Below are 115,343 nucleotides of genomic sequence, written 5' to 3'. Positions count from 1 at the left end.
AGTCGCTAACATAAGGAACGTGAACATGTTAAAGGTACTCAAACCAACGCTCGCCGCTTCAATCATCGCAGCTTCATTTTCATTCAACGCTCTTGCTGCAGATATTGAAAAAATGCACTTTCTTATCCCTGGAGGTGCCGGTGGCGGTTGGGACATGACCGCCCGAGGTACTGGTGATGTATTAATAAAGTCAGACATCGTCGAAACCGTATCATTTCAAAACCTATCTGGTGGCGGCGGTGGCAAAGCAATCGCACATTTGATTGAAACGGCTGATCGTCAAGAAGATACACTCATGGTGAACTCAACACCGATCGTCGTTCGCTCGCTCAGTGGGATCTTCCCACAATCTTTCCGCGACTTGACTCCTGTTGCCGCAACGGTTGCCGATTATGGCGCCATTGTTACATCAGCCGATTCTCCTTACAGCTCTTGGGAAGATGTCGTTAAAGCTTTTAAAGAAAACCCACGTAAGGTGAAGGTTGCTGGTGGCTCTGCTCGTGGTTCTATGGATCATTTGGTTATAGCAGCAGCTTTCAAAGGTGAAGGTTTTGATGCGCGCAAAGTTCGTTACATTGCCTATGATGCAGGTGGAAAAGCCATGGCTGCCCTACTTTCAGGCGAAACACAACTGCTCTCTACAGGGCTAGGTGAAGTACTCGAAATGTCTAAGTCTGGGCAAGTGAAAGTGTTAGCGATTACAGCGCCAAAACGTTTAGAAGCTGCGCCTAACATTCCAACTCTCACCGAATATGGTAATGAAACTGTCTTTGCTAACTGGCGTGGATTCTTTGCAGCACCAGGCACAAGCCAAGAAAAGCTAGATGAATGGAATGCCGCATTTACTAAAATGTATAACACCGACGAATGGCAAGTCGTTCGAGACCGCAATGGTTGGATCGACAACTATAAAGCGGATAAAGCATTCTTCGCGTTTCTTGAAGATCAAGAGCAACAGATGGGTGACTTAATGCGCGAGTTAGGCTTCCTGAAGTAACAGTCGAATTGGGGTCCCTCAGATACCAACCTCAATGAATAACATAGGTTGGTATTTCCCCATGTATTTGCACTCTAAGTTTCACCGCATATGGACATTGTCGACAATCGGCATGCACACTCCTTTGTTTATATACCCAAAGCGGCTCGACTAGCAGCGAAATGCTTAATTGTTAATGGTTTAGTTTATTCATTGACGTCCATATGCGGTCTTTTTTACTTTTGTTAGGAGTTGAATATGCCTCGTTCAACCAACTTTTTCACCAAAGAGTATTTGCTCTGTCGTGACCGCGTCGGCGCAATGATCTTTCTACTCTTCTGTCTTTGCTACGGTTATCAAACCTCGCAGATTCCATTGTTTCCAGGTGATGAGTATGAACCATTCACCGCACGTACTCTGCCAACCATCCTGACTTACGTTGGTGTCGGCCTTTCTTTGCTATTGCTGGTGACAGGACAACCAGATAAACAAAGTGGCGCAGTGCTGACCTTCAATTGGAAGTTACTGATTGCCTTTTTAATTTTAATGGCGCTCTACGGCGTGGGCCTGACTTATCTAGGTTTTGTGATAGCTACTGGCTTCTTTTTATTGGCTGGCTTTTATCTGCTCGGGGAAAGACGTAAACCCGTTCTGTTTGGCGCGTCGTTTCCATTCGTGATCGCGTTCTACTTATTACTCACTCAAGGTTTGGACATCTATCTCGAACCGGGTTTGATTTTCACCATCTGGTAGTCAAAGAAAGGACTGAATTATGTTAGATGGAATTCTACAAGGTTTATCCACCGCAGTAATGCCAATGAACATTATGATGGTGATCGTTGGTTGCTTCGTCGGTACATTTATCGGCATGTTACCTGGACTTGGGCCGATCTCAGCCATTGCTTTGATGATCCCAATTACTTATGGCCTAGAGCCCTCCTCTGGCCTTATTTTAATGGCGGGTGTTTATTACGGTGCGGTATTTGGTGGTTCTACATCGTCGATTTTAATTAACGCGCCGGGTTGTTCTTCAACCGTGGTGACAGCATTCGACGGCTACCCAATGGCTCAAAAAGGCCAGGCAGGTAAAGCATTAGCTTTGGCAGCTTATTCATCTTTCACTGGCGGTACGCTATCTGCCATTATGTTGCTTGTTGCCGCACCAGCATTGGCTAGCGTCTCCCTTAGCTTCCAATCGTCGGACTATTTTGCGTTGATGCTACTTGGGTTATCAGCAGTCGCGGCTTTTGCGGGGAAAGGTCAGGTAATCAAAGCGTGGATGATGACCATTCTTGGTTTGATGCTATCTACAGTTGGTATCGATAAAGGCGTAGGCGTTGAACGCTTTACCTTCGGTTTAACGGATTTAATGGATGGCTTTAGCTTCTTGTTGCTTGCAATGGCGACATTCGCACTGGGTGAAACATTGATGGGCATTCTTAAACCATCAAAAGACACCAGCGATGAAGAACAAGAAAAGCTGAGCAACATTGGCTCAATGAAAGTGACCAAGGAAGAAATCAAAGATGTTGCGCCTGTTTCAATTCGCTCTTCAATATTAGGTTTCTTCACTGGCGTCCTTCCTGGCGCAGGGGCAACCATTGCTGCTTTTTTAAGCTATGGTATGGAGCGCAACCTCGCACCTAAAGAGAAAAAGGATGAGTTCGGTAAAGGCAGTATCCGTGGTTTGGTTGCGCCAGAGTCTGCGAACAATGCAGCATCTAGTGGTTCATTTGTACCGCTATTAACGCTTGGTATTCCGGGCTCTGGTACAACAGCAATAATGCTCGGTGCGCTGATCGCTTATGGTATTCAACCTGGCCCTCGCCTATTTGTTGAACACCCAGATGTGTTCTGGTCAGTGATCATTTCCATGTACTTCGGCAACATCGTACTTGTGATCCTGAACTTACCATTGATTCCGTACATTTCAAAGCTTTTGGCGGTTCCAAGAACGGTGCTTCTACCGATGATTTTATTCTTCTCAATCACCGGGGTTTATTTGGTCTCTTTTAACACTATGGATGTGTTCGTGATGCTGATTGTGGCTATGGCTGCCATTGCACTTCGGCTCGCTAACTTCCCGCTCGCACCTTTATTGCTGGGCTTCATCCTTGGAGGATTAATGGAAGAGAACTTACGCCGCGCATTAATGATTTCAGATGGAGAACTGAGTTTCCTATGGGAGCGTCCTATTACCCTTACCTTTACTGTTTTAGCTGTATTGGTATTGGCAAGTCCACTAATCGTAAAGCTGATTCAAAAGTTTAAAGCACAGCCAGTCAGCGTTGAGCAGTAATCGCTGTCTCTTTCAACCTAGATAAAGCCATCCATCGTGATGGCTTTATCTTCCGCCCTCCAAATCGTTCGCTTATTGTGCAGATGGTATTGACAAATCACTGTCGTTATATGAAGGTGATTGTATGAACACACACTTAGCGCAACTTAACCAACGATTTATCATCATTCCATAGGAATGGTGGGATTTTTTGATGCGCTCAGTATTTATCGAACCCACCCATAGCGGTGGGTTTTCTGTCTCTACCGTATGGGAAAAGCTCTCTTGGAGGCGGTCACAATGCAAAAAATAGCAGTTTTTGGTAAACCCGGCAGTGGAAAATCGACGGTAAGTAAAGCAATCGCGTCTGCTACCGGTCTTCCTCTTCATCAATTAGATTCAATAGTCTATAAACCAAACGGTGATCCCGTTGAGCGTAACGTTTTTGATGAAGCCCATAGCAATATACTAAGCTCAGATCGTTGGATTATAGATGGCCTTGGACCGATCAGCTCTTTCAACGCTCGTTTAGATGCAGCCGATACTCTCATTTATATTGATCTACCATACTCCGTAAGCTATTGGTTTGTGACGAAACGTCTCCTTAAAGGACTATTCATAAAACCTGAAGGTTGGCCTGATGGTAGTTCGGTACTGAAAGGAACGTTACAAAGCTACAAAGTTCTTCAGCAATGCCCTGCATTCTGGAATGATGACTTTATGTCTCGCCTCGAAGGGTACTCTCAAAGTAAAACCGTTCATGTCATCAAAAACGTTACAGAACTGAACAATTTTGTTTTAGAGCGGGTAAAGTAAACCTCATATCAGAACATTAGAGCATGTGGGTTAGAGCATCTGAAGCTCTAACAATGAAAAAGAACATAACAAGGATTGTTTATGCTTTTAGAACTAGCACTTTTATTCGTTGCTGGCGTAATTGGTGGGATCATTAACTCCATAGCGGGAGGCGGAAGCTTTATTACTTTTCCGGCTCTATTGGCAGTTGGTGTTCCTCCTATTATGGCTAACGCAACAAACACGTATGCTTCATGTGCGGGTTACATTAGCGGAGCCGTCGGGTTCAGAGAAGAGATCATGAAGAACAAGCATGAACTGCTGTTCACAGTCTCATTCAGTTTAGTCGGCGGCGCTGTCGGAGCATATCTGTTGCTCAACACGCCAGAATCGCTATTTATGGAAGCTATCCCTTGGTTACTCTTATTTGCCACCGTGCTTTTTCTCATCGGTTCTCGTTTAACAATGCTAATCAAAACTGTCGCGAAAGAGCACAAACATGCTGGCATACTCGGAGCAATCGCGTTGGGTTTACTACTTGTTGGTGTCTCTGCTTACGGTGGTTTTTTCAACGCAGGTTTAGGGGTTATTGTTCTGAGCTATCTGGTAGTAGCTGGCCACCAAGACATTAATTTAATGAACGGTTTGAAATTGCTCGTATCTACGTGTGTTTCACTCATTGCTATCGTGATTTTTGTTGCCAATGGCTCCATTGACTGGCACACAGGTAGTGTTGTTTTGGTCGGTACGTTGGTAGGTGGGTATCTTGCAGCTCGTGTATCTCGTCAACTGAATCCCAATCATGTTAAAGGGTTTGTTGCTCTTTCTTCTATTCTCATCACTATCTACTTTTTCATTGATGTTTATGTTTAAGCAAAACTTGTACAAGTGGATAACAATCCTACAAAAACACCAGCGCGAAAGATTAATGCAGATAGCTTAACGATTTTTGTGTCACTCCAGCGAGGTTAGGAATCTAATATCACTACACTGAGCGGCTAATGAAACCATTTTGATCACAAAGTGCTCGGATAGAAGATCCTGTATCACGCTCCTTCGTCGCTGTACAGGATGACGAGAAATAGAAATATGCCACTCGCGGTTAAACGAGTGGCATTGATCGAGAAAGATGGCGTTTTACATCAATAATAAGAGAAAGTAACGCTTACTTAATCAGCCCTACTTCTTTGTAGTATTTGAGCGCACCTGGGTGAAGAGGCGCAGATAAACCGTCTTTTACCATTTCCTCTTTCTTCAAGTTTGCAAACGCTGGGTGGAGACGGCGGAAATCATCGAAGTTTTCAAATACCGCTTTAACCACGTTATAAACCACATCTTCTGGTACCGCAGTAGAAGAAACAAACGTCGCGCCCACACCAAAGGTTTGAACATCACTATCTGTGCCACGATACATACCACCTGGGACATTTGCGACACGATAGAAGCTGTTGTCTGCAACCAGTTTTTCTACATTAGGTCCAGCTACCGTTACGATATTACTATCACACGACGTAGTGGCTTCTTTAATCGCTCCACTTGGGTGACCAACGGTATAAATCATCGCATCAATTTTGTTATCACAAAGTGCTTTTGATTGCTCTGCTGCTTTTAACTCAGAGACAAGCTTAAAGTCGTCGTTACTCCAACCATACTGGTTCATTAGCACTTCCATAGTACCTCGCTGACCAGAACCAGGATTACCAATGTTGACGCGCTTACCTTTCAAGTCATCAAAAGTTTTGATGTTCGCGTCTTTACGTGCAACGACAGTAAACGGTTCTGGATGAACGGAGAATACGGCGCGCAGCTCTTTAAAAGGCCCGCTTTCTTCAAACTTACTGGTTCCTTTGTAAGCATGATACTGCCAGTCTGATTGCGCGATACCAAGGTCCAATTCACCAGCACGAATAGTGTTGATGTTATAAATCGACCCCCCAGTACTTTCTACCGAACAACGGATACCGTGATCTTCTCGCGATTTGTTAACCAAGCGACAAATAGCGCCACCAGTCGGATAATAAACCCCTGTTACGCCACCGGTACCAATCGTGACAAACGTTTCCTCCGCAGACGCAGAAAAGCCTGTTGTGAGTGCAGCCAAAGAAGCCGCAAGTGCGATTTGCTTAAACTTAAACATTGAACATCCCTTTTACTTGTGTTGATGACCGTTTAAGTATAGCAACCGTTAACAATTTGATAACGTTTGAGTTCTCATCCTTGGCGGTTAGCTTAGTAATCACCATTTTATTGGCATATTCTGCCGTTATATAATGGCTCTATATAAGCGTAAACCGTATAGTCTAGAAAATTAAATCTTTAGACTGATATGTCCATTCTAAATTATCTATTAAATAGAAATACTCAGGTCAAATTACTATAATCTTGTTAAATAACCTTTATTCTATATAAATATGATGAGTTATAACTCCAGCCAGAAGACATGATGTACTTGAAATAAATAATACGAATGAGAGAACAAACAATCGTTGAATATGAATTGGAACCTTATCCCTCTTCTCTAACATTTTATATCGTTTCGCATGAAAAGTGCTCAGAAAAACAGTTCCATATTGTAGTACTCCGTGACCTGATAAGAATATATTCAGAGTGTAGTATCGAACTCCATCATCAAGAGCATCTTCAAGATACTTCAACCACTTGGATTTCAAATAAATAACAAACAAAAACCAAGCAAATATACCTAAAATTCCAACCGTAGTCAGATAAATCACTAAATCTGATGCTAAACTGATATCTTCCATCTTCGACTACTTATTAAGTTGAGTTTTATATAATTCTGTTCCCAAATACTCACCAGTCGAACTACCATATTTTGTTATTGAGTATCTAATTACACCCTTCACTACAAAAAATTCTTAAACACACTTTTTGTGAATAATAATGGCACTTTAACTTAATTTTACGCAACAAGGCTACTATGAAGTTGTTAGCTTTGAGCTGAGTTCAACAAAAACAGTAACTTTTATGCAATGTAACTCACTACGTTATATTGCTTTACAAACAAATCACCCAGTAAATATCTGTATCTAGTTTAGATAGCTGAAATAAAAAAAGCGTTGTATAAACAACGCTTTGTAGTTAGTGAAACGGATGGTTATACCGTTGGGACTGATGCTCGCCACGCTTGGTTCTGGCTATCTGAGATAGATCGGAACAAGTCACGTAGCTCTTTCAATAAGCCTTCTTGGAAACCAATGTTTTCATCGGCTTTCTGTTTGGCTGCTTGTGCGCGAGTCGCTTGTACTTCATCATCTTTGCTGCGCGCTTGCGCTTTGGTTTGCTCTACATTCGATGCTGAGTTTGCCATCTGGCCCAAAGCTTGAAGAATCGCGTTCTTTGCTTGGTTTGAGCTCATCAACTTATCGAACTTACGGCCACCACTTGTCAGCTGCGCTGTCGTGTCTGCGATATTGTCTTTCGCTAGTGAGTGCGCACGCTTAACCTGATCTTGCTGAGTTTTAGACAAGCTATTGTTATTTAATAACTCTTCTGCTTGATCGAAGCCAGCTTTTTGCGTTTTCAGTACATTATTGCTCGCCATTTCATTCTTGATTTCTTTCCCTGCTTTGAAAGAACCAAGGGCACCAATAATTGCGGTAGCACCCGCTAATACACCCGAAACGACTGCCATCGCGATCATTGCGCTTGCCGAGTTGTTGAGTTCTGCCGCTTGGCTTTCTAAACTCGCGACGTTTGCTTCAACAGCAATTTCACGTTGTAGCACTTGCTGCTCACGGCTCAGCTTTGATACTTGATACAACAATGTTAATAGCGTCAACGATTGTGATACCGCATCTGATGGTGACTTGATCACCTCCTCACCGTTAAGTGCTTTCATCGTTGTGCTCATTAATGAGCTCACCGTCGGCGCAAGAGCACTCATTAAGTTTGCAACAACTTGAGCTTGATTACTCACTGTAGGAGCTTTAGGTGTCTCTAACTGGTAGCGTGCTGCACCAGAAACACCTGACTCACTTTGGCTTTTAACGGCGCCCGCTTCAAGCTTTGTTTCCGGCGCTTTTTCTGCTTTGTTGGTTTTAATGGTGTCGCCTAAACCGTATAGTTCACCACGACCCGTTCCGCCTACTTTATCTAGCATACTAAACTCCTTATACCGTTGCAGGACGGCTTAACACCGTTTGCATAGTTTCACTTTTCGCTTGAATCATTTGCATGATGAGGCTCATCAGCTCTTGGAAGTCTTCCATCAACTTACCAATCTCTTCTTTGAGCTTATCAATGACAGCCTGGCTTAACGTCATTTTGGCTCGAAGGTCTGTGATATCAGCCTGAATCTCTGTCACGTGAGCATTGTTAGCAGCGTGAACACTGTCCGTTGCGCCTTTACCCACGTTGACGGCAAGATCGACGGTTTCTGCGCCATAACGAATCGCTTTCGCTGTTGTTGTCGCAGCTTTTGTGCCCATATCCGCCACTTTCGCCATGTTTGCAGCGGCTTTCGTAGCGATTTCCGTGACCTTTTGAGCTACCTTACCAGCACCTTTCGCTGCAAGTTTCGCGATACCGCCAGCTGCTGCACCACCAAACGTCACAACAGCTCCGATAACCGCGACGGCGATTTCTAATGCCATTACGACTTTGTTTAGCACATCGACATTTACGCCCGCTTCTTTTAGCGCATCTTGAACGGCTGGCTCTTGCAACGCCATGCTCACTGCTCCCATAACGCCACCAGCGATCATAAGTGCACCGGCTGCTGCACCAACACCCGTTGCCACCATTACGGCACCAACAACAATAGAAACCACCGCACTGATCCAACCAAAGATCTTCGCTGCTAAGCCTGATTTTTGGGCTTCTTTTGCAGCGGCTTCCGATTCTTTGATTTTGTCTTGGTTTTCCACCATCTCTTTTTCGTGTTTAGCTTTTGCGACCTTCACTTCCTGAATTTTCAGCTCGTTTTGAGCACTTTTCAGTTTATCCGTGATAGCAGCAAGCTCTACTTCAAAATCATCAGCAGATCCTGCGATGATTTTGACGGCAATCGAACCTGTTTGGTCTGCAACTGCATGGAGAGATTTTGCAATGGTATCGACGATCTTTTGCAGCTGTGCCATGGCTTTTAGCGTCAAATCATTCACTTTGTCACTAACAGCTGCGTTAGGTGCATCTAACTGAACTTTTACTTTTCCGGTGTTCAGTACATCTGCATCTTTACTCTTCACGTTTTCTACCGTCACAGAAGGCGTCGCTGTAGGCGCCGTTTTCTGCACGTTATCTAACGTGGCTTGGCCAGATTCAGGGCTATAAACCTGTGTCTGGATGCGGTCAAGTGCAATAGAACTCATAGTCTAATTACTCCTTTTTATTTCTCACCGCTTCTAACATGATGCCTGCACGCTCATGCAAATCTGCATATTGTGATTTTCCGGCAGACATCTCCTTCGCGCTGTAAAACCCACTCTCTGCTTCTGTCAGTTGTTCCAGTTTAAGGTGACATTCAGCAGAGTGAAAAGGTGGGCGTGGATCATTTACGTCCACTAGCGCTGCGTAGCTGTAGGCGTCTATTGCCTGCAGATACTCACCCAACTCCTGACGAGCCGCGCCAAGGCCAATGAAAAATCGCGCCTGATAATGATCAAGCATGCTGAGTAATTGAAATACTTTCGCTGCTTGCTCAATCTTTCCCGATTGGAAAAAGTTGTAACCTACGGCATAAATGTGTTCGATGGTGTCCTGAGACACATCGTGCAACATTTTTAGCGTGCCTCCCTCTTCCAAAAAAGACAGCAGTTCTTCTGCTTGCATTTGAGATGGATCGGTCGCGTTTGTTTTAGTCATGGTTGGTTATCCTTAAATGGCTCGTAGGATTTCTTGTAAAATACTGTGGTACTTCTGAACAAACTTGTTCATCGCTTCAACGGTCGAGTTGTATTGAGAACTGGTGTCGTTCAGCTCAGTGGTTTTGATTTGCACTTCATCGTTAAGCAACTTGGATTTAGCACTGACAGAACTAGAAAAATTAGACAGTTTTTTCGACTTCTCTTCGTCTTGGTACGACGCACCATCACCGATAGTAATACCTTGTGTTTGAAGGAAGTCTCGATGGTTTGTTATCTTATTATCCGTCAAATACTTGTACTCAGGTGAAGCTTCAAAATCCGTTTGATTGCTGTAGTTAAAGTCACTCGCTTTGAAGTTACTTTCTGGATATCCCGGTTTATAAACCCCATCAACACTTTGCGTAGAGTGAATTTTTGATTGCACAACACCAAAAACTTTAAGCTGTATTGTGAGATCCTCTAATGCCTCTTTCTGGTCATTACGTTTCTCTAAACGGTTAACACGACGCTCATTTAGTGCAAGCAGCACTTGCTCATCAAAACGGTCTCCAATGCTGGACTCAACAACGGCCAACAAATCACGAGCCGTTAGAGAGTGCTCTGCTCTCACCTCGCGATCCGCTTTCTCTTTGTCGGTGATATTGAGTAGACGCTCTTTCAATGCCCCTAAGTTCTTGCGCAATGCCTCGTATCGCTCAGTAAATGAAGCCCCGGTAGATTCACCTTTTACTATTTTTTCAAACTGTAATCGGATGTCTCGTTCGGTGTTTTCTTTGATCAAAGTAACTTGAGCTGACGTTATTTGTGTCTTTTGGACATCGGCTATCGCGCTGTCCTGGTAAAAGTCGTCGATTTCTATATTTGTTAAACTCACCGCGAAGTTGGCGAACAGACTAGAAAGGGTCAAAGGCTCGGTTCCGCCAATGACAGTGTTAAGTGCTGCTTTAAGGTTGTTTGTTCCAGCCGCCTCCCCATAAGCTGCGCGATATTGGCCTTTCACTTGAGCGGCCATTTCATTTAGCGCCTCTTTAAGCTGCTGTTTAGAAATACCGGGAGTCCAAGTGATTCGATTAGCTAACGCACTTGCGTCATCGGTGCTTAAAGTAATACCGATGCCTTGAAAACTACTTTTTAATTGAGCTGAGACTTGAAGAGCGAAACTCTCTTTAGTCAACAGGAAATCCGAGCTCTTCAGTTGCGCGAGATTAACGGAACCTAAGCTACTAAAGGCATTGCGAAGAAAAGAAATAGAAGCATCTCTCACTTCACGGGAGCTCATTTGATTAGCAAGCTCTGCAACAAAAAGAGAAATTTCTTTGGTGGCATTAGCCAGACCTGTCTCGGAGAGGTTGGCGATCTGCTCCGCTTGGTTACTCTGAGTGCCCAGATTAAATTGACTAACAAACTCAGTAGACAACGAGCTATCTACGTTTTCCGTCAGTAACTTACTAAACCAAGCCTGAAACTGATTTGATAGCGTTTGGTTTGTTTGAGCATTAAACTCGGCTGCGGTTAATTCGCCATCTGAGTTAGAACTTTGTAGCGACTTTATCCAGACAGATGCGGTGTCGGTCAATGATATACCAGCAAACGCGTTATTTTTCGCTTTTAGGCTTTCAAGTGTATCAACATAAAGCGCGATGCTTTGTGATTCCGTTTGTCCCGAGATAGTTGGCAATGAAGAGATTAGAGAGGCAAGTTGCTGAGTCTCAGCTTCACCCAGTACAGGGGTAAATGCCTCTATCAAGTTTTGTTGGAAAGTGGGTAATGGTGCACTACTCGCAGCTGTGTCTGTTGCTCCTGTCGTAGAGCCAGTCGTTTTCATATTCGTCATTTCCAAACCTCTAAATCATCATGCCGCGCATCACTGTGGGACGCTTTCTGCGTTTACCTGACGTACCTTGTAGCTGAGTTTGTTGTTGCCGGCGGCGCTGGACTTCGTCTATTAGCTCTTGCTCTGCACGTTTCATGGTATCTACTGGCGCTTTTATGCCGTCAAGTAAAACATCCCCCGCAACAGGACCAACACCTAAGCCTTCCAATAGCTCGTTAAAAATATCGGTTCTGTCTTCAGCTTTTCTAATGGCAAGCTCAGCGTTCTCAATCGCATCGGTAAACGGTTGCTTCATCTTGATTCCTATCTTAAAGCGGGTCATCTCATCGGTGCTGTCAGTAACAGTCGTGAGTTTTTACTTTTTCAACTTTTTCAAAGGTCTATAATCTGCTAGGCGTAAACAGTACCAGTCGTCTAGCTCATCATGGCTTGCACCGCATGCTTTTAGATAGAACTGTGCCAATCGCTGGCTGCTCATGTTGCTACCACGTAACACATCGACGTTGCCGCGAATGACCCAATCGGAGGGATAAAGTTGAATGGCATGTTCAGCCAAGAGAAATAAGCCGGCAAAGGGGTTACTCAACCCCAATTTTGGACGAACGCGTTTCAGAAGAACGATGATGATTTCACCGTCCTCCACCCGAAAAACGAGCTCTAAGCCTTCAACTTCAATTCGATAACCAAGTTGAATTTCACTTTGTTGCCAAAAGTATGGCGTCACTTCGATCCCCGCTTGCGCCAGCGAGAGTATTAGTTTTGTTTTCATTACATCCCCACCCTTCCAAGTGGCTGAATATTGATTTGCTGGGTTAGTTCTTGAAATGACAAAACGGGCAGATCGTAGTATTCCGATTCAATAAGCTTTCGCACATATCGGCGTACATCCATAGACACAACTAGCACAGGTTTGTTCGGCATGCGGCTTAAGTCACCAATGGTCTGTTTCACATCACTGACAAATTGTTGCGTTACTGACGGATCTAACGCCAAGTAACTCCCTGCTGAGGTTTGACGAATACCGCTGCGTATCGTGTCTTCGAGATTTTGATCCAATAAGTAAGCGGGCAACATGTTTTGTCCGCTCGCGTATTTGTAGCAAATGTAACGTTTTAAGCTAGAACGAATGTACTCCGTCAGCTGTACAACATCTTTCTCTTTTTGGCCCCACTCAACCATCGCTTCCAAGATCACGCGAAGGTTTCGGATAGAAATGTCTTCAGAAACCAAGCGTTGCAAGATTTCCGTCATTTTTTGCAACGGAACAATACGCTGGGCCTCTTTAACGAGCTCCGAATAACTGCCTTCCATCTGCTCCAACAGATAACGCGTCTCCTGAATACCAATAAAGTCTTGTGCGTACTCCTTAAGAACATGAGACAAGTGGTACGTTAAAATCCTGTCGGGTGTGAGAAAACCGACATGACTGGCTACGAGTTTTTGCTCATAACTCTGTGCCACCCAAATGCTAGAAATACCGGGTAGAAAATCTTCATCTTGCTCATAAGGCACGCCTAATAAGTCGATCTGCTCATTCCCTTCTGTCACCAAGAGTTGGTCTTTTACAATTCGTCCTCGTGCAACCGGAACTTCTTGTAACTGAATTAAATATTCGCCATTTTGCATCCCCTCGTTAAAACGCAGGTGGATACCCGGGAAAGGCACGCCGAGGTCGAGATATAGTGCGCGCCTCACCCTTGCTAGCTCTTCATTTAATGCGACCGCTTCCAAGCTTTCCTGAAGGCTCGCGTCAAGATCAATCAACAGCGGGACCGTCATGGCGAACTCTTCTTGCTCACCTAACTTACCTTTACTGTTTCTAGAGGGCGTAGGTTTGCTTGGCTTCGCTGCTGGCGAACCGGCCCCTTGCGAAACAAAGCTTGATAAGTCGGTGCTATCTGATTCCGCTTGTTTTTTCTGTTGATAGAAAAGGAAGAAACCACCACCACCAACCACGGCGGCCAAGACCAGAAAAGTGATTTTTGGAAACCCAGGGATGAGTGCGAACAGCACCAAAAGCACACCACCAATAAGAAGTGCTCGTGGCTGAGCAATCACCTGCCCACCAATATCCGATCCAAGATCAGAAGAGTCTTCATGAGAAACACGCGTCACGATAATACCGGCGGTAATCGCGATAAAGAGTGCCGGGATCTGCGATACCAAACCATCACCAACGGTCAAAATCGCAAACAATTCAAGTGCTTCAGAAGCACTCATGCCTTTTTGCGTTACCCCGATCGTGACGCCACCTAAGATGTTGACCACAATGATGACCAGACCCGCAATGGAGTCGCCTTTAACGAACTTCATCGCGCCATCCATCGAGCCATACATTTGGCTTTCTTTTTCAATCAGTGATCGTCGGTGCCTAGCTTCGTGTACGTCAATTACTCCAGCACGCATGTCACCGTCAATACTCATCTGCTTACCAGGCATCGCATCGAGTGAGAAGCGCGCACTAACTTCTGCTACCCTTTCTGAGCCTTTGGTGATCACCATAAACTGAACAATGGTAATGATCAGGAACACAACAATACCGACCACTAAGTTACCGCCCACAACGAAGTTACCGAATGTATAAACGATTTGACCAGCATCGCCTTGTAGCAAGATCAAGCGGGTTGTCGTGATAGATAAAGACAGACGAAACAATGTCGTGATCAATAGCACCGCAGGAAATGCAGAGAACTCAAGTGGCGTGGTGATGTAAATCGCTAACATAAGCAGCACCACCGCAATGCTCATGTTGGTGCCAATCAGCACATCCACCAGTGCGGTAGGAAGTGGCAATATCATCATAAAGACGATCGCGAGTAACATCACCGCAAGCATGATGTCTTTGCGTTGCCCTACTTTGTTTAGAATATCGATCAACTTATTCATGTGATTCACTATTTAAAGATTGCAGATAGCGTCGGTGCGCTTGACGGGCGCCATCGACGTCATTTTGTTTCCAACGCGCTTGGCTTAAACAAAACCAGAGTCCTGCCGAGTCAGGATGAAGGTCGGATTTTAATAAGTGCTCACACACCTCAATCGCCCGGGTATATCGACCACTTTGTAAACACGCCACAGCAAGTGTTTGCATCGCCTCTTTGTGCTGCGGTTCTATTTCTAGAACCGCATCCAGAATAGAAATGGCATGCTCTGGCTTTTGGTATTGAACTTGTAGCGCAGCGTGAACAAGTAAGAGTTCAATGTCTTTGGATCTCAACATGTTGGTTAGACCTGAATAAGGAGATTGAGCGCCATAGTGAGGTAACGCTGATCTAGTTGCGTACTTTGTAGCGTTTCGGATGCTTTGATAAAAGAAACGGAGCCTGAGCCCTGTGCAAGAACTTGCAGCTGAGCCAACGTTTCATCAAATTGTTGACGGTATTTTTCTGGACGCAACAACTCTGAATGCAGCAGCTTGGGCTTAGTTAACGCGATGAGATATTGGTCTGAAGGCCGGAGGTCATAGAGCTTCTCTAAATGTGTAGCGACCGCCTGCCCATCAGGAAGCAGTTGAAATCGCTCTGGGAAATCGGCCTTAACTTCACTATGAGTAACATGCGTAAAGGCTTCGATGCCTACGTTTAAAGTGCTGACTCGAGTCATGAGCCTGCCACATCGTTATGTAGACGAGCCAAAAGCGTAAACGCTTGCTCTAAGGTCGGAAGTGTTACTTCTTCTCCTTTTAGCCTTGCTGAAAAAACCAGAGTTTGCTCATCTAACAAGCCGGTTTTAATTTCGAAAGGCCAGCCTTGATCGGCATGACACAAACACAGTGCACTTTGAATCATGTCACTGGTTTGATGCCAAGATAACGCTCGAGACAACATCAAGAATAACTGCTCACCCTGTCGCTCAATATGCAGCGTACCACTTTGCTCAAAATCCAACTGCACCCGTCCAGCTGATGAGAAATCGACGGCATCGAGCCCCATTCCTCGGCAAAATTCATCGACGGATGCATCAATCCAACTCATCTTCCCACGCTTCCTCTTCTTCTATATCAATGGCTTCGTCTAGCGCCTTTTGTACCGCTTGGATTAAATTCTGTCGTTGTTCTTCATCGGCGAATACGTCAATTGGGATTGCGCGAACTAACTTATGGAACTCTCGAAAAAAATCGATTTTTTGTTCTACCGCCGTCAATTCCATTGCGTTGACGACTTTCCATATCTCATCACTGCTTACCCATCGCTGCTCTACCAACGCAATCACATCAGCCATCAAATTAGAAACTTGATAAGCCATAATTCGTCCTTTCCGGTTTAAACATTTGGAACAGCTGACTCACACGATCTTGCAACGTATTTAGAGTTTTGAGTTTTTGCATATCGGACATCAACCACTTCAACTTAACCGAATCGATACTGCTACCTTGAACACTAAGATCTGCACTCATGCCTTGCAGCATAAAGTCAACAGCGGTCGATACCTCCTGCTCACCAAAGCGCGCCACAACATCTTGATAAGCCGCGCCGAGCCCTTGATAACTATGAACGGTATCGCGGTAGAAGCCGCGCAGCTGATGCAAAGAGCTAAACTCTTGCTCTTGGCTGTATTCATCAGCAAAATTTGAGACGCGGATTTCCGTATCGATTTGAGACCATGTATCTGGGTTTTGCTCGATTCTTAGAAGTGCTTGGTCAATCAGCGCTAGTAGGTGTTTACTTTCTGGACTCGCACTCAAAAACTTTTTAACGGCTTTTAGCGCGAGGTATTGATGGCTTTTCTCCTCGGAAAACCCATTCAAGTAGGCTTGTAATTGCGCGATGGTCGAGATATTTCCTCCCGCCATTTTTGTAGCCAAATCTTTAATCTTTTGATTCTTTTCAAGATCAGGGACTTTTCTTAAATAGTCCGAAACGAGTTCATGTGCTTCATTAACTCGAACACCACTGTCTTTCACTTTGCGCTTAGTCAGATCTTTCTCTGCTTTTTCGGAACCGAGTGAAGTGAGTTCTTCCATCGCATCAAAAAGTGATTGTGTAGCATTGTGAACACGGACGGTTTCACCGCGATAATTGCCTTTTTGTGAAACGTCGGGGCGAGACGATTCCAACCCGTTTTGGATAGACGCATCAAACTTTGGATTTGTTGCGATATGATTGTTGATAATACTCATTCACTTGCATTCCTTCCGCACAATACAGGCGAATTATAGAAAGTGCGCTTTGTTGAAGCTGTCAAAATCAGACGTGTTTTTTTAGTGCGCTTTCAGTTTTCTAAAAACTCCCGACTAATATTCACTATAAATTGATTCTTATACTTTCTATCCTCTCAGCATCAATCATTGCGCATATTTTTACCTTGAACGATTTCTCATACATCACTGATATCCAACAATCTGCGATTAAACACACACGTTTGATCCAAATTCGCGGGCGCGTTACACAAGTCACCGGCACCATTATCAAAGCTGTCGTCCCTGGCGTTCGTGTAGGTGAACTGTGTGAGTTGCGTAATCCCGATCAAACTCTGTCTTTGTTAGCGGAAGTGGTTGGCTTCCAGCAGCATCACGCTTTGCTCACTCCGTTAGGAAATATGTTTGGGATTTCCTCAAATACAGAAGTAAGCCCAATGGGTAAAATGCACGAAGTGGGTGTTGGCGACCACCTGTTAGGTACAACGCTTGACGGGCTTGGGCGTCCTTTCGATGGTACGCAAAGTCAGGAACCAAGTGCTTGGTATCCTGTTTATCGCGATGCGCCACCACCAATGCAACGTAAACTGATTGAAAAGCCAATCTCTCTTGGCGTTCGATCCATTGATGGGCTACTGACCTGTGGTGAAGGTCAGCGCATGGGTATTTTTGCAGCGGCTGGCGGGGGTAAAAGTACCCTACTGGCAAAACTGATTCGCTCCGCAGAAGTTGACGTGACCGTTCTCGCCTTAATTGGTGAACGCGGACGCGAAGTGCGCGAGTTTATTGAGCATGACCTAGGCGAAGAAGGAATGGCCAAATCGGTTTTAGTGGTCGCTACCTCTGATCGCCCAGCAATGGAGCGCGCCAAAGCCGCTTTTGTTGCCACTTCTATCGCAGAATATTTTCGTGACCAAGGTAAACGCGTGCTACTGCTGATGGATTCTGTAACGCGTTTCGCCCGCGCACAGAGGGAGATTGGACTAGCCGCAGGCGAGCCACCAACACGACGTGGCTATCCGCCTTCCGTTTTTGCCGCTTTGCCAAAGCTGATGGAACGAGCTGGACAATCAGACAAAGGATCAATTACAGCACTGTACACCGTGTTGGTGGAAGGTGACGACATGACAGAGCCTGTCGCGGATGAAACTCGCTCCATTTTAGATGGGCACATCATTCTCTCGCGCAAGCTTGCGGCAATGAACCATTACCCCGCCATTGATGTACTTCGGTCAGCAAGCCGAGTGATGAATCAAATCGTTGAACCCGATCATCAGGCGTCTGCTGCTCATATTCGCGAAATGTTAGCTAAGTATGAAGAAGTTGAGCTGCTAATCAAAATTGGCGAATACCAACATGGCGCAGATAGCCTAGCAGATATGGCCATTGCACAAAGTGATGATATACGCGCCTTTTTACGCCAAGGCACTCATGAACCAAGCGATCTTGATGGCGCTATCGCTCAACTTAAAGGGATGGCGAAACAATGATAGAACGTTTATTAGAAATCAAAAAAATTCGCGCTGACCGTGCGGATAAAGCCGTCAAGCGTCAAGAATACCGAGTGTCAAACGCCGCAGCACAGGTTCAAAAGGCCGAACGTTCTGTCGCGGACTATCACGTTTGGCGCCAGGAAGAAGAAGAGCGACGTTTTGCTAAAGCAAAACAACAAACGCTCGTTCTCAAAGAGCTGGAAACATTAAGACAAGAAATCGCGTTGTTAAGAGAGAGAGAAGCCGAACTTAAACAACGTGTGGCCGAGTCAAAAAAAGCGCTTGAAATCGAACGCTCGGCACTTAAAGAAAAGCAAAAAGAGGCGCGACAAGCCCATAAAACCAAAGAAAAATTCGTTCAGTTGCAGCAACAAGAAGTCGCGGAAAAATCGCGAGAAAGGCAATACCAAGAAGAACTCGAACAGGAAGAGTTTCGCACTGTCGACATTATCTAAAGGTTCACTATGCGCATTACCCCAACAACTGAAGCATCGAATACGCTGCACAAATCAACGCCAGAACAAGCGCCTCTCGAGAAGGAGGCCGAGCTTCAATCACAATTCGAGCATGCAATGACGAAGAAGCCTAGCAAGGGAAAGGAGTCTATCGTTGGGAATCCCCAAAAAAATCATACTGGTGAAAAAGACATACCGCTAAGGCATAAGACATCTCAAGGTCTAGATAAGAAACATAACCTATCGAACCAAGAAGCCAACGCTGACAAAAACATCTCCACCTTAAACGGTCAAAGTGACGTCGTCACTAAGAGAGACGTAGAGAAATCGCAAGACGACGCAGCAAATAGCGAAGAAATAATTAGCGAAAACAATAAACTGCTTAAAAATGACGGAAAAAGCGATGGCGACACAGTTCTAAGCTCCCCTTCTACCGAGCTTGTTGATCCTCACTTTCAAGCTCATTTGAAAGATGACAAACCGACGCCGATGGATAAACGTATCTCACCGGATTGTCTCTCTACGCTTGAATCTGGCTTGCTCCCCCAAAGTGCGACAGCGACAGAGCTCGCTCAAGATGGGATTAACATTGTTGGCCTAACGAAAAAGCAAACTGAAAAAACGCACAATAAGCGTGCAACTCCGCCGCTACAGAATACAGGCAAACGATCAGACCAAACTGATGGCCTGCCTGAAACCAAGCCTCTTGAAAAAATCGAGACGAAAAGCGCACTATTCGCCGTTAAAACGGATGAAGAAAAAGTGCCTTCTCAGCCCTTTGCAAGTGCGGTAACACAAGGCGATGTCATCCTAAAAAGTGTTGCTTCGCAGGCTCAACCAAGCCCAACGCGAGACGTAAACCAATTACTCCAGCAATTGGTGGACAAAATCTATGTTGCTCTGCCAACCGCATCGGACAACAAAGAGGTTCGGCTGTTTCTAAGTGAAGGGCAATTAAAAGGTGGTGAAATCCACATCAAGTTGGACGCTCAAGGGTATAGCGTGACGATTCGACAAGAGCATGCCCTTTCCATTATTAGCCAGCAAGCTAGACAAGATCTTGCTGAACGGCTAAACCGATTCGGCGGTGAGCAGCCACTTCGCTTAGCGATCAGCGAACAAACTCAACAGCTCGATCAACAACAACATGAACAACAACACTCACGCCAACAACGCAGCGTGTATGAAGAATGGCAAGCGGAGAATGACCTATGACGCCGTTAATAATCCCCAAAGTGGATGCAGAAAGTATCGCGCTCAGCAATCAACTTTGTGCAAAACAGTGCCACTTCCAAGGGACTGATGGTCAGAGCGTATCGATTACTGTTGCTCAAATCCCTTCATTTGAAGGGTTCCGTTTAACCACGTTGATTGGAGGGCAAACCCTACAAGTAGACTTTTCTCGTGCGCAGCTCCAACATTGGCTGAAATCGACCTTAAATGCTACTGCGTTTGAGTCCCTGCCTAACTCCCTCCAGTTAGCACTTTTGAGCTCACAGATAGAACCGCATAGTGAGGCAATCAAAGCGCTATTTGGTCAGTTACCCATTCTTAGTCAACTACAGCCGTTAGAGGCGAGCCAGGCCCAAGAGCATACTTTAATGTTAACCCTCAATAAGCCTAACGGCTCTCTTTGTTTGTGGGTTAGCGAAGGATCAGACGTGTTGTTGGATGCGCTACCAAACAGCGCTGCTCTACAAGCTCGACACCTCGCTTTACCTGTGTGGTTAAGTCTTGGAAGGACCCATTTGACGTTAAGCGAATTTAATTCGCTCGAGCTGGGAGATGTCATCTTTTTTGACGATGGTTACATCGCCAAGCAACAAACCATTTTTCAAGTATCTAACCAGAATCTCTGGCGCTGCCAACTGGATGACCAAACTCTTCACATTATGGAAAAAGAAACCAATATGAATGACGTAAACACTTCAGAAATGTTAACCGACCACCAGCAACTGCCTGTGGAACTCACGTTTGATATCGGCCATCAAACCATCACGCTAGAGCAGCTTAACCAGCTTCAGCCAGGGTACGTATTCGAGCTAAACCAGCCTGTATCTAAGCCGGTAACATTGCGTGCCAACGGCAAAATCATTGGTGAGTGTGAACTGGTTAATGTTAACGAACATTTAGGTGTGCGCGTACTGGAGCTGTTCGGTGGCACGCAGGAGCCAGCATGATCCAGTTACCCGACGAGCTCAATCTCATTGTCAGCTTAGCACTGCTGGCACTGTTCCCATTTATCGCCATGATGGCGACGTCGTTTGTGAAACTGGCCGTTGTATTCTCACTGCTGCGTAACGCTCTCGGTGTACAGCAAATTCCGCCGAATATGGCGCTTTACGGATTGGCCATCATTCTGTCAATTTTCATCATGGCTCCCGTCGGGTTTGAAACCTACGACTACGTAAAGCAGCATGATATCTCCCTTGAAGATTCTGCAAGTGTAGAAGGCCTCATTGAAAGCGGTTTACAGCCTTATCGAGAATTTTTGAAAAAGCATATTCGGGAAACCGAAGCCATATTCTTCACTGATGCTGCACGCACATTGTGGCCACAGAAGTACGTAGACCGTTTAGAGTCGGACAGTTTATTGCTCTTACTGCCCGCATTTACCGTCAGCGAGCTTACTCGCGCTTTTGAAATTGGCTTTCTGTTGTACTTACCGTTCATCGCTATTGACCTAATTGTGTCGAATATCCTACTCGCAATGGGGATGATGATGGTATCGCCAATGACGATTTCCCTCCCCTTCAAATTGTTGCTTTTTGTCTTGCTTGACGGCTGGACAAAGCTCAACCACGGCTTAGTGTTGAGTTACGGTTAATCACGGAGAAAGTATGCATTCTGCTGAAATCATTCATTTCACGACTCAAGCATTAACCCTAGTGTTGTACTTGTCATTACCGCCGATTTTAGTCGCAGCATTGGTTGGTACATTGGTGTCGCTTATTCAGGCGTTAACTCAGGTCCAAGAACAAACGTTAGGCTTTGTGGTCAAGCTTATCGCGGTCATTATTACACTGTTCGTCACAACGCAATGGCTAGGGGCAGAGCTCCACGCCTTCGCCTCGCTTGCTATGGATAAAATTCCTCAAATACGATGAGTTATCACGACTTACACCAGGTTTTATTTTTGTACAGTCTGACGTTACCTCGGTTAATGGCATGCTTCATCTTTTTGCCTATTTTGAGCAAGCAAATGCTAGGCGGCACCATGGTGAGAAATGGTGTGCTTTGCTCACTCGCGCTGTTTATATTTCCGATGATTAATCAGCAAAGCTTGCCCGCAGAAACCGACGGCATTTGGCTGATAGTGATTTTGGGTAAGGAGGTATTAATTGGGCTATTGATAGGGTTTGTTGCTGCTATCCCCTTTTGGGCGATAGAAGCGGCCGGTTTTCTGGTCGACAACCAACGTGGTGCTGCCATGGCAAGTATGTTTAACCCAACGCTAGGCTCACAATCCACACCAACAGCCGTGTTGCTGACCCAAACGTTGATTACCCTGTTCTTCTCTGGCGGGGGCTTTGTCACTTTTATCTATGCGTTATTCAAAAGCTATACATCTTGGCCGATCGTGGACTTTTTCCCAACCGTTAGCGACGCATGGGTTAGCTTCTTCTACGCGCAATTTGAACAGCTTATGTGGCTTGGTGTGTTGATGTCCGCTCCACTAGTGTTGGCAATGTTTCTTGCTGAGTTTGGTCTGGCGCTTATCAGTCGTTTTGCACCGCAATTGAATGTTTTTTTCCTTGCCATGCCAATAAAAAGTGCCATCGCGAGTGTTTTACTGATCGTGTATCTCGGAATAATGATGGATCACTTTGAAGTACAGTTTTACGGCATTACCCGATTCGCAGAACAACTCAATACCATTTGGCAATAACGCTTAGGATTCTTTATGAGTGCAGAAAAAACTGAGCAACCCACCGCAAAAAAGTTACGCGATGCTCGACAGAAAGGTCAGGTTGCCAAAAGCCAAGAAATCGTATCGTCTGCATTAATTTTGGCGCTCATAATTGTACTGTTTGCGTTCGCCGATTATTACATGTCGCACATCTCAGCGCTTATTCTCCTACCAAGTAAGCTTGCTTATCAGGGTTTCCAAGATGCGCTAGTCGATGTCGCTATCGCCATCGCAAAAGAAATTGCCTATCTACTCGCTCCGATTATTCTGGTTGCTGCACTCGTCGCCATCTTTTCCAATATGGGGCAGTTCGGGTTCCTATTTAGTGGTGAATCCGTTAAACCCGACATCAAAAAGATCAATCCCGTCGAAGGTGCCAAACGCATTTTTTCCCTCAAGAGTGTGATTGAGTTTATCAAGTCGATCCTTAAAGTCTCTCTTCTTTCCTGCATTATCTGGGTGACATTACGCGGTAACATCAACGCTTTAATGCAAATTCCAACTTGTGGGCTAGAATGTGTCCCGACCATTACTGGCGTCATGATTAAACAATTAATGATTATCTCTTCGGTAGGCTTCATCGTCATCGCTGCCGCAGATTTTGCGTACCAGAAGTTTGATCACACGAAAAAGCTCAAAATGAGCAAGGACGAAGTGAAGCGCGAATACAAAGAGATGGAAGGCAGTCCAGAAATAAAAAGCAAACGTCGTCAGTTACACCAAGAGCTACAAGCCTCTAATCAACGTGAAAACGTTAAACGTTCTAATGTATTAGTTACAAACCCAACACATATCGCGGTTGGCCTTTATTACAAGAAAGGCGAAACGCCCCTGCCCGTCATCACTTTGATGGAAACCGATGCGGTAGCCAAACGTATGGTCGCAATCGCTAAAGAGGAAGGCGTGCCTGTGATGCAAAAAGTCCCTCTTGCTCGTGCACTATACGCCGACGGTAACGTCGACCAGTACATCCCAAGCGATCTTATTGAGGCAACTGCGGAAGTGCTTCGTTGGTTGGCTTCGTTAGAGTCCGAGGCGGACTAACAAACCACATCCCATTCAAGATCTGGGCTTACAACTGCCCAGCTTTCAACCTCGATACTTTCAACGCTATAATGCGGTACCCTTTAACTGTATGTTGTTTTTATGAAATCTAGCTTAAGCATTCGCTCCTACACGAAACGTATGAGCCGACATACTCATAGTGATTATCATCAACTGGTGCTACCTCTCCAGGGCAACATACATATTGATATGGATAGCTATGTCGGAAAGGTGGCGGTTGGCGACTGCATAGTCATCCCCAAAAGTTGTGCTCACGGGTTTAATGCCGAAGAGTCATCACGCTTTATTGTTGCGGATATGACCACTTTGCCCACTCATTTGATGGATAATAGTGTGGCTGTGTTTTCGATTAGCCCGCCTCTACTGAGCTTTATCCAGTTTGTCGAAAAGCAACTTGAGTATCAGGTTAATGATGAAATTGAAAACTCAATGGTTGCAACCTTCTATCTGTTGCTGGAGCAACAAAAGCGGTCTCGCTCCGTAGATTCGCGTATTCGAGATGTACAGGCTGTGATCGCCGAGCAGCTTGATCAGCCACTCACCATTGCCTCATTAGCGAATGCCGCTTGCTTGAGTCCGACGCAGTTTAAAAAGCTTTTTAAAGAGCAGCTAAAAATGAGCGTCCATAAGTACATTACACTACAACGTATGGAAAAAGCCAAAGCACTATTGACTCATACAGACCTTCCAGTTCAGTTGATAGCTGAACGAGTTGGCTATAGTGACCTTTCCGCGTTTAGTCGACGGTTTTCAATGCATTTTGGTATGTCTCCTAGAGAGTTTTCCCGGTAGTCACTAAAATAGTCCTCTGGAACAAGTATTCCGTCTTTTCAGCACAAAAATCTCTATCGCTTTCTTTTATTCTTTCTACCCTAAAACAGCCATTCACTAGGTAGAAATTACAGTGTTAAAAAAACATTTCACCGACTATCAATTAGGAACTTTATCCATACTTTTTGCTTCAACCCTGTGGGGAACGACGGGCACCGCTGCCAGCTTGGCACCGGATGTCAGTGCTCTCGCCATTGGCGCATTTTCTATGGGTATTGGTGGATTTATGCAAGCATGTCTGTCTGCGAAGTCACTGAAGAGAGATTTTCGAAAAGTCGCACATAAGAAGAAAACGTTACTGGTTAGTATTATCGCCTTAGCCACCTACCCACTGGCTTTTTATTCATCAATGCGATTCGCCGGTGTGGCTATTGGTACGGTTGTTTCTATCTCCACTGCACCTTTCTTTTCTGCTTTGTTAGAGTGTCTCTTTAGCCGAAATAAGACCATAACCAAGCGCTGGATGATGAGTTTCGCAATCGGGGTCATTGGCATTACCTTGTTGCTGGCTTCTGAGTCATCCGCAAATAGCTTATTTGATCAGGATATGAAGCATTGGGGTGTATTACTTGGCCTATTTGCAGGTCTGACGTACGCCATTTATTCATGGGGAGTAAAGGCTATGATTGACCACGGCATTGAATCGCAAACGGCCATGGGAAGTGTTTTTGGTATTGGTGGAGTTTTGCTTCTACCAACACTTTTCATCACGGGCGATAATCTATTTGCATCATCAACTAATACGACGGTCATGCTCTACATGGCCTTGATTCCAATGGGGTTAGGTTACGTCGCTTTTGGGTTTGGGCTACGGTTTGTTACAGCCAGTGGAGCTAGCATACTCACGCTATTTGAACCTGTTATCGCAGCAGCACTAGCAGTTGCGATTGTTGGGGAAGAAATTTCTTTCATTGGTTGGGTTGGTATAACGTTGACACTTGTGTGTTTGTTTCTTCAGTCGAAAAGTTAAATTCAATGGAGATGAGCCAGCCCCAAAAAGTAACGCAGACGGTAGATAAAGTAAGGAGCAGCACCCACCCCCTACTTTACCATTTGAAATTACACCCAGCCTTCTGCCAAGTACATCAATCGCAATTGACTTGGTGAGCCTAATTTTTCTAGCGCATCTAACTGGACGTCACTCAGGTTTGGGCATTTATCAAGATAAACTCGTCCGTTTGCTGCATCTAGGGGGAGCTTGTAGGTTAGCTTTTCGTTGATTTTACTTGCTTCCCCTTTATCAATCGCTCGAACAGCTGGCATGAGCCAATCCCAATCTTCTCCTAACAGTTTTTTAAACGCCCCGTTAGCAATAGACTCGGTTTTACTTGGTGCATCCTCTGGGCTTAGCTTCAAGATAGAATCTACGTCAGGAACCAAGTGCTCACTTGGCTCTGAACCCAACATCTTTTTCAGTGTTAATCGAGCGGCTTCCATCTCTTGTGCTTCTTTAGGCGCTTGAGGAGAAGTCATTGCAGTATCCTCCTTAGGGCCAAGGTACGCCATTAATGCGCGGACAGAAGCCGGATCTTGCATACTGAAGGTAAAGTCTCCTTTTGCATTGGAAACTTCAAGTCTAGGTAAAACACCAGACATTTCGCCTTGCATAAGTTGCTCTTTTACTTCCGTATTTAACCCGTATGCCCCAGCTTGGTTCGCCACAAAGCCACCGCCGCTCATGATAGCAGTCGTTGCCGCAGAACCGATTGCCTCTTTTGCTATCGGTGTGACGCCCACCGTTGCTACAGAGCTAACACCGAACGTGCCCAGGCTCCCCGTCGCCATACCCAACGTAGCTCCAATGCCACCTTCAGCCGACAGTATCGCATGACCTTGAGCCAAGGTTTGCTGCATCGGCATAGAAAGACGTTGATCTCGCCCTGGCAGCTGTGAAATTTGTTCTAACTGATGATGGTAAGCCTCAGCATCACCATTTACGGCCGCTTTGTGTAGCTCTCGACCTGTAGAAATCAATAAGCCAACGCCAGGTAATGCCAAGTTAATAACGGCGTTCACACCAGAACCTTTTAGCTTTTCTTTGCCCATCTGTAACAGTTCAGCAGCGAAGCCATCCATTTTTCCTGGATACTGGGCTTCTAAACTCACCTGCATACGCGGATCTTTGCTGATCGCATCAAACGTATTTTTAAGCTGCTGGTACGCATCGCTGCTCACTTTTATTTCATCCAATAGGCTGACAACTTCTAAGATTTTACGCTCAGTAAGTGGCTCACCGCGATAGCCTGAAGGACTCACTAGGGAGTAAGCCAACAGCGCAACCTCAGGTTTTTCTTGCTTAAGTAGCGCCTGCTTTAAATCAAGGTGAGTTTTGATGTTTTCTTGGAAAAACTTAGTGTATTTGCTTCTCAATACGCCTTCGTGAATAGAAGCAAACTTATGACCTTTGTGGAATGTGGAAGGTTCTTTTACTTCACCTCTTTTACTGATCACTCGGTCATCTTTTTGCGCAGCAACTGCACGAAACTGTTCTAGATCAGGTACTGGGCTTTGGCTGATTTTTTGTGTTGTATTAACCATTTTTCTCTCCTACACACGAAGTGATTGAACATGAGCTTGTTCATGATTAGAGGTGGTTGGAATCGCTTGATCCAACATTGCAAAACGCGCTTGCCACAGCTCGGCCTGTTCAATAACTTCGTGAAACCAAGCGGTAAGGTTCGTCGTATTTAGATGCTCAACGGGTTTACGTCCTGCTAAGACAAGCTGTCGACCATTTGGAGCTAAAGCAAGTGCGAGGCTGCCACTACCAATTCCTTGATAGTTAGCATGAGCAAGAAGCTCTAAGCCTTTTAGTCGTTGTTCACCGGATTTTTCTAACCCTCCGAACGTTACAGACAACATCAAATCATCCGTATCTGTCGCGATGAAATACAACATGTAGCGATCATCGACCAGTAGCTGACAACGTTCATTTTCTTCAAAATTCAGTTCGGGCAACTCATTGAGTTGGCAAAACTCCAAGAGCAGTTGTTGAATCGTGTTCATAACTTTTTCCTTTTGTTTCAATAACTCTATTGAACAACGATTGCAGATTGAACGATGTCGGTAATGGCTTTATTTTTGTCACTTTTTCGCCTTCATTGTGAGGTTTTCCGCAGAAATCTCGCTCTAAAATCGAGTTGCCAGAGTAATAAAAAAGAGCAGCTCAGAGCTGCTCTTTCAATAAAGGTTAGATGCTTAGCATGGTGTATTTGCTCACTTCTTTTGCAGATTGACTAACCCAGTTTATGGCTATCAAAAATGACTTCTGTTGGCGGGAACATATTCGAAACAGGTGGTCGTTGTGCATCTCCAAACATTGGTGCACCGAATGCAGATGTCGCCCACGGGTCAACAATTTTCACATCCTTACTCCACGTTGATGGATCTTTTATGTCGCTCCCCTCTTGTCGACCAACCAGTACATAAAGGTGTGTACCTGAATGACCCTTTTTAAACGCAACCACTTCTACTTTGGGTTCACTTTCAGGTGTTCCTGACATGCCTTGAATCATCTCAGCGGCGGCAGCAAAGGCAAATGTAGTACAGCAGCCGGCTTTCGCGGTTTGTACTGCCTTAGCAATGTTCTGTAGAGTGCTTAATTGCGGTGCGGTTCCTCTTTGTGCTGCAGCTTGAACTCCGTTTGCGGACATCGTCGCTCTGTGATCTTGCATGATTCGCGCTTGATCCGCGTGAAGCTCTTTTAGTCGTGGCTTTCCTTTTGTTTCATAAAACTGTGACCCCTTAACACCGAACGTATTTAAGTCCGTACAGGCAAAATCACCAAGCTTTTGAAGGTTGGCTTTATGTTCGTTGATAAGCGCGACACTCGATGAGGCTTTATTGGTTTTGGAAGAAGAGGCTGCCGTTTGTGCAGTGGGCCAATTTGAGCTAGGACCAGACGACAATCTCTCAAGATTTTTCAGGCTCCCAAGCGTTAACTTGTTTTCACCGTTCAACACATTTTTCAGCATGAGCTTCGCAACATCTTTAGGAATACCCTGCTTAGTAACCAGGTTCACTACAATATCTTTCGCTTTATTCTGGTGGCTAATACGCGCGCTGATACTTTTATTTTTTGGTGCACCCTCTTTAACAAAAATATCTTTGCCGTTGTGTGCTCGAACCTCTTTGTCGTCAGCTTGATTTTGTGTCGCCAAATGTGACGTTAACTGACTCAACGAGTGCATGTGCGATGTATTAATATTGACCATGTGTGATGCCTTAAACTTGAATAAATGCGTGTACGTCTGTTTGGCTAAAATCTACAACCGTGTTGTTTTGAAATAACTGTACCCAAGTATCAACTAATTCATTCAACTGAATGATTAAGTTAGCAATGTTGGTGAGTTCACTTCCAGCCGCGATAGCAACTTGAAGAACAACGTCTTTGCGTGTTGGATTCACACAAAACTGCACACCACCTGTTTCTCGATACAAGAAGTTGTATTCAAGTAAAACTTGAAGTTTATCTAGCGTAATATCATCTTGTTCTATAAGCAGGTTTTTGGAAATCAATAACTCGCCTTTTTCCTCTACGAGCAGAACATCGACACTGTTGTTTTCAGCAAAATGCAGTGACCACATTTGATTGTCATACGCTGTCACGCGCTCAAGGTTCAGCACTTCTCCTAGCTCAGAGAGAAGCATATTAATCTTTCCTGTATCCATGTTGTGTCCTGTCTAATTTATTATAACTAAGTGACATCGATATATTTATTGCAGCGAAGCCACTTGGGTATAACGGCTCATTTAAATAAGCGAATAAGGATAAAAGAGATTTTATGGCGAGATAGAAACCGACACTTTATTTCAACGTCTCATTTTTATTGCTATTAGCCGTTTTATTGAGAAGAAAAATTAAGGTTAAGCTGGAAAATAAAAGAGCGGCAATCGCCGCTCCAAAAATTAAATAGAAGTAAAAAATCACTTAATACCGTGAAGGCTATTTTCTGCATCCATAGCTAAAGGATTGAACGAGTCGTTACGAAGTTCTGCTATCGCGTATAGCATGCGACCCATGCGACCATTTCCATCGGTAAAGCCATGGTACCCGATAACTCCGGCGAACAAATGCTTACCTAAGTCTTTATCTTCTACAGGGTTCTCTTTCAAAAAGCCTTCAATGTGCTGCTTTAACATGCCCTCACCGCCAATACTTGACGGCAAAGTGCCACCCGAAATATTTGGCCCTCGGTAATCACGCTCAACATTAGGCACCAATCGAGCGTGTAGCTCTTTTAGGTTTTCCATATTCAATAAATCTTTACCATTAGACGCGTATTCTTTCAGTAAAGACGTAATATTTTCGGCATCGTTTCCTTTAGAGTTAGAAGCATTAATGATCCACGCCGCAGCTCTTTCAACATTATTGGTTACGCCACTTTTGTTAAACGCATCCTCCGCCAGTCCTTCAGCGTATACACCTTGGCTTAGATCGGTGCTTGCTAGACCTTCGATATGACGTTGCGCCGATTTAAGATGCATCACCTCCATATCAAACACCGCTTGCATTTGATTAATGCTACCTGCCGGGTTTTTCTGCGCTGCAGATACACCACCGCCGTAGTCTTTTACTACACGTCCAGCAAGCGACTTCGCTGCACTTTCGCCAATCAGTGATGTGAGGTTTTTACCAGAATCGGTTTCTAACATTGCCTCTGTCATCGCTCGCTCTGCTAACTGGTTTAGCTCAGCAGAGTTCGACTGAACTGATTTACTGTCTAACTTCGCAAAGGCATTTAAGACATCTGATGCGGTTTTTATGCTTCCATCTTTGAAGAACATTTGTCCATGCTCAACAGAAGAAGCAGCTTGTAAACGCTGAGCTTGTCCTTGCTCATTATCAAATACGGCTTTTGTAAGGGCTTTCGCTACCGATTGTGGGCTACCTTCGCGAAACAGTTTTCCTGTCGCTTCAAAAAATCGCGCTACTGCACCATTCGTAGGATTGGCGCGAGTAAATTCTTGGGTCGCTGCGTTGATTTGGTATTCTTTGCCACCAATACTCAGCTTACCTTCGTTAAGTATCTCGTTACGAGCTTGCGGCATAGCAGCCTGCAACGCGCTAACACTTTCAAAACTGATCATGCTTTAAACCCTTAATGTGGAAAAATGAGTGGTATTCGTTTCCGGTACTTCGATTGTTTTATTGGTTACTTCTTGTGTATTCGCACTTTTTAACCACTCGATGAAATTCGCAAATGACTCATCGAAAAAAGATGCAGTTAGCAGTTGCTGAGGCAGGTGTATGAAACCGATATATCCGGTCTCTTCCTCCCAGCATACCGCTGGAGAGCCTTGCGTTAAGGCATCTTTCATATGTTGATGCAAAATATCAGCACTCGGTTTATCACCTGAAATCAGCCCGATAAGCGTCACACGATCTTCTTGTGCGCGAATTGTGATTGCTGTGTTTTGCTCAACGAGTAGATGGCAACAATCATCTTCATCAAAAACCAACGGCTCCAATTGGCAGCGGCTGGCAAAATCTGTCAGTAAAGAAGTTATAAATCCATTAGCCATTCGACTAAATAATCCTATTTTTGTTGTTTTAGAGGCGCTGCTTGGTTGCAACACTTATCAACTAAGCAGCTTTCTTAGGTGTATTCTTAAGGATTTATGGCAGTGAATATTTTAGAAATGGTCGGATTTTTTTTGTTTAAAGGCATTAAAATGAAAAAACTCAGCAAGTGCTGAGTTTTTGAGGTTTATTCATGAATCGTAATTTTACGCTCGCTGAGCTGCTTCACCATGGCTTGCTTTAATGCATGCAGCTGTCCATCAATACTGGCGTCGATGATCCCAACTTCTGTTTCCAAAATGCAGCCTCCATTTTTCAAGCGCGCATCTGCTACCACGTCAACGTAACCGACTTCAGGGAAATCACTTAATACACCAGCCACCTTTTCCCTCACCTCAACAACCTGCTCTGGGTGGACATGTAAAATGACCTGCTTTTGGTTGCTCACCAGTTGCAACGCTTCTCGAACTACACTCACCGTGGTATCGACATCATCGAAGGTATCGATGATCTTACGTACTGCTTCTAACACCACACCTGTCATTTTTTCTTCGACTTGCTGATAGTAGTCATTACAACGTGCTAAGGTTTCAACCATCGTTTGCGCATTTTCAATCTTGGCTTGTGCAAGGCCATCTTGATAACCACGTTGTTTTTCGGTTTCGTAGGCTTGTTGGGCATTAGCAATGATGCTTTCAGCTTTGGAGTTCGCGGCTTCAACTAAGTGTTGCGAATCCAGATAACTGGCATAATCTTTCGCTTTCAGCACCTTTAAGCCAGGTGCCAGCTGCAAATTGTCTGTTTTTATTTCAACAAATGAAACCATTGAGGAATAACCTGTTTTGCGATTTTTTTTGTGAGTCGATACGCCAGATCTCGTTGATCCGCTTCCAACCAGTTAGCTGTTTCCGCGTTTTCGCTAAGTTGCTTTTCTAATTTGAATTGCCAACGAAGAACAACATCTTCTGGTGAGTTAATCAAAATAAACCTCATCCAAAAATATCCCAGCGCCCTCATACTTGCTTCAACAGACCTTTCATCCAATAGTTCTGGTAACGAACGCTGCCAGCCTTGCGGCCAGCTGGATAACAGCATCGGCCCGTTTTGAATTAAGAACCGAGCGCCTTCCAAACCAAAAACGTTGTTCAGAACCTGTTTCGGGCGTTTTAAAACAACGCCTCGCATTGCCACACAGTGTAAAGCTCCGCCCACCATCAATACGAGTTGGTTCAACGCATCCGCTGGGAGCAACGCCAAGCTATGGCAAGGTTTGTTAAAAGCCGTCTCAGGAACGGGAGATAACGCCCACTCATTTATGCACCATTGGTTAAACATGGGGTTATCTCTCCAGCCTTCGATATTTAGTAACCAAGGCTGCTTTTGCTCTATCCAACTTCTATGGATGTACTGGCAAGGCGCATAGTTAAACTGGTGTTGTACCTGCGCGAGTGGTGTTTCTGGTTTAACCACGCTTCGTGTTCCTACGACACCATGTAAAAGTAGCGATATTCGAGCCGATGAGTGCCGCTACCAAGAACACCAAAATGGCGATAAGATTATTCGCCGTCTCTTTGGTGACCTGAACCGACAAAATGCTTTTAAATTGATTGTTTTGAGTAGCAACTCGAACCTCTGATGAGGGTACCATCACTACGCTGATTCGATCGTAGTTCAGCCCCTCAATGCTATTGTTCACTAATAATTTGATCTGCGGAACATATGAATCAAGCGCAATATCTGCTGCGTGTTTAATAAATACGGAGGCAGAAGCTGGAGTTGGGCGCTCTCCTGGACGCAGATCTTGATCTTCCAAAACAACATGAACACGTGCCACCAGCACGCCATCAATCTGAGATAAGGTTGACGAGAGCTCTTGAGATTTCGCGTACACCAAACGGGCTCGTTCTGCTAATGGTGACGAGATCAAATCGTCTTTAGGAAACACCTCTTTCAGTGTAGAAAACTGCTCTCTTGGATAACCTTTTCGCTTTAGCGCATCTACCGCGAAGGCGATTTGAGAACTGTCTACCATTAACTTGACGGTGTTGTCTTTGTCAGGTTCTTTTGTTGCAACGACACCTTCGGATAGTAAGATCGACAACATCTCATTACCCTCTTTCTGAGTAACGTTGGTGTATAGCTCGGTCTGACAACCTACCAGAAACAACGTGAGCATGATGAAAACTGCTCTCATTTTATTCATCATCACTATTGTGCCTTCAATAAGGTTTCTACGTTTTGTGTGGTTTTACCCACGGTTTTCGCGATCAGCTCTTCTTGAAAAGTAATGCGTGTCAGCGCCCACTGCATTTGCAGTAATTGCGCCGGATCATCACCCACCATCTTCATGTTGTCTTGCAGGTTACTTTTCGCGTTATCGATAGTGTTTTTCAACTCGCTGATGTTTTCTAGCAAACCTCCCTCCAGGCCATTACTTGCCTCGGGAACCGACATGGCTTGCTCAAAACGTTCGCTTAAACCGTCTTCGACTTGCGCATCCTGTAACTTATCAATGTTGGTTTGCATCACCTCGGTGTACTGCGTGTTTATCATATGTACTCCTAAGATAAATCTAACTTGTGACTGTGAGTCATGATGTTTTTCACCATCGCATTTTTTTGGATCATGAAGCTAAGTTCATCACGAACCATGTCCAGTGTTGATGCCATATCAGGTAACGACTTCAACTCTGCCCAGCAATGCCATAAGGCTTGTTCTTTCTGGGCACCCAGTGGAAAATGCTGCGCTAGCATTGCTTTTAGTGCTGTTTTATCAGCAGGTGGTTCGGCAATAAGCTGTCCCGAAAAATTCCCTAGTAACTCCTGCTTCAACACCTTTAACAAATCAGATTGTGGCTGCTCGTTGCCTTTTTCACTCTTCGCCTCATGAAAGGCGTACCACATTGCCTCTCGTTTAACTTGAGGGTCGGAAAACGCTTCATTTAACGATGATAAGACACTTTGTTTACTGACAACCTCTGCGTCTTTTAATGATTCGTACCACGCTTTAATCTCCGCCAGTTTCGCTTCTGTTTTCTCTAGCGTCTCTTTTGGAGAAACATGTGAAACTTGCTCTTGCTTGTCACTTCGCTCCATGAGCGTTTTCATCTTGTCTTCATCGCTCCGCTCATAATGACGCGACTCCGACTGACGCAAAGACTGGTGTTGAAGACCTAGGTTACTCGAATCAATTATCATCCAAGATTCCTAATGTCCTGAGAAAAGCTCGCAGCAAATGCTTGGCTTTCTTCGCTTCCTTGTGACGCAAGTTCTACCCAGCTTTCCGCTTTGCTCAGTAAACCGGCTTTGGCAGAAGCAAGAGCCGCTAAGCTGATCAGATCTGGATAGGCGTTACAAAGTGGTTCGAGTAATTGATGAGCCTCTTCATACAAGCCTTTATTCATGAGGCTCATTGCACGAATCATCGCAACGGTCTCTTCAGAACCTGAGCTTGCTTCAAGGCCATCTGCAATCGTGTTGGCTTCTTGATGACGATGCATACCTGTTGCCATCAGCGCGATTTCAGCCAGCAGTTGGCGCGTTTCTCGTTCCATGCTTTACACCTTCTGGAGAATCGACTGCATCACATCTTTAATCGCACGAGTCGTGGTCGCATTGATATTGTAAACAACAGACCATTTGTTGATCGCGTGCTGAAGCTCGGCAAGCTTTGATGGATCATCGGCATTGGTTTCTAGGTTCTTGATGGCTGCCGTCACTTCTGTGTTAGCATCTTTCGCTTGTTGTTCTAACTTAGCTTTAACATCATCAAGGTTTACACTGTTACTAGCATCGTAAAATGACATAAGACTTCCTCGTATTTTTTAGTTAGCTTCGTATGATTCAACGACCGCATAGGCGGCTGTGTAAGCTTCATACTGTTTGAGTAGCAATTGGTACTGCTGTGGTGAGCACCCTAAATCCAACTGACGTTTCACCACCGCTTGTGCTTCTAAGAGCTTGCTCTTAATCTTGTGCACTTCCGCACCGTTTGTGTCGTTATTTAAAATTTGTTCAAGATTTGTCATTGTTCGTCTCGCCTTCATATCCGAGTTCTATTGTTATCACCCGCCCGCCTTTAACCAACTCAATACCAGCAGGTGTAACACTGGATATTCGGTAGCCCTGAGGCGTTCTTGCACCGACCATATAGCGAACGTTATCGGTCAGAATCACATATGGAACCTGGCCAAAGTTAACGCTACGAAACGGGAAATCGATGTTGGTGCCTTTACTCACCTTAGGTATGGATTTCAAAACTAAGTACGGTTTCTCACCATATTGTTCCCGGAAGTCTCGGGTCACACCGTAAAATCGAGTCGTTTCGATATCATCAAGCTCACCACGAACTTCGATGCGATCACCGCTGGTGACCAACTGGACTTTCTTCAGTAACTCCGCATCCGTCAATAACGCTTTTAGCGTATCCATGTAGGCACCCGCTCGCTGCAGTTCAACCTTCCACGCAATAAGACCCGGCACGTCTCGCTCCAAGATTTGTTCAACTTGGTTCCAGCGGCTTGCATCATCGATATAGCCCGTCAGCAGCAGTGTGCCGGTCTCATCGCCATTTTCGACTTTCACTTGGTGATAGCCGAGGTTGCGCAAAATAAATCGAACCCCGCGACGGATTTCTTCCATCGTTCTTAAGTCACTTTTGTAATTGATGCCCAATACATCAATTCGACCAAGCAGATCGAGTTTCTGTGTTCGGTCTTCAACATAGCCCTCTAAGACTGCTTGGCGTGCGGCGGCATTCCATTCCACACGAACGTCGCTAAGTTTGAGCTCGCCTAAGATGTTACGTACCAAAACAATAGGTTCTGCTTCTGTAACAATTTCATTGTTGCTTCCGTTAGCTTGGCTGTACCACATACCAGCAAAAATGACACTCGGGACAAAACTACAAAGCAAAGCGATGAGCGTTGTTTTTTTCCAGCTAGAGCGTTGCACAGCAACCACAGGTGTATTCTGTTGGCTAGATTCGTCGCTGACGTTACTCACAATTAACGCATCTTCCGCGTATCCCAGAGCGAACTTCACAACGCCGACCGAGACAACAGCATGGCGTGACAACTCGATACCATCACCTGCAACAGCGATGTCTTCACTGTTAATATTTGCCTCTTCGCAGCCTCGTAAAATGACCGAGTCTTGCTGGCAAACGAGGGTGAAATGGTTCGCTTCGACCCCAGCATCAGACAGTACAAGATCAGCAATAAAGTCGTCACTGCCAAGCACGAGAGCACCTTCAGGCAAGGTGACTTCTACTCCGGTATGCACGCCTGATAAAATACGAATTTTCCATTGCTGCATCGCGGTTAAGACTCCTCTGAAGGGCGCACACACTCACTTTGTGAGTCATCACATTCCAATACTTTCACCCGCCAACCCTTTTGCCCTGTTGGTAATCGGCACTGCGTTAATTGAGACGACTTTTGCTGTGACAATAAGTCTTGTTGATAGCGCTCGGCTTGAACCCTCGATGTGCAGCTATATACTTCCACTACCGATTTAAATTCAGCGCTATTGTTGGAGATGTTGTTAAGCTTGCCGATACTTGGTCGCAAGTCATATTCGTTGCCAATCAACACACTATCGCCAATACCATCCACAACAATTCGAGGTTCTAAAATAAACATTCGTACTGTGCGGCGCTTAGTATTGGTATTACTTCTAAACAGCGCGCCTAAATATGGGATGTCTCCTAGCAATGGCACTTTACGTAACTGATGGCTCACTTCATCTCGGTACACACCACCGATAAGTAAGCTTTGCCCTTGTTTAACCGTCGCTAAGGTGCTGATTTCAGTTTTACGAACGGAAGGAAGATCATCGACACCACCATCAGCGATCTTTGCACCGTCTTCGAGATGAAGGCTCAGGTTAATTTCAGGTCGTGCAGCAAATCTATCACCAACGATACGTGGGACAATTCTCAGTAACGTGCCATACGTGACCTCTTCCAGCGCTGCGGTTTCTTTACCAACCAGCTTGACGTAAAACGTGCTGCTGTTGTTCAGTACCGCTTCGACATTTTCCTGAGTTAACAATGTTGGTCTTGAAACCACTTGAGCACTGCCTTTGGATTCCAATAAACGAATTTGAGCCAGCAAGTAATTTAGGTTGGTTGAATCAAGCAAGGACTTAAAGTTCTGTCCACTGCCGAGCGTCACATCCCCCGAATTCACATCACCTGTTGTTTTGATATCGACAATGCGGTTGTTTCCGACAGACACTCCCGCTCGCCAATCCACGCCTAACTGACTTAAATCGTTGGCACTGATATCGACAATCGATAGCGCGACTTCAATTCTTGATAGCGGCTGGTCTAATTGCGCGACCAGTTTACGATAGAGCGGTAATCGTGCTTGAGTATCACGAACGATAATCGCATTAAGGCCCGGCTCTGCTTCAACTGTTGCGCCACCATGAACTGAGGCGGTTTTATTACTTTTTACAGGCTTATCTGGACTGGTAACTTCTTTGCTAGACGCACTCGCCACTTGCGTTTGAACACCAGACACGACCCGTTTTAACACCGATGCGATGCCCGGGACCGTAATTGTCTGATCTCGATATGCAATTTCTCTATCCGTTGCAGAAGCGTACTTCAAAGGAATTATCTCAACGAATAATTCGTCGGTTGAATTCGATTTCTGCAGCAAGCGCGTTTCCAATGCCTCCGCCGTTTGTACCACTAAGTCGACATAACGTGGAGGACCAGCAAGATAGACTAACCCTTTGCTCTCAGCAGCTCTCCAACCATAACGAGAATCCCAAACGCCGGTGGAAATTAACGTACTGCGTAGCTCTCTAGCCGTAAGTAATTCCAATTGAAGTAAACGTGAGCGAGTTTCTGTCGCCTTATAGACATGTAAGACGGCTCCATCGAAATACCACATCAAGTTGTACACTTGCGATAAGTAATCGAGGAATTCCGCCGGATCTTCAGGGGTAAAACGCCCATTCACTCGATCGTTGACTTTGTCACTAACAGAAACCGAGACACGATAATTTGCACCGAAGTTATTCAACAACTCTTTTAATGAGTCATTATCTGCATAGTAGCGGAACGGTTGTTCGGGCCAGTGTAAGTCTGTTGCTTGCGCGTATCCCAAAGGAACAACACTCACTGCGCATAACAATGCCTTTGTTACAGCACGCCTAATGTTGGGAAAGATTTTTAGCATCATGGTAACCACACTGTATGGTTGATTGTGTGGTTCACGCGTTCTTGTTCCAATAATGCAATGTAACGCTCATATAGATTGACGTGCTTAGAAAGCAAAGCAGAGAACCGTTCCACCGAACAGTCCTCAACCCGTACTTTACTTTGCAAAATCAATTGCTGATCATCATTGGTTGTCAGTACGCCGCCATCCTCACGAATGGTTTTTAATGAGAGCTGCATGCAACGTTGTAACGCTTGTTCTTGTTGATAATCTAGATGCTCTTTAAACTGGAAGGGTAACGTCGCTTCCCATAAAATCCATGACGCACGTTGCTTGATGGTCAGTGATAACTGGTCAACCTCGATGTTGTAAGAACCATTTTCTGAGGCAATAAAATCCCCTACCTTTAGCGCTTCCGCTAAAGATTTCATCATCTTATCTAACATTTAACGCCCTATTTAGATCTGGCTGAGGTGATTGCAAGCCTGGCCGCACTGACCACTTTGAGTATCAAAATAGTAGTGATCGATATCACCAACAGTTTGCATGTTCTTGAACCATTGCCATACTTTCGCAACCGCATTTTGGTCGTTGTAAACCACATCGCATGCATCCCAAACTTCGTTCAGCTCAGGGGCTTCAAGTCGCACTTCCGAACACCAATTTTTCCACTCAGAAATAAATTGTTCGGTTGTAGAGGTGTACTCCGCGAACCCTTTCAGCTCGTCTAAAGACGGTTGCCACTTCTCAATTAACAAACGATGACATTCAATCACTTGCAACTGTTGTTCGCTTAACGTCCCAAGTTGCTTTTTAAGTTGATGCTGCTGGCTCTTAATAAGATCGAGTTGCTGTTGAACAAAGACGGCACTAGTGTCTTCCCCTGATAGCTTCGACCAATATTCCTTCTGAATATCGAGTTGATTGATAAGTTGTTCAACTTTAATCGAAGCATGAAGAGCACTTTGATCGACTTGTCGGTTAATCCACTCGTTGAGTGATAAATGGAAACAAAGCATCAACGTTTTTGGGACAGCCAAATTAAAGCGAAAGCCCAGACGAGAGTTGATGTAGTCCAGCCTTTGTTCGAACGTTGTGATTGTGCTGCTATCACTGAGCTGCGATCCAATTTCCAAAAATAAACGCATGGCAAACCGGTCTATCGAAGCACCAAGTTTTTGATACGTTTTAACTAACTGGCTAGCGCATAGGCTATCGACGACATTTCTATCCAACAAGCGTTGAAGTAAAGATAACTGCTCATAATTTATGACGCCTTCACTCAACAATTGTCGGTGATTGACGTGCACAACATTGAGATCCTGCGTAGGTTTCGAGGCGCTTTCATAACGAGCTCCTCTTTGTAAAACAGTCACTTTCCGCTGTGTCACTATGCTGTCTGGAAAAAGCGAACGGCGTCGCCAATGCTGCTTTTTCATTTATGTTCGTCTCCGCACCCCTTTCGAACAATCCAGAAAGAAAGAGATGTAATAATTTTTAATCGTTCGTTGTTACACGATACATAATAGAATTTACACTGGTGAGTGACTTTCAAAATTAGTCAGAAAATTTTAGTCCCAAGTCATTTCATTTCGCGATAGCCACTTGGTCGTCTCCCGAACGTACGCGGCTTGGGGTCGTTCCAAAACGACGACGGTAACTCTGCGTAAAGTAAGACTGACTGGAAAACCCTGCCTCCATCGCCACATCTACGATGCTCATCTTGCTCGTCAACAGCAGTTTATGAGCATGCAGTAGTCGACGCTCACTGATCCAAGCTCTTGGAGAAATGCCATAGTGCTCATTAAAAAGCTCTTTAAAAGTGGTTAAGCTGGCACCAAACTCCTGCGCGTAGTCTGTCAACTTCCATTCTTTTAAGTAATGCTGTTCCATAAATCGACGTAACCGTTCCGACGTACGGTTTGTTTGTTGTGACAGCAACGCATACAGTGATTCTCCTCCTTTGCTGTGTAGCAAGAGAATGAGTAGTTCTTCGTATTTTAGGCACATAATGGCATCAGGGTACGCTTGTTGCTCAAGCGTCTGCATGCTAGAAAGCACTTGTTCAACGAGTATGTTCAAACCAAAAGTAAACAAACCAGAACAAACTTTGTCTACCTTAGGCAGCATCATCAAGAGATCACTGTGTTTTTGCAGCAACTGACTAACGAGTTCATTGTCGTAAGCAATAATCGACGCTTTGTATGCCCCATCTAGCGGAGAGTACTCTAACAAGTAATCCCCTTGAGATAGAAATACCCCATTTTCTGCAGCAACATCGATTGTGCAATCACCTGTTTGAACTCGAAGCTGACCATTGTGAACGACAACAATGTGAGACTGGTCTGAGTGAAATACTTCGTCAGATTTTTCATAGCAGGAAAAACTACGAATTTTTCGTGAACTCGAGTCGACCCTTTCTGAGTTTAGTTGGCCTGACACATCCATTTTCTACCCTTCATTATTTTGAGTTTCTCAGTGCAAATGTTGAGAAACTTTCAAAGCACTACTTTGATTGTTGTTATTTCTAAGTACTGCTGTATGAATTAAAGAAGCAAAGAAAAGAGCATAGAAGTTCTATCACTTACCATACCCCCCGAATAATTAGCGAATAACCCAAGCATTACCTTTACCTAAAGGTAAAAGTTTGACTTAGTAAATTTCTGCTGTCCGTCTTTATTATTTTTATCAGATAGCGTTTATCATTAGCCAAAACTTAAATATCATTTCGTTATTTAAGTTTGGTTGTTTTGTTATACATTAGAATACAATTAAATAGATTTCGGCATCGTTTCTAGAACAAAATTAAATTTCCAAAATCATAAAAATGTATGTTTTATAGCCTAAAACGCCAAGCCAACGTGTTCAAGGAGCGAGATATAATCATAAAAAATACTGTTTTTGCAACAAGTATGAGTCTAAAAAACAACTGACCCGATGACTTCAAAGTCATGTAATTAATGTTTATAAAAGACAACAAATCTTTCACAACAGGAAAGATATGGTCTTTATTTTTATAAATTAGAAAATTCTAATAAAAATGTAGTACTTAAAATTTTATCTGTTTATTTTTGGAACAAGAATCAAGTTTTCTTGTTTATTTCCCTCTAAAAATAAATAGTTCTTTTCTTTTTCAGCAACGAGCTCACCGTTTGAATAAAGCTTTCCAATAATCTTCATTTTTCCTTCACCAGCTTGAATTGGTGCAATTAAAAACGAATACTGCACAGGCAACTGAACGCCTTGGTAGCTCTGAGATGCCGATTTAAGACATTGATTGTCAATAACTTTACATATTTCCACTTCAAGAGAAGTAATCGAAGGTGGAAAGTAGCCGTCGACAGAAACCCAACCATAGACTGATGCCTGACTCTGTGTATCAAAGCCATCCACCCCATTAACGGACACAGTCTGACTGCACCCACTCAGTATGAATAACCCAATAAAACCAGCCCATATAGAATTGTTCATTATGACCCCATAAACTTATTTTATATAATCTAGCTCATTTGAAATTCACACAATTCTTTATGTAAAAATATAAAAGATCAACTTATATTTATACTACAAGCGGACAATAAATCGCATTTTTCAACAACACGTAGTTAACATGGACTGTAATTTCAAAAGCAGTTTCTGCTCACTTTCATTCCTTCCTTAATTGAAGTTTATTAGAGAAAAATGATATTCATATATCTCACTGCCATCGAGATATGCATCTGAACACATTTAATTTTGCCTTTCTATTTCTCTCAACACATTTAAAAGCCAAAATATAATAACAACCGACTAATATTGATAAACATGAAGAGATACATCTAATATTTTCCTTGATAAAATTTCAAAAGGGACTATTCCTATGTCAGCACGCCAAACTATCGATGAGATTTTGCTAAAGTTTGCTCATCAAATAGGCTTGCCTGCACTGCATCTAACGGAAAATGAAGTAAGCTTAGCCTTTGATGATAATCTAAGGGTGCATATCATCTTTCATCCTGAATCGACAACTCTGCAGCTCGAAGCTGAGATTGTTGGCCTTCAAATTGTAAATTCCGATCTTTATCGTTCTTTCTTGGCCTTTAATTATCACTGGCCTGAGCACCAGTTATTTTTTAGTTTGGATAACCACCGACATGTCCTATGTTTAAACCGACTCATTAACATTAGGCGACTGGATTACGAATATTTTGAAACAGCTTTAGCAGAATTGCTGACGCACAGCGAGTCGTGGGAAGCGTTATTGTCTTCGCATGTAACCATTGATGAGGCACCACCGATGCCACAAACTTTAGACTTGAGAGTTTAGGTGTCTTTATGTCCAATGACATCCAATCCACATACACCAATTCATCGGTTCATGACGTTCAACAAGCGCAGCAAAATGATGCAGTGCCGCAAGGAACGTTTCATGGCCGTAAAGTCACCCTACTCTCCTCATCAGAAAGCAGTCTGATGCGAACAAGCTCTAAAAGAGAGCTTGGTGAATGTTTAAATCAATTTGCCAGTCTCGAATCTTGCAATCGCGTTTTGGACTTTGATCCGCAACTCAACATTGACAAGCAAAACGCCGCCGTAGAAAAGCTTATGGAACGAAAAGTGGCGATAATTCAACGTTCCTGATATCACAATATAAGCAGGTTAAACATCTAAGTTAACCTTCAGCCGACAAGCTCACGCTAATAAAAAACCCCGAAGATTCGGGGTTTTGATTCATACTGCTTTTTCTTTATTAATTACTTAGTTTCACTAGAAGAAGCCTAACGGGTCGATGCTGTAGCTAATCAGCAAGTTCTTCGTGTTCTGGTAGTGATCCAGCATCATCTTGTGCGTTTCGCGCCCGATACCCGATTTTTTGTAACCACCGAACGCTGCGTGTGCAGGGTAAGCGTGGTAACAGTTAATCCAGATCCGGCCAGCTTCAATATTACGGCCCATACGATATGCAACGTTCGCATCACGTGTCCAAACACCTGCGCCTAAGCCATATTCAGTGTCGTTTGCGATTTCCAACGCTTCAGCCTCATCTTTGAATTTGGTGATAGCGATCACTGGGCCAAAGATTTCTTCTTGGAAGATTCGCATCTTGTTGTGGCCTTCCAACATGGTTGGCTGAATGTAGTACCCCTGGTTGATAGACTCTGGCTGTTCTGACACTCCACCACCAAAGACCACTTTTGCGCCTTCTTCACGGCCGATTTCCAGGTAACTTAAAATCTTATCAAACTGTTCTTGAGAAGCCTGAGCACCAACTTGAGTATCGGTATCGAGCGGATTACCTTGTTTAATCAGCTGTGCACGTTCCGTCAGTTTCTCTACAAACTTGTCATAAATCGCTTCATGAACCAGTACGCGAGATGGACAAGTACAAACTTCACCTTGGTTGAAGAAACCAAGTAACGTACCTTCGATACACTTATCAAGATACTCATCTTCGTAATCGAAGATATCTGAGAAGTAGATGTTTGGAGATTTACCACCTAACTCAACTGTCGATGGGATCAAGTTGTCTGCTGCACATTTCAGAATGTGGTTGCCAACTTGCGTAGACCCGGTAAAAGCGAGTTTCGCAATGCGGTTGCTGGTTGCTAATGCTTGACCCGCTTCAGAACCATATCCGTTTACAACGTTGATGACACCAGGAGGAAGAAGGTCACCGATTTTTTCCATCAGAACCAGAATGGATGTTGGGGTTTGCTCTGCTGGCTTCAATACCACACAGCAACCCGCCGCTAGTGCCGGTGCTAGTTTCCAAGCCGCCATCAACATTGGGAAGTTCCACGGAATAATTTGACCAACCACACCAATCGGTTCTGGGAAGTGGTAGCTTGCGGTGTGCTCATCCAGTTCTGCCGCACTGCCTTCTTGTGCGCGAATACAGCCAGCGAAGTAACGGAAGTGATCCACTACTAAAGGTAAATCTGCCGTCAAGGTTTCGCGAACTGGTTTGCCGTTTTCCCAAGTTTCTGCAACTGCAAGCTCTTCTAGATGCTGCTCAATACGGTCAGCAATTTTCAGCAAGATGTTCGAACGTTCTGTCACGCTGGTTTTGGCCCATTTTGCTCTGATGTTGTGCGCGGCATCCAGTGCTAAATTAATATCTTCCTCGCCAGAGCGAGCAACTTTACAATACGCTTGTCCGTTGATTGGTGAGATATTGTCAAAGTACTCACCACCCGTTGGTTTTACCCATTCCCCACCGATAAAGTTATCGTAATGCGATTTAAAGTTAACAATGGCATTTTCACTACCTGGCTGTGCATAGATCATAACTCTTCCTTTTGTTTCTCGTTCAATGTGTTATTGCAGTGTCGTATCGCACTGTTCACAAAGAGCATTACGCAAGTCACACGCCAACTACGCCACACTTGTTGTTAATTAAATGTAAAACTATGATTACCAAGCGATAACAAACCAAGTGAGCGATGTTTGAGCGGATGTATGGTGTGAACACCAATGTTCAAGTGTTCCAAAATGGCACACCCTCACTGTGACAAAATGGTACAGTCATGGAACTTCAACACATTAGCGATAACAATTGGCTTTCAACTTCATGGGTCAGAAGTGAACAAGCGGGTTTAAAACAGCGTCGACGCCCTGAAGATATTCGAGTAACGCCAGCAACGCTCCAAGATAGGCGTCACCAACTCAATTTTTTGCTAGAGGCAGTCACTCAATTTGCGCTCCCTCTGTTTAATCAGCTATTTGCTCATAGCGACAGTCGCTTAATTTTGACGGATTCAGATGGTGTCATCATCGGCAGTTGGGGACAGCCTAGATTTCGTGAGAAGTTGACGGAAATCTCGCTAAGCTCTGGAGCATGCTGGCAAGAAAAGGTCAAAGGCACCAACGCTATTGGTACAGCCTTGGTTGAAGCAAAGCCCGTTTCTGTTATTGGTGATCAGCACTTTATCCAACACCATCGTTTTATTAGCTGTTCGGCTAATCCTATTTTCGATCATCTTGGTAACCTCATTGGCGTATTAGATATTACGAGCGAGCAAAAGAGACATGACTTCTCAACGCAAGTACTAGTACAAAACATGGTCCAGCAAGTGGAGAATCAACTACTTAACTTGATTCCACAAGGGTATATTCGTGTGGATTTAGCGTGCGAAAAAGGTTTACTGAATAGTGGTTGGCAAGGAATTATCATTGCAAATGAAGACGGACAAGTTTTGGCTCACAATCAAGTAGCCTCTCAACTTTTTGCGCAAAAAAGTATCATTGGGCAATCCTTAGACGACATTCTATCCACTCCGGGAAATGAGCACCCTTTCGTTTTCAAAACAAAACCGCTTACCGATAAAGATAGCAAGGTCAAGTCTCGTGCTGTAGCGGCGTCCAATGATCTTCATTATGGCGACTCCGCTGTTGAGCACTGTTGGCAGCAAGCCAATCGCGTCATCGATAAAGACATCAGTTTGTTGATTCTCGGAGAGACTGGTGTTGGCAAAAACGAGTTTGTGAAAGCACTCCATAAAAACAGCCAGAGAAAAACGGGACCGTTAGTTTCCGTCAACTGCGGAGCGCTACCAAAAGATCTGGTTGAATCTGAATTATTTGGCTACGTAGCCGGTGCCTTTACTGGCGCAAACAGCAAAGGCTATCAGGGAAAAATTCGCCAAGCACACAAAGGGATTTTGTTTCTAGATGAAATCGCAGATTTACCCTTGGAAGCTCAAAGCCGATTGCTCCATGTATTGCAAGATAAAACCGTGCTTCCCGTGGGTTCCAACCAAAGCATTCAAGTCGATACGCAAATCATTGCAGCCACGCATAAAGATCTGGAACATTTGGTCAGCGAAGGATTGTTCCGCCAAGATTTGTATTATCGCCTTAATGGCTTGATCATTGAGCTACCTCGCTTTGAGGAGCGTGAAGATAAACGACAACTGATTGAGAACATTCATCGGCGTCACGCCGAATCTGAACAACAGCTTTGCCCTCACCTCCTTTCTCTGATGCTGTCTTACTCATGGCCAGGAAATTTGCGTGAACTCGATAGTTTAATCAAAGTATCCGCCTTAATGGCGCAAGGTGAAGAAATATTGGAACTCAAACACGTCCCAGCCCACCTAAGTAAGAAACTCAGCCAAGCTCAAGAAGGAGCAGCATCGGCTGAACCAACTTCAGAACTGCGTGCAACCGTCGAAGATAAGTTGCTCAAAACATATCAAGCTAACCAGGGGAACATTAGCAAAACGTCTCGTATGCTTGGTGTGAGCCGAAATACCATTTACAGAAAGTTGAAAAGCCTTGGCATATTAAGTTAATTCTACGACCTCAGATACAAAAAGAGCACCGTTGCGGTGCTCTTTCTCTTTGAAACCTAGCTTACAGGCCGCCTTGTTGTTGTGCCTGTTTTACTAATGCCTGACGTTGAGTTTCCTTCTCAGAGATCACTTGATTGTCCTTGTGCATTTCCTGTTCCAATTCTGCTGGAATGAAAACAAAGTACTTGTTAAGAGTCATCTTAGAACCTCAATTTGCTGTGTTAATTACCTTCTTGGTCGACGTAAACAAAACCAGAAAAACATGTTTTACTGGATCCTTGTTGCTAGTTTCAAAAAATAAAGGATGTTCATATAATAAACATCCTCCATGTGGGCGCTAATTATAGGCGTAGTTTAAAGGCTTACCTAGCACTCTTTTTCACCTTTTGTGCAATCTGAGTTTCGATCGAAAAACGGGTTTAATTACCCGTAGTTACTAAGGTATTGTTAAAAAGAGAAAAAAGCTTTTACTGTAACCGACGACAGGGATGAGCTTACGAGTGTAGTTTCACTTGCAATTGTGCATCGTAGAGTTCGAAGACGATAATAATAACGCTACATGCCCTTAATCTGCGTAGTTAAAAACTTTGAAGTGATAGACAACCGAAGTCATATCTGTGCAACTCAGTTTAACGATTTGTCTACCAGTTCAATATTTCACCTTTTTTGAGAAATCTTTAGCCACTTTTTTGTGTGAAACGCCCCAAAAGAGCAGACAATTAAAAGTGTGGCATATGACCACAATTGTCTATCCCCACTTAGCTTCGGGAGGCGTTTATGAAAAGTAACAAACTTGGCCATGTGATGTCTTTCAGCAGGATGTTTTCCTTCATTGCATTCTTGACGGCCACATTCGCATGGATTCTCAGCATGTACGCCCTATTCACTGTTTCTTTAGTGGCTCTTGTGGTCAGTGCAATTCTCTACCTAAAGGACAGGTTTTATCAAAGCAAGAAAACGACCACTGAAAAGAGCGCCTAGGCGCTCTTTTCTATTGAATGTCATTTCTGTGTGACTTGATATAGTTATCAATCCGTTCGAGTTCGTGAAAATAACCATACATACCAATACGATTAATTTCTGGTTCTATACAGTATTTTTCTTCTTTTACCATAGCTTCTACAAACATTCCGCTTGATGCAATTGTGAAAGGTGGACACGCTGAGTAACCATTATTTTCTGCAATATATTTCAATCGCCCAAATTCAAAAACTTGACCTGGAATAGCAACGATAAGGGACAAGACAACTGTTATAGTTATCACTTTAATCGGCACTTTGACTAACTGAGTCATTCGATCAAATAAAATATAGACCAATAATGTAGGGCACAAGAGTAAGCTTGCGATACTTAAAACATATGACGCATCAATGTAGACCACTTGAAAACCACTACTGAGCTGAAGCGGAAGAGATTCGAAAACGAAATGATGATAAAGGCGATAGATGGAATAAGTAATCAGTAATATGAACATAAGCAACACGAAAGCTGTGTGAAATGGATGCTTCTGTTGTGTCATTTCTATTACCTTATAGTTGAGGAGACGGCAGAGAGCGGCTTAGCTTCACTCTTCGAAGAGAAATATTAAACTGCTAGCAAATGCATGCTCTCCCATTTCTGAGAAGTGCGTGACGAATCAACGTTTAATGTAACTTTTAAATCTACCAATATCTTACAGACACAAAAAAGGATGCCACTTGGGCATCCCTTTATATCTTTATATTTAGTCGGTTTACTTAAAACGATTACACGTCGTAAGTTGTAGACGCTGTGTCGCCGCCTGTACCAGTCCAGTTAGTGTGAAAGAATTCACCACGTGGACGGTCAATACGCTCATAAGTGTGAGCACCGAAGTAGTCACGTTGAGCTTGAAGCAGGTTCGCTGGTAGACGAGCTGTTGTGTAACCGTCTAGGAAAGATAGCGCAGAAATCGTACATGGCATTGGGATACCAGATTCTAGAGATTTCGCTGCTACTTTACGCCATGCTGCTAGGCTGCCTTGTAGGATGTTTTTGAAGTACTTATCAGAACCTAGGAATGCGATGTCTGGGTTCGCTTCGTACGCATCACGGATGTTGCCTAGGAACGCAGAACGAATGATACAACCACCACGCCACATTAGTGCTACGTTACCGTAGTTTAGGTCCCAACCGTTTTCGTTCGATGCTTCGCGCATTAGCATGAAGCCTTGAGCGTAAGAGATGATCTTAGAAGCTAGTAGCGCTTGACGTAGTGCATCAACCCACTCTTGCTTGTCGCCTTCAACTGGAGTGATTGTCTTACCGAATAGAGATTCAGCTTCAACACGTTGGTCTTTCAGTGCAGATAGACAACGAGAGAATACAGACTCAGAGATAAGCGTTAGTGGAATACCTAGGTCTAGTGCGTTAATACCAGTCCATTTACCAGTACCTTTTTGGCCTGCTGTGTCTAGGATCTTCTCAACGAGAGGCTCACCGTCTTCATCTTTGTAGCCAAGGATGTCAGCCGTGATTTCAACAAGGTAGCTGTCTAGTTCAGTCTTGTTCCAATCAGCGAATACTGCTTGCATCTCGTCTGCAGACATACCAAGACCGTCTTTCATGAACTGGTAAGCTTCTGTGATTAGCTGCATGTCACCGTATTCGATACCGTTGTGTACCATCTTAACGAAGTGACCAGCACCATCGTTACCAACCCAGTCACAACATGGCTCACCAGCGTCAGTTTTCGCAGCGATACCTTGGAAGATAGGCTTAACCGCTTCCCATGCTTCAGCAGCACCGCCAGGCATGATAGATGGACCGAAGCGCGCACCTTCTTCACCACCAGATACACCAGTACCGATGAAGTGGATACCTTTTTCACGTAGTGCAGCAACACGACGGTTTGTATCTGGGTAGTTAGTGTTACCACCGTCAATAATGATGTCGCCTTTGTCTAGCAGAGGTACCAGCGCTTCGATGAACTTGTCTACAACGTCACCAGCGCGAACCATCAACATTACTTTACGCGGCGTTTCTAGCTTCTCTACTAGTTCTTCTAGAGAGTATGCACCGATGATGTTCGTGCCTTTTGCTGGACCTTCCAGGAACTCGTCTACTTTAGCAGCAGTACGGTTGTGAGCAACCACTTTAAAACCGTGATCGTTCATGTTTAGGATAAGGTTTTGACCCATTACTGCTAGGCCAATTACACCGATATCACCTTTCATTGTTTCTCTCCAATTTTATTTCATCGACGAGCAGCGTCTTAAGCAATTTTTGCTGCCGCGTCTAAATCTAAATACCATTCCGTTAGGCCCGATTTCGCTTGAATTTTAGCCGCAGGGTATGGCAGTGCGTGTGCTGGTGAACTGTTAATTTCTTCAACAATGTCCGCTTTTCCTGCACCAAGCACTAAGTAACTAATGCGTTTCGCTGCTTCTAATACGCGTGCGGTTTTCGACACACGAAGTTGGCCCGATTCAGGATGCGACGCCACAAGAGATAGGTTCGCATCATCATAATTCGTTTGGCCAGGGAACAGAGAAGCTGTATGACCATCTGCACCAACGCCTAATAAGATCCAGTCAAACACAGGTGTGCCGTTTTCACTCGGGATCACCTCTGCCATCTCTTTTGCAAAGCGCTCGGCTTCTGCTTTAGGCTCATCTTCGCCACGGATGCGGTGAATGTTTTCTGCAGGAATATTTACTTGGCTAAACAACAACGTGTTCGCTTCACCGTAGTTGCTTTCTGCATCGTCAGGGGCAACACAACGTTCGTCACCCCACCAAAAGTGGAGGTTTTCCCATTGAATGGAGGTTGCGTAAGCCTCTGAAGCCAGTAGTTTAAACAGCATTTTAGGAGTGCTGCCGCCAGAAAGAGAGATGTGAACAGGTCTGCCCATTTCGCTAAACGCTTTCATATCGTTAGCTAGGCTTTCAACTACCTGTTCTGCTGTTTGGTAGATCTTATGGTTGATCATAGTTCACAGTAATCCGTATCTGTTAAGTTTTTACATGGGAAACGCCAAGCGCGACCATCACGCTGTAACAAGTCATCTGACTCTTTAGGTCCCCAAGTGCCGCATGCGTACCCGAAGAGGGATTGTGGATCTTGCTTAAAATCTAAGATTGGCTGTACGTATTGCCAGCACGCTTCCACCGCATCACTACGTGCAAATAGCGTAGCATCACCATTCAAAGCATCAAGTAGAAGACGCTCGTATGCCGTTAGCATTTGCGTTTCTTGCAGGTCAGCGTAATGGAAGTTCATTTTCACTTCCTTCGCTTCAAAGCCTGCGCCTGGCTCTTTCAAGCCAAAGCTCATTTGAATGCCTTCGTCTGGTTGAATACGAATGATCAGCTTGTTTTCTGGTGCGTTTTGACCAAACACAGGATGCGGTGTTTGTTTAAAGTGGATAACCACCTCAGTAACGCGTGTTGGAAGACGCTTACCAGTACGCACGTAAAATGGCACGCCATTCCAACGCCAGTTGTTGATGTACGCTTTCAAACCGATGTAAGTCTCTGTACGAGAATCGTCTGCAACTCCCGGCTCTTCACGGTAGCCGCGTAGGCTTTGCCCACGAACTTCAGACGCCGTGTATTGGCCTAATACTAGGTCATTGCGCAGAGCGTTTTCGTCTAATGGCTTTAAGCATTGAAGCACTTTTACCACTTCATCGCGCATCGAGTCTGCATTGATTTGCGCTGGTGGTTCCATACCTACCATTGCTAATACTTGTAGCAAGTGGTTTTGGAACATGTCGCGCACAGCGCCAGAGTTGTCGTAGTAACCACCACGCTCCTCTACGCCAAGGAATTCTGCGCCTGTGATTTCAACGTAATCAATGAAGTTACGGTTCCAAAGCGGCTCAAACATCGCATTAGAGAAACGAAGCACAAGTAGGTTTTGTACCGTTTCTTTACCTAAGTAATGGTCAATTCGGTAGATTTGATGCTCTTGGAAGTGCTCGTGAATTTCTTTGTCCAGAATACGCGCCGATTCAAGATCATAGCCGAATGGTTTCTCAATGATCAGGCGTTTCCAGCCATCCTCTTCACTGTTAAGACCATGTGCTGCAAGACTTGCAGGGATCACACTGTATAAACTTGGTGGGGTTGCTAAGTAAAAAAGCGTATTGCGTTGCTCGAATTGATATTCGTCCGCAAGTTGGTCTAAGCGAGAAGATAGCTTACCGTAATCTTGTGTGTCAGAAGTATTAATTGCTTGGTAGTGCAGATGGTTAATAAATGCATCAAGCGTTTCTGGCTCAGTCTTTTCCATTTCCTGAAGCGATTTTTTCAGCTTCGCGCGGTAAGACTCATCACTGTATTCAGTGCGACTTACACCCAGAATGGCAAAATTCTCTGGAAGCTGCTTGTTCGCGTAGAGGTGGTATAAAGCAGGAATGAGCTTACGGTACGTAAGGTCACCTGAAGCACCAAAAATAACGATGCTGCTGTTTTCTGGTATTACCATCATCTTTCCCTTAAAAACGAGGTACTTATTGTGTGCCCGGATACGGCTAGAGAATGAGCCAACCCTATCAATGGCACCTCAAAATAGAAAATTGGTCTTACCTATTACGTTGATAGGTAAAGTCTATGGGCCCAAAGAACCTCAAGAAGTTGCATTTCCGATTCTTGGAAACACGACGTATTGAGGTCATTTAAGTCACTTATGTCTCAAAAGTACACACTGTACTCGCTGGAGGAGAGTCCGACACGGGGCAATATTGTCTACGACTATTTGATTTACATCAACACTTGCCAGTGCAAACGTTTAAATAAGTTGCACAAAACGTCATAAGCGATTGTATTTTATTGATAAAAAAAGTTTCATCTGAACGCTACAAAATTTAAGCAAAAACTCTAATATGGGTAAAAATTACTCATACTTGCAATCCATTACAGTTTTATCGTGATCTGTGTTACTTACTTTTTATTTCATCATCCTATTGATAATGATACTCAATTAAAGATAATGAAATCACTATTAATGTGAAAGTAGAACGCCATGAAATCAAGCGCCATTAACCCACATCCCATTAACCGAATACAATCGGTGCTTGACTACATTCACACCAACTTAGACAGCACTCTGAGCGTAGATGAAATATCAAAAGCAAGTTGTTGGTCGCGCTGGCAACTGCAACGCGTATTTCAACAACACACTGGCGTATCCGTCGCTCACTACATCAGAGAGCTTAAACTTAGCCTTGCGGCTGAGCGCTTAATCCATACTTCTGACCGCTCGTTAGATATAGCGATAGAAATGGGATTTACATCTGAACACGCATTTAGCCGTGCGTTCAGGAATATGTTTTCAAAAAGCCCCCGCGAATATCGAAAAACGCAACAACTCTCCGGGTTGAGGCAACCTTTGACGCTGCGTAAGACACCAGAAGAAGAGAAAAAACATCAGCGCTTTATTGAAGTTCGAATAGAAACAAAACCGGCTTTTGAACTTGCTGGTTATCATGAACCTATTCACGGATTGTTTTCCGCTACGCCCGATTTCCAATCCAAAGTACCGTCACTTTGGTCACGTCTTTATTCATCTGAAAACCTTAATAATTCGGAAAGTACTTACTTTGGCGTGATTGATGTGACGCAAGCGTATTCAAACAACCAACAACTTGAATACTGGGCAGGTTATGAGTGTAGTCCAACAGCAAACGCATCAAGATCAACGAACTCTTCCAACTCGGGGTTAGACCTCTTGGCTGTTCCTGAGCAAACCTACGCCGTCATTACACACATAGGCAAAGCATCAGAGCTCGCCTCAACGCTGGAATGGTTTATTTTACATTGGCTACCCTACTCTAATTATCATGCTATCGATGGTTATGAGTTAGAGCTTTATCCAGAAGGTTATGATGTTGATAGCGAACAAGCACAAATGCAGTATTGGATTCCTGTCGAGCCAAACGACTCGCTATCTTTAAAACCTAAGAACAGAAGAATAAGTTCCAAAGATTAGTGTTTTGCACCAAATTGTTAACTTTTCCTATTTCTTTGAATATAGAATACAAATAACAATCATTATCAATAAATAGAAAAAGTAGTGGAATTTATAAATATGGAAAGTCCGATTCGATTTCATCGTTCAGCGGTTGCTATCGTCGTATCCGCATTGCTCGCTGGCCACGCCAATGCAACTGAGAGCGTATCCCAACACGAAACGATTACGGTGCTAGGAGAAACATACCGAAACACCGCAACTAAAACCGTTTTAGAACCGGAAGAAACACCGCAAGCGATCACGGTAATCACTAAAGATGACATGGACCTACGCGGCGTAAACTCGGTGAGCGAAGCATTGCGTTACGCGCCTGGCGTAAATACAGAATTGCGTGGCGGTGCCGTTTCCCGACTTGACCTATTCAATATTCGTGGTTTTATTAACTACACCAACTTTTATGATGGTCTTCCTTTGCTGTACAACGGTTGGAACCTTCAACCGCAGGTCGATTCCGTTGCTCTTGAGCAAATCGAGGTTTTTAAAGGGCCAACGTCTGTTCTTTACGGCAATATTCCACCAGGAGGTATGGTCAATATTATCGCCAAGGCGCCTCAGTCAACACCCTCACACTCTGTCTCGATTAGTACTGGGACTAACAACTTAAAAGAACTGACGTTCGACACCACAGGACAAGTTGGTGATTCTAATGTTGATTACCGTATCGTCGGCCTGGCAAAACAGCGAGATGGTCAAGCCGATACGTCTGAAGACGAACGTTATGTACTCGCCCCATCTTTCAATTGGCAAGCGACAGAAAGCACATTAGTGAACGTGAATGTTTACTATCAAAATGATCCATCAGCAGGTATCTACACGACTGTGCCTGCATCTGGCTCAGTGATTAAAAACCCACTTGGCTCGATGTCACCAAGCACTTATTTGGGGGATGAGGACTGGAACACTTACGAACGCGAAGTTCTGATGATGGGTTACAAAGTCCAACACGACTTTAACAACAATTGGCAATTTCTACAGAATGCCCGCTACATGACCGCCGATGCCTATCAGGAAAACACATATAACGGTGCACTTGAAGCGGATAACCGTACCGTTGGTCGAAATGCCTATTTAACCGATGAAAAGTCCAAATCCTTTGTGATTGACAACCAACTATCGGGCTACGTTAAAACAGGAAATTTTGAACATAACTTATTGTTCGGGCTTGATTATCAGTATCTAGATTCAGATGTAAAATACAAAGACACGCTTGGGTATTCGCTAACTCAGGACATTTTTAATCCTGACCACAACAGCATTGATCGTAATGCACTGAATTTCCAATACAAACAAAACTTGGATATCAAAACGAAGCAGATTGGCGTATATTTCCAAGATCAAGTTCGTTACGACCAACTTGTAATGATTGCAGGTCTTCGTTGGGATAAATACGATTCAAATACAGACGCCGTTAGCGATTATCTAGGAACAGTATCTAAGAGCAAGGAAGAGTTAGACGATACCAACGTATCTTTCCGAGTCGGTGGTTTGTATGAGCTAGACTTTGGTCTCTCGCCATACCTTACTTACTCGGAAAGTTTTGAGCCAATTGCGGGTGCCGACTCTTCTGGTAAAGCATTTGAGCCATCAACCGGTCATCAATGGGAGTTAGGCTTTAAATACGCACCATTATCTGGTGATATCTCAGGTAGCTTAGCACTCTTCCATATTACGAAGAAAAACGCGATCTTGACCGATCCGAATAATCCATATGCACCGAACTATCAAGCGGGCGAAGTGGTATCACAAGGTATTGAACTTGAGGCAAAATGGCAAGCCACAGCACAAGCTGATTTCACTCTAGGCTATACATATACCGATATGGAGATTACCGAGGACAGTTATTACAACCAAGAAGGTAAAACGCCGGTTTGGGTACCTGAGCAAACGGCCTCTCTATGGGCCAATTACTTCTTTGAAGGAAATCTTTCAGGCCTTCGTACCAGTGCTGGCGTTCGCTATGTCGGGGAAGCACAAATTGATGCACAGAATAGTCAAAAAGTACCGGACTACACCTTGTTTGATTTGGCAGCAAGTTACGATTTCTCAACGGTATCTGAATCAATGAAAGGGGCTAGCGTCACGCTTTCTGCAAGCAATCTATTCGATAAAGAATACTATTCTTGTTACGACAAAAATAACTGTTGGTTTGGCGCTGAGCGCTCTATCGAAGCGAAGTTAGAATACAACTTCTAACCTCTTAGAGCGGAACAGCAGTAATTTGTAAAGCGATGGTTTCTACAATAAGCCATCGCTTTTTATTTTGCATAGAGCATCAATATAAACGCTACCGCGTCACTTTTTTATAGCACCTTTCTGGCCTACCTACCGACCCATAGTTTAAATCAGCCTCTAGTTCACCAGTGCTGATCAGATACTCCAAATAGCGCCTCGCCGTTGTTCGGCTCACTCCGATTTTTTCACCTGCCTCATCAGCGGTCAGCGCACTGCCATTTGGGAACAACTCTCTGATCTTGTCTAGGGTTACACCATCAATCCCTTTTGGTAATCGGTTCGGCAAGTTGTCTTGATTGGCGTGAGACTGCAGCATTTTATCAACGAGGTTCTGATCCAAACTCTCTACGATGTCTAGTTGTTGGCGTTGGGACACATACTTTTTCAGTGCGGCATCTAAACGTGGAAACATCACTGGTTTTAACAGGTAATCGACAACGCCACCCCTCATCGCCTGTTGTAACGTATCGACATCCCTTGCGGCTGTAATCAAAATGACATCACACGTTTGGTTACTTGCACGCAGTGTATTTAGTATCTCAAGCCCTGTGCCATCGGGAAGATAGACATCCATCAATAGTAAATCTGGCTTAAGAATGTCGAGTTGCATTTCTGCTTCCATTCTCGTGGTCGCAATTCCAACCACTTCCAAACCTGTCAGTTGGCTTAAGTATTTGTGGTGCAGCTCAGCAATAGCCAGATCATCTTCAATGATCATTACGCGAGTCGCCATACTCATATTTGTTCTTCCTTGGGTAAGTACACCGTTATTCTTGTCCCATAATTTGTATTGGGTATCATCTCAACATGGCCGTGATATCGAGTAGCAAGCTGATTGACAAGGTGTAACCCAACACCTCGATTTTGACGAGATTTCGTCGAAACGCCTTTTGTAAATAATGTTTGTGGATCCACTGTTTTTGGGAGGCCACAGCCATGATCTATCACCTCAAGTATCACTTCATTTCCGTAATCGCTAACGGACACATCAATGTTTCTGCGTTCTGACGCAACATTTGATTCATCGCGAATTGAAGTTAACGTGGCATCGAAAGCGTTATCAATCAAATTACCCAAAATTGTGACAAGGTCTTCCGAATTTAGCCACTCAGGTAGGGGCTCCAGACGACTGCCTTCCTCAACCACCAGTTGTAAGCCTAACTCGCGAGCACGTTCAGTTTTTCCAAGCAACATGCCTGCAATTAGCGGGTCCTTAACGGTATCTCTTAAAAACTCAATCATTGCTTGATAGTGTGCGGTTTCTTGTCCAATTAACTTTTGCACCGCATCAAGCTCACCCATTTGTACTAGCCCGCTGATAGTGTTTAGCTTATTGCGATGCTCATGGGTTTGCGAACGTAACAAATCTGCATATTCCTTGGTTTGTGATAGCTGCTCGGTTAGATCATTGATTTCATCCCTTAAACGGAAACTCGATACCGCCCCCACAATTTTCCCATCAACATAAATTGGAGAGCGATTTGCAATCAGGCGCTTATGATTAAGGAATATTTCAATATCATGATCTTCCTGCCCGCTTTCTAACACTGTATATAGATCGCTATCACGCAGCGTATCAGTCAAAGGTTTATTGAGCGCTGATTCTCTATCAATACCGAGAATCTGGCAGGCACTACGATTTATCGAGCGAAGTATCCCTTGGGCATCAATGCTTAACACGCCCTCTTTGATAGTGCTCATCGTCACTTCTAATTCGCCGTACAACCGCCCTATCTCTTCAGGCTCAAAGCCTAAAATGGCGCGCTGAAACTTTCTCGACGCATAATTGGATACAATGGCATTAGCGACGACAACTACGATGACCATTAAAATCAAAAAGGCCAAAAATGGTTCGATGCGGTCTTGCAGTCGGTCGAGCAAATAGCCAACCGAAACCACACCAATGATGTTCCCTTGCTCGTCAAAAATCGCAGCTTTACCACGAACTGAATAACCTAACGAGCCCTGTGCCGTCGAAACATAATACAACCCCTGTTCTAGCGCTCGACGATTGTCGCCACCTCTCATTGGCTTGCCCAACCGCTCATCAACAGGGTGGATTAAGCGTACTCCCTTATGGTCGCCAATAACGATGAATGCAGCACCTATGGCTTCGGTTAATTCTCTAAAGCGAAGTTGGTATGGCTGGGGGTTTTGGGTTTCGATCATTTCACGAACAACCGCTGAGTCCGCTAAAAAACGGGCAACACCCAGTGCTTTTTCTCCCATTTCTTGCTCTTGATTGATTTTGAGATAAGTGAACCCCGCGGCGACAAGCAATAACAGCTCTATCAACCCCGATAGCGTCATGATAATGAGCATCCGCTTACGAAAGCTGATGGTTTTCCAACTCATTGATACATCCTTGTGATTCACTCTTGAGCGTAACGTTAACACTCAGTTAACAGCATGACGTTGTCGCGGTGATAAATCTGTGAGGAAGGCAAACAAACCGCAGAGTTTACGGTTAATTAATCGACGAGCTGAAACATAAAATTACAACCATTCACCAAATTTAGCATTCCTCTCTGATACTCAATTCCATACATAAATTGCCCTTAAAATCATGATCGCGATCACATCGATTTTAGCGGTTTTTGAGGCGTTTTTAGACTTTACAACGTATAATTTTTAATCAACGAAACCAATGAGAGTTTCGGTTTGAAAGCAGTGAAGCTGGAAGTCTATTAAAAGCTCAACATTGATGTCAGTGGTTTGGACAAAAATAAAACAAAACACAAATACTGACTAAATGACAAACACTTAGACACCATCTGAAAACTGGAAAACTATAAACAGAGGTGCATTTATAGTTAGAAGGAACACCAAACATGGAACGCGATACCTTTGGAATATGCCTGAATAAGGCGATGCTGTCAGAGAATATGTATTCAACATTTACACACGTCAGGGCTTATGAAAAAAACGGAGGCGGTACTTCTGATCTCAAAGTCCTGTTATCGTTCCCTCAAATGAGTGGAAAAGATCTATTGAATACGATGCGAGGTTCTCGTCAGCTCGAGTGGAGAGCGGAGTTTCACTGTCCATATACGAAATAAATTTGTAACATCTCCCGCGCCCAGCACAAATATAACTGGGCGCATACTACTGCCCAATTTTCCCTCCTACTTAACACGCAGTTACGAATCCTTTATATTAGAGCTAATACTCTACGACAAAGCAGCCATTATGAAAAAAACAGGAAAGTTTTGGATACTGGGCTTACTTAGCAGCTCGATTTCCCTTGCCTGTCATGCGGCACCGATCACTTTTGATACCGCATGGCAGCTATTGCTAGAAAACAACTATTCTCTTAAAGCTCAACGCTCAAACGTCGAGAACTACCAATACCAAGAGAGTGCCACCAGCAATCTCAACTTACCTCAAGTTACCATTGGCGCGAATTACACGCGTTTAGATACCGATATCACGCTTTCGGGAAAACAGATTCTAGACAGCACAGGAGCACACATTAACGTACCTCCTGCTTTTCAGCCTATTTTTGGTGCCTTAGCTAATACCACTTCGACCATAACCGAGCGCGATATTTTCTCTTCGTCTATTCGTGCCATTTGGCCAATTTTTACTGGTGGTAGAATTTCTGCGGCTCAATCAGCAGCAGAAGGCAAAACGGATGAGGCGAAAAGTCAGCTTTTAATGGAACAACAAGCGCGTTTTGAAGATTTATCGAAGTACTACTTTTCTGTCGTACTGGCAAAGGAAGTACTCGCAACGCGGCAAGCGGTTGAAGCTGGGCTAAAAAAGCATCGAGATTTTGCCATTAAGCTTGAAGAGCAAGGACAAATCGCGCACGTTGAGCGCCTGCAAGCCGAGGCTTCTTTAGATAAAGCATCTGTAGAAACACGTAAAGCAGCCAGCGATTTGAGTATCGCTCAGGCTGCATTAGGTAAATTACTCGCGCAAGATGATGCCGTAGAGCCCGCTGAATCTTTGTTTATCAACGACAGTCTTCCCCCTCTTACCGCTTTTGTCGATCAAACGCTGCTTACCTATCCGGGGTTAGAACTTCTGAGCGCTAAACACAAACAAGCCTCTAGCTTAATCAAAGCAGAAAAAGGGAAATACTACCCTGAAGTTTATCTTTACGGCGACTACAGCTTGTATGAAGACGATTCTCTCGCAAGCCAAATGAAGCCTGACTGGTTAGTTGGTGTTGGTGTCAGCATTCCACTGATTGAATCATCAGGGCGAAGCGAAAAAGTCAAAGCAGCTCAAAGCGTCGTCTCGCAGGTTGACTCATTAAAGTCCCAAGCCAAACAAGACTTATCGCTGTTAGTCCAAAAGACATACTTGGAGGCTCAGCAAGCTATTGATGAAGTACAAGGGCTCGCATCTAGCATTGAACTCGCTAACGAAAACCTGCGCTTGCGTGAAAAAGCATTTACTCAGGGTCTGTCGTCTTCTCTGGATGTTGTGGATGCACAACTTTATGTCGCGAGTATAGAAACACAACGTTCGGCGGCGCGTTTCCGCTATTTAATATCTTTAACCAAGCTACTCGCATTGAGCAGTGAAATGAACAGCTTCGAACAATATCAAAATACCGCTTTTATCCCTGCTTCAACATCCAAAGAGGTGAAATAAATCATGGCAGCTAAATCACTAAAACCCGTTTTACTCTCACTTTGTGCTTTGGGTGTTGCCTCTTGGGTTGGGTATCAATTTTACCAAGCCTATCAACCAGAACCGATCCGCTTACAGGGATTAATTGAAGCCCAACAATACAGCATTTCCTCAAAAGTTCCAGGGCGTATTGATGAGGTAATGGTACGTAAAGGCGACGATGTAGAGAAAGGTCAGCTTATTTTTACCCTTCATAGTCCTGAAATTGAAGCGAAGTTAGAACAAGCAAAAGCAGGTGAAAAAGCGGCGGACGCCTTAGCTCAAGAAGCTGAGAAAGGCGCACGTGAGCAACAAATCCAAGCAGCAAAAGATCAGTGGATGAAAGCCAAAGCCGCTGCGAATTTAATGGAAAAAACCTACAATCGTGTGAATAACCTTTATAACGATGGCGTGGTTGCAGAACAAAAACGCGATGAAGCTTTAACTCAGTGGCAAGCAGCGAAATACACAGAAAGTGCCGCGTTTCAAATGTACGAAATGGCAAAAGAAGGCGCTAGAAGTGAAACCAAAGTGGCTGCGGCGGAAAAAGCGCGCATGGCATCAGGTGCCGTAGCCGAAGTAGAAGCGTACGCGAAAGATACTCAGATCTACAGCTGGTTTGACGGCGAAGTCTCTCAAGTTCTACTTCAAAGTGGTGAATTAGCACCTCAGGGCTTCCCGGTTGTTACTGTGATAGATACAGAAGATGCCTGGGCGACACTTAATGTGCGTGAAGATTACCTTCAACACTTTAAAAAAGGAGCAACCTTTGATGCCTATTTGCCTGCCTTAAATAAAAATGTTGAGTTCAAAGTAACGCATGTTGCCGTTATGGGTGACTTTGCAACGTGGAGAGCAACCGATGCTTCTCAAGGTTTTGATCTTCGTACCTTTGAAGTAGAAGCTCGTCCAGCTCAACCCGAACCTGAACTGCGTATGGGAATGAGTGTTGTCGTTGAACTTTAATCACAACCACTAGGTTAATGCTATGACGATTAAGATTTCACAGCGGCATATCTTACGACGAGACAAGTGGTTGCTTTCGTGCCTTACTTGGATACCGATTTTGCTCGCGATGATGATTTGGGGAGTGTTCTCTGCGGGCATTGCCCGGGATCTACCAATCGGTGTGGTTGATCTACAACATTCCCAACTTTCTCGAAAGCTCATTCAATCTTTGGATGCGTCGTCGAGTCTGGCTGTTAACTATCACTACACCAGTGCAAGCGAAGCAAAAAATGCGATGATTGAAGGCGATATCTACGCTTACGCGGTCATCCCATCTAAGTTCGACCAAGATATTCTCCAGCACCGCCAACCTCAACTTTCTGTCTTTTACAACAGTCAGTACATTTTGGTAGCGAAACTGATCAACTCTGCCGTTGCGCAAGCACAAGGCTATTTCGACGCTCAGGTTGAAGTAATGGGAAACTTGGCTAAGGGTAACACCACAACGTTAGCAGCGGCTGGACAGGCTGTACCCGTGTCAACACAAATAACCGCATTATTTAACCGTAACAATAACTACGCACAATTTTTGGTAACGGCTATCGTGCCAGCCATTTGGCAAATATGTATTGTAGTAAGCACTATTTTGATTCTTGCCGCGCACTTTCGCATTTATGGTGGAAAGAATGGCTTTGCATTTTTGGGCGAAAAGCCATACGCCAGGCTCACTACCTTATTAAGTCGGTACATTCCGGTCTTTATGGCGCAAGGTGCGTTGTTCTTGTACTGGTTTTATTCCGTGCTTGATTGGCCAATGGAAGGCAGTTTTGTGGTTATGCTATTAGCACAATTGGCGACGGTTATCGCCTGTATCATTATGGGAGCGTTGTTCTTCTTCTTGTCGATGGATCCTGCACGTGCGATGAGTTTTGCTGGCGCATTTACGGCTCCAAGCTTCGCGTTCATGGGAATTACATTCCCAGTTTCTGACATGAACACGCTCGCTTATGCATGGCGTTCATTATTGCCGATTACCCATTACATTGAAGTACAAGTGAGTCAAGCAAGCTATGGAGCATCGGCCGCGCAATCTTTAAGCTCGCTATGGCCTATGATTGGTTACGTTATGCCTCTGCTCATTACCGCAGCCTTGATGGGTAAACATCGAACAGCTTCATCAACACGCCAAGCGAAGGAGGCGGTATGACATTGTGGCAACTGATTAAAGCGGAACTTAAGGCCGTTCTAACCAATCCAGTCGTTACGTTGACCGTGTTTGGTGGTGTCGTATTTTACTCGTTTTTATACCCTTTGCCTTATGCACAACAAACGCCTCGTGAACAACCAATCGCGATTGTTAATCTAGATGGTAGTCAGACGAGTTTAAAGCTAGAACGTATGGTTGATGCCACCCCACAAGTCAACGTAGTCACTCGACTTCATACGATTGCCGATGCAAAGCAAGCATTTTTACAACGAGAGATCACCGGTTTTTTAGTCATACCAGAACACTTTTACAAAGACCTAATGCTAGGTAAAAGCCCGACTCTGGCCTACGCTGCGGACGCCTCGTATTTTCTCGTGTACGGAACCGTGGTAGAAGGATTGGCCCAAGCTGGAGGCACATTAGGGGCCCAAGTGAAAGTCAGTAAAATGGTGATAGATGGTGTGCCCATGAGTATGGCTAGCCATAATTACTCTGCTATTAAGCTTAATATGAAACCAACGTTCAACCCAGCCATGGGTTACATCGAATACGTAGTGCCGGCAGTATTTGTTCTGATTTTACAACAAACGTTGATCATGGCGGTTGGATTACAAACGGGAACACAGCGTCATGGTCGTGGCTATTGGTCACAAGTATCAACGGGATCGCTGCTGCTTGTGAGAACGTTAGTATTTGTGGCAATTTATTATTTACTCGGCGCCTATTATTTTGGTTTTAGCTTCGAACGTTTAAACGTAAACCATATCGCCAATGCGGGCGAATTGCTGGCTATGTTGTTCCCGTTCTTTTTAGGTTGTTGCGGACTAGGCTTCTGGCTAGGTTACTTATTACCTCGGCGTGAACTTGTCACCTTAGTCGTCTTAGTGAGCTCTATGCCGCTCATTTTCTTGGCTGGTTTTATTTGGCCAATTGAAGCCATACCTACTCCCTTATTATGGATTGCTGATTTAAGCCCAAGCACTTGGGCGATAAAAGCTTTCTTAGCGCTAAACCAAATGGGGGCAACCTGGCAACAAGTCGCTCCACATTGGACGGCGCTTTGGGCACTCACCGTGCTTTGGGGTAGCGTTGCGTACTGGATTGCTAAGCGAAGTAACAAGCCAGTTGTAACAGAGAGCTTGGGGTGACAGCTGACATTTTTTATTACTATAAAAAAAGCCGGGTAACTAAACCCGGCTGAAAATCTGCGTCCTTGCAGCGGACATATGGTAAAAACACTTTTTGCTCTGGGCTTACCCATTGAGCGAGGTTAGATTAAGCCAAAAACTATGGACTCCATACTCTCATATAGAGGGTTATATCCTTCCAATAGACATTAGCTCTTCGCTAGAACGATAACGTTTTTCAGACACAAAAAAACAAGACTCACATTGAGTCTTGTTGTTGATAGGGATGAGCAGGATACATGTCGCCGCTAAGTCATATCACGGATTATTTTCTCTCGGTATTCTGTAACGACCTTCATGATTGAATTTTTTACATCACCGACTTGCTTAGAGGGTTGGCACCATAGGCCAAAACCAAACTTAAAACCTTCCAATAATTCAGAAGCTTCCACTGGCTCTATATGATTATTAGAAAACTCCGAATGGGCAAACGTTCTGGGGAGAATCGCCCATCCTAAACCTGCTTCAACCATTTTCACTACAAGGGCCAATTGGTCGACCTCTTCATGGTTCGAACTTACGATGACTTTTTCGCCCATTCCCTCTTCAATAAGAGACCGCAGTACAAATTGTTTACTATTCCTCAAGGCTTTCAATACTCGATCTGGTGCCATAGAAGCGAGTTCACCACCTTTCTGGACGAAAGGAACAAATTCAAAATGACCTAAAAACGTCGCATCCAGACTATGTATTGCTCGACTATCATGCACATTGACAATACCGAATTGATAATCACCATTCTGTAAACCCTCTTTAATTTCGTTGCGATTACGAACAAGAAAGTTAACTCGCATCATCGGAAAATCTGCTGCTAATTGAATACGAAGCAATACAAGAAAACGGTGTGGTATAGCGCTTGAATAGGCGATACTAACATTCTCTAACCCACCGTAAGCTAGACTTAATGCGACTTTATCGAAAGTACGTGCTTGTTCGATGGTTTGCTTAGCATAGTGGTAAAGAAGATGACCATCTTCTGTCGGTTCTACCGAGCGCCCCACTCGCTCAAACAGGTTGACCGCCAGTTGGTCTTCAAGATTGGTAATCACCTGCCCTATTGTGGTTCGGTGCTTATTGAGTTTGACCGCCGCCTTACTAAACGAAAGCTGTTCATAAACGGTTACGAACGCGAGAAGTTGTTCAAAACTAAAATTCATAGGTTGTGCTTACTTTTTAGAGTTATCTAATTAAATTACCACAAGATCGTAGAATTGCTACTTGGTAACGGAAACAATCTGCGTTTGAATTCCTTCTCGACGACACAAAAAAACCTACTAGCTTCAGTAGGTTTTCTCTAACTTAGTTGTACTCAACGACACGAGCTAAATAGTTGAATTCTCCTGAGTCACCATGGTAATCGCGGTAGACATCGACACTGAAATATTTAGGTTGATCAGCGTAAATGTGGTCAACGACTTTTTGCTCAAGTGACTCCAACGTTTCACCGACCTGAGAGTACACGAACTGCTTGTTCACTTTTTCCAATTTACGTTTTTTCGCTTCTTTGTGTGACACATAGTTGTTGATCTCTTCCCACTTTCCCACGAACTCGACCGCCACGTAACTCGAGTTCTCGTCAATCATGATAAAGGCTGCACCTTCTTCTTTGATTGCAGACAGTTGCTGCATATCACTATCCACTTTTTGCTGGTCAAGATGGGCTCCACTTTGGGCGAATGCAGTCGCGGAAGCGGTAAGTATCATGAGTGTAAGAACGGCTTTTTTCATTGTATCGTTTTCCTGTATTAAGGGAGTTCAGTTACCCAAAGTTGCCCTTGGGTGGCTTTTTTGAATCCATATTCGTAAATCGTCAGCAAGTAGCGGTGATCGAACATATCTTTCGTTACTTTGGCGTACCTGAAATCTTGATCAATGTAGGTAAACTGCATCTCGATATCGTTGATTTCACTGATGTATTTCATTCGATAGAGATCACCACGAGTTTGCGCTAGCGTAAGGCTTGAGACACTTTTCGATACCAAGTCCAAACCTTTGTCTTTTAGTGGACGATACGGCGCTTTTAACGCACCATTGCGAATCACATCCAACTGAGGCGCTTTTTCTAACCCCAAAGCATCTGAGATTTGTTGATAGTTGAAGTTAGACGGATTAAAGAACACCTGCGCTGCGAGACCGCCATCTACGTGTAACTCCTCAAGAGTTTCTCCATCATGTTCAACATCGATAAATTGTGGAGGGAAAACACCAGGGATCGATGCGCTCGCAGCAAGCACCTTGTAAATCAGTTCAGATTTGTCCGCTAAATCACTGTTCGCAATCGCACCAATATTCCAAATCACCAGTTCGCCTGAATCAAAATGGGTACTGCCAATAAAGAGGCGTTTACCATTGCGTTGTTGCTGCGCCATCGCCTCGATCATGGGCTCAGGGTAAGCGTCTGCGATGAAATCATAGAGGTTCTCACCATCGGTAAACGCGTCCTTAAACAGGGTATTTAAGAAGTTCTTCTTACCCAAAATATTCTTATCATTGATGTTGAGCATGACTTCTTTCATCTTTGGCATCGCATCACCGCCAATGAAAACAAAAGGAGCGATTAGGGCACCAGCACTGACTCCAGTAATGATGGCATAATCTTTTAGCTCCCCCTTTTCCTGTAGCCCCATCAAAACGCCGGCCCCGTATGCGCCGTTTACGCCACCACCCGATAAGGCCAAAATATTGAGCTGTTCACCCTCTACTTTGATCGGTGTGGTTTGATTGTGCGCTGAGTAGAGAAAATCCGGCGCTTCATTGGCCCACATTCGAAGTGGCTCATTTGGTGTCGAACTCGCGATCTCGACATCTTTATAGTTGCTTTGAGAAACACGAACATCCAGCGTATGAGGTGAACTACAAGCTACTATCAGCAGCGAAAGTGCAACCGTCACACCAGAGGAAATTAAACGATTCATAATCAGTCTCATTTAATGTTCTCTGGCGTATGACCAGAGACTCAGTTTGAAGTTAATTGGGTCAAAATGAAGTCCGTTTCGTTGTGTGGAGTTACTATAGCTAGGCACGGCTAAACCCCATAATCGCGATTGTAGGATGCTATCCATCAAAGCAATTATGCCAAGTTTCTATATGCTAACTTTACGCTTCTCCGTTAATTAGGTACTGCGCTAAGCAATTTTCACGACGTTGAACTCATGCGTCGGTTCGACAAATTCGTATTGGGCATTGATCGTCTGTAGCTCCCATGTGCCATAGCCTTTGGTGATCTCCAATACACCGTAAACGGCGTTATGTGTATGACGAAAGGCTGCGACAGGAGACATCTTCTTCACCAAACAAGAAGTAAAAATCGCAGAAATCAAATCACCGACACCGACTGGCTGCATAGCAAATTCAACACTAGGGCGTTGGGCCAAATAGCTTGCTTTCGGCGTGGCTAAAATCATACTGAAGGCGTCATCTGTTAGAGCATGCAGATGTTTCACCAATACCATTTTCGGTCCTAACTCTAAGGCTTTTTTACATGCAGTGACCGCATCATAAAGAGAGTCAATTTTCACACCTGTTAACTCGCTCAGTTCAAACTGGTTAGGAACAATCACATCAGCGATGGGCAACAAGCTATGGCTTATCGCTTCTTTGACACCGTCTGCCACAATGCAACCTTTGTCTGGATCACCCATAACTGGGTCACACACATAAAGTGCACTATGGTTACGCGATTTGACTAAACTTACCGCTTCGGCCACCGCTCGACATTGCTCTGCGCTGCCTTGATAACCGGACAGTATCGCGCCACATTCGCCTAACTTCTCAATGTTATCTAAGCCTCTCATTAGAGAATGAATTTCATCTGCCCCAAACTTCTGTCCAGTCCAACCTTGCTGGTACTGAGTGTGATTTGAAAACTGAACCGTGTGAATTGGCCAGACTTCGAGGCCCATTCTCTGCATCGGGAAGACGGCAGAACTGTTTCCTGCGTGGCCATAAACCACATGAGATTGAATAGAAATAATGCTTTTCATAAGTCACTCTTAATTGAGAAGTTTGTTAGCTTGGCGACTAAATAAACACAATATTGCGCACTGTGCTTATTTGGTCGGAATAGCCTCGACAACGCCGAGGCTTATTCTTAATCAGGTTGGATTCATTAGCCTTTGAACTCAGCAAAGTACTCATCCAACACTTTGCGTGTTGCACGACCGATAAGCTCGTATTCGTGGTGAGTAAGGTTTGCTAGTGAAACTCGAACTGATGCGTGCACTACATCGAAGCCCTGGCCTGGAAGTAAGATAACGCCGGTTTCATGTGCAAGGCGGAACAGGAAGTCTTTGCCCTTCTCGCTCGCTTTGAACCATTCAACGAAGGCTGGTCCGTACAATTTGCCGCCCAGAGTATCGAGCTCAAGCAGTGTGTAGTAGTCCACACGATCTTTGTTTTCTTCAATTTCTACACCCATGTTTTTGTACAGAGTTTTGTAACGCTCGCGGATGATGCGTTTACATGCTTCTTTGTAGTTTTGTTCCGAGTCCATCAAGCAGTTCAAAGAGAACAGCGCCATTTGAACTTGTTGAGGAAGAGACAAACCTGCTGTGTGGTTAAGCGCTACGCTGCGGCTATCTGCTACGATACGGTCAATAAACTTGATCTCACGCGGTTCCGGAGTCAGCGTTTTGTAACGATCGTCCAACTCAAGTTGACGCGCTTCAGGAAGACTACGCATTGCATCGTCAAACACGTTGTTGTGTTGAATTGCAATCGAGCCTAGACGCCAGCCTGTTGCACCGAAGTACTTAGAGAACGAGTACACACAAAGCGTGTTGTATGGTAGTTTCGCGAACAGTGAGACAAAGTCGTCCGCAAAAGTGCCGTATACATCGTCAGTCACAATGAACAGGTCGCTACGTTCGTTGTTCACGAAGTTTGATAAGTTATCCAGAGTTTCATCCGAGAACTTCACAGACGCTGGGTTTGCTGGGTTAACAACACAAAGCAGTTTGATCTCTGTATCTGCAAGCTTTTCGATTTCAGACATCGGCAGCTGCCATGTTGTCTCATCCAGACGTAGTTCAACGATTTCCAGTTCGTATTCACTCAGTTCTGGAATCTCTAGATAAGGCGTAAAGATTGGAGTGATTAGTGCAACCTTGTCACCTTTCTTCAACAGACCGTTGTTGAACATAGTTTGGAACGTGTACGTCATAGACGCTGTGCCGCCTTCCGTTGCAAACAGATCGAAGTCTGTTGTCATTGGCATCGGGCCGTACATCTCTTCTGCGATGTACTGCTTCACAACCCTTTCGATGTTCGTCAACATACGTGGTGGCACTGGGTAGTTACATGCAAGGTATGCGTTAACCAGCTCATTCAAAAATGCCTGTTTCTCTAGACCCAAACGGTCTTTTGCGTAGCTCAGCGACTTTTCCAAGAACTGTACGCCTTGGTCTTGTTTATTCTTGCTTGCAAACGTATCGAAGCGCTCAACAATGCCCACACCATCTGGAATGCCACCGAAACCACCATCTAGGTATGAATAAGTGCGCTCGGCTTCCAATATTGCGAACTCACCCAAACGAATGAACGCTTTACGTGGTAGTGTCGCAAGAAAATTAGGATTACCACGACCTGCATCTAATAACGCGCGGTCAGGAACAGTTTGTGCCACTTCAATAAGTTTATCTTTTAATTCAAATGGGCTTAAATCTGCAAATTTTGAAAAATCAATTGTTGTATTTGGCGTAGTCATAATATTTACCTGAATTTATTATTTAGTGAAATTTGGATAATACTTTCCCTACCGCCTATTTAATTAAGCGATAAGAGTGTTCGAATTTATTTAAATTACATGCCTGCGTTTAAAGTAATAATGCCGACAATAATAGGACCCCATAGGGTGAGCAGTACATTGGCGACAGCATAAGTCACGGTGAATGAGAATACTGGCGTTGCGTTACCTGTTTTTTCCATTAAAGCCGCGAATGCTGGGTTCGCACTTCGTCCACCTGTCACACAGCCAAGTGCTTCAACTGGATTCTTAATCTTCAATACAAAATATGAGAAGAAGAACGAAATAATCTGAGGGATAATCGTTACACCCATGCCAAGGAACAACAGAGACATACCGTGTTCTTTGATGGTGTCGACCGCTTGAGGCCCAGCCTCAAGGCCAACAATGCCCACAAATGCTGCCAAACCGAAATCTCGAATAAAGTTCGCGGCACCCACAGGAAACTGAGCAACATGCGGATTGCGGCTACGCAACCAACCGACGATCAAACCTGAGATCAAACAACCTGCACCAGAACCGATAGTGACGGGAATACCAGCAATCTTAAAACTGATTAGACCAATTAATAGGCCCACCACCATGCCCATACCAAGCACGACTAAGTCAGTCACGTTTGCTGAGCCCATTCGCTGACCAATGTTTTTCTCAACGCGATTGATATCTTTTGCGGTACCTGTAAGCTGGATGACGTCATTTTTCTTCACCACAAGATCCGGCGTTATTTCAATTGAGTTGCCTTCACGAATATAGTCTGTCACATAAATACCGCGCATAGAGCCTTGGTTCGAAGCCTCTTTAATCTCTTGCAGCGACTTACCAATCAGTTTGCGGTTGTCTGCGATCAGTTGACGGTTTTCTTCAATAACTTCATAGCCTTCTGGAAGTGCAATCTCATTGTCAGCCAAACCATCTTGCAGCTGATGTACCGCATTACGACGACCTGTTACAACAATGACATCCCCTTCTTTCAGTGCTGTAAATTTGTCCACTTCTAGCACTTTGCCATCGCGTTGAATTAATTCAACACAAGCAGCTAGAGCGTGTTGGTTTAACTGAGCTAGGGTTTTGCCTGCTAGCCCACCATCTTTGCTCACTTTAAATGCTCGTGTAACCAGCGCTGTGACAGCGTTGAACTCACCCGGCGCTAAATCACGCTTACCATTTGAGTTTTTCTCTTCTAGAGCAATCGCTTCTGCTCGGATATCCCACTTCATCAGTGTTGGGAATACCCATGTCACCATAAGAATTGGACCAAGCGAACTAAAGATGTACGTAACTGCATAGCCGACTGCGACGTTGGTCTGCATTAGGTGTTTCGCTTCTTCTGTCACACCACCAAGACGTGTGATCGCATCACCCGCTGTACCGATGATTGCCGATTGAGTCAAACCACCAGCTGCAAGACCAGCTGCCGTACCTCTGTCTAGATCAAACATCCAAGCTGCCGCTAACACACAAAGCAGACCTGAAACCGTCATAACCACGGCAGAAAGTAGAATGTTGATGGTTCTAAAGTTCAATGCTTTGAAGAACTGCGCACCACCTTGATACCCTACTGCGTAAATAAAGAGCGCAAAGAAAATGCTTTTTACGCCGGGATCAATATGAACACCAAATTGCCCAATAATTACACCCATTAATAATGTTCCGGCAACACCGCCAAGAACAAATCGACCAATGGTAATTTTACCAACCATATAACCGAGAGAGAGCGTAATAAAGAGAGCAACAAATGGTGCCATGTCAAAAAGGTTAGAAATAATTTCCATGACAATTTTACTCTTACTAATAAATATAAAACTCAAATAATCTAACGAATAATCTGTCACTCATATTTGTTGGATTATTTAATTTAAAAAGCATCTCGTTTGCTTCGAAGCGAATATTAGGAACAAAAACTCACAACTCGTAATCCCATTTGAAGGATGAAACCATCACTTCGCATATTCAAACGCAAACATTGAACAATAATTGTCGAAAATTTAATAACTTAGTGGTATTAAATGAGCATCAAATAAATTGGAAAATAAATTTATTTTTATGTTCACTGTCCAAAAAGCTACTTTGTTGCGCTATTCCCTCTATATAGCGCATGACACCTTTCTCTTGATGGATTAGATCCTACAAAAGCGATTATCACTGATGCCATCACTTGCCTTATCTTTACATTCATCAAGTTAATAGAGAAAAACACCATGAACTCAATGCCACATGAACTTGTGTGGGGCGAAGTTTACTTCCCTCCCTTGTTGCTGGTTATTGCATTGGCTTACATGCTCACCATTTTGGTTGGAACCGTTGCAACAAAACTGGGACTCCACAAATACGTTGCATTTCCTGCGCTCGCTGAGCTAAGCCTAATTGTGATTTTTACTGGCGTTATTGGTCGATTCATTACCATATTTTGAGGCAAATTCCGTGATAAAACGTTATCTCATCACACTGCTACTACTGTGTTCCGCTGGCACCGTGATTTTCAGCTACTACCAATCATACACTGACAACCCATGGACTAGAGATGGCCAAGTTAGCGCGTACATCGTTTCTATAACCCCCCGCGTGACAGGACAAATCATCCAAGTCTACGTCGAAGACAATTCGCAAGTGAAACAAGGCGATTTGCTGTTTGAGATTGACCCAAGCATCTATAAAGCGGCGTACCACAAAGCGCTAGCAGCTCAAAAGCAAGCCATTGCATTACTAGCAAAGGCCAAAAATGAAGAGCAGCGAGCACTTAAGTTAGAAAAGCGCACACCTGGCGCTGTACCTGTACTGACATTGAATAACCTAGACAATGCGGTGGAGACAGCCGTTGCCAACGTAGAGCTCGCGAAAGCCAATGTTGAAGAAGCCAAGCTAAACCTTGATTACACAAAAGTTTATGCGCCAACGAATGGTTATATCACTAATTTGAACTTACGCGTCGGCTCTCAAGTCGTCGCTAACTCCCCAGTCGTGGCTTTGATTGATGAAGACAGCTTTTGGATCGAAGGATATTTCAAAGAAACGGATTTAGTTGGCGTTGATCCACAAGATAAAGCCTACGTGACCTTAATGATGCACAATGAAGCTGTGTTGGAAGGAAAAATCAAAAGCATTGGCTACGGCATTGCGAAACAAGATGGTAGTACTGGTAACGATCTTTTGCCCAATGTGAGCCCTAACTTTCAGTGGATACGCTTAGCTCAACGCATTCCAATTAAAGTTAAATTAGATCACTTACCGAAAGATTTTCAACTACGTGTTGGTATGACGGCCTCTATCAAAATCATCAAACAATAATGCGGTGGAATGTATGTTTAATGCCTCAACCAAAGAAGCAATCAAAGCTGCGCTGTCTATCGTTATCGCGATCTGCCTTGCCTTATGGTTTCAATGGGAGAAACCGTATTGGGCAGCGATCGCAGTCGCGGTAATGGCATTAAATGAAAGCTTCGCTCACTCGATAAACAAAGGTCATAATCGCTTATTAGGAACCCTCCTTGGCATCGGTTATGCCTTTTTCCTCATCACGACGTTTTCTCAAGATCGCTTTTTGTTTCTCACCTTCTTCACCTTGTTTTTAGGTGCGTGCATTTTTATGTCGAGCGACGAAAAGTATGGTTATGTGTTCTCTATCGGTTTTGCTGTGTGCTCCATCATCGCATGTATGGGAGGATTTGATAGTCAAGCAACGTTCCACTTCGCTGTTCTTCGCATGCAAGAGACTATTCTTGGTGTGATCACGTTTTCTGTTGTGTACCGATTAGTCTGGCCAGTCAGTACAGAACAAAACTTCATTCAACGTTTTGAGGCCAGCAGAGAGGCGATGCTTAACGCTATGAAATCGCCCAATGATATAGATATTGAAGCTCTTGAGACCAACACCGCCAACATAGAAAAGTTATTCCAACTGGTCGGCTTACCACTTACTGGCAGCTACCACTTGAAAGAACATCGTCAGCTATGGCGTGCGCGTTTAAATGAGATGGCACAAATCCAAGACCGATTGCTAGAACAAGCAGATAAATCGCAAAGTCGTGAGATCGATTGGCCAACACTAACGCAGCAACTGCAAAGCTTTGATATTAAAAATCCAAGTACGTCGCTCATTGGTCACGTTGCTTATGTCATGCAAAGAGAGAAAAACACGGTTTGGCATCACGAGCATCGAACGTTTATCCAGCATTTGAATGAAGACGGCAGAAAGGTATTGCAAGGTGTATCCATGTTCGTCACTTCTTTGTTGATCTGGATTTATCTGCCCGTACCCGGAGGTTTCATTTTTCCGATGCTAGCAGGCGTGTTCTCTTCAATCGTTCCTACTATGCCACCAAGCATTATTAAAGATGCATTTTTTGGTGTGATAGGCACTGGCACGGTGATTCTATTGCAATACATTTTCATAATGCCAATGATGACCGAGCTTTGGCAGCTTGGGCTATTCTACTTAATCAACATCATCGTAATTTGGAAGGTATTTTCCACACCAAAACTGATGGTACACAGAATTCTAGGTATTAACTTATTGGTTGTCTTGACATCAGGAGCGCTCAATTTAACCCCAGCGTATCGAATTGAAACGCCCTTGCTGATGCTGGTAAACATTATGATCATTTTGATGATTGCCAAGTTGTTTACTGATCTGTTTCGTGTTCGCGTTACGGTCTAAGCGTCACCTCCGTTCTTGAAACTAAAGCCCTGCATTGCTTCTGCTATGCGGGGCTGTTTGTTTGTGAGCTAGCCATTATTCCTCCGTAACCCATAAAGCGAGGATAGTATCCATCAAAAGCGATTAACGGTATTTCTCTTCACCTCATAAAATCCTCTCATTGATTCACGAAATGCAATCGAAAACTCTGCATTCACAACGTCAATCACAGCAAACACATCTATCTAACTGAACAAGAAGTTCAGTGACACATTAACTGTCTGAGTCTCGAAGGTTTGAGACTATTCAGAGTGGAAACTGTCATGAGTTTTTTTGAATTACGCGCCGGCAAGACGTCTTCTCTTACTGTGCTCGCGAGCGCACTAATGCTTACTACCCCCACTTTTGGCTTCGCCGCTGAAGAGACGACGACCTACAACGAAGTAATCGAGCAAGGCCGAGCGCTGTTCGACAAATACGGTATCAGTCATGATTTACCAAAACTGGCCATCAGCTCTCTAGTTCAAGGCGAGCATTTGGTCGAGCATGCCCACCGAAGTGTTAAAATCGGTGATAGCGTTCGCGATTCGTCCGTCTACTTGGTTAAGAACACCGATAACAAAGGCAACATTGATCTGCGTATCAAGTACAACCCTGAACAACTCGATGAAAATGAAAAAGTACTTGATGAGATCGAAGCTTTCACACGAACAGAATACCGCCTTCGAAACTACGCGGAGAGTTTTGATCCGTCATCAGTAAGAGCCAAAGAGGATCAGAATGGTAATGTGATCATCAGTTTTAATTACTCAAAATACGGTCTTCCTCAAGATATCGCCTACTTCCGCTTTTTAAGCGTTGATATTGAGTTGGTTAATGGTGAACCGAAACGTATGGTCATTACCAACGATAAACCGTTCACACATCACAACTACCAAGTGGATTCTTACGATCAAGAGATCCTCTTCCAGAAGTTAACATCAGGCAAAATTGCGATTGCCAGTAAAAACACCAAGATAGTTGGTTCAAAGAAAAATAAACCCCTCGAAATGATGAGCAGCGTAAAACCGGTAGCGATTTATGAAGATAAGCTTGGCGTGCAAGTACTAGACGAAAAACGCTTGAATGAGGTCTCTGACCCACGCATGCAAGAAGCCAGTGTAAAACTTGATCGTATCTTCCCATTAATGGGCGATATGGTGCGTCGACAAGGCATCGATTTACCGCTGCCGTTTGGTGTGTCGCTAGCGTATCGAAATCAAGATATGAATATTCCATTTAATGATTTCACGATTGAAGGCATCGGCCTTAATGAATTGTTTGATCCAGAAGACAGTGTCGGCATCGTGAGTGCTGAGAGCATGACGCTTCGTGGCGATGTAAACATCCTGCCATTTTGGAATGTATTTGGTTACATCGGAAAAGTTAATGTCGATGCCAATGTTGATGCCGCCTACACGGGTGAAGGTGGCCAGTACATAAAAGATAAGCTGAACGATAAACTGCCAGGATTAGGTGATAAGTTTTGCGATGGTTTATCTGCACTTTGTAGTCGCGGACGCTTAGACGTGCCGCTGCATTTGGAATATGACCTTCGTGGTATAGGTACAACCCTTTCGGTTGGCTATAAAGAATTCTTTGCTTCTGTCACTGGTACCTATTCGCAAACTCGTTTAAAGGGCTTAGATGATTGGGGCGATGGTATTGTTACTGTACAGCCGATGTTGGGTTATCAACTTGTCGATTATCGCACGCAGTTCTTTGTCGGAGCAGAATATCAAGGACTGGACGCTCGAATGGACGGGCATGTAAAAAGTGGTGATATCGAATTCGATTACGACATTGGTGTAGATCTTAATCAATGGGCGTTTTTGACTGGTTTCAATAAGCAAATCGGCAAAAACTACAACCTGACCTTTCTCTATAACAAAGGGGAAACTCGAGAGTCAGTAACCTTAAATCTTGGTTACCGTTTCTAGCTCTCATAAAGAGCCCGCCCCTAGACGATGGTAGGACTGCATCCTACAAAGGCGATTACTGAAACTGTCGCCGATGTCCTACCATTTGAGCCATCAATACAACAAGCCATCCAACCATTCACGGATTAATGCCAAAGCGTCAGGACGTCGCTTGTTAGATGCCGTTTAACATTTTCGGTGCACGCACCAAATGACTTTTTGGACATAACAATGACTTTACTCAATCGCTCAACTTTAGCCATTACCATCACTCTTGCCTTAGCAGCTTGCAGTGATGACTCAAGTAAACCTAGCGTTCCTAACGGCCCGAAGCCACTACAACCCTTACCACCAGAGCAAATCGCTTTGGAAATTGGCGATGCAACCATTCAAGCGACCAAAGAGTCCCTCGTCATCACGCCTCTTGATGCGGATGAAAAACTGGCAGCGGTAGAGGCGTTCAAAGGTATCCAGTTTGCGCAAGCAGACCGCTTTCAGCACAGCATTGTGGCCCCACTTGAAGGCGATATTGATGCGACTCAGTTCGGTGATGCGTGTCCGCAGTTAAAAACCACCACACAAACGCAGTCAGAAAATTGTTTGAACCTAAACATTTGGCGACCTGCCGGGACAGAAGCGTACGCAGATTTGCCAGTTTATGTCTTTATTCACGGTGGAGACTTTGAATACGGCGCAGGCTCAGAACCGCTGATTCATGGTGATATGGTGGTTGCGCAAGGTGCTGACGATGGTAACCCGTTTATTGCTGTTACTTTTAACTATCGTTTGGGCTTGCTGGGCAGTGTTTGGGTCGATGGTTTGGACAACTCAGAGGGTGGTAACTTTGGCCTAGGCGATCAAAAACACGCGCTTGAATGGGTTCAACAAAACATAGATGCATTCGGCGGCAATCCGCAAAACGTGACACTCATGGGGCAAGGTGCGGGTGCCATGTCGGTGGGAATTTTACAGCAATCAAAAGGCGATGCTGCAATCGCAGGTGAGCACTTTCAGCGTGCCATCATGCAAAGCAACGCGTACGGCTTTGAATATAAAAGTTACGATGTTGCCAAGAGCCAAAGGCCAGAGCAAAGTGTTGAAGATCTAACGCTACTACCACTTGAAGAGGTCATGAAGGTACAGAGCGAGATGCTTGATCCTATTCAACGTCTTAAGAACTGGGTACTGACCGCTGCGAATATTCCGGTTATAAGTCCAACACGAGACAACAGCCCATTAGCTACGTTGATGCCATTTGCGCCTTACATCGAGCATCGCCCACCAGCGTTTCTAGTGAAAGAAGTACCAGGCTATCACTTTACTGAACAAGCGATTGAGAGTGAATGGATCGTACCGACGGTAATTGGCTCAAACAGTGCAGAAAGCAATACTCTAGGCATGCTGCCGAGCCTGACATTTTTGATCCCAACTATTATTGAAATCTTGAGCCAAGAAGCGCCAGAAATCATTGAAAGTGGTGACGAAAACTTAATCGTCGAATACATGGTGGAGTGGCTAGAATCGGAAACGAACTTAAACCGTTTACGCACCGAATATCGTTCATTACTCAACGATTCAGCTTCGATTGAACTCGATCTTTCTGACTTATTGGAACTGCTGCCTAGCACCGCTTATGAGGCGATGACTAAGTTGTTCTTCGGTTTGGGGAACTCCGATTCAACAACGGAGTTACTTGCTCTGGCTGACTTCTTCCCCAACGATGAAAGCGAACTAAATGGTGCGACCAAAAACATGCAGCAATTCAAAACCACGTTGCATGATTTGCTCTTCACGGGTCCAAACCGTCATAAAGTTTCAACTGAAGAAGCAACAGGGGCAACGCCAAGCTTCTACTACTTTGACTACAAACCTGGATTCAACGTATGGACTTACAATACCAAAGGTGAAAATGGCGATCTCGACGTTGGCGATTTACTCAAAAGCATCAGTTGTATTGTCGGCGCTTGCAATGCATCGGAATTACCATTTGTGTTTAATAAAGCATTAAAGCTTGATGGTTCAAGTGTTCGTCCAGGTAGCAAAGACAAAGCAATGATGAACGAGCTCTCTCGTATGTGGTTTAGCGAACGTTTATTTGAGGACTTCCAATACAACAGCGCGACTGACCGAGTATTGCTGATCGATAACGATGGCGGTATTCAGTCCACACAAGACTGGGACAATGCTCATCACTCAGGCATCGATCCAAAACTGCGCCAAGGTCGCCTCAACGGTCTCGAGGAACTTGGGTTAATTCTTAGCCACATGTAACGTTATCTTCAGTCACTAAAAGCTCGTTACCGAATACCTAAAAGCCAGTTCGCTGGCTTTTTTCATCCTCATTCCTTGAACATCATTAGGAAGGTTTACTCATGTTTCCTAACGCCCTTCGTGCCCTGCTACTCTTTATCTTCAGCGCACTATTGGTTGGCTGTGCCCAGCCCTACCCGCAAGTTGAACCGGATTTTGAAGCCAATTGGCAAACTACTCAGCATCAAGCCGAAGTTTACTTAATTCCTACCGCTCCAGAAGCCTTTGCGCGTCGCGTTGAACTGGTTAGAAATGCTCAGCAAAGCATCGATATGACTTATTTTTCTTGGGAGAGTGACGCGCTTGGTTTGATGCTACTCAATGAACTCAAGCAAGCAGCAGATCGAGGCGTGCAAATTCGACTCACTCTCGATGATCTATTGGTTTTTAACGAGAAATGGCTTGCTGATCTCAGCGCTCACGACAACATTCAAATTCGTTTATTCAATCCGTTTGATTCACGTAAGTCAGGTTGGATTGGTCGCGCCGTCAACTTCTCTACTCATCAACAACGTTTGGACAATCGTCTGCACGAGAAGTACTTCAACGTTGACCATCAATGGATGATTCTAGGTGGACGTAACATTGGCGACGACTATTTTGGTTACAGCCGCAAAGCCAACTTCTTTGATATGGATGTCTTGTTCAAAGGCAGCATTATTCGAACGTTCGACCAGAACTACCAACAACTTTGGGACAGCGAGCATGTTACGCCGATAGAAAACATCGTTAACGTTACCCCAAACTATTCCGCGTTTACTAAAGCTCTTAATAAAGGTGAGAAAGACAAAAGCATCATTCTGGCTGAAGTTGAAAAACAGGTAAAACAACTGATCAGTCCCGACTTCATTGCTACGCAAGTCACCCCCGTTTTCGACTCATTAGACAAGTTAGAAAACAACAAACCCTACTTTAGAAAACGTGCAGAACACCAAGTTTGGCAACAAATAACCACTGCATCCAAAGCAGTGATATCAACGCCTTACGTGGTACCGAGTGATGGTGAATTTGCCTTTATTGATACCTTGATGGAGCAAAAAGCGGACATCACGTTAATGACGAACTCGTCTGCCTCTAATGATTCTGGCTTTATTCCGGCTTATTACGAGGAGCATCGCCAAACCTTGTTGGATAAGGGCGTTCATATACTAGAGTACAAAAACCAAGCGAAAAATGATGACCATTACTTCCATGCAGATACTTATTATCACAACAAGACGGTGATACTCGATGATCGGCTAACTTATATCGGCTCATCAAACTTCGACCCAAGATCGGATTTCCTCAATGTGGAATTTGGTGTGTTGGTCCAAAGCGAAGCTTTTGCAGAACATGTCATGCACTACTTAACTCGACAACAAGATGAACTGTTTTGGCAAGTATCTCGAGATAGACAAGGCCAAACTCAGTGGCAATCAATGAATGAGATCCATACTAAGAATCCAAACTATGGTGGATGGCATAAGGCGCCTAACTGGATATTCAAGAAACTGAATGGTGAGTTCGAACTCTAAACAATCAAGACTTAAAAAGGCTCTCTATCTGCAAGGATGAGAGCCTTTTTAATGCCCGCTAAAACTGCGTGCCTAGCGAAAAGTGAACGCGGAATTGGTCTCCTTGAGGAGCATCTAAACCGTAAGCAAAATCCACTTTGACGGGCACGTATTTTGAGCTCCATATCAAACTCAACCCTGTACCGCTTTTCCAATCCACCCTATCGTTGAAGGCATCACCGACATCATAAAATGCCCCAAGCCACAATTGGCGGTAGACCTGATATTGATATTCCAGCCCAGCAGTAAACATGTAACGAGCACCGGTTAAATCGCCATTTTCATCTCTCGGAGAGATAGACTCATAACCATAACCACGAAGATTGCCATCACCTCCCGCAAAGAAACGTAATGATGATGGAATATCGCTCAAAGTGTCAGCGACATTAATGCCAACATTAGAACGAAAGTGAAACTTGTGTTTTTCACTAATGTCCCAAGACAGAACACTATTGCCCTCAATACGTAGCAAACGAGAATCCGAGAAAAAATTGGGGTCTGAGTATTCCAATGAGTAGACGTGACGGTGCTTTACTTCTAATTGATCGTTCTTACGATCAAGCAGTGAAAATGTCACCCCCGGTAATAACAACTGTGATTCGTTATTCTCCGACGCTTGTCGATAACTCTCTTGCAAATAACGAACGTGCATGGTGCTTTGCCAATCACTGTCTAACTGCCAGTGTTTTTCAAACGATAAATCATTAGAAAAACTCGATGTGTCTCGATAGTCGACATGCTTAGATTCAAACTGAATCCCGTAGTAATCCGTTAGAACATTTTGTGTGGGAATTTTGTAACCAAGTAATAGCGATTGTTCCGGTTTGGAAGCGTACGCTTGTGCCTCAAAACTGTGTCCACGTGCGTTATACCAAGGCTTGCTCCAATTCAGCGAAGCGCGTAACCCCAAGTCTGTCGAATACCCACCGCCGACTTGCACAATATTGCGTGAATTCGGCTCTGCTAGCACTTCTATCGGCACCTTATGACCATCGGATACCTCCTCGAAATCCGCTTTCACAATCACACTGCGAAACCAATCAGTACTGGAGAGATCGGCCTGATATTGACTCAATTTCAAAGTGTCAAAATCGTCGCCCCACTCAAATGTTCTCATCGCTTCTATTCGAGCCGTTTCGATACCCGACGTAAGGACAGAGAGCTCTCCAAATTGGTAACGAGAACCACTAGAGAAATACAGATTCACATGAGCTTGATTCAAACTTGGAATGACTTCCAAAGACGATTCGATAAAACGTCCATCTAAGTAACCTTTTTGCTGAGCCAATGAAATCAAGTTTCGTTTTAGCGTGTCGTACTCAGAATGAAGCAACGGCTGCCCTTGTTTAAGTTTAGCTTGATTAATTAGTTCGATGAAATCCTGGTCGTTACTGGCCTCCCCCGACACAGCAAGGTTAGATTTTTTGACCAACATCACCTCCCCTGCGTCAACCTCAAGCGTGATGATATCATTTTCCGATCTCTTAACATTGAGCTCGGAATGATAGTAGCCATAAGGGTTTAACGCATTATTAACCATCTGCGTTAGTCGATTTGAGGTAATGTTTGAAACAGAGAGTTTCGTTAGTGGTGTAAGGTGACTTTCAAGATTTTTCTCTAAACTTGCTCTTCGTTCAAACTCGCCTCTGACTGAGGGGGCCTTTTAACTAATGCCGAAGCACATACCCCACTATCGATGACCTCTTGAGCATCTTGCTCATTGGTAGTTAGAAACAAGTCGACATAAAAAGCGTCTAAATAGATCGAGCTCGCTTCACCAGCTGTAAATGCTGAACGCGTAATAGGGAGTTTTCTCCTACGAATTTCATTCAATACTCTAAAGCCAGTTTCCGGACTATTCCTTGAAATTACAACTACCTCGACTATCGGCGCATTATCTTCCGGACTTTTGTGCGTATTGAGATTTAGCAGTGACCTTACTAACGGCATAGCTGTACCATCATTTAGCGGTTCATCTTCGTGCTCAAGCATATATGTTCGATATTCGTCTATCGCTGTGTTTGGATCTGTTTTGTTTTTTTCTCTAAAGATCTCATCAGCTTCAGATAAATCAAATAGTGCAGTAGCTGAAATCCCAACAACCAAAGTTTCTGTTAAATCTATTGGCATAATCCTTTCCCTTTCTGACGTATTAAAATTTTTCTATGACGCAACTAACGCCGCGTTAAGGGGTGAACAACGCAAGCCACCAAACCTAAATCATTGTTCCATAAACACAAAAGCTAAACTTAAAACCAAAATTGCCAAGCGTTGAGAATCCCCCTTGAACGCTTTGTTATGTTCGTAGCTATTTGAAGCCACTGATATTTACAAAACTATCTCTGGTCGATGCAACAAACTTGCTCACGCTAGGTACTGCAACACTTCAATTTGAATGTCTCTCAGTAAATTTTGAGTATGCTCCGACTGTAAATTAAGTTCGCACCAGCCATCAGTTCCCATATATACAGCAGAAATATAGCTGATATTTTTAATACCACTTTCATTGTTGAGGATTCCAGATAGTCGGAAAATACCTAACTTTGTGTGGATTCTGCTAATTTTGAAGTTTTCCATAAACCCCCAAGAACATAACGCCCAATTAAGGGGTGAGCAACGCTACCACGAAGCTAAACCATGCCACCGTAAACACAAAACCCAACGATGGAATGAAAAATGCCAAGCGTTGGGAATCACTCTTAAATGCTTTGTTATGTGAATTAGAATAAATCAATAAAACATTGAATAGATTGACTGAAACATTGATAGTAAAGTTCTAAAAAATAATCACTGCAACTAAAAGCACTGCCAATATCGTTAAAGCTATAATCTTTAAGGCTTTAAATAAGTTCGATATATTTACCTTTGCTAATTTAGCATTGTCGTATAAAAGAACAAAACTCAAACCTATATACACAAATATACTAACAAGGAAAAATATAAAATCCCCAAAACCAGCCTTATTCTCAAAATGTCCATGTGTTAGAGCTAAAAACTTAAACATTGATAATGTTATTGCTACAGACAATAAGCTTCTAGACAACCGCCAAAAAACCAAATACATATGGAAAAAATATATTGGATATTCTCGATTTTTTACTTCGTACAACATATGAAATTATAAAAGCCACAAACCCTAAAAATAAAGAAAACATCCATACATGATTGTTAAATAAAGCTTCGTATGAATATTTAAGTCCGGCTTTCAAGTCTAGCCATGGTTGGTCATCAACCTTACTAGCTTGATATATTAGATAATAAAAAACAACAAAGTTAACTATTAATACTTCTAACGTATCAAAGGCTACGGCTCTCAAATCTCTAGCCGTTTTTTCGTAACCAAGCTCGGTTTTTTCTTTCTCTCTATCTATCAACGATTAATCCTCTACACTAAAAGTCACATAACGCTCTGTTAAGGGGTGAGCGACGCAATACCGAAGTCGCCGCATGCCACCCTAAACACTAAAACCAACGCATAATGAAAATGCCACGCGTTGCGAATCCCTCTTGAACCGTTTGTTAACTGAGCGCCTTTCAGTTTTAGCCGATCTTTCAGCCACTTTCGCCAAAGCTCGTTTTGCTAATTAATGATTAGCAAAGCTAACTCAAATATGTGTTTAACAAAAAAATTACCGTTGATCTTTAGTTTGAAATGCGTCTCACAACACCATACTTCGGCGATGTAAGTGCGCCGAACTAATCGCGAACGCCTTATATTATTAGAAGGCTTTATGCCGCCTTTCACATCAGTAAACTTAAGTACCAAACTGAAATTAGTCGCATTACCTCAGCCAAGGAAACTGACCGAACACGCTAAACCTCCGAACCTAGAAACCGTATCAATGTGCATTCGTATTTTCTGCGCCAGTTAACGCCGCGTTAAGGGGGTGAGTGCCGCATAAACCTACTTTCAGCAGACCACTTTCACCACAAGACTCACTGCAAACCAAAAATGCCACGCGGCACGAATCCCTCTTGAACGCCTTGTTATGCTTAAGCTTCAACGGGTTACACTTTACCAAAAACAAGATTAACTCGGCTTTAATTTACAAACAAAAGCCAAAATCTAGAAAACTGAAATGACTCATGATTTTTGAAAATCAGACTTAGACTTTTGACAATTCAAGCTTGGACAATTATTGACTAAAAGCTGGTTTCTGGTTGAGCCAGCCGCCCTAACCTCGCACTTACACTGTAACCGAATGAGGCAACTCTCCGAATTTTTAGCTCCAAAGAATTGATGTCTAGAAAACAGCGCCCAATGAAGCTAACTTGCCGATGAGCACAAAGCCAATCAGCCAAGGGAACAGAGAAAAACATAAACCACTGATTTTACATGATTAAGCATAACGCCGCGTTAAGTAGTGAGCAACGCCACCACCAGACTTAAACATTGTGCCGTAAACTCTAAATTCAAAGCAAACCAAAAATGCCGAGCGTTGCGAATCTGTCTTAAACGCTTTGTTATGCTCGTACTTAAAGAAATTGAAGGACTAAACAAGCAATAAACGCCGGTAGACCGGCTATGAAGAAAACTAAGCCTGTTTGGTAGTTCATTCGATAGTGCTCTCGTTCGTCCTTTTCGAAATCATGCCCTTCTACCATTTTGTAAACTTTATCTCTTCTAGGATCATCTAACCGAGTCGTCTTACTATGGACACCACCTTCCCACATTAGCTTCGCTAAAATCCATATGATGATGACAACAAAGAAAAGAAAGTCGACCAACCGAGTCGTAGCAAAGAATGGAACAAACTGAGCTAGAGCGATAACAATAAGAGCCGCTGAGAGGTTAATTAGAAGCACTTTTTTGAATAAATCGAGCAAAATTACCTCCTAGAGCATAACGCCCTGTTAAGGTGTGAGCAACGCAATATCGAAGCCGCCGCATACCACCTTAAACACCGAACGCAACGCATAGTAAAATTGCCACGCGTTGCGAATCACTCTTAAACAGTTTGTTAAGGCGCTACACTACACTGTTGGAATGAACTGCTAAATATTCTAGGCTCGGCCAAACCGCTAGACTTTCAGGTAAGTGGAGCTTGTTACGATCTAATTGAAGGAGGTGTATATTGTCATTTCTTGCGGCTTTGTCTGCCTTACCCTCAGAGTCAACTATAATTTGATATTCTTGCCCTACGGTAAAAATGAATTTGTCGAACTGATGTTGCTAACCGGTCTAATACTCGTTCACGATAACCACTGATGAAATCGTCGAAACCATCTTAATGCCCAAAACTACAAAAGCATGCATCTTTTCTCGCAGCAACGCACAATTCGAAATCATCAATGTTTATCTGCTGAAAAGCAATTTCCATGCTTACCTTTTCCTTCAAGCACCTAACGCCGCATTAAGGTGTGAGCAACGCTACAACCTAACCAAAACCATTGCGCCGTAAACACGAAACCCAACCTTGAACTGAAAATACCAAGCGTTGGGAATCACGCTTAAATGCTTTGTTATGTTTCTTTTCTCCGCATTACTAAAAAGCAGAGAAAATATCGAATGGAGTTTGATACTTCTCTAATTTTAAAAGTCTAGACAACTCTTCTCGATCGACACTATTTATCTGATTTTGAATATCTTCACTAATAGCACCAAACTTATTTAGCTGGATGTACTCATTTATCGCTTGAGAATCTCCCAGTATGGCTAGCTTATAAGCTGCTTGTAAGTATTCCAGTTCTGCCTGTTTAACACAGTTATTTTCTGCTTCATATTGTAGAAAAAATAAAATAGCTTTCTTTTTTTCGATTGGTTGAGATCTAAGCCAAGTATCGCTTATTACTATCTTTCGAGCTTTCTTATCCAAACAAGATTCAACTACATTATTTAATCTGACATACGACGACTTTAGGTTACGATATGCATCTTCTATGTCTACAATAAAGTCTTGCGCGGATACATATGATGGGAGAAAAATACTTACGGAAACTAAACTATAAAGAATTGTATACACACGTCCAAAATTCATACTCTTTTCCCTTTGAGTGAAGTCGTTGTAAATTTGCAATATTCTCTAATCGTCTTCTCTTTACGGCCGGAACTACTAGCATAGCTTTACGAAAGTTTTCCCAATCATAAGTGTTTGCTTGCCAACCAGCAGCACCTATAGTTACTATATCGTACGTTTTACGACCTGCAAAAATAGAATAAAAAGGCAAAAGTGGGATTATTTTTTCCAACAAACTGCCCATTTCTATCACTTGATTCATTTCTTCTATAGCTTTTAAAGATCTTCTGCTTGATTTGAAACCTTGTATCTGACAAAAATTTCCTTTTCGCTTTTCAAGTATTCCTTCGCTCATAGCGGCCCCTTGACAATGAAATTGAACAAAAGCAAGAATATAAAACAAGTAGCTTATAAGACAATGAAAACGCTGTCTCACCTGCAATAAAGTCGATACATTTCACAGATGAGTCCGTGGAAACATAACGCCCTGTTAAGGGGTGACCAACGCCACCACCTTACTTAAAAACAGCACCGTAAACACGTTTACCAAATTTAACACCAAACCGCCAAGCGTTGGGAATCCCTCTTGAACAGTTTGTTAGTTGCCAAGCCCAAGGCAGTGACTTGAAGTTTACTGGACTTTGCCAACGCCCATATTTCGTATCTTGAGATACTTAGATCAGGCGCAGTTTCAAAGCGCCTGTCACTGAAACCACTTGGAATTTACAGCGCCGTAGAAAACGGAATTTGAACACCAAACAAACCTTTTGGAACGATAATGCAGCAGAGCAGGCTTTCAACAAGCTAATCAGCTTCTGAAACAGAAAACCCAAATCGCGCAAGGAACCAAAGCACGATTTTCACAACACCTAATAACTAGAAATTGAAATACGAAAACCTAGCCAAAAACACACGGATATTGGCCCTAAACATTCTGCTTTAGGTACATTTTTCCTCGTTGGCAACTAACGCCTTGTTAAGGTGTGAGGCACGCAATACTGAAGCCTCCTCATAACACCCTAAACACGACAACCAACGCATAGTCAAAATGCCACGCGTGCCGAATCACTCTTTAACAATTTGTTAGCCCTTTTTCAAAAGGTTAAGACTAGTATACGACAACCAAACCACCAAGATTGCTAGTAAGTTCAGAGACACTGTAACTTCATTGACATTCACACTTATCGGTACTTCAACTCCAGAAGAAAAGGCTAAGGAAAAGTTAGGTGTTTCTATACCTATCATCTGGATAAAGTAAAGAGCCATCATTAACTTAAACGCCCAAAGCTTCTTTTTTAACAGCCCGTATAAACTAGACAAGTTAAAGCTTAACATCACTAGAACGAGCGCAAATGCGAGAAAAAGACTTGAAGAACTCAATTGAGTCACTTGGGACAGCAAAGTAAATAGTAGAAACAGAGGAACGACAACAGATATACCCTGCAAGACCAATAAGAACTTTGTTCTTTTTAAATGATATTCAAACAATTTATATTTTCTCCTTGAGGGCTAACGCCTTGCTAAGGTGTGAGTAACGCAATACAAAAGCTACCGCACGGCGCCTTAATCACATAAGCCACCGCATAGTAAAAATGCCACGCGTTACGAATCACTCTTAAGCAATTTGTTAGTACATGCGCTACTTCTATTTATGCGCTCCAAGATATTGAAAATTGAGATGATATGAAAGGCTTTGAACACTGAAGTGAGACGGGCAGCTACAAAACTTTACCCCGTCGGGAAGACGAAAGTTAGCTAGAAGAAAAACGCACTAAATCCCTTTCTTTCACTCAGTTCAAATTAGAAAAGGATTAGTTCCCCGCACTTCGACAGCAACACCAAAGAAAGACAATTCTGACTTAGTAAAAGCCACGAAAAAGAAGAAGTGCCACAGAAATAGGATAAGAGTTAGAAGCCGTAAACGGTGAAGTCAAAACGAACACTCCGCATATAGTGCCACCGGAAAGAACGTGAAAGGCACTAACTGAAAGGTGTAAATACAAGCGCTAAAACAGATAAACACCAAAACTTATGACCTTTGATGTCAAACCCGTACTAACGCCCTGTTAAGGGGTGACCAACGCAATACCGAAGCCGCCGCAGACCGCCTTAAACACTAAACGCAACGCATAGCAAAAATGCCACGCGTTGCGAATCACTCTTAAACAGTTTGTTAGCTGTTTCGTATTAGGAGATTGAACTATTAACGTTAAAATAACCAACCAGACCAACCGTGCCGTATAAAAGTGCTTTCAGAGAAGCTAGCCAGTTACTTTTAATATTAAGTAAAGTCACCACAATTGAGGATACCATCGCACAACACCACATCGAGACAACTAAACTAGCAAACAATAAATCTATAACGTCACCTAACCATAAGGTTCTCCTGGTGAGACCGCTATATGCCCATAAATTTGAGATTTATATAGTAGCCCAGAGAAAGCAAAAAAATGGACTAAAACAATACTGAACGCTAATAACTTATTAAATCTTGCTTCCATTTAGTTTCACTCTCCAATACCAAATTGCACAAACAGCTAACGCCGCGTTAAGTGGTGAACAACGCAAACCACCAAACCTAAACCATTGTGCTGTAAACACTTAAGTAGAATCAAGCTGAGCATGCCAAGCGTTGTGAATCCGTCTTAAACGCTTTGTTGTGGCGTAACTCTCAACGATGACCACCTAACTAGCCACCCTTTTGAATTTACGCGATTTTCAAATGTTTCTCGTAACCTTTTAGGATTATACGCGACCCAGTAGCTAAATAAGGATTCGAACCCAAAAGCAGCGACACATTCATATTAGTTTAGCCCAATTTGGCGAATTGCTACCGCTGTTTCTTTTTCAGGCCAATAACTCATTGCATCCACAGAACTCTTATAAGGATTGTCACCATTACGCTCGTGCATCATAGCTTGGTTGCGTACTTGCCAGTTAAGCTGAGGCATACGAGCTTTTAGTTGTGCTTCATACTCCAAATAACTATTGGGATTAGATTCGCTTGGGTCAAAGTAGATAACATCCACATCATTCAAGAGAGTGGATTTTTTTGAAACCATGCAGTGAGTCCCAAACTAAATTTCGAACGAAACCTGCCGCTATATAGCACTGCGGCAAACCTAACTCTGACACACAATTGAGTGCCTCAATTCTGATTGGATCTTGTTTGACTAGTTCTACGATTTTATCCATTTTCGCCCTGCGCCATAACGCCGCATTAAGGTGTGAGCAACGCTAATCACCTAACCCAAACCAATACACCGTAAACACAAAACCCAACGCGGAGACGAAAATGCCAAGCGTTGGGAATCACTCTTAAATGCTTTGTTAGGCGTGCGGTGCATGAAACTGAATTTAACCTTGTCCCAATAACTTATTTTTTTGTTGTATAAATTCTTCTTCAGTTAAAATACCTTTTTCTCTCAGAACGCCTAGCCTTTCTAGTTGTTCAATTAAGTTATTAGGGTGTTCTAAAGTTACACCCATATCAGTTAAACACTGGTGGCTACTACCATCATGCTGATACGGAATAATTTCTTTACAACAACTACACTTCATTACCTTGGCACCACAGGACTCACATATGTAGTTAGGAAATGCCCTTGTCTCAGTTGCCTCATTGAAGATTGTTTTAGCCGACTGTCTTTTTTTGGCCGTTCCACCAAAAAAAGCCCCGCCAAGAAAGTCCCCTACGGTACCCAGGTTTTCTGAAAAACTTAGCTTTCTAAACTGAGTGTTTTTTCTACAAAATGGGCAATCCCCAATAACTCTATCTTCAGACATCTCTTTTTCCTTTTTATTAGCCGCCTAACGCCCTGCTAAGGGGTGAGCAACGCAATACGAAAGCCGCCGCAAACCACCTTAATCACAAAAATCAACGCATACTAAAAATGCCACGCGTTGCGAATCACTCTTAAACAGTTTGTTATATTTTTGATTTCAGTGGACTCAATACCTCAAGCAACCTTTGATGAATTGAGCTTCGATCGACGTTACCAGTTTCTTGGCAAACAAAAGCTGCTCCCTCTTCTGCCAATATTTCAACAGCTTGAGGCTTACAAACTTGCATAAAACTAAAGTGCGAAGCACCTTTGATTTCTTTGTAAGAAAGGTTGCTTAGGCTGGTATTTATATACGGAGTAATTTGTAATTTGGGCGGGATAGTCTTGTCCAATTCAGCACCAACTATTACAGTCTTTGCCGACAAAGTATCTAACGATTTGGGTAATATCGCAGGCACGTAACCTGGCGCGATAGCAACTGCATTTGTTATCCGTTTATCTCTGTAATCGCCTGAGATCATAAGGCGTTCCTGTTGTGAAAGATCATTGAATGCATTGCTGTAATAATCGCATGATGCATCATTGTACTGATTACAGTATTCCTGATACCCCTTAATATCGAATTTTGCGCCTGCTAATGCTAATGCTGTGTAACCACCCAAAGAGTAACCGATGACAGTTATATTATCTTTGTCTACATATTGAGCGTAATCACTTGATAGTATCTGATCAACAAGGAAGGGGACATCTCTAGGCTGATCCCACATTCTAAGGACACTCTCACGCGTAGCTTGACCTGTTGTATAACTAGGATGATTTGCTGAAACGACAAAAGCACCTTTCTCAGCTAACTCGCTCCCAAGCCATGATAGATTTTTCCAATTACCCGATGTTCCGTGAACTAGGATGTACAATGGAAAATCCCTACCCTTTGGGATTGCTGATTTAGCAGCCTTAAACCCATAGAAGGCTATGTTTTCAGCGAAAATAGTTTCAGGTGCGGTCATAGTTGTTGGGTAAAAGAGCTTAGCCTCAATGAGCCTATCCCTTTCATTATCTTGGTAATTATCTTCGGCAATGCCTATAGTCGCCATGCTTGCCGAACTGAAGCAGCATAAAGAGGCTAAAATTATTCTTTTCATATTTTCCTTTATCCACTGACGTAAAACAAAAATATAACGCCGCATTAAGGGGTGAACAACGCATTCCACCCAACCTAAACCATTGTGCCGTAAACACTTAAGCTAATTCAAACCAAAACTGCCTAGCGTTGTGAATCCCTCGTGAATGCTTTGTTAGTTGCCAAGCCTAAAGCTTTGATTTGAAGTTAAATGCAGCTTTGCCAACACTAGTTTTATGTGTTTTGAAAAACTCAAATCAGGCGCAGTTTCAAAGCGCTTGTCACTGAAACCACTTGGAAAAAACAACGCCGTAGAAAACGGACTAACAACACAAAAAACTTCTTTGGAAAGACAATGTCACAGAACTGACTTTCAACAAATGAATCAGCTTCTGAAACGGCAAACTAGAAAAGGGAGAATCACAATTTCCGCAAACCAAAGCCCAAAAATTCAAAACACAAAACCGAGCCAAATACACACAGACATTAACCCTAAACATTCTGCTTTAGTTGCGTTTTTCTCGTTGGCAACTAACACCCTGCTAAGGGGTGAGCAACGCAATACAAAAGCCGCCGCAAACCACCTTAATCACTAAATTCAACGCATAGTAAAAATGCCACGCGTTGCGAATCCCTCTTGAGCAGTTTGTTAGTTTGCAAACCCAAAGCGTTGATTTTACGTTATTTTAAACTTTGCAAACAATAAACTTTATGTGTTTTGATGCAATCAAGTCAGGCGTAGTCTCAAAGCGACTACTCAATGAAACCACTTGGAACAAACAACACCGCAGAAAACGAACTCACAACACCAAAAAGCGCTTTTGGAAAACTAATCTCACAATGCGGATTTTCAACAAACTCACTGAAACCACGTGAACTTTCCACACCAGAGAAAACGCCACTTCAGCGGGTAAATCGGCTTTTGTACCAACAAACTCAACGAGCAGAGTTTCAGCAAAAAAGTTTAACTCAGTTAACCCAAAAATCGCCGCATTAAAGAACAAATCAACCGTTGAAACGATGCCAATTTTGGATTTTCACCACGCTAGTTAACACTGAAATTGAACGCCGATATGACAATTTCGACTTTGAGCTTTTACCACTAGATCATGCGGTATAGCTGCGTTTTTCCTCTTGCAAACTAACGCCCTGTTAAGGTGTGAGCAACGCAATACCGATGCTGCCGCATACCACCTTAAACACTAAAAACAACGCATGGTAAAAATGCCACGCGTTGCGAATCACTCTTAAACAGTTTGTTAGGTGATTTGCTTCCAAATATTACACCAGCCAAAGAAGATAGTTTCCTTACAAAGGCTAAGATATGCAACCTAACCCACAAAAAGGATGTTTTCATGGGAAAACCCGCTGCAACATTAACATCAATGCACGTCTGCCCCAAGGTTACTGCTAAAGTTCCGCATGTGGGAGGCCCTGTAGTCGCTGGCTCACCCAATGTAAAAAATTGGCGGTCTACCAGCTGCTCGTAAAGGCGACCGCCTCATCTGTGTCGGTCCCCCTGATTCCATAAGCCAAGGATCTGGCTCCGTATTTATTAACGGTAAACCAGCAGCAAGAATGGGAGACTCGACCAGTCACGGAGGCAAGATTGTCATTGGCAACCCCACTGTCTTAATCGGTGACAAATATCGAGCCGATAAACAACCACCGCCCAAAACTTATGAAGAAGCGAAGCAGCGCTTGGCGGAAGCTAAGTCTTATGTCGATGCCGCTCGTGAAGGTGGTGCAGCATTACCGGGTTCACCTTACACCACTGCGGATAAAAGAGAAGTGGTTGCAAAGGGCTTGGATGAGCGTTTCTTATTTCGAGTGGTCGAATCAGAATGGACTGGGGACAAGGGCTATATTGGACCACCCTCAGAAGGAAAGGCCAGACGATATTGGACTACCACTTTTACACAAGCAGAGCATGGTGATACTGATCCAGAAGCAATATGCAAAGCAGTCGGGCGAGACTATGACCCAACATGCGATTACACCATACTTTTGATTGACCATGAAAAAGCCGCCGAACTCGGTGATATGGTCAGTTTTATCCCTACATACGGAGAGATGGGAAAACACGCAAAGACACAACTCGGTAGCGAATTTTCAGACAGCCTTGATTTAATTGAACCATGTTTGACTCCAGAGTTCAGTCGCTATTACGAGCAGGTAAAAGTAACAGCTAAAGAACGCGGCATCGACATTAAGAAACAAGAAGATTTTACTAAATATTGCAAAAAGCTCGACTTTACTACGAACCAGACTGACACGTTGCGAACCCGATACCAAATAGAACAAGGTTTAGGCGCAAACCAAGATTTTCTCGGTAACGGCGTGACTAAGGATTTAAATGTTAAGTATGATACGACGCCTTTTGGCGACATTGATGATGAACTGGAATACGGCCCGCCCGAAACCTTTACGTGGGATAAAAACCCACAAACGCTAGGAGAACTAGAGAACGCAGGAGCCATTATGAGAATTGATATAGGAAACGGAGCAGACAGATGAAGCAGTTTAAAGAAATCAACCCACTCACAGTTGCTCAAGACCCAAACTTGATTGCTACGGTACCGGATGATGAAGAAACAACGAAAAACTTTTACTTTTTATTGGTTGATGACTACATAATCCTTGCTACCGCGAAATACTTTACCGATAAGCTAGACGGCGAAAGCGAATGGCTACACTACCAAATCGAGTTCCCAAAATATGGCTTGCGGTGGTTCTTAGACACCTTAGAAGGTAAGTTTTTCAAAACCGAAGCCGAAGGCGGCTTACCCAAAGGCACATTTAATGACGAAGGGCTTGTAGACGGTGAACGGTTAAAGCTGAGGCGTGCTTTTAATGCAGATGGCAATGGCGGTGGTGGATATGCATTTATAACACTCGACCGAAAAGAACCCGAAAGCGTTTGGTCTAAGTCGTATACCTTTACTGATTCGCTACTGTTTGAGCATGGAATGATAGACACCATGAAGTTGATTGCTAAAAAAATCGACTTAGGACAACTATAACCCCACTAACCTCCGAACCTCAATTTTGTGGTTCGGAGGTTAAGTTATGAGAAATCACTTAACGCCCAATTAAGGTGTGAGGCACGCAATACCGAAGCTGCCGCATACCACCTAAACCACTAAAACCAACGCATAGTAAAAATGCCACGCGTGCCGAATCACTCTTGAACAATTTGTTAGCAGTTTTTTCTACACAAAATTATGCTTTTATCGCATACACCGTTATGTGGTTTGAAGTTTCACGCTCATAGACACTGACATGAAGCACTTGGAACCCTGCTTTCTCTAGTTCAACAACTAGATCACTTTCAGAGGTAACATGACGATATGGACTGCCATCTCTATAAGTTTCATAGCTAATTTCATTTTTAGAGCACAAGCTACTGACAAAAAATACCCCATTTTCAGATAGTGAACGATAAACATGACCCAAAAATATGACTCGATCTGCACCGATAATGCAATGTAAGCAATTACCGTCAATGACAACATCATAACGTTCTGTAAGTTCAAGAGACGCTACCGTTAGGTCCGCTAAATAATAATTACCCTCGACTCCTGTTGCTCTGGCTTTTTCCTTTGCCCATTTAATTGCGGTTGGTGAAATATCTATACCTGCCACCTCAAAGCCTAACTTCTGGAAAGCTCTGCAATGATGTCCTTCACCGCAACCTAGTTCGAGCAGTTTACCTTGCACCGGTCGTTTAAATAGCTCGAGAAAACGCTCAACTAAAACTGCTTTAGACATTCGCTCGTTGCCACCCAAACCTTCCCAGCCAGCTTCGCGAGCTTCAACATACATGTCTTCATGAACTTGGTAGTTTTGTTTCATATTCATCCTTGACTGTTAACGCCCAGTTAAGGGGTGAAGCACGCAATACCTATGTTACTGCATGACACTTCAACACCGAAATCAACGCATACCAAAAATGCCACGCGTGCTGAATCCCTCTTGAACTGTTTGTTAGCTTAAATTATGTAGCACCAAGCTACACCACCCCAAAACAGAATATTCAGAGTCCAAACCATAATACTTTGAACTGGAACCATATGGAAAACTAGCTGGGGACATTCCTTAAGCTCACTTATAGAGAACAGCATTTGAGGCTGAAAATCCCAACTCGTCGCTAAGCAAAAACCTCTTTTGAATCTAGGATGATTCACCAAATATTCTGCGTAGGATGAATAAATTGTCCATAAACCCAAAAAGCCAAATAACTCGATTGCAGAAATCACTTCCAAACTAAATGGCAGTAGTGAAGGACCACCAATGAGCAAAATCGCCGCAAAAAACCATTTTTTGTTTCTCATTACACATCCTTGTTGATGATTTAAGCTAACGCCGCGTTAAGGGGTGAATGCCGCACAAACCAACTTTCCGCAGACCACTTTCATCACCAAAACTCACTGCATACCAAAAATGCCACGCGGCATGAATCCCTCTTGAACGCCTTGTTATGTTTAAGGCTCAAAGGGTTAAGTTTACGAAACCAAGAGCTTAACTCGACTTACCGTTGAAAACCAAAACCAGAAGCTAAAAAACTGAATTAACTCATAAATTCGATTTTACTAACATTGAGTTTTAGCGTGAAAAACCGAAAACTGGAACTCTAACTTTGGAATTGAGAACACTTCACTCTCCTCACCAACACACTGGGTTTCAATGAGGCAACTCTCTGAATTTTTCGCGCCCACGAATAGGAGTCCAGAAAACAGCGCCCAATGAAGTCAACTTGCCGACAAAACCGAAACTAGAAAGCCAAGAAAAGATGCAAGTAACTGATTTTACGTAATTAAACATAACGCCGCATTAAGGTGTGAGCAACGCTACCACGAAACTTAACCAGACCGCCGTAAACACGAAACCCAACGATAGAATGAGAAATGCCAAGCGTTGGGAATCACTCTTAAATGCTTTATTATGCTTAATTAATCGTCGGGGAATGTCATAGCAATTTTTCCCCATTTTTCTTCTTGCTCATCCATGAATAAATCTTCCTGACAAGGATCGTATTTAGGATGGTCACTATCCCAAAAAGGGTATTTCAATAAAGCCTCTAGTCGCCATAATTTCGCCACATTCAAGAGCATCTCGACTTCCCATGGTTCGACAAATATCGTCCCATTATCATGTTTACCTACCAATTTTTCTAACTCGGAAAAATTTTCTTTTTTTGCATATGCCAGAATCTCATCAAAAACTTTCGGTGGCAAAAAATATTCTTTCATAGTTTATACCTTTTGATTAGTATTTATCATTATCTCAGCCAACTCTTCTAACCGCATTTGCAACTCTCTTGCTGGCATTGGTTTTGAAACGTTAAGTAAAGGATGGTCTTTATCTAAATAGTTAAAACACAATCCTTCTGGCAGCTTTTTACCAACACTTAACTTTCAAGCCCGTCCACTAACGGGCTGCTTTCGTAATTTTTCTAAGGAGTCAGCAAAACTAAATGGAAGGAAACCGAGAAGCGACAGCGGTTTCGAACAATGGCTTAAAGTTTTCACAGAAGGAATAACTGCCTGTTTACCTCTTCTTATTTTATTAGCTATTGGCGGCACTATCATTGCCTATGCGGATAAACAAATGGAGTTTAGCTTGGCAAAAATAGCTTTAGCTATGAAGACGATGTTAGGCGAAAACTACGGTTACTACTCACAGTCGTCAGCAGCTATCGCATTGTGTATAGCAAATATACTTTACCTCTGTAGTCCTTCCGACTCTAAAAGAGAAAAAACATTCGACAACACAAGAAACACTATCATGGTGTATTTAGTTGCACTATTTTCATCACTTTTTATACTAGGCTTCTTCGGGCTAGAAAAAGATATTCCAATAATTGCGTGGGTTATTTTTATAGTAGGTTCTTTGTTACAGATTGTTTGCACAGAACTTAATCAAAATGGAAAACACTCTTTTGGAATAATACTATCGTTGGTATTTGGGGTTGTAATTGTGCAACCATGGAAGTGGTTCTCGTAAACCGTTGAAATATTGCCTTTGAGAGACAATGCTAGTGAGTATTCAAAGTCCAACTCACTAGTTCATTTGCCTAACTCCTTGCTAAGGTGTGAGTAACGCAATACAAAAGCTACCGCACGGCGCCTTAGTCACCCTAAGCCACTGCATAGTAAAGATGCCACGCGTTACGAATCACTCTTAAGCAATTTGTTAGTACATGCACTACTTCTATTTATGCGCCCCAAGATATTGAAAAGTGGCATGATATGAAAGGCTTTGAACGCTGAAGTGAGACGGGCAGCTACAAAACTTAAACTCGATTAAGAGACGAGAGTTGGCTAGAAGAAAAATGCACTGACCTGCCCTACTTTCACAGGCTTCAAATTAGAAAAGGATTCGATCCTCTAACTCCAACGGCAGCACCAAAGAAAGACAATTCTGACGTAGTAAAAACCACGAAAGAGAAGAAGCGCCAAAGAAATAGGCTAAGAGTTAGAAACCGTAAATGGAGAAATAAAAGCAAACACTCCGCATATAGTGCCACCGGAAAGAACGTGAAACGCACACGCTCAAAGGTGTAAAGACGAACGCCAAAATAGATAAACACCAAAACTTATGACCTTTGATGCCAGACCCGTACTAACGCCCTGTTAAGGGGTGAGACAACGCTACCACCAAAGCGGATATGAGCGCCTTAGACACTTAAGTTAATTTGAATTGAAAATGCCACGCGTTGACAAATCCCTCTTAAACACCTTGTTATGTGAAATTTCACAACACGAGTGATAGCTTTACTCTGTGTCTGATTTACTCTGATTGTGAACTGGCATTTTGACTGGAACCTTAAAGCTCAAAGTTGCTGTATGACCCGATGAATTTGAACTATTACCTTTAACTCCACCATTCACCACTGCGGCCACGACGTTTAGCTTGGCCTCACTACCTGCATTTTCAACAACATTGACTGATACTTCAAAATCGATAGCTTGTATGCTAGTTAAGCCAGTTTCAATTACAGAGAGTTTAGTACTAGATTTAGGAACGACTTCTCCATATTCAATTTCCAACTGCGCATCATGAACACCACCCATAATGTCTTTGATTGACTCTTTTATAAACGCTCTAAGTTCCATAAATCCTCTTTTCACATAACGCCGCATTAAGGTGTGAGCAACGCTACCACGAAACCTAATCATACCACCGTAAACACAAAACCCAACGATGGAGTAAAAATGCCACGCGTTGGGAATCACTCTTAAATGCTTTGTTAGCCTTTAGTTTTAATCTTCTACCCAAATATCATTAGGGAGATCTTTTTTATTGGTTTGAGGCAATTTTCTATCAGAATTCTCTGGCCACTCTGGGGATAACGCCATTTTGATATCATCGGCATCTACATAGGCTATAATTTCAACCTGCTGATCTGTCTCCCACACCTCTCCACTCCACAGCATGAAGTCATATCTACCTATAGATTGCCCCAACTTCAGTGCTACAAAGTAAATGCCGGGAGTTGGTGGTGTGCCTTTTTTCCAGTTTAAAGTGGTTTTCATATTTGTTCCTATAAATTTTTATTGCTAAAGCTATCAGCAATATCAGACATTTCCAATAAATATAATAGGTTATTTTTGTAGGCGTGATGAGCATTATCTAGCAAACCAATAAGTAAATAGCAATTGTCATCAAAATAGTTACTAGAATAGATAAGAGCTGTATTGCTAGTTTTATCAAATGCAAACTTCTTCAAGTTCCAACGCTTGGACGTTTTATCTTTTATATGTATATGTCGCAACCCGGATAATCGAAGCTTTTCGGGAAAATCAAACGTCGTATCTCTCCCAAAATCATGTGGTTGCACACCTTTTTACTTGTACTCACGAAACTTGTTTTTTAAAGCCTCATAAACATCAGGGGAGAGCGAATCTTTAAACAGCTTATAAGCAAATATTCTAACTTTATCACTCATTCACTATTCCTCTTCCACAATGAGTATAGTTTTTGCTATCTCAGCTCGTGACAATATTTTTCTCTTTGAGTTGGCCGCAGCAGAAATAATCCGCACCTTGTCATGCAACGGATCTCCTGAATAAGTTACACATTGAGATTTTGATTTTAATAATACAATAGATCGATTTTTTATTTTCATTTGTTGATCTCCTTTTCTCGAGAGATCGAAGATATTCAGTCCAAACTTATTTACCTATTTGTCAATCGTCGATATGCGACAAAACCAATGACTACTGTGTAACAAAATGAAATACGTAGCTGAGTTCGGTAAAAAGGCTAACGCCCTGTTAAGGGGTGAGCAACGCAATACCGAAGCCACCGCATACCACCTTAAACACTAAAACCAACGCAAAGTAAAAAATGCCACGCGTTGCGAATCCCTCTTGAACAGTTTGTTAGTCGCGAGGCACCGAGCGACAATTTTAAGCTGAACTAAACTTTGCGAACAACAAACTTTATGTGCTTTGATGTACTTAAGTCAGGCGTAGTCTCAAAGCGGCTATTCAATGAAACCACTTGGAACAAACAGCGCCGTAGAAAACGGACTAACAACACCCAAAAGCGCTTTTGGAAAACCAATCTCACAGTGTGGACTTTCAACAAAGTCACTGAAACCATGTGGAACTTACCACACCAAAGAAAACGTCCTTTCAGCTAGTAAATAAGCCTTTAAACCAACAAACTCACCGAGCAGATTTGCAACCAAAAACAGATTTTCGATTGCCCCGCTCTATCACCACCAAAGAACGAAACAACCGCTTGGGAAATAGCAATGCATTGATTTAGAACCGATGAAACTGAGCTTTGACCGTCGAAGATAGAACTATGAATCAAACAACCAGTAGCCAAGTTTTGAGCTTAGAAACATGATTTTGACTGCTAGCTTTTTCTGGCGACTAACGCCCTGTTAAGGGGTGAGTAACGCAATACCGAAGCCGCTGCAAACCACCTTAATCACTTAAATCAACGCATAATGAAAATGCCACGCGTTACGAATCCCTCTTGAACAGTTTGTTAGGCGAATTCTCACAGTTTTCCAAGGTCATCAATAAATTGGGGATTACGAGACATAAACTTAACGTAAGAACGTCCTACTTGCGTCAACTTATAGCCACCCTCGTGATCGATAAGCAACCCCGATGTAATAAGATACGAAACATATTTAATCCAATCCCATTCTCTGAATGCGTCGCCAACGTGATTCTTATTTTGCTCGAAGTAACTTTGAACTTCATTTTTTGTTATAAAATTATCATTTACAATGACATTGTTTAACAGATTAAACTGCGAACGGAAAAGAACCTTACCTATTTCGTGGTAACGTGCGCTACTTTGTAATAGTGAAACTTCACGAGATAGAAGTTCAACTTGCTCAAGTGGTTCTAGTTTTAATGCTTCTAAATGGCTTTTTACATGTTGGTATAGAGTTTCGCTAAACTCAGTTTGAGCTCTATCATGTTGTTCTTTAATTGACTCCAACGCCATACTTTCAGGTAGCGTCATTGAAATTACGGACTCTTTTAACTCTGACGCTTGTTTTTCAGCTACAAACTTTGCAGATATACCATTTGTAGAAGCAGACACTTCAGAAACGCTATTTCTCGCAAAAAAACGTTGTAGCGATTCCGAGATTCCCGATTTGAATCTAAAGCCCAGAATAATGATCGTTAACGGCCATATTACCGCTTTAACTAGCTCTACTAGTGTTTGTGGAGTCCAGTTGCATACTTCTTCGCCCATTAATACTCCTTTCGCCTAACGCCCTGCTAAGGGGTGAGCAACGTAATACAAAAGCCGCCGCATACCACCTTAAGCACTAAAATCAACGCATAGCAAAAATGCCACGCGTTGCGAATCCCTCTTAAGCAGTTTGTTATGTGTCAAATTTTAAACTCGAACTTAGCTTTTTTAGGGCCAGTTTCCCCTTTTTTGGAAGGCGCATACTTCCGTTTTGATAATATTCGCACAGCTTCAGCATCGAATACTCCTTTAGGTACAGAATCAGTAACCATTATGCCAATCACATCACCCTGGCTATTAATATTAAACGTGAGTACAACAGTACCGACTAATTTGTTTTTCCTTGAACCTTTATGATTCCTCGGCGATACACTGTCCCGAGCTTTGTGTTCTCGATAATTTGGGGAACTAGCACTTTCAATTAAACCAGCGCAGCCAGACAATAATGCCGCTATAAATAATATTAAAATCTTCATACTTAATCTTTGACAACATAACGCCGCATTAAGGTGTGAGCGACGCTTGGCTATACTTGAGCGAAGCGAACTTGCCAAGCGTTGCGAATCACTCTTAAATGCTTTGTTGGGCGATTTTTTCTTCGATGCTAAGGGCTATTCTTAACAACTGTTCGTTGAACTCTTTGCTGTCGATTGAATAATGCGCTCTCCTATGACACGTAGGACATAGAGCGATAACGTTTTCCGGGCAGTCAGCACCACCGTCAGCAAGCCTAGTTAAATGATGGACTTCTAGATAAGGTCCTGCCTTAGTTTCAAAGGGTGACTTGTTTCTGCAACCTTCACAAACCCCATTTGCGCGCTTTTTAGCATATAACTTTATAGCCTCACTGCGATAACGGACATGAGCAACTTGTTCTTTAACGTCCACATCGTTCGGAGTCACAGCCGTAGCAATATCGCGCAATTGCTTAAGTGATTTGCTTTTAGTCGGTTTGGTTAAGTAAGGAGCCTTGCCACTTCCCACTCCCGGAAGCCTTGATTGCGGAAGTACGTCCAAGTGAAAAATTAAAGCATCTCGAAGTTGACCGTTTTTGTCAGGTCGCTGCTCGATGTGGTGTTCAATGTAACTACATACTCCGACAAAACGCACAAAGCCTTTTGTCGTCGACTCAAACAACAAGATTTCTTTTTTGTTTTGCTGGTGCTCGAAGATTGCCAAATTACCTTTGGCCATCTGCATATCACCCTCTTGACCTTCGCCTGTATACCTAAACGTACCATCAGGGCCAAAACCATCGGAATAGCCGAACTCTTCACCAGCATCACTGGTAAATATAAATACATAAGGATAATTAGCTGGCGTAGCGATACCACCATACTGTTGCCCTTTGTACACACCGTGAATATCAGAGCGACGGTTATAGATTTTACCAACTTCGAACAATGAACCCTCCTAATCGCCTAACGCCCTGTTAAGGTGTGAGCAATGCAATACCGATGCCGCCGCATACCACCTTAAACACTAAACGCAACGCATAGTAAAAATGCCACGCGTTGCGAATCACTCTTGAACAGTTTGTTAGGAAAACTATATTACTGAAACTACATCATTGCAGTATTGGCAAAACTCTTTTACTAAGAACTCAACAACTGAGTCAGGGTCTTGATTCGGTTTATCAACAGCTATAATAAATATATGGGATCCACTTGCGTCAATTCTGAAATTTGCAGCATCACGGCGACGGTGTTTTATTTTATTTAGTAAATATTCGAGTTTGATTGGCGTACCCTCAAAGGGCAACTCAGCATTCCCTGGATCACATAGAGAGATACTAGTTTGCTGTTCCCGGCTAACAGGTGCGCAAGACAACCCAATAAGTCTATTTAGTTGGCTTTGCAAAGGTGAGCCTACATATGTGTTGTCAGCCCTCAATGAATCTCTAGAACGCATAATTTCATTTACAATATGATCTAGATGGACCATTGCATCCTCGCTTACTCTCCCAGCCCTGATTAGGTCACGAGGCTCCCTAGTCCAGGAACTCAAAAAGATTGTGGAGCAGTTTTCGAGTTGAAAAATTGATTCACTGACCGATTGAGGTGAAGAAGATGCCCCTGCAGTAAGAAATGAAGTGTTTCCCATAGTATTCTCTTAAGTTAAATTGTTTTACCTAACGCCCTGTTAAGGTGTGAGCAACGCAATACCGAAGCTTCCGCATACCACCTAAAACACAAAACGCAACGCATAGCAAAAATGCCAAGCGTTGCGAATCACTCTTAAACAGATTGTTAGCTTTGTTTATCAGGCTTTACAATTGTCACTTTTGAAGATCTAGATTCTAGTTCTTCGCGTAAGGCCTCATTATGCTCTAAAACCGCCGAAATGAACTTTAGTTTCGTCATGGGACGAAGCTGTTTATCTTTTAGTTCCATTGAATCACCAGCTTCATTTAACGTTAGCGTTTCTGCAAAAACCTGCCTTCCTGCAGCAAATGCAAATGGAAGAGCTTTTTCCTTAAAAACGAAGCTATTACTTCTATCAATTGCCGTTGGAAGGCTATCAATCGACTCCTTCATATCCAATGTTGCTTCAAGACCCAACTCATACCGAAACTGATAGTTCAAGTACTGCTCAAAGTTAAGCAATACATTGCGTTTATGATGTCCCTCGCCATAATACAGAGAATTCTCAGCTCTTACTAAGCGCTCTATTTCATCGTTCAAAGCGTCGTCAATAAATTTAATGAACTCTTCACCTTTATCCTGATTCAACAGCAGCTCCGCGACTCTATCTTCTACTGAAGTAGCCAATTTGTATTGCAAATTGAAAGCAAACCGAATCGAATACACCCAATCCAAATAGCTTTTTGCAACCTCAATTTGAGAAGAAGAACCAAGTCTTTTTAGTTCCGAAAGATGTTTCTCATATACGTCTAGAGCCTTTTCGAAGCTCTCTAATTTTGGCTTAATCTCGTAGCTTGTCAGCGCAAAACCATTACCGAACAGAAAAACAAACTCATCTACACTTTTCTTTAAATCTTCTGTAGCACTATAGTTTTTCTCATAAAGCTTTTCTGTAAGCTTCAGACGATATTCGGTTTTTTTTGTTTCTTGTTGATAATACTGACTCCCGTAGAAGCCGCCTGCACCAAATGATGCAGATACAATGGCAAGAATAATCCCGTTTTTTAACTCTTTATTCACTCCAATTTTCCTTTTAAAAGCTAACGCCCTGCTAAGGGGTGAGCAACGCAATACCGAAGCCGCCGCAAACCACCTCAATCACCAAATTCAACGCACAGTAAAAATGCCACGCGTTGCGAATCCCTCTTGAGCAGTTTGTTAGTCGCGAGGCACCGAGCGACAATTTTAAGCCGAACTAAACTTTGCGAACAACAAACCTTATGTGCTTTGATGCACTTAAGTCAGGCGTAGTCTCAAAGCGGCTAGTCAATGAAACCACTTGGAACAAACAACGCCGCAGAAAACGGACTGACAACACCAAAAAGCGCTTTTGGAAAGCCAATCTCACAGTGCGGACTTTCAACAAAGTTACTGAAACCACGTGGAACTTACAACACCAGAGAAAACGTCATTTCAGCGAGTTAATCGGCTTTTGTACCAACAAATTCACCGAGCGGAGTTGCAACCAAAAACAGACTCTCGATTGCCCTGCTCTGTCAGCACCAAAGAACAAAAAACGCTAGGACAATTGCAAAACTTGGACTTAAAACAGCTGAAAATGAGTTTGGACCAACGACGAGGAGTCTGTAAACCGAACAACAAGCAGCCAAATTTTAAGCTTAGAAACATGATTTTGACTGCTAGCTTTTTCTGGCGACTAACGCCTTGTTAAGGTGTGAGGCACGCAATACCGATGCCGCCGCATACCACCTTAACCACTAAAATCAACGCATAGTAAAAATGCCACGCGTGCCGAATCACTCTTGAACAATTTGTTATATGCCTAGCTTTCACCTATACTCAATGCGCACCATCAATACGCATAGGATTACTTTATGAGAAACACATATAGCACACATGCACCTAAAAAGGCTACAAACCTTAGCCTAAACAGTGAGTTACTTGCCGAAGCTAAGCGCCTAAACATCAACCTATCAGCAACAATGGAAAAGGCTTTGGAAAAGGAAGTAAAACAACAATTGAAAGCCGAATGGCTAGAACAAAATGCCGAAGCTATTGAAGCTTGTAACGACTTAACTGCAAAACACGGACTATTTTCCGATTCATACCGAGTATTCTAATGGCACAATTTACGCTTTATAAAAACAACGATAAGAGCACCGCAAGCGCTTACCCATATTTTGTCGATGTCCAAAGCGAGTTGCTAGATTCACTGAATACTCGCTTGGTGATTCCCTTAACTCCTATCGAGCTGTTAGAGAAAAAAGCCCCTAGCCACCTGTGCCCTACGATCCATATTGATGAAGGTGACTTTGTGATTCTTACTCAACAAATGGCTAGTGTACCAACTAAAATCCTTACGACCCCAGTCAATGAGCTAAGCACGTTTAGAAACGAAATTATTGCTGCTATCGACTTTTTGATTACTGGTATATAACGCCTTGTTAAGGGGTGAGCAACGCAATGCCGATGCCGCCGCATACCGCCTTAAACACTAAAACCAACGCATAGTAAAAATGCCACGCGTTGCGAATCCCTCTTGAACAATTTGTTATACGTTTTGTGCGGCTAAGTGTATAAGGTCGGCAAAATCTGCTCCTGAAGCACTTTTAACCTTAAACTGCTCGCTATTGAGCTGCTTAATTACCGTGGATAAGCTGATTAGTTTTATACCTTGTTCCGCAATTAAACTAAGCTCAGCTTCGGACTTCACAATATTATGCACTAGCTCAGATGACCATTCATTTGGGAACAACTTTTCGAGTACGGCAGTTTTCTTAGGCTTCCTGAATTTCTTTTCTACCCATTCTTGAACCCCAGCTCTTAAAACAGGCTCATCGCGTTCTGCTGCACTTGTTGATGCTTGACCAGGTTTCAATAAGTTTTTGGGAATTCGGGATATATAGCTTACTGGTCTCATCGAAGCTTGAACTTCAATATGACGACATTCAGGGAAACCTTTTTCATCAAACCTAATCGCGAGTAAGTCTACTTCATCAACGCCTATTTTAATGCCTCTAATTGTGAAATACCCCTGACGATTGAGCCACTCTTCCACAAGCTCTTCTGCTAGTAATGCCATGAAACCTCCAAAAACGTATAACGCCGCATTAAGGTGTGAGCAAGGCTACCACAAAACTTAGCCATACCACCTTAAACACGAAACCCAACGATGGAATGAAAAATGCCAAGCGTTGGGAATCACTCTTAAATGCTTTGTTATGCCTTTAACCAGCCAAGTACAAAAAAGATAATTGTTGTCATGGCACCTAATGCGAACAGTCCCGCAAACACTTTGACAATGACTGGGTTACAAACTTTTCCCTTGCTCTTATCAACCGAGCTTATCCAGCCATATGTACCAACATCGCTCTTGTTAAAAACAACCAAGTATATGTGATTTAAGCACGTCGAAAGTACAAGGGATGAAATTATCAATATGGCTGGAAGCCAGTAAACTGAGTCCAACAAGAAATAGGCAGAAGAAAACCCAGCGACACCCATTGCAAGGTCAGCAAACTGCCTGGAGCTTGAATAGATGAAGTTTAAAAACTTGCTATCATTGGACTTATCCTCCCATAGAAACGAAAGGAACATTGCTAACATAGTCAAAATGAAAGCCAATACCAAACCAAACTGTAAAGTTGTTACTGAAACATTGTCAGAATTCAACTTTGTCAGAGGGTAAAGTTTCTGAGCAATCAAACCAACAGCCAACCACCAAAATACCGGCAAAGGGCTAATCATCTGATAATTTTTATAAATTTTGCTAAACATTCCTAAATTAGACTCCAAATTATTAAGGGCATAACGCCCTGTTAAGGGGTGAGCAACGCAATACCCAAGCCACCGCATACCACCTTAATCACTTAAACCAACGCATAGTGAAAATGCCACGCGTTGCGAATCCCTCTTGAACAGTTTGTTAGGTGCGTAGCCAAAGTTGGTAAAAGTCTGTTTCATCGTGCTTGGGATTCTTGCGCACGAACTTCCAACCATGGCGCTTATAGAATTTGAGAGCTCGATGGTTAGTTCGGCTTACTGAAAGTACAGCACGCAAACAACCCGCTTTACTCAAAGTGCTTACAATATAATCCTGCACTTTTGGAGCGAGTCCTGAACCACGAAAATTCGGCTTTAAGTAAATGAGATGCACATAACCAGTCTCCTGCTCGGGTGAAAAGCTACGAAACTCTAACTGCCCTGCAAACTGACCATCCACAAATATATGGATATAGAACCATCCTGATGTTGCTAACCGGTCTAAGACGCGTTCACGATAACCACTGATGAAGTCGTCGAAACCATCGTAATGCCCAAAACTACAAAAGTATGCATCTTTTCTCGCAGCAACGCACAATTCGAAATCATCAATGTTTATCTGCTGAAAAGCAATTTCCATACTTACCTTTTCCTTCAAGCACCTAACGCCCTGCTAAGGGGTGAGCAACGCAATACCGAAGCCGCCGCAAACCACCTTAATCACTAAATTCAACGCATAGTGAAAATGCCACGCGTTGCGAATCCCTCTTGAGCAGTTTGTTAGTCGCGAGGCACCGAGCGACAATTTTAAGCCGAACTAAACTTTGCGGACAACAAACTTAATGTGCCTCGATGCATTTAAGTCAGGCGCAGTCTCAAAGCGGCTAGTCAATGAAACCACTTGGAACAAACAACGCCGCAGAAAATGGACTAACAACACCAAAAAGCGCTTTTGGAAAACCAATCTCACAGTGCGGACTTTCAACAAAGTCACTGAAACCACGTGGAATTTACAACACCAGAGAAAAAGTAACTTCAGCGAGTAAATCGGCTTTTGTACCAACAAACTCACCGAGCGGAGTTGCAACCAAAAACAAACTCTCGACTGCCCTGCTCTGTCAGCACCAAAGAACAAAACAATCGCTAGAACACTTGCAAAATTTTGGACTCAAAACAGCTAAAACTAAGTTCTAAGGATCGACGATGAATCTGTGTTCCAAACAAACTGCTGCTAAATTTTAAGCTCAGAAACATGATTTTGATTGCTAGCTTTTTCTGGCGACTAACGCCCTGTTAAGGTGTGAGCGACGCAATGCTGAAGCCGCTGCATACCACCTTAAACACTAAAACCAACGCATAGTAAAAATGCCACGCGTTGCGAATCACTCTTAAACAGTTTGTTGGCCGCTCATTCCCAAAGGTTACTGTTTACTCAACAGGAACTTACGCAAATCTCTCTCTGCACGCATAACAAACAGAATAAACACTTTGTCACCGTCTTGTTTATAGAAAACACGACATGGATTAACGACAACTTCACGATAACTTAAATGTTCTAGCTCGGGTGGAATACGACCTGACTCTGGGAAAGTTTGTAGGCGTTCGACTTTGGAGAAGATCGTTTGCACTAACTGCTTTGCAGCTACGATATTTTCAAGTGCGATGTATTCAGCGATATCGTTGAGGTCAGATAACGCTGGTTCAGTCCAGATTATTTCAGCCATTTTGACATTTTGTCCTTGGCTTCATCATGGCTTACCACTTTACCGTCAGCTAGTGCACGCTCACCTCGTGCAATACCCTCAAGAATAGCTAAACGGTTTTGCATAAACTCGTAGTCATCAACATCAACGAGATAAGCGGATGGCTTACCATGCTCAGTAATTAACACTGGCTCTTTGGTGTCGTGGAGATCGGCGAGGATCTTAGTTGCTTGACGTTTGAGTGATGTAACTAGTTCTACTTTCATGAGAGCTGCTCCAAAGGAATACTAAAGTGATACTATTCTATCACTTTGAGTATAGCAAGCTCCATGACGGCTAACGCCCTGTTAAGGTGTGAGCAACGCAATACCGATACCGCCGCATACCACCTTAATCACTTACACCAACGCATGATGGAAATGCCACGCGTTGCGAATCACTCTTGAACAGTTTGTTAGTATTCAGACCCAACCTGTTACACCGAACTTAGAAAGAAGTCTTACTTATCAGTTCTCTATCGTCTTGATACCACAGTTTTCACAGATCGTATGTCGAGAAAACTCATCCATAGAAGCTAAAAATGGGCCAACTGCCCAACCTTTGATTAACCCTGCAATAAACTCTTTACGCTTTTGATGTTTTACACCAGCAAAAGGACTAGGGTTCCTAATCAATACGGTGATATGTTTGGATTTAATGTTGCAAGCAGAACACTGATATTTGTCTATCTGATGAAGCACTAATTTTCCTCCTGAATACTAACGCCGCGTTAAGGCGTGACGTAATGCGTGCCATACTGTGAGCGAAGCGAAACTGGCACGCGTTGCGGAATCGCTCTTGAACGCTTTATTAGGCATTATTTTCTACTTAGTGCTTTTTCCATACGCTCTGAGTTTTTACTAGTCCTAACGTAACCTTTGTCCGAGTACCAAGAAAAAAGGGCACTCTTATCAAGAGTTCGATCAAAGGGATGCACATCAAGCTGTAACCTTGCGCACCCAAGATTAATCGCGACTTCTTCAGCCTTTTGAAGAAGTGCACCACCTAAGTTTTGATTTCGAAACTCAGGAAGTACATATATTTCATAAATGAAACCAAGTGATTCATCACTCCAATCCTCAAATGATAAAAACGCAGACTCAAGGCCATCACATTTTGCTATGAACTCAAGAGTTCGCCTACTTTGGGCTCTTTCTGCGCGAGAACGAATTGTACTATTTTGTATTTCATTTAAGTTACTAACTTGATTTACTTCTATCACAAGACCTCCGAGATATGACTGATGCCTAACGCCGCATTAAGGTGTGAGCAGCGCTTGGCTATACTTGAGCGAAGCGAAAATGCCAAGCGTTGCGAATCACTCTTAAATGCTTTGTTATACGCGTGCTAACACTAGAGCGATACTTTCATAACCTTATGATTTACTTCACTTTCAATGTCAACTTCTGACCAGCCCAAAGACTCATACAACGGTACAATATGAGTATAAGCATACAGATTACTTTGAGTTGTTGCTGATACTTGGCTAACACCTCGGTTTATCAATTCACTCGCAATGCCTTGACCACGCCAGTCAGGTGAAACATAAACAGCATTTAACCACACTACTTCTGAATTGCCATGTGGCTCTCGGAATCGAGAATAAGCCAAACCACCAATAACCTCATTGTTTCTCAAAGCGAGAATAACCGGAGGAAGTTCAGATTCAGGCTTGTAGGTATCTGCAAACGAAAAGTCAGCCCACTCACTTTGAAATAACCTTTCCAGATCAGTCCAGTAAGGACTGCTATCGTCACAAACTCTGAATACTAATTTGTTCATATTCGATTATTTCCTCAAAGCGTATAACGCCCTGCTAAGGGGTGAGCAACGCAATACCAAAGCCGCCGCATACCACCTTAATCACTAAAATCAACGCACAGTAAAAATGCCACGCGTTGCGAATCCCTCTTGAGCAGTTTGTTAGTCGCGAGGCACCGAGCGACAATTTTAAGCCGAACTAAACTTTGCGAACAACAAACTTTATGTGCTTTGATGCATTTAAGTCAGGCGTAGTCTCAAAGCGGCTACTCAATGAAACCACTTAGAAAAAACAGCGCCGCAGAAAACGGACGGACAACACCAAATAGCGCCTTTGGAAAGCTAATCTCACAGTGCGGACTTTCAACAAAGTCACTGAAACCACGTGGAACTTACCACACCAGAGAAAACGTCCTTTCAGCGAGTAAATCGGCTTTTGTACCAACAAACTCACCGAGCGAAGTAGCAACCAAAAACAGACTCTCGATCGCCCCGCTCTATCACCACCAAAGAACGAAACAACCGCTTGGTAAATAGCAATGCATTGATCTAGAACCGATCAAACTGAGCTTTGACCGTCGAAGATGGAACTATGAATCAAACAACCAGTAGCCAAGTTTTGAGCTTAGAAACATGATTTTGATTACTAGCTTTTTCTGGCGACTAACGCCGCGTTAAGGGGTGAACAACGCAATGCCACCTAACTCAAACTATTGTGCCATAAACACAAAAGCTAAACTTTGAACCAAAACTGCCAAGCGTTGAGAATCCCTCTTGAACGCTTTGTTATACCACTACTCAAAGCTTTTCACTGAACTCCCCACACTGCTTACACTTGTAACCATGCTTGTAAAAGAACAGTGGAAAACCCAGTAAAATGAATACTAAGAAAGCTGGACGCTTACCTTTTGTAAATGCGTATAGCTCCGTGCTACCACAGTTAGGGCAAACATCTTTTGCTTCATCAACGGCAACTTCATTTTCCAATGATTCTGAGAAGTCACTACTAAGTATTTGTTTCGCTTCCTCTGCATCACGCTCGGAGACCATCAGGCGAACACCGCCCATAGCGTTTGAATAAAGCCACTGAGTATTCACCGTGTGCTCGTCAGCGATGTAACTTTCTATCCCAGCATTATCTAGACTCGCTTTCGCAATATGAGCTTCATGAGGAAAAGAAAACCTTGCTACTACAATCACATATTGCTCCTTGTGGTATAACGCCTTGTTAAGGTGTGAGGCACGCAATACCGAAGGTTCCGCACAACACCTTAACCACTAAAGCTAACGCATAGTAAAAATGCCACGCGTGCCGAATCACTCTTGAACAATTTGTTATACGAATTTCTTCAGTGCCAACACTTGCTGTTCAAATAACTCACAATCTGACTTTGAGTATGACTTAGCTACATTAACCCATTGAACGCCCGTTTCATCTATGTGGCGAAACTCGACTTGAAGTGCATATTTAGAACAACGAAAAAGAGCAAAAACCAAACCTACAACCGTCAGACTAAGAACTAAAACTAGTAGCCATTGTGGCACCTCTTCCAACCTTGGAATAACTAACCAAACAGCCCCTGAAAAAACACACACCCAGAATAAAACTTGACCTAAATTATCAAGAAAACTTAACTTTTTAACCCTAACATTGTTTATCTTAGACAAAGGATATGAGTCTTTCTTAAACCTGAACTCTTTTGAATCCAAGTTAAAATCAGTATTTTTGTACATAATTTCCCTCTATTCGTATAACGCCCTGCTAAGGGGTGAGCAACGCAATACCGAAGCCGCTGCATACCACCTTAATCACTAAAATCAACGCATAGTAAAAATGCCACGCGTTGTGAATCCCTCTTGAGCAGCTTGTTAGTTTGCAGACCCAACGGGTTGATTTTACGTTGTTTTAAACTTTGCGAACAACAAACTTTATGTGCTTTGTTGCACCTAAGTCAGGCGTAATCTCAAAGCGGCTAGTCAATGAAACCACTTGGAACAAACAACGCCGCAGAAAACGAACTCACAACACCAAAAAACGCTTTTGGAAAACCAATCTCACAATGCGGGCTTTCAACAAAGCCACTGAAACCACGTGAACTTACCACACCAGAGAAAACGTCATTTCAGCGAGTAAATCGGCTTTTGAACCAACAAACTCAACGAGCAGAGTTTCAACAAAAAAGTACGACTCAATTAGCCCAAAAGTCACACCACCAAAGAACAAATCAGCCGGTGAAACGATACCAATTTTGGATTTTCACCACGCTAATTAACACTGAAATTGAACGCCGATACGACAATTTCAACCTTGAGCTTTTACCACTAGATCTTGCGATATAGCTGCGTTTTTCCTCTTGCAAACTAACGCCGCATTAAGGTGTGAGCAACGCTACCACGAAACCCAACCATACCACCGTAAACACAAAAACCAACGATGGAATGAAAAATGCCATGCGTTGGGAATCACTCTTAAATGCTTTGTTATACAACTAAGTCGACTGCCTCTAACTTACCGAAAATATTGTGTTTAGCTACTCGAAGCTTTAAGTGAGACAAATTTTCGTTTTTACCAACTAATTCAATTATTTTCAATTTATCTGCTTCACTCATGCTATAACCAAAAACAATGGATTCGAACGCATCAAAAGGAATTTGTTTTAGGTTAATCTCTGCATAGGTAGGGAAAAGATTTGAAAGTTCATCAGGAAGCTGAACACCGAAGTCCGGCTGTATTTGTGGCCCAATTTTCTTATCGCTTAGAATCAAAGGGCACACAATTCTAACTTCGTCCTCTGGAGACCATTGTTCAGCTTTTGAGTATAGCAATCGCTCTGAAAATTCAGCGACATCAATCCCGTTATTCAAGAGTGATTGCAGCACACCAAACGAGTTCTGGAAACTGCTAACCTGAAAGTTTTTTATTGGCGCACCATTTATTCGAATAGACCCTTTATAATATGTAAGCGAGGCTCGCTTATCCGCTGTATAGCAGACTTCTTTTGGTGGGAATTGGCTAAAAAATGGATGTTCCTCGTCAAAAGTAACAGCTAGCCCCTTACCTTCACTAGCATAGTGCGTCCACATGAGCTCATTTGTATCAGACTTCGCAAGAGACAGCACACCTAACTGACAACTTAATGCTTCCACTATGAATGAGTTGATTCTTTCAGCTGCTATAACCAGTTGTTCTTTGTCGTACTCTTCCATTGATTGAAAGCCTTCTTGGCGCAGCATATGAGGGATTTGTTCCCCGTACCTAATACCACATGGCTTTAAAAAGAAATTCTCCAGTTCCTCATTAGAAGGAACATAAGATGGGACAGCTTGCAATTTATAATGCTCTTTTCTCGCCCATGCATAATCCGCTGGTGAAAATTCGTTAAAATATGGCCATAACCTAGATTCACTACCTTTATCATTGAGATACTTTGGTTGCGTAATACGAAATAACCCATTTGATATAAAATCGGCTCTAGGCGACCAACTTTGGTCATCACTATCAAATACTAAACCATAATACTTTACGAGCATCATTATTACCCTTGTTGTATAACGCCCTGTTAAGGGGTGAGCAACGCAATACCAAAGCTCCCGCATAACACCTTAAACACTAAACGCAACGCATAGTAAAAATACCACGCGTTGCGAATCCCTCTTAAACAGTTTGTTATGAGCGTACTTACGTTGCCCACTTACCAGACAAAAAGTTTGAAACAAACGAGGATAAGCGCAACTGTGATAAGGCCAAACCAACCGATTGTTCGTGTTATTGTTTCCGGTGATTGTGTATTGAAATGAGGAAATAAAATGGCCCCAAAAGATAACAGTGGCACAAAACCGTATAATTGCCCCATTTGTGATGACGTGCCCAAAGGGAAAGGCGGAACAAACAAATACAAAATCGTATACGCAATATAGGCAAGCATTGCAATACCAGCTTCCTTTACCGACGTATCACTTTCTCCATACCAAAAGTAGAAACCCACAATGACACAAAAAACAGCCACACTGATCAACAGAACTATTCTCCTAATTACCCTTTAGCTCATAACGCCGCGTTAAGTAGTGAGCAACGTTACCACCTAACTTAAACTATTGTGCCGTATACACTAAAGTCAATTAAAACCAAAAATGCCACGCGTTGCGAATCTGCCTTAAACGCTTTGTTATGTGCAAAGTTCCGACAAACGCCTGATTTCTTTTACTTCGTGACTTCCCTGAACAACCTTACCCATAGGATTAAACCAGATAGCTTGGATGCCAGCTGTGACTGCTGGCTCAATATCTTTGTCGTATGAGTCACCAACCATAACCACTGATTTAGAATCAACATTTAAGGTGTCGATAATTCGATGGAAGAATTCCGGAGCACCTTTGCCGATACCAAGATTAGCTTTACAAAAGTAACCTGAGATAAAAGGAGATAAACCTACTCGGTCGAAAGCTAATTTGATATCACTTTCTGTTGAGTCAGCGGCATTAGTAGCGACATAGATTTGATGTTGTTTCGATAGTGCCTCTAGGGTTTGCAGAGCAGCGTATACAGCTTGGACATTTTCCCAATCACACATTTTCCCTGTTTGATCTGGGAAATCGATCATTAGCGTGTCGCCCCAATCGAATAAGTACACTTTGCTCATTTTGCCTCCTTGCACATAACGCCTTGTTAAGGTGTGAGGCACGCAATACCAAAGCCTCCGCATACCACTTTAACCACTAAAACTAACGCATAGTAAAAATGCCACGCGTGCCGAATCACTCTTGAACAACTTGTTAAATTTCAGATATGTGGCTTGTGCCGTTGCCCATACGGCCGTTATTTAGAGTTACGTTCCCACTGCCGTCATTGAAAGCATAAAACGTTGAGTATTTTTTAAAAATGCTTTCTAGCGAATCTAGTTCCACAGGATCGCTTGGTTCCAGCACCCATAATGAAGCAGTAACGTAAGCAGGATTAGTTCTATTGATAGTGCAGCAATACGTATAATCTGCCAAGTGCTCAAGCAACGGTCTTAAACCACCAATGCGTAAAGGACGATTTGCAAGCTGAGCTTCTAAAGCCATAACCATTGCCATCTTTGAATAGTCTAAATCATTAGGATCAAGCTCATCTGAATTACTATAACTAACCTCATATTGTCCCTCGGGGAAATGGGAAGGAGCTTGCTCCATTACTTGAGATAGTACTTTAGGCGTGGGAAATTGAAATTCTATACTTTGAACTGAATTTACAAGAGCAATCGAGGCAAGTACAACACCCGTAGTTTTCTTAGCCCACCGTTTAAGTTGCTCTTTAGTTTTGAATATTTTTGTTTTCAAGTTTTACCTCAAAGCTTTAATGAAATTTAACGCCCTGCTAAGGGGTGAGCAACGCAATACAAAAGCCGCCGCAAACCACCTAAATCACTAAAATCAACGCATAG

At 43.3% G+C, this 115,343-nt stretch carries 120 protein-coding genes and 4 pseudogenes; 39 read left to right on the top strand and 85 right to left on the bottom strand.

From position 1 onward, the window contains the following. The first annotated feature begins 25 nt into the window (after positions 1-25). The 5 genes from R7E38_RS17150 (at position 26) to R7E38_RS17130 (ending at position 4,922) form a co-directional block, all read left to right on the top strand. A complete protein-coding gene (locus R7E38_RS17150; protein WP_005388181.1) occupies positions 26-997 on the top strand; it encodes a tripartite tricarboxylate transporter substrate binding protein in 972 nt (323 codons plus the stop codon). A 237-nt stretch (positions 998-1,234) separates the two neighbouring features. After that, positions 1,235-1,729 (top strand): tripartite tricarboxylate transporter TctB family protein, encoded by a 495-nt coding sequence (locus tag R7E38_RS17145; protein WP_005388179.1) that lies wholly within the window; start codon positions 1,235-1,237, stop codon positions 1,727-1,729. A gap of 19 nt (positions 1,730-1,748) precedes the next feature. Further along, positions 1,749-3,275, top strand: a complete 1,527-nt coding sequence (locus R7E38_RS17140; protein WP_005388177.1) for a tripartite tricarboxylate transporter permease — start codon at positions 1,749-1,751, stop codon at positions 3,273-3,275. 279 nt (positions 3,276-3,554) lie between these two features. Further along, positions 3,555-4,070: an adenylate kinase gene (locus R7E38_RS17135; RefSeq protein ID WP_115386021.1), complete on the top strand. Its 516-nt coding sequence runs from the start codon at positions 3,555-3,557 to the stop codon at positions 4,068-4,070. 81 nt (positions 4,071-4,151) lie between these two features. After that, positions 4,152-4,922 (top strand): sulfite exporter TauE/SafE family protein, encoded by a 771-nt coding sequence (locus R7E38_RS17130; RefSeq protein ID WP_017633772.1) that lies wholly within the window; start codon positions 4,152-4,154, stop codon positions 4,920-4,922. A 292-nt stretch (positions 4,923-5,214) separates the two neighbouring features. Here R7E38_RS17130 and R7E38_RS17125 read toward each other — a convergent pair whose 3' ends face one another. The 14 genes from R7E38_RS17125 to sctW all read right to left on the bottom strand — a co-directional run bounded on the left by R7E38_RS17125 (position 5,215) and on the right by sctW (position 16,827). After that, positions 5,215-6,186 (bottom strand): TAXI family TRAP transporter solute-binding subunit, encoded by a 972-nt coding sequence (locus R7E38_RS17125; protein WP_005388171.1) that lies wholly within the window; start codon positions 6,184-6,186, stop codon positions 5,215-5,217. A gap of 259 nt (positions 6,187-6,445) precedes the next feature. Further along, positions 6,446-6,811 carry a hypothetical protein gene (locus R7E38_RS17120; protein ID WP_318081926.1) on the bottom strand — a complete coding sequence of 122 codons (366 nt, stop codon included), beginning with the start codon at positions 6,809-6,811 and terminating at the stop codon, positions 6,446-6,448. A gap of 353 nt (positions 6,812-7,164) precedes the next feature. After that, complete coding sequence (gene vopD / locus R7E38_RS17115) at positions 7,165-8,169, bottom strand: type III secretion system translocon subunit VopD (protein ID WP_005377262.1); 1,005 nt, start codon at positions 8,167-8,169, stop codon at positions 7,165-7,167. Between the two features lie 10 nt (positions 8,170-8,179). Beyond that, positions 8,180-9,379: a type III secretion system translocon subunit VopB gene (vopB, locus tag R7E38_RS17110; protein ID WP_065274570.1), complete on the bottom strand. Its 1,200-nt coding sequence runs from the start codon at positions 9,377-9,379 to the stop codon at positions 8,180-8,182. A gap of 7 nt (positions 9,380-9,386) precedes the next feature. Next, positions 9,387-9,872 (bottom strand): SycD/LcrH family type III secretion system chaperone VcrH, encoded by a 486-nt coding sequence (vcrH, locus tag R7E38_RS17105; protein WP_005377258.1) that lies wholly within the window; start codon positions 9,870-9,872, stop codon positions 9,387-9,389. Positions 9,873-9,884: 12 nt separating this feature from the next. After that, positions 9,885-11,708: a virulence-associated V antigen gene (locus tag R7E38_RS17100; protein ID WP_318081924.1), complete on the bottom strand. Its 1,824-nt coding sequence runs from the start codon at positions 11,706-11,708 to the stop codon at positions 9,885-9,887. 10 nt (positions 11,709-11,718) lie between these two features. After that, positions 11,719-12,003, bottom strand: coding sequence for an LcrG family type III secretion system chaperone (locus R7E38_RS17095; protein ID WP_226084283.1), 285 nt, complete (start codon positions 12,001-12,003; stop codon positions 11,719-11,721). A gap of 60 nt (positions 12,004-12,063) precedes the next feature. Next, on the bottom strand, positions 12,064-12,477 hold the full coding sequence (locus tag R7E38_RS17090) for an LcrR family type III secretion system chaperone (protein WP_053304394.1): 414 nt from the start codon (positions 12,475-12,477) through the stop codon (positions 12,064-12,066). Then, positions 12,477-14,603: a SctV family type III secretion system export apparatus subunit VcrD gene (gene vcrD, locus R7E38_RS17085; protein ID WP_086013006.1), complete on the bottom strand. Its 2,127-nt coding sequence runs from the start codon at positions 14,601-14,603 to the stop codon at positions 12,477-12,479. The genes R7E38_RS17090 and vcrD overlap by 1 nt, the downstream gene beginning before the upstream one ends. Then, positions 14,587-14,928, bottom strand: a complete 342-nt coding sequence (vscY, locus tag R7E38_RS17080) for a type III secretion system chaperone VscY (protein ID WP_005377248.1) — start codon at positions 14,926-14,928, stop codon at positions 14,587-14,589. Before vscY ends, vcrD begins: the two co-directional genes overlap by 17 nt. A gap of 5 nt (positions 14,929-14,933) precedes the next feature. Further along, positions 14,934-15,311, bottom strand: coding sequence for a type III secretion system protein VscX (gene vscX, locus R7E38_RS17075; protein WP_042523770.1), 378 nt, complete (start codon positions 15,309-15,311; stop codon positions 14,934-14,936). After that, a complete protein-coding gene (gene sycN / locus R7E38_RS17070) occupies positions 15,308-15,682 on the bottom strand; it encodes a type III secretion chaperone SycN (RefSeq protein WP_005388159.1) in 375 nt (124 codons plus the stop codon). The genes vscX and sycN overlap by 4 nt, the downstream gene beginning before the upstream one ends. Next, entirely contained in the window at positions 15,669-15,953 is a 285-nt protein-coding gene (locus R7E38_RS17065) for a TyeA family type III secretion system gatekeeper subunit (RefSeq protein ID WP_170893405.1), read from the bottom strand. Before R7E38_RS17065 ends, sycN begins: the two co-directional genes overlap by 14 nt. Then, a complete protein-coding gene (sctW, locus tag R7E38_RS17060) occupies positions 15,934-16,827 on the bottom strand; it encodes a type III secretion system gatekeeper subunit SctW (RefSeq protein WP_064376729.1) in 894 nt (297 codons plus the stop codon). The genes R7E38_RS17065 and sctW overlap by 20 nt, the downstream gene beginning before the upstream one ends. A gap of 185 nt (positions 16,828-17,012) precedes the next feature. Here sctW and vscN point away from each other — a divergent pair, with 185 nt between their 5' ends. From vscN to R7E38_RS17010, 10 genes are all read left to right on the top strand, one after another. Further along, positions 17,013-18,335, top strand: coding sequence for a SctN family type III secretion system ATPase VscN (gene vscN / locus R7E38_RS17055; protein ID WP_005377237.1), 1,323 nt, complete (start codon positions 17,013-17,015; stop codon positions 18,333-18,335). After that, positions 18,332-18,793, top strand: coding sequence for a type III secretion protein (locus R7E38_RS17050; protein WP_005377236.1), 462 nt, complete (start codon positions 18,332-18,334; stop codon positions 18,791-18,793). The genes vscN and R7E38_RS17050 overlap by 4 nt, the downstream gene beginning before the upstream one ends. A 9-nt stretch (positions 18,794-18,802) precedes the next feature. Beyond that, a complete protein-coding gene (locus R7E38_RS17045; protein WP_005377235.1) occupies positions 18,803-20,008 on the top strand; it encodes a type III secretion system needle length determinant in 1,206 nt (401 codons plus the stop codon). Beyond that, positions 20,005-20,973 carry a SctQ family type III secretion system cytoplasmic ring protein VscQ gene (gene vscQ, locus R7E38_RS17040; protein WP_005377234.1) on the top strand — a complete coding sequence of 323 codons (969 nt, stop codon included), beginning with the start codon at positions 20,005-20,007 and terminating at the stop codon, positions 20,971-20,973. Before R7E38_RS17045 ends, vscQ begins: the two co-directional genes overlap by 4 nt. Continuing rightward, complete coding sequence (gene vscR, locus R7E38_RS17035) at positions 20,970-21,620, top strand: SctR family type III secretion system export apparatus subunit VscR (protein WP_226084281.1); 651 nt, start codon at positions 20,970-20,972, stop codon at positions 21,618-21,620. The genes vscQ and vscR overlap by 4 nt, the downstream gene beginning before the upstream one ends. A 13-nt stretch (positions 21,621-21,633) precedes the next feature. Further along, positions 21,634-21,900 (top strand): SctS family type III secretion system export apparatus subunit VscS, encoded by a 267-nt coding sequence (gene vscS, locus R7E38_RS17030; RefSeq protein WP_005377227.1) that lies wholly within the window; start codon positions 21,634-21,636, stop codon positions 21,898-21,900. Further along, positions 21,897-22,682: a type III secretion system export apparatus subunit SctT gene (sctT, locus tag R7E38_RS17025; protein WP_017634548.1), complete on the top strand. Its 786-nt coding sequence runs from the start codon at positions 21,897-21,899 to the stop codon at positions 22,680-22,682. Before vscS ends, sctT begins: the two co-directional genes overlap by 4 nt. Positions 22,683-22,697: 15 nt before the next feature. Then, on the top strand, positions 22,698-23,747 hold the full coding sequence (gene vscU, locus R7E38_RS17020) for a SctU family type III secretion system export apparatus subunit VscU (protein WP_005387129.1): 1,050 nt from the start codon (positions 22,698-22,700) through the stop codon (positions 23,745-23,747). Positions 23,748-23,849: 102 nt separating this feature from the next. Then, entirely contained in the window at positions 23,850-24,560 is a 711-nt protein-coding gene (locus R7E38_RS17015; protein WP_226084280.1) for a helix-turn-helix domain-containing protein, read from the top strand. Positions 24,561-24,666: 106 nt separating this feature from the next. Then, entirely contained in the window at positions 24,667-25,569 is a 903-nt protein-coding gene (locus R7E38_RS17010; protein WP_411978682.1) for a DMT family transporter, read from the top strand. An 89-nt stretch (positions 25,570-25,658) separates the two neighbouring features. Here R7E38_RS17010 and R7E38_RS17005 read toward each other — a convergent pair whose 3' ends face one another. The 20 genes from R7E38_RS17005 to R7E38_RS16910 form a co-directional block, all read right to left on the bottom strand. After that, entirely contained in the window at positions 25,659-27,137 is a 1,479-nt protein-coding gene (locus R7E38_RS17005; RefSeq protein WP_151514830.1) for a CesT family type III secretion system chaperone, read from the bottom strand. Between the two features lie 9 nt (positions 27,138-27,146). Continuing rightward, entirely contained in the window at positions 27,147-27,605 is a 459-nt protein-coding gene (locus R7E38_RS17000; protein ID WP_005387141.1) for a CesT family type III secretion system chaperone, read from the bottom strand. A 230-nt stretch (positions 27,606-27,835) separates the two neighbouring features. Next, the gene (vopR, locus tag R7E38_RS16995) at positions 27,836-28,813 is read right to left on the bottom strand and encodes a type III secretion system effector VopR (protein WP_226084279.1); all 978 of its coding nucleotides are present in this window, start codon (positions 28,811-28,813) and stop codon (positions 27,836-27,838) included. Between the two features lie 10 nt (positions 28,814-28,823). Beyond that, positions 28,824-29,270: a type III secretion system chaperone gene (locus tag R7E38_RS16990; RefSeq protein WP_226084278.1), complete on the bottom strand. Its 447-nt coding sequence runs from the start codon at positions 29,268-29,270 to the stop codon at positions 28,824-28,826. A gap of 255 nt (positions 29,271-29,525) precedes the next feature. After that, positions 29,526-30,689 (bottom strand): VopS family T3SS effector adenosine monophosphate-protein transferase, encoded by a 1,164-nt coding sequence (locus tag R7E38_RS16985; protein WP_042523796.1) that lies wholly within the window; start codon positions 30,687-30,689, stop codon positions 29,526-29,528. Positions 30,690-30,692: 3 nt separating this feature from the next. After that, positions 30,693-31,124, bottom strand: coding sequence for a type III secretion system chaperone (locus R7E38_RS16980; protein ID WP_170890276.1), 432 nt, complete (start codon positions 31,122-31,124; stop codon positions 30,693-30,695). A gap of 185 nt (positions 31,125-31,309) precedes the next feature. Beyond that, a complete protein-coding gene (locus R7E38_RS16975) occupies positions 31,310-31,948 on the bottom strand; it encodes an HrpE/YscL family type III secretion apparatus protein (RefSeq protein ID WP_005387146.1) in 639 nt (212 codons plus the stop codon). Beyond that, a complete protein-coding gene (gene vscK, locus R7E38_RS16970; RefSeq protein ID WP_005387147.1) occupies positions 31,927-32,592 on the bottom strand; it encodes a SctK family type III secretion system sorting platform protein VscK in 666 nt (221 codons plus the stop codon). Before vscK ends, R7E38_RS16975 begins: the two co-directional genes overlap by 22 nt. Next, positions 32,585-33,331, bottom strand: a complete 747-nt coding sequence (gene sctJ, locus R7E38_RS16965) for a type III secretion system inner membrane ring lipoprotein SctJ (RefSeq protein WP_086012989.1) — start codon at positions 33,329-33,331, stop codon at positions 32,585-32,587. The genes vscK and sctJ overlap by 8 nt, the downstream gene beginning before the upstream one ends. Then, positions 33,331-33,675: a type III secretion system inner rod subunit SctI gene (gene sctI / locus R7E38_RS16960; protein ID WP_005387149.1), complete on the bottom strand. Its 345-nt coding sequence runs from the start codon at positions 33,673-33,675 to the stop codon at positions 33,331-33,333. The genes sctJ and sctI overlap by 1 nt, the downstream gene beginning before the upstream one ends. Positions 33,676-33,683: 8 nt before the next feature. After that, entirely contained in the window at positions 33,684-34,319 is a 636-nt protein-coding gene (locus tag R7E38_RS16955; protein WP_206959796.1) for a YopR family T3SS polymerization control protein, read from the bottom strand. Then, on the bottom strand, positions 34,316-34,675 hold the full coding sequence (locus R7E38_RS16950) for a YscG family type III secretion system chaperone (protein WP_005377200.1): 360 nt from the start codon (positions 34,673-34,675) through the stop codon (positions 34,316-34,318). Before R7E38_RS16950 ends, R7E38_RS16955 begins: the two co-directional genes overlap by 4 nt. Before the next feature lie 3 nt (positions 34,676-34,678). Continuing rightward, the gene (gene sctF / locus R7E38_RS16945; protein WP_005377199.1) at positions 34,679-34,927 is read right to left on the bottom strand and encodes a type III secretion system needle filament subunit SctF; all 249 of its coding nucleotides are present in this window, start codon (positions 34,925-34,927) and stop codon (positions 34,679-34,681) included. Between the two features lie 18 nt (positions 34,928-34,945). Beyond that, a complete protein-coding gene (locus R7E38_RS16940) occupies positions 34,946-35,149 on the bottom strand; it encodes an EscE/YscE/SsaE family type III secretion system needle protein co-chaperone (RefSeq protein ID WP_017821343.1) in 204 nt (67 codons plus the stop codon). Then, a complete protein-coding gene (gene sctD, locus R7E38_RS16935) occupies positions 35,136-36,437 on the bottom strand; it encodes a type III secretion system inner membrane ring subunit SctD (RefSeq protein WP_031781102.1) in 1,302 nt (433 codons plus the stop codon). The genes R7E38_RS16940 and sctD overlap by 14 nt, the downstream gene beginning before the upstream one ends. A 5-nt stretch (positions 36,438-36,442) precedes the next feature. Beyond that, the gene (gene sctC, locus R7E38_RS16930; protein ID WP_275125521.1) at positions 36,443-38,317 is read right to left on the bottom strand and encodes a type III secretion system outer membrane ring subunit SctC; all 1,875 of its coding nucleotides are present in this window, start codon (positions 38,315-38,317) and stop codon (positions 36,443-36,445) included. Next, positions 38,314-38,742: a YscB family type III secretion system chaperone gene (locus R7E38_RS16925; RefSeq protein WP_053304384.1), complete on the bottom strand. Its 429-nt coding sequence runs from the start codon at positions 38,740-38,742 to the stop codon at positions 38,314-38,316. Before R7E38_RS16925 ends, sctC begins: the two co-directional genes overlap by 4 nt. A gap of 12 nt (positions 38,743-38,754) precedes the next feature. Then, positions 38,755-39,735 (bottom strand): T3SS regulon anti-activator ExsD domain-containing protein, encoded by a 981-nt coding sequence (locus R7E38_RS16920; protein WP_005377193.1) that lies wholly within the window; start codon positions 39,733-39,735, stop codon positions 38,755-38,757. 148 nt (positions 39,736-39,883) lie between these two features. Further along, positions 39,884-40,744 carry an AraC family transcriptional regulator gene (locus R7E38_RS16915; protein ID WP_005377191.1) on the bottom strand — a complete coding sequence of 287 codons (861 nt, stop codon included), beginning with the start codon at positions 40,742-40,744 and terminating at the stop codon, positions 39,884-39,886. A 609-nt stretch (positions 40,745-41,353) separates the two neighbouring features. Next, positions 41,354-41,767, bottom strand: a complete 414-nt coding sequence (locus R7E38_RS16910; RefSeq protein WP_054579559.1) for a YscW family type III secretion system pilotin — start codon at positions 41,765-41,767, stop codon at positions 41,354-41,356. A gap of 388 nt (positions 41,768-42,155) precedes the next feature. Here R7E38_RS16910 and exsC point away from each other — a divergent pair, with 388 nt between their 5' ends. Continuing rightward, positions 42,156-42,602 carry a type III secretion system regulatory chaperone ExsC gene (gene exsC / locus R7E38_RS16905; RefSeq protein ID WP_005377174.1) on the top strand — a complete coding sequence of 149 codons (447 nt, stop codon included), beginning with the start codon at positions 42,156-42,158 and terminating at the stop codon, positions 42,600-42,602. Positions 42,603-42,610: 8 nt separating this feature from the next. Then, positions 42,611-42,916: a T3SS regulon translocated regulator ExsE2 gene (gene exsE2 / locus R7E38_RS16900; RefSeq protein WP_104975361.1), complete on the top strand. Its 306-nt coding sequence runs from the start codon at positions 42,611-42,613 to the stop codon at positions 42,914-42,916. 126 nt (positions 42,917-43,042) lie between these two features. Here exsE2 and R7E38_RS16895 read toward each other — a convergent pair whose 3' ends face one another. Next, positions 43,043-44,563: an aldehyde dehydrogenase family protein gene (locus R7E38_RS16895; protein ID WP_226084178.1), complete on the bottom strand. Its 1,521-nt coding sequence runs from the start codon at positions 44,561-44,563 to the stop codon at positions 43,043-43,045. A gap of 239 nt (positions 44,564-44,802) precedes the next feature. On the opposite strand from R7E38_RS16895, the gene R7E38_RS16890 reads away from it, so the two are divergent. After that, positions 44,803-46,569 (top strand): sigma-54-dependent Fis family transcriptional regulator, encoded by a 1,767-nt coding sequence (locus tag R7E38_RS16890; protein ID WP_226084180.1) that lies wholly within the window; start codon positions 44,803-44,805, stop codon positions 46,567-46,569. A gap of 61 nt (positions 46,570-46,630) precedes the next feature. Here the strand turns inward: R7E38_RS16890 and R7E38_RS16885 are convergent, their stop codons facing one another. Then, positions 46,631-46,768 (bottom strand): hypothetical protein, encoded by a 138-nt coding sequence (locus tag R7E38_RS16885; protein ID WP_005377165.1) that lies wholly within the window; start codon positions 46,766-46,768, stop codon positions 46,631-46,633. A 578-nt stretch (positions 46,769-47,346) separates the two neighbouring features. Between R7E38_RS16885 and R7E38_RS16880 the strand changes: the two genes are divergently transcribed. Further along, on the top strand, positions 47,347-47,550 hold the full coding sequence (locus R7E38_RS16880) for a hypothetical protein (RefSeq protein WP_054576969.1): 204 nt from the start codon (positions 47,347-47,349) through the stop codon (positions 47,548-47,550). 10 nt (positions 47,551-47,560) lie between these two features. Here the strand turns inward: R7E38_RS16880 and R7E38_RS16875 are convergent, their stop codons facing one another. The 4 genes from R7E38_RS16875 to zwf all read right to left on the bottom strand — a co-directional run bounded on the left by R7E38_RS16875 (position 47,561) and on the right by zwf (position 52,017). Further along, positions 47,561-48,088: a hypothetical protein gene (locus tag R7E38_RS16875; protein WP_226084193.1), complete on the bottom strand. Its 528-nt coding sequence runs from the start codon at positions 48,086-48,088 to the stop codon at positions 47,561-47,563. Positions 48,089-48,314: 226 nt separating this feature from the next. Beyond that, on the bottom strand, positions 48,315-49,763 hold the full coding sequence (gnd, locus tag R7E38_RS16870; RefSeq protein WP_226084195.1) for a decarboxylating NADP(+)-dependent phosphogluconate dehydrogenase: 1,449 nt from the start codon (positions 49,761-49,763) through the stop codon (positions 48,315-48,317). A gap of 38 nt (positions 49,764-49,801) precedes the next feature. Continuing rightward, entirely contained in the window at positions 49,802-50,518 is a 717-nt protein-coding gene (gene pgl / locus R7E38_RS16865; protein WP_017634562.1) for a 6-phosphogluconolactonase, read from the bottom strand. Further along, on the bottom strand, positions 50,515-52,017 hold the full coding sequence (gene zwf / locus R7E38_RS16860) for a glucose-6-phosphate dehydrogenase (protein WP_017634563.1): 1,503 nt from the start codon (positions 52,015-52,017) through the stop codon (positions 50,515-50,517). The genes pgl and zwf overlap by 4 nt, the downstream gene beginning before the upstream one ends. A gap of 537 nt (positions 52,018-52,554) precedes the next feature. On the opposite strand from zwf, the gene R7E38_RS16855 reads away from it, so the two are divergent. Together R7E38_RS16855 and R7E38_RS16850 are read left to right on the top strand one after the other, a co-directional pair. Continuing rightward, the gene (locus tag R7E38_RS16855; protein ID WP_226084197.1) at positions 52,555-53,520 is read left to right on the top strand and encodes a helix-turn-helix domain-containing protein; all 966 of its coding nucleotides are present in this window, start codon (positions 52,555-52,557) and stop codon (positions 53,518-53,520) included. Positions 53,521-53,619: 99 nt separating this feature from the next. Next, positions 53,620-55,755 carry a TonB-dependent siderophore receptor gene (locus tag R7E38_RS16850; RefSeq protein ID WP_226084199.1) on the top strand — a complete coding sequence of 712 codons (2,136 nt, stop codon included), beginning with the start codon at positions 53,620-53,622 and terminating at the stop codon, positions 55,753-55,755. Between the two features lie 91 nt (positions 55,756-55,846). Here R7E38_RS16850 and R7E38_RS16845 read toward each other — a convergent pair whose 3' ends face one another. Together R7E38_RS16845 and R7E38_RS16840 are read right to left on the bottom strand one after the other, a co-directional pair. Further along, complete coding sequence (locus R7E38_RS16845) at positions 55,847-56,533, bottom strand: response regulator (protein ID WP_054576965.1); 687 nt, start codon at positions 56,531-56,533, stop codon at positions 55,847-55,849. After that, positions 56,530-58,149, bottom strand: coding sequence for a sensor histidine kinase (locus tag R7E38_RS16840; protein WP_042523823.1), 1,620 nt, complete (start codon positions 58,147-58,149; stop codon positions 56,530-56,532). The genes R7E38_RS16845 and R7E38_RS16840 overlap by 4 nt, the downstream gene beginning before the upstream one ends. A 476-nt stretch (positions 58,150-58,625) precedes the next feature. On the opposite strand from R7E38_RS16840, the gene R7E38_RS16835 reads away from it, so the two are divergent. The 5 genes from R7E38_RS16835 (at position 58,626) to R7E38_RS16815 (ending at position 63,720) form a co-directional block, all read left to right on the top strand. Continuing rightward, positions 58,626-58,853, top strand: coding sequence for a hypothetical protein (locus R7E38_RS16835; RefSeq protein WP_005377125.1), 228 nt, complete (start codon positions 58,626-58,628; stop codon positions 58,851-58,853). A gap of 130 nt (positions 58,854-58,983) precedes the next feature. After that, the gene (locus R7E38_RS16830; protein ID WP_226084201.1) at positions 58,984-60,399 is read left to right on the top strand and encodes a TolC family protein; all 1,416 of its coding nucleotides are present in this window, start codon (positions 58,984-58,986) and stop codon (positions 60,397-60,399) included. A 3-nt stretch (positions 60,400-60,402) separates the two neighbouring features. After that, positions 60,403-61,383: an HlyD family secretion protein gene (locus R7E38_RS16825; protein ID WP_005377122.1), complete on the top strand. Its 981-nt coding sequence runs from the start codon at positions 60,403-60,405 to the stop codon at positions 61,381-61,383. A gap of 22 nt (positions 61,384-61,405) precedes the next feature. Continuing rightward, positions 61,406-62,572 (top strand): ABC transporter permease, encoded by a 1,167-nt coding sequence (locus R7E38_RS16820; RefSeq protein ID WP_017821358.1) that lies wholly within the window; start codon positions 61,406-61,408, stop codon positions 62,570-62,572. Next, positions 62,569-63,720, top strand: coding sequence for an ABC transporter permease (locus R7E38_RS16815; protein WP_226084203.1), 1,152 nt, complete (start codon positions 62,569-62,571; stop codon positions 63,718-63,720). Before R7E38_RS16820 ends, R7E38_RS16815 begins: the two co-directional genes overlap by 4 nt. A 287-nt stretch (positions 63,721-64,007) precedes the next feature. Here R7E38_RS16815 and R7E38_RS16810 read toward each other — a convergent pair whose 3' ends face one another. The 6 genes from R7E38_RS16810 to aspT form a co-directional block, all read right to left on the bottom strand. After that, positions 64,008-64,916 (bottom strand): LysR family transcriptional regulator, encoded by a 909-nt coding sequence (locus tag R7E38_RS16810; protein WP_226084205.1) that lies wholly within the window; start codon positions 64,914-64,916, stop codon positions 64,008-64,010. A 142-nt stretch (positions 64,917-65,058) separates the two neighbouring features. Continuing rightward, entirely contained in the window at positions 65,059-65,487 is a 429-nt protein-coding gene (locus R7E38_RS16805) for a hypothetical protein (RefSeq protein WP_025768103.1), read from the bottom strand. A 17-nt stretch (positions 65,488-65,504) separates the two neighbouring features. Continuing rightward, positions 65,505-66,674, bottom strand: a complete 1,170-nt coding sequence (locus R7E38_RS16800) for a patatin-like phospholipase family protein (protein WP_318081918.1) — start codon at positions 66,672-66,674, stop codon at positions 65,505-65,507. Between the two features lie 210 nt (positions 66,675-66,884). Beyond that, positions 66,885-67,742, bottom strand: a complete 858-nt coding sequence (gene pdxY, locus R7E38_RS16795; RefSeq protein ID WP_005377109.1) for a pyridoxal kinase PdxY — start codon at positions 67,740-67,742, stop codon at positions 66,885-66,887. Between the two features lie 125 nt (positions 67,743-67,867). Then, complete coding sequence (locus tag R7E38_RS16790; protein ID WP_226084207.1) at positions 67,868-69,463, bottom strand: bifunctional aspartate transaminase/aspartate 4-decarboxylase; 1,596 nt, start codon at positions 69,461-69,463, stop codon at positions 67,868-67,870. A 95-nt stretch (positions 69,464-69,558) separates the two neighbouring features. Further along, positions 69,559-71,274: an aspartate-alanine antiporter gene (gene aspT / locus R7E38_RS16785; RefSeq protein WP_318081917.1), complete on the bottom strand. Its 1,716-nt coding sequence runs from the start codon at positions 71,272-71,274 to the stop codon at positions 69,559-69,561. A gap of 426 nt (positions 71,275-71,700) precedes the next feature. Here aspT and R7E38_RS16780 point away from each other — a divergent pair, with 426 nt between their 5' ends. The 6 genes from R7E38_RS16780 to R7E38_RS16755 all read left to right on the top strand — a co-directional run bounded on the left by R7E38_RS16780 (position 71,701) and on the right by R7E38_RS16755 (position 79,917). Next, on the top strand, positions 71,701-71,913 hold the full coding sequence (locus tag R7E38_RS16780) for a DUF1656 domain-containing protein (protein WP_005377106.1): 213 nt from the start codon (positions 71,701-71,703) through the stop codon (positions 71,911-71,913). A 10-nt stretch (positions 71,914-71,923) separates the two neighbouring features. Continuing rightward, a complete protein-coding gene (locus R7E38_RS16775) occupies positions 71,924-72,787 on the top strand; it encodes an HlyD family secretion protein (protein WP_226084212.1) in 864 nt (287 codons plus the stop codon). Positions 72,788-72,800: 13 nt separating this feature from the next. Beyond that, complete coding sequence (locus R7E38_RS16770; protein WP_226084214.1) at positions 72,801-74,156, top strand: FUSC family protein; 1,356 nt, start codon at positions 72,801-72,803, stop codon at positions 74,154-74,156. A gap of 302 nt (positions 74,157-74,458) precedes the next feature. Further along, a complete protein-coding gene (locus R7E38_RS16765; RefSeq protein WP_226084216.1) occupies positions 74,459-76,114 on the top strand; it encodes a hypothetical protein in 1,656 nt (551 codons plus the stop codon). 210 nt (positions 76,115-76,324) lie between these two features. Next, positions 76,325-78,364, top strand: a complete 2,040-nt coding sequence (locus R7E38_RS16760) for a carboxylesterase family protein (protein ID WP_025768096.1) — start codon at positions 76,325-76,327, stop codon at positions 78,362-78,364. Positions 78,365-78,465: 101 nt separating this feature from the next. After that, complete coding sequence (locus R7E38_RS16755; RefSeq protein ID WP_226084218.1) at positions 78,466-79,917, top strand: phospholipase D family protein; 1,452 nt, start codon at positions 78,466-78,468, stop codon at positions 79,915-79,917. A gap of 58 nt (positions 79,918-79,975) precedes the next feature. Here the strand turns inward: R7E38_RS16755 and R7E38_RS16750 are convergent. The 11 genes and pseudogenes from R7E38_RS16750 to R7E38_RS16690 form a co-directional block, all read right to left on the bottom strand. After that, positions 79,976-81,598: pseudogene (locus tag R7E38_RS16750) on the bottom strand (autotransporter assembly complex protein TamA); the annotation flags it as partial. Beyond that, the gene (locus tag R7E38_RS23570; RefSeq protein WP_411978681.1) at positions 81,574-82,086 is read right to left on the bottom strand and encodes a 5'-nucleotidase; all 513 of its coding nucleotides are present in this window, start codon (positions 82,084-82,086) and stop codon (positions 81,574-81,576) included. The gene R7E38_RS23570 and the pseudogene R7E38_RS16750, both read right to left, overlap by 25 nt. A 646-nt stretch (positions 82,087-82,732) precedes the next feature. Further along, positions 82,733-82,984 carry a hypothetical protein gene (locus tag R7E38_RS16740; RefSeq protein WP_128740517.1) on the bottom strand — a complete coding sequence of 84 codons (252 nt, stop codon included), beginning with the start codon at positions 82,982-82,984 and terminating at the stop codon, positions 82,733-82,735. Between the two features lie 7 nt (positions 82,985-82,991). Beyond that, positions 82,992-83,330, bottom strand: coding sequence for a hypothetical protein (locus R7E38_RS16735; RefSeq protein WP_104975418.1), 339 nt, complete (start codon positions 83,328-83,330; stop codon positions 82,992-82,994). A 1,102-nt stretch (positions 83,331-84,432) separates the two neighbouring features. Beyond that, positions 84,433-84,783 (bottom strand): hypothetical protein, encoded by a 351-nt coding sequence (locus R7E38_RS16720; RefSeq protein WP_104975420.1) that lies wholly within the window; start codon positions 84,781-84,783, stop codon positions 84,433-84,435. Between the two features lie 338 nt (positions 84,784-85,121). After that, positions 85,122-85,277: pseudogene (locus R7E38_RS16715) on the bottom strand (N-acetyltransferase); the annotation flags it as partial. Positions 85,278-85,442: 165 nt separating this feature from the next. Continuing rightward, positions 85,443-85,934 (bottom strand): hypothetical protein, encoded by a 492-nt coding sequence (locus R7E38_RS16710; protein WP_033907468.1) that lies wholly within the window; start codon positions 85,932-85,934, stop codon positions 85,443-85,445. Next, a complete protein-coding gene (locus tag R7E38_RS16705) occupies positions 85,900-86,268 on the bottom strand; it encodes a hypothetical protein (RefSeq protein ID WP_318081910.1) in 369 nt (122 codons plus the stop codon). The genes R7E38_RS16710 and R7E38_RS16705 overlap by 35 nt, the downstream gene beginning before the upstream one ends. Before the next feature lie 2,290 nt (positions 86,269-88,558). After that, positions 88,559-89,108 (bottom strand): annotated as a pseudogene (locus R7E38_RS16700) (nucleotidyltransferase family protein). A gap of 162 nt (positions 89,109-89,270) precedes the next feature. After that, positions 89,271-89,699: an SHOCT domain-containing protein gene (locus tag R7E38_RS16695; protein WP_053397246.1), complete on the bottom strand. Its 429-nt coding sequence runs from the start codon at positions 89,697-89,699 to the stop codon at positions 89,271-89,273. Between the two features lie 142 nt (positions 89,700-89,841). Further along, a complete protein-coding gene (locus R7E38_RS16690; RefSeq protein ID WP_318081909.1) occupies positions 89,842-90,840 on the bottom strand; it encodes an alpha/beta hydrolase family protein in 999 nt (332 codons plus the stop codon). Between the two features lie 1,333 nt (positions 90,841-92,173). Between R7E38_RS16690 and R7E38_RS16685 the strand changes: the two are divergent. Both R7E38_RS16685 and R7E38_RS16680 read left to right on the top strand, forming a co-directional pair. Next, positions 92,174-92,459 (top strand): annotated as a pseudogene (locus R7E38_RS16685) (PAAR domain-containing protein); the annotation flags it as partial. Between the two features lie 872 nt (positions 92,460-93,331). Further along, a complete protein-coding gene (locus R7E38_RS16680; protein WP_017191342.1) occupies positions 93,332-93,841 on the top strand; it encodes a hypothetical protein in 510 nt (169 codons plus the stop codon). A 199-nt stretch (positions 93,842-94,040) separates the two neighbouring features. Here R7E38_RS16680 and R7E38_RS16675 read toward each other — a convergent pair whose 3' ends face one another. The 3 genes from R7E38_RS16675 to R7E38_RS16655 all read right to left on the bottom strand — a co-directional run bounded on the left by R7E38_RS16675 (position 94,041) and on the right by R7E38_RS16655 (position 96,070). After that, positions 94,041-94,679 carry a class I SAM-dependent methyltransferase gene (locus tag R7E38_RS16675; protein ID WP_318081908.1) on the bottom strand — a complete coding sequence of 213 codons (639 nt, stop codon included), beginning with the start codon at positions 94,677-94,679 and terminating at the stop codon, positions 94,041-94,043. Positions 94,680-94,810: 131 nt separating this feature from the next. Beyond that, a complete protein-coding gene (locus tag R7E38_RS16665; RefSeq protein WP_115386057.1) occupies positions 94,811-95,152 on the bottom strand; it encodes a hypothetical protein in 342 nt (113 codons plus the stop codon). A gap of 618 nt (positions 95,153-95,770) precedes the next feature. Then, on the bottom strand, positions 95,771-96,070 hold the full coding sequence (locus R7E38_RS16655; RefSeq protein ID WP_053350298.1) for a hypothetical protein: 300 nt from the start codon (positions 96,068-96,070) through the stop codon (positions 95,771-95,773). Positions 96,071-96,440: 370 nt separating this feature from the next. On the opposite strand from R7E38_RS16655, the gene R7E38_RS16650 reads away from it, so the two are divergent. Further along, a complete protein-coding gene (locus R7E38_RS16650) occupies positions 96,441-96,824 on the top strand; it encodes a hypothetical protein (protein ID WP_136977030.1) in 384 nt (127 codons plus the stop codon). A 770-nt stretch (positions 96,825-97,594) separates the two neighbouring features. Here R7E38_RS16650 and R7E38_RS16645 read toward each other — a convergent pair. From R7E38_RS16645 to R7E38_RS16610, 9 genes are all read right to left on the bottom strand, one after another. Then, a complete protein-coding gene (locus tag R7E38_RS16645) occupies positions 97,595-97,936 on the bottom strand; it encodes a trypco2 family protein (protein ID WP_104979332.1) in 342 nt (113 codons plus the stop codon). Positions 97,937-98,083: 147 nt separating this feature from the next. Further along, positions 98,084-98,356: a hypothetical protein gene (locus tag R7E38_RS16640; protein ID WP_104979334.1), complete on the bottom strand. Its 273-nt coding sequence runs from the start codon at positions 98,354-98,356 to the stop codon at positions 98,084-98,086. A gap of 8 nt (positions 98,357-98,364) precedes the next feature. Further along, positions 98,365-98,661, bottom strand: a complete 297-nt coding sequence (locus R7E38_RS23565; protein WP_005445732.1) for a type II toxin-antitoxin system YafO family toxin — start codon at positions 98,659-98,661, stop codon at positions 98,365-98,367. 111 nt (positions 98,662-98,772) lie between these two features. Next, positions 98,773-98,949, bottom strand: a complete 177-nt coding sequence (locus R7E38_RS16635) for a hypothetical protein (protein WP_172563201.1) — start codon at positions 98,947-98,949, stop codon at positions 98,773-98,775. 887 nt (positions 98,950-99,836) lie between these two features. Then, on the bottom strand, positions 99,837-100,550 hold the full coding sequence (locus R7E38_RS16630) for a hypothetical protein (protein ID WP_318081904.1): 714 nt from the start codon (positions 100,548-100,550) through the stop codon (positions 99,837-99,839). 140 nt (positions 100,551-100,690) lie between these two features. After that, entirely contained in the window at positions 100,691-101,026 is a 336-nt protein-coding gene (locus R7E38_RS16625; RefSeq protein ID WP_318081902.1) for a TonB family protein, read from the bottom strand. A 94-nt stretch (positions 101,027-101,120) separates the two neighbouring features. Continuing rightward, positions 101,121-101,954 (bottom strand): HNH endonuclease signature motif containing protein, encoded by an 834-nt coding sequence (locus R7E38_RS16620; RefSeq protein WP_318081900.1) that lies wholly within the window; start codon positions 101,952-101,954, stop codon positions 101,121-101,123. Positions 101,955-102,098: 144 nt separating this feature from the next. Further along, a complete protein-coding gene (locus R7E38_RS16615; protein ID WP_230623512.1) occupies positions 102,099-102,494 on the bottom strand; it encodes a hypothetical protein in 396 nt (131 codons plus the stop codon). A gap of 305 nt (positions 102,495-102,799) precedes the next feature. Continuing rightward, positions 102,800-103,714 carry a hypothetical protein gene (locus R7E38_RS16610; protein ID WP_318081899.1) on the bottom strand — a complete coding sequence of 305 codons (915 nt, stop codon included), beginning with the start codon at positions 103,712-103,714 and terminating at the stop codon, positions 102,800-102,802. 815 nt (positions 103,715-104,529) lie between these two features. On the opposite strand from R7E38_RS16610, the gene R7E38_RS16600 reads away from it, so the two are divergent. Together R7E38_RS16600 and R7E38_RS16595 are read left to right on the top strand one after the other, a co-directional pair. Beyond that, entirely contained in the window at positions 104,530-104,775 is a 246-nt protein-coding gene (locus R7E38_RS16600; RefSeq protein ID WP_038140558.1) for a type II toxin-antitoxin system CcdA family antitoxin, read from the top strand. Further along, positions 104,775-105,092, top strand: a complete 318-nt coding sequence (locus tag R7E38_RS16595; RefSeq protein ID WP_095482530.1) for a CcdB family protein — start codon at positions 104,775-104,777, stop codon at positions 105,090-105,092. The genes R7E38_RS16600 and R7E38_RS16595 overlap by 1 nt, the downstream gene beginning before the upstream one ends. 114 nt (positions 105,093-105,206) lie before the next feature. On the opposite strand, the gene R7E38_RS16585 is transcribed toward R7E38_RS16595, so the two are convergent. The 3 genes from R7E38_RS16585 to R7E38_RS16575 form a co-directional block, all read right to left on the bottom strand. Continuing rightward, complete coding sequence (locus R7E38_RS16585) at positions 105,207-105,737, bottom strand: hypothetical protein (RefSeq protein ID WP_069687258.1); 531 nt, start codon at positions 105,735-105,737, stop codon at positions 105,207-105,209. A 137-nt stretch (positions 105,738-105,874) separates the two neighbouring features. Then, positions 105,875-106,432 carry a hypothetical protein gene (locus R7E38_RS16580; RefSeq protein ID WP_031841528.1) on the bottom strand — a complete coding sequence of 186 codons (558 nt, stop codon included), beginning with the start codon at positions 106,430-106,432 and terminating at the stop codon, positions 105,875-105,877. Positions 106,433-106,580: 148 nt separating this feature from the next. Further along, the gene (locus tag R7E38_RS16575; RefSeq protein ID WP_199481169.1) at positions 106,581-107,057 is read right to left on the bottom strand and encodes a GNAT family N-acetyltransferase; all 477 of its coding nucleotides are present in this window, start codon (positions 107,055-107,057) and stop codon (positions 106,581-106,583) included. Between the two features lie 251 nt (positions 107,058-107,308). Between R7E38_RS16575 and R7E38_RS16570 the strand changes: the two genes are divergently transcribed. Beyond that, complete coding sequence (locus tag R7E38_RS16570) at positions 107,309-107,611, top strand: hypothetical protein (RefSeq protein ID WP_318081889.1); 303 nt, start codon at positions 107,309-107,311, stop codon at positions 107,609-107,611. 227 nt (positions 107,612-107,838) lie between these two features. Here the strand turns inward: R7E38_RS16570 and R7E38_RS16565 are convergent, their stop codons facing one another. The 5 genes from R7E38_RS16565 to R7E38_RS16545 all read right to left on the bottom strand — a co-directional run bounded on the left by R7E38_RS16565 (position 107,839) and on the right by R7E38_RS16545 (position 109,941). Continuing rightward, complete coding sequence (locus R7E38_RS16565) at positions 107,839-108,141, bottom strand: type II toxin-antitoxin system RelE/ParE family toxin (RefSeq protein WP_025548916.1); 303 nt, start codon at positions 108,139-108,141, stop codon at positions 107,839-107,841. Continuing rightward, on the bottom strand, positions 108,129-108,386 hold the full coding sequence (locus tag R7E38_RS16560; protein WP_005448240.1) for a type II toxin-antitoxin system Phd/YefM family antitoxin: 258 nt from the start codon (positions 108,384-108,386) through the stop codon (positions 108,129-108,131). The genes R7E38_RS16565 and R7E38_RS16560 overlap by 13 nt, the downstream gene beginning before the upstream one ends. A 240-nt stretch (positions 108,387-108,626) precedes the next feature. Then, complete coding sequence (locus R7E38_RS16555) at positions 108,627-108,860, bottom strand: hypothetical protein (RefSeq protein ID WP_005377029.1); 234 nt, start codon at positions 108,858-108,860, stop codon at positions 108,627-108,629. A gap of 116 nt (positions 108,861-108,976) precedes the next feature. After that, entirely contained in the window at positions 108,977-109,381 is a 405-nt protein-coding gene (locus R7E38_RS16550; RefSeq protein ID WP_262640763.1) for a GNAT family N-acetyltransferase, read from the bottom strand. A 131-nt stretch (positions 109,382-109,512) separates the two neighbouring features. Continuing rightward, positions 109,513-109,941, bottom strand: coding sequence for a GNAT family N-acetyltransferase (locus tag R7E38_RS16545; RefSeq protein ID WP_115386062.1), 429 nt, complete (start codon positions 109,939-109,941; stop codon positions 109,513-109,515). 252 nt (positions 109,942-110,193) lie between these two features. Here R7E38_RS16545 and R7E38_RS16540 point away from each other — a divergent pair, with 252 nt between their 5' ends. After that, entirely contained in the window at positions 110,194-110,457 is a 264-nt protein-coding gene (locus R7E38_RS16540) for a hypothetical protein (RefSeq protein ID WP_140299821.1), read from the top strand. A gap of 261 nt (positions 110,458-110,718) precedes the next feature. Here R7E38_RS16540 and R7E38_RS16535 read toward each other — a convergent pair whose 3' ends face one another. The 6 genes from R7E38_RS16535 to R7E38_RS16510 form a co-directional block, all read right to left on the bottom strand. Then, positions 110,719-111,120 (bottom strand): DUF2007 domain-containing protein, encoded by a 402-nt coding sequence (locus tag R7E38_RS16535; protein ID WP_318081881.1) that lies wholly within the window; start codon positions 111,118-111,120, stop codon positions 110,719-110,721. Between the two features lie 135 nt (positions 111,121-111,255). Further along, positions 111,256-111,654, bottom strand: coding sequence for a DUF6232 family protein (locus R7E38_RS16530; RefSeq protein WP_025519062.1), 399 nt, complete (start codon positions 111,652-111,654; stop codon positions 111,256-111,258). A gap of 747 nt (positions 111,655-112,401) precedes the next feature. Further along, entirely contained in the window at positions 112,402-113,454 is a 1,053-nt protein-coding gene (locus R7E38_RS16525) for a DUF2971 domain-containing protein (protein WP_318081880.1), read from the bottom strand. A 158-nt stretch (positions 113,455-113,612) separates the two neighbouring features. Then, positions 113,613-113,927, bottom strand: coding sequence for a hypothetical protein (locus R7E38_RS16520; protein ID WP_238952354.1), 315 nt, complete (start codon positions 113,925-113,927; stop codon positions 113,613-113,615). Positions 113,928-114,086: 159 nt separating this feature from the next. After that, complete coding sequence (locus tag R7E38_RS16515; protein ID WP_318081879.1) at positions 114,087-114,560, bottom strand: HAD family hydrolase; 474 nt, start codon at positions 114,558-114,560, stop codon at positions 114,087-114,089. Positions 114,561-114,693: 133 nt separating this feature from the next. After that, positions 114,694-115,239: a hypothetical protein gene (locus tag R7E38_RS16510; RefSeq protein ID WP_318081878.1), complete on the bottom strand. Its 546-nt coding sequence runs from the start codon at positions 115,237-115,239 to the stop codon at positions 114,694-114,696. Between the last annotated feature and the right edge of the window lie 104 nt (positions 115,240-115,343).

This window comes from Vibrio sp. Vb2131 (assembly GCF_033338535.1).
Taxonomy (GTDB): domain Bacteria; phylum Pseudomonadota; class Gammaproteobacteria; order Enterobacterales; family Vibrionaceae; genus Vibrio; species Vibrio alginolyticus.
The sequence above is the reverse complement of the archived record's forward strand: the minus strand, read 5'-3'. Positions and strand labels throughout refer to the sequence as shown.

Bases quoted from the DNA above. Each gene is read 5' to 3' on its own strand.
- R7E38_RS17150 (WP_005388181.1), top strand. From the start codon at position 26: ATGTTAAAGGTACTCAAACCAACGCTCGCCGCTTCAATCATCGCAGCT.
- R7E38_RS17145 (WP_005388179.1), top strand. From the start codon at position 1,235: ATGCCTCGTTCAACCAACTTTTTCACCAAAGAGTATTTGCTCTGTCGT.
- R7E38_RS17140 (WP_005388177.1), top strand. From the start codon at position 1,749: ATGTTAGATGGAATTCTACAAGGTTTATCCACCGCAGTAATGCCAATG.
- R7E38_RS17135 (WP_115386021.1), top strand. From the start codon at position 3,555: ATGCAAAAAATAGCAGTTTTTGGTAAACCCGGCAGTGGAAAATCGACG.
- R7E38_RS17130 (WP_017633772.1), top strand. From the start codon at position 4,152: ATGCTTTTAGAACTAGCACTTTTATTCGTTGCTGGCGTAATTGGTGGG.
- R7E38_RS17125 (WP_005388171.1), bottom strand. From the start codon at position 6,186: ATGTTTAAGTTTAAGCAAATCGCACTTGCGGCTTCTTTGGCTGCACTC.
- R7E38_RS17120 (WP_318081926.1), bottom strand. From the start codon at position 6,811: ATGGAAGATATCAGTTTAGCATCAGATTTAGTGATTTATCTGACTACG.
- vopD (WP_005377262.1), bottom strand. From the start codon at position 8,169: ATGCTAGATAAAGTAGGCGGAACGGGTCGTGGTGAACTATACGGTTTA.
- vopB (WP_065274570.1), bottom strand. From the start codon at position 9,379: ATGAGTTCTATTGCACTTGACCGCATCCAGACACAGGTTTATAGCCCT.
- vcrH (WP_005377258.1), bottom strand. From the start codon at position 9,872: ATGACTAAAACAAACGCGACCGATCCATCTCAAATGCAAGCAGAAGAA.
- R7E38_RS17100 (WP_318081924.1), bottom strand. From the start codon at position 11,708: ATGACGAATATGAAAACGACTGGCTCTACGACAGGAGCAACAGACACA.
- R7E38_RS17095 (WP_226084283.1), bottom strand. From the start codon at position 12,003: ATGAAGCAACCGTTTACCGATGCGATTGAGAACGCTGAGCTTGCCATT.
- R7E38_RS17090 (WP_053304394.1), bottom strand. From the start codon at position 12,477: ATGAAAACAAAACTAATACTCTCGCTGGCGCAAGCGGGGATCGAAGTG.
- vscY (WP_005377248.1), bottom strand. From the start codon at position 14,928: ATGTTGAGATCCAAAGACATTGAACTCTTACTTGTTCACGCTGCGCTA.
- vscX (WP_042523770.1), bottom strand. From the start codon at position 15,311: ATGACTCGAGTCAGCACTTTAAACGTAGGCATCGAAGCCTTTACGCAT.
- sycN (WP_005388159.1), bottom strand. From the start codon at position 15,682: ATGAGTTGGATTGATGCATCCGTCGATGAATTTTGCCGAGGAATGGGG.
- R7E38_RS17065 (WP_170893405.1), bottom strand. From the start codon at position 15,953: ATGGCTTATCAAGTTTCTAATTTGATGGCTGATGTGATTGCGTTGGTA.
- sctW (WP_064376729.1), bottom strand. From the start codon at position 16,827: ATGAGTATTATCAACAATCATATCGCAACAAATCCAAAGTTTGATGCG.
- R7E38_RS17050 (WP_005377236.1), top strand. From the start codon at position 18,332: ATGATAGAACGTTTATTAGAAATCAAAAAAATTCGCGCTGACCGTGCG.
- R7E38_RS17045 (WP_005377235.1), top strand. From the start codon at position 18,803: ATGCGCATTACCCCAACAACTGAAGCATCGAATACGCTGCACAAATCA.
- vscQ (WP_005377234.1), top strand. From the start codon at position 20,005: ATGACGCCGTTAATAATCCCCAAAGTGGATGCAGAAAGTATCGCGCTC.
- vscR (WP_226084281.1), top strand. From the start codon at position 20,970: ATGATCCAGTTACCCGACGAGCTCAATCTCATTGTCAGCTTAGCACTG.
- vscS (WP_005377227.1), top strand. From the start codon at position 21,634: ATGCATTCTGCTGAAATCATTCATTTCACGACTCAAGCATTAACCCTA.
- sctT (WP_017634548.1), top strand. From the start codon at position 21,897: ATGAGTTATCACGACTTACACCAGGTTTTATTTTTGTACAGTCTGACG.
- vscU (WP_005387129.1), top strand. From the start codon at position 22,698: ATGAGTGCAGAAAAAACTGAGCAACCCACCGCAAAAAAGTTACGCGAT.
- R7E38_RS17015 (WP_226084280.1), top strand. From the start codon at position 23,850: ATGAAATCTAGCTTAAGCATTCGCTCCTACACGAAACGTATGAGCCGA.
- R7E38_RS17005 (WP_151514830.1), bottom strand. From the start codon at position 27,137: ATGGTTAATACAACACAAAAAATCAGCCAAAGCCCAGTACCTGATCTA.
- R7E38_RS17000 (WP_005387141.1), bottom strand. From the start codon at position 27,605: ATGAACACGATTCAACAACTGCTCTTGGAGTTTTGCCAACTCAATGAG.
- vopR (WP_226084279.1), bottom strand. From the start codon at position 28,813: ATGGTCAATATTAATACATCGCACATGCACTCGTTGAGTCAGTTAACG.
- R7E38_RS16990 (WP_226084278.1), bottom strand. From the start codon at position 29,270: ATGGATACAGGAAAGATTAATATGCTTCTCTCTGAGCTAGGAGAAGTG.
- R7E38_RS16985 (WP_042523796.1), bottom strand. From the start codon at position 30,689: ATGATCAGTTTTGAAAGTGTTAGCGCGTTGCAGGCTGCTATGCCGCAA.
- R7E38_RS16980 (WP_170890276.1), bottom strand. From the start codon at position 31,124: ATGGCTAATGGATTTATAACTTCTTTACTGACAGATTTTGCCAGCCGC.
- R7E38_RS16975 (WP_005387146.1), bottom strand. From the start codon at position 31,948: ATGGTTTCATTTGTTGAAATAAAAACAGACAATTTGCAGCTGGCACCT.
- sctI (WP_005387149.1), bottom strand. From the start codon at position 33,675: ATGATAAACACGCAGTACACCGAGGTGATGCAAACCAACATTGATAAG.
- R7E38_RS16955 (WP_206959796.1), bottom strand. From the start codon at position 34,319: ATGATAATTGATTCGAGTAACCTAGGTCTTCAACACCAGTCTTTGCGT.
- R7E38_RS16950 (WP_005377200.1), bottom strand. From the start codon at position 34,675: ATGGAACGAGAAACGCGCCAACTGCTGGCTGAAATCGCGCTGATGGCA.
- sctF (WP_005377199.1), bottom strand. From the start codon at position 34,927: ATGTCATTTTACGATGCTAGTAACAGTGTAAACCTTGATGATGTTAAA.
- R7E38_RS16940 (WP_017821343.1), bottom strand. From the start codon at position 35,149: ATGACAAATCTTGAACAAATTTTAAATAACGACACAAACGGTGCGGAA.
- sctD (WP_031781102.1), bottom strand. From the start codon at position 36,437: ATGCAGCAATGGAAAATTCGTATTTTATCAGGCGTGCATACCGGAGTA.
- sctC (WP_275125521.1), bottom strand. From the start codon at position 38,317: ATGATGCTAAAAATCTTTCCCAACATTAGGCGTGCTGTAACAAAGGCA.
- R7E38_RS16925 (WP_053304384.1), bottom strand. From the start codon at position 38,742: ATGTTAGATAAGATGATGAAATCTTTAGCGGAAGCGCTAAAGGTAGGG.
- R7E38_RS16920 (WP_005377193.1), bottom strand. From the start codon at position 39,735: ATGAAAAAGCAGCATTGGCGACGCCGTTCGCTTTTTCCAGACAGCATA.
- R7E38_RS16915 (WP_005377191.1), bottom strand. From the start codon at position 40,744: ATGGATGTGTCAGGCCAACTAAACTCAGAAAGGGTCGACTCGAGTTCA.
- R7E38_RS16910 (WP_054579559.1), bottom strand. From the start codon at position 41,767: ATGAACAATTCTATATGGGCTGGTTTTATTGGGTTATTCATACTGAGT.
- exsC (WP_005377174.1), top strand. From the start codon at position 42,156: ATGTCAGCACGCCAAACTATCGATGAGATTTTGCTAAAGTTTGCTCAT.
- exsE2 (WP_104975361.1), top strand. From the start codon at position 42,611: ATGTCCAATGACATCCAATCCACATACACCAATTCATCGGTTCATGAC.
- R7E38_RS16895 (WP_226084178.1), bottom strand. From the start codon at position 44,563: ATGATCTATGCACAGCCAGGTAGTGAAAATGCCATTGTTAACTTTAAA.
- R7E38_RS16890 (WP_226084180.1), top strand. From the start codon at position 44,803: ATGGAACTTCAACACATTAGCGATAACAATTGGCTTTCAACTTCATGG.
- R7E38_RS16885 (WP_005377165.1), bottom strand. From the start codon at position 46,768: ATGACTCTTAACAAGTACTTTGTTTTCATTCCAGCAGAATTGGAACAG.
- R7E38_RS16880 (WP_054576969.1), top strand. From the start codon at position 47,347: ATGAAAAGTAACAAACTTGGCCATGTGATGTCTTTCAGCAGGATGTTT.
- R7E38_RS16875 (WP_226084193.1), bottom strand. From the start codon at position 48,088: ATGACACAACAGAAGCATCCATTTCACACAGCTTTCGTGTTGCTTATG.
- gnd (WP_226084195.1), bottom strand. From the start codon at position 49,763: ATGAAAGGTGATATCGGTGTAATTGGCCTAGCAGTAATGGGTCAAAAC.
- pgl (WP_017634562.1), bottom strand. From the start codon at position 50,518: ATGATCAACCATAAGATCTACCAAACAGCAGAACAGGTAGTTGAAAGC.
- zwf (WP_017634563.1), bottom strand. From the start codon at position 52,017: ATGGTAATACCAGAAAACAGCAGCATCGTTATTTTTGGTGCTTCAGGT.
- R7E38_RS16855 (WP_226084197.1), top strand. From the start codon at position 52,555: ATGAAATCAAGCGCCATTAACCCACATCCCATTAACCGAATACAATCG.
- R7E38_RS16850 (WP_226084199.1), top strand. From the start codon at position 53,620: ATGGAAAGTCCGATTCGATTTCATCGTTCAGCGGTTGCTATCGTCGTA.
- R7E38_RS16845 (WP_054576965.1), bottom strand. From the start codon at position 56,533: ATGAGTATGGCGACTCGCGTAATGATCATTGAAGATGATCTGGCTATT.
- R7E38_RS16840 (WP_042523823.1), bottom strand. From the start codon at position 58,149: ATGAGTTGGAAAACCATCAGCTTTCGTAAGCGGATGCTCATTATCATG.
- R7E38_RS16835 (WP_005377125.1), top strand. From the start codon at position 58,626: ATGGAACGCGATACCTTTGGAATATGCCTGAATAAGGCGATGCTGTCA.
- R7E38_RS16830 (WP_226084201.1), top strand. From the start codon at position 58,984: ATGAAAAAAACAGGAAAGTTTTGGATACTGGGCTTACTTAGCAGCTCG.
- R7E38_RS16825 (WP_005377122.1), top strand. From the start codon at position 60,403: ATGGCAGCTAAATCACTAAAACCCGTTTTACTCTCACTTTGTGCTTTG.
- R7E38_RS16820 (WP_017821358.1), top strand. From the start codon at position 61,406: ATGACGATTAAGATTTCACAGCGGCATATCTTACGACGAGACAAGTGG.
- R7E38_RS16815 (WP_226084203.1), top strand. From the start codon at position 62,569: ATGACATTGTGGCAACTGATTAAAGCGGAACTTAAGGCCGTTCTAACC.
- R7E38_RS16810 (WP_226084205.1), bottom strand. From the start codon at position 64,916: ATGAATTTTAGTTTTGAACAACTTCTCGCGTTCGTAACCGTTTATGAA.
- R7E38_RS16805 (WP_025768103.1), bottom strand. From the start codon at position 65,487: ATGAAAAAAGCCGTTCTTACACTCATGATACTTACCGCTTCCGCGACT.
- R7E38_RS16800 (WP_318081918.1), bottom strand. From the start codon at position 66,674: ATGAATCGTTTAATTTCCTCTGGTGTGACGGTTGCACTTTCGCTGCTG.
- pdxY (WP_005377109.1), bottom strand. From the start codon at position 67,742: ATGAAAAGCATTATTTCTATTCAATCTCATGTGGTTTATGGCCACGCA.
- R7E38_RS16790 (WP_226084207.1), bottom strand. From the start codon at position 69,463: ATGACTACGCCAAATACAACAATTGATTTTTCAAAATTTGCAGATTTA.
- aspT (WP_318081917.1), bottom strand. From the start codon at position 71,274: ATGGAAATTATTTCTAACCTTTTTGACATGGCACCATTTGTTGCTCTC.
- R7E38_RS16780 (WP_005377106.1), top strand. From the start codon at position 71,701: ATGAACTCAATGCCACATGAACTTGTGTGGGGCGAAGTTTACTTCCCT.
- R7E38_RS16770 (WP_226084214.1), top strand. From the start codon at position 72,801: ATGTTTAATGCCTCAACCAAAGAAGCAATCAAAGCTGCGCTGTCTATC.
- R7E38_RS16765 (WP_226084216.1), top strand. From the start codon at position 74,459: ATGAGTTTTTTTGAATTACGCGCCGGCAAGACGTCTTCTCTTACTGTG.
- R7E38_RS16760 (WP_025768096.1), top strand. From the start codon at position 76,325: ATGACTTTACTCAATCGCTCAACTTTAGCCATTACCATCACTCTTGCC.
- R7E38_RS16755 (WP_226084218.1), top strand. From the start codon at position 78,466: ATGTTTCCTAACGCCCTTCGTGCCCTGCTACTCTTTATCTTCAGCGCA.
- R7E38_RS23570 (WP_411978681.1), bottom strand. From the start codon at position 82,086: ATGCCAATAGATTTAACAGAAACTTTGGTTGTTGGGATTTCAGCTACT.
- R7E38_RS16710 (WP_033907468.1), bottom strand. From the start codon at position 85,934: ATGAATTTTGGACGTGTGTATACAATTCTTTATAGTTTAGTTTCCGTA.
- R7E38_RS16705 (WP_318081910.1), bottom strand. From the start codon at position 86,268: ATGAGCGAAGGAATACTTGAAAAGCGAAAAGGAAATTTTTGTCAGATA.
- R7E38_RS16695 (WP_053397246.1), bottom strand. From the start codon at position 89,699: ATGTCTGAAGATAGAGTTATTGGGGATTGCCCATTTTGTAGAAAAAAC.
- R7E38_RS16690 (WP_318081909.1), bottom strand. From the start codon at position 90,840: ATGAAAAGAATAATTTTAGCCTCTTTATGCTGCTTCAGTTCGGCAAGC.
- R7E38_RS16680 (WP_017191342.1), top strand. From the start codon at position 93,332: ATGAAGCAGTTTAAAGAAATCAACCCACTCACAGTTGCTCAAGACCCA.
- R7E38_RS16675 (WP_318081908.1), bottom strand. From the start codon at position 94,679: ATGAATATGAAACAAAACTACCAAGTTCATGAAGACATGTATGTTGAA.
- R7E38_RS16665 (WP_115386057.1), bottom strand. From the start codon at position 95,152: ATGAGAAACAAAAAATGGTTTTTTGCGGCGATTTTGCTCATTGGTGGT.
- R7E38_RS16655 (WP_053350298.1), bottom strand. From the start codon at position 96,070: ATGAAAGAATATTTTTTGCCACCGAAAGTTTTTGATGAGATTCTGGCA.
- R7E38_RS16645 (WP_104979332.1), bottom strand. From the start codon at position 97,936: ATGGAACTTAGAGCGTTTATAAAAGAGTCAATCAAAGACATTATGGGT.
- R7E38_RS16640 (WP_104979334.1), bottom strand. From the start codon at position 98,356: ATGAAAACCACTTTAAACTGGAAAAAAGGCACACCACCAACTCCCGGC.
- R7E38_RS16635 (WP_172563201.1), bottom strand. From the start codon at position 98,949: ATGAAAATAAAAAATCGATCTATTGTATTATTAAAATCAAAATCTCAA.
- R7E38_RS16630 (WP_318081904.1), bottom strand. From the start codon at position 100,550: ATGGGCGAAGAAGTATGCAACTGGACTCCACAAACACTAGTAGAGCTA.
- R7E38_RS16625 (WP_318081902.1), bottom strand. From the start codon at position 101,026: ATGAAGATTTTAATATTATTTATAGCGGCATTATTGTCTGGCTGCGCT.
- R7E38_RS16615 (WP_230623512.1), bottom strand. From the start codon at position 102,494: ATGGTCCATCTAGATCATATTGTAAATGAAATTATGCGTTCTAGAGAT.
- R7E38_RS16600 (WP_038140558.1), top strand. From the start codon at position 104,530: ATGAGAAACACATATAGCACACATGCACCTAAAAAGGCTACAAACCTT.
- R7E38_RS16595 (WP_095482530.1), top strand. From the start codon at position 104,775: ATGGCACAATTTACGCTTTATAAAAACAACGATAAGAGCACCGCAAGC.
- R7E38_RS16585 (WP_069687258.1), bottom strand. From the start codon at position 105,737: ATGGCATTACTAGCAGAAGAGCTTGTGGAAGAGTGGCTCAATCGTCAG.
- R7E38_RS16580 (WP_031841528.1), bottom strand. From the start codon at position 106,432: ATGTTTAGCAAAATTTATAAAAATTATCAGATGATTAGCCCTTTGCCG.
- R7E38_RS16575 (WP_199481169.1), bottom strand. From the start codon at position 107,057: ATGGAAATTGCTTTTCAGCAGATAAACATTGATGATTTCGAATTGTGC.
- R7E38_RS16570 (WP_318081889.1), top strand. From the start codon at position 107,309: ATGAAACCACTTGGAACAAACAACGCCGCAGAAAATGGACTAACAACA.
- R7E38_RS16565 (WP_025548916.1), bottom strand. From the start codon at position 108,141: ATGGCTGAAATAATCTGGACTGAACCAGCGTTATCTGACCTCAACGAT.
- R7E38_RS16560 (WP_005448240.1), bottom strand. From the start codon at position 108,386: ATGAAAGTAGAACTAGTTACATCACTCAAACGTCAAGCAACTAAGATC.
- R7E38_RS16545 (WP_115386062.1), bottom strand. From the start codon at position 109,941: ATGAACAAATTAGTATTCAGAGTTTGTGACGATAGCAGTCCTTACTGG.
- R7E38_RS16540 (WP_140299821.1), top strand. From the start codon at position 110,194: ATGAAACCACTTAGAAAAAACAGCGCCGCAGAAAACGGACGGACAACA.
- R7E38_RS16530 (WP_025519062.1), bottom strand. From the start codon at position 111,654: ATGTACAAAAATACTGATTTTAACTTGGATTCAAAAGAGTTCAGGTTT.
- R7E38_RS16525 (WP_318081880.1), bottom strand. From the start codon at position 113,454: ATGATGCTCGTAAAGTATTATGGTTTAGTATTTGATAGTGATGACCAA.
- R7E38_RS16515 (WP_318081879.1), bottom strand. From the start codon at position 114,560: ATGAGCAAAGTGTACTTATTCGATTGGGGCGACACGCTAATGATCGAT.